108 protein-coding genes and 1 tRNA gene (2 of these 109 running past the window's edge) are annotated in these 113,215 nt (G+C 63.4%); 37 read left to right on the plus strand and 72 right to left on the minus strand.

From position 1 onward, the window contains the following. The 7 genes from RTQ46_RS02235 to RTQ46_RS02265 all read right to left on the minus strand — a co-directional run. On the minus strand, positions 1-3,127 hold the 5' portion of the coding sequence (locus tag RTQ46_RS02235; protein WP_312434331.1) for an efflux RND transporter permease subunit. 110 nt of this gene lie to the left of the window's left edge; only the first 3,127 of its 3,237 coding nucleotides appear in the window; the start codon lies at positions 3,125-3,127; its stop codon lies off the left edge, out of view. Then, on the minus strand, positions 3,124-6,252 hold the full coding sequence (locus RTQ46_RS02240) for an efflux RND transporter permease subunit (RefSeq protein WP_312434332.1): 3,129 nt from the start codon (positions 6,250-6,252) through the stop codon (positions 3,124-3,126). Before RTQ46_RS02240 ends, RTQ46_RS02235 begins: the two co-directional genes overlap by 4 nt. Continuing rightward, entirely contained in the window at positions 6,249-7,628 is a 1,380-nt protein-coding gene (locus RTQ46_RS02245) for an efflux RND transporter periplasmic adaptor subunit (RefSeq protein WP_409518289.1), read from the minus strand. The genes RTQ46_RS02240 and RTQ46_RS02245 overlap by 4 nt, the downstream gene beginning before the upstream one ends. A 418-nt stretch (positions 7,629-8,046) precedes the next feature. Continuing rightward, entirely contained in the window at positions 8,047-9,921 is a 1,875-nt protein-coding gene (sppA, locus tag RTQ46_RS02250; RefSeq protein ID WP_312434336.1) for a signal peptide peptidase SppA, read from the minus strand. Positions 9,922-9,976: 55 nt separating this feature from the next. Next, positions 9,977-11,455 carry a sodium:solute symporter gene (locus RTQ46_RS02255; RefSeq protein ID WP_312434337.1) on the minus strand — a complete coding sequence of 493 codons (1,479 nt, stop codon included), beginning with the start codon at positions 11,453-11,455 and terminating at the stop codon, positions 9,977-9,979. Between the two features lie 118 nt (positions 11,456-11,573). After that, positions 11,574-13,586, minus strand: a complete 2,013-nt coding sequence (locus RTQ46_RS02260; protein WP_312434338.1) for a PhoX family protein — start codon at positions 13,584-13,586, stop codon at positions 11,574-11,576. 155 nt (positions 13,587-13,741) lie between these two features. Next, positions 13,742-14,950: an MFS transporter gene (locus RTQ46_RS02265; protein WP_312434499.1), complete on the minus strand. Its 1,209-nt coding sequence runs from the start codon at positions 14,948-14,950 to the stop codon at positions 13,742-13,744. Between the two features lie 131 nt (positions 14,951-15,081). Here RTQ46_RS02265 and RTQ46_RS02270 point away from each other — a divergent pair, with 131 nt between their 5' ends. Next, entirely contained in the window at positions 15,082-15,315 is a 234-nt protein-coding gene (locus tag RTQ46_RS02270; RefSeq protein ID WP_312434340.1) for a DUF3820 family protein, read from the plus strand. Between the two features lie 149 nt (positions 15,316-15,464). Here RTQ46_RS02270 and RTQ46_RS02275 read toward each other — a convergent pair whose 3' ends face one another. Together RTQ46_RS02275 and RTQ46_RS02280 are read right to left on the minus strand one after the other, a co-directional pair. Beyond that, on the minus strand, positions 15,465-16,205 hold the full coding sequence (locus RTQ46_RS02275; protein ID WP_312434341.1) for a hypothetical protein: 741 nt from the start codon (positions 16,203-16,205) through the stop codon (positions 15,465-15,467). A gap of 94 nt (positions 16,206-16,299) precedes the next feature. Then, positions 16,300-16,683 (minus strand): glutaredoxin domain-containing protein, encoded by a 384-nt coding sequence (locus tag RTQ46_RS02280; RefSeq protein ID WP_312434343.1) that lies wholly within the window; start codon positions 16,681-16,683, stop codon positions 16,300-16,302. A gap of 195 nt (positions 16,684-16,878) precedes the next feature. Between RTQ46_RS02280 and RTQ46_RS02285 the strand changes: the two genes are divergently transcribed. Next, positions 16,879-18,546, plus strand: coding sequence for a methyl-accepting chemotaxis protein (locus RTQ46_RS02285; RefSeq protein ID WP_312434344.1), 1,668 nt, complete (start codon positions 16,879-16,881; stop codon positions 18,544-18,546). 102 nt (positions 18,547-18,648) lie between these two features. Here RTQ46_RS02285 and RTQ46_RS02290 read toward each other — a convergent pair whose 3' ends face one another. Continuing rightward, the gene (locus tag RTQ46_RS02290; protein ID WP_312434345.1) at positions 18,649-19,242 is read right to left on the minus strand and encodes an ABATE domain-containing protein; all 594 of its coding nucleotides are present in this window, start codon (positions 19,240-19,242) and stop codon (positions 18,649-18,651) included. A 126-nt stretch (positions 19,243-19,368) separates the two neighbouring features. On the opposite strand from RTQ46_RS02290, the gene RTQ46_RS02295 reads away from it, so the two are divergent. After that, positions 19,369-20,238, plus strand: a complete 870-nt coding sequence (locus RTQ46_RS02295) for an alpha/beta hydrolase (RefSeq protein WP_312434346.1) — start codon at positions 19,369-19,371, stop codon at positions 20,236-20,238. Here RTQ46_RS02295 and RTQ46_RS02300 read toward each other — a convergent pair. Beyond that, positions 20,229-23,159, minus strand: a complete 2,931-nt coding sequence (locus RTQ46_RS02300) for a PAS domain-containing protein (RefSeq protein ID WP_312434347.1) — start codon at positions 23,157-23,159, stop codon at positions 20,229-20,231. The genes RTQ46_RS02295 and RTQ46_RS02300 overlap by 10 nt on opposite strands. A gap of 105 nt (positions 23,160-23,264) precedes the next feature. Between RTQ46_RS02300 and RTQ46_RS02305 the strand changes: the two genes are divergently transcribed. Beyond that, positions 23,265-23,726 (plus strand): hypothetical protein, encoded by a 462-nt coding sequence (locus tag RTQ46_RS02305; protein WP_312434348.1) that lies wholly within the window; start codon positions 23,265-23,267, stop codon positions 23,724-23,726. After that, positions 23,723-24,049 carry a hypothetical protein gene (locus RTQ46_RS02310; protein WP_312434349.1) on the plus strand — a complete coding sequence of 109 codons (327 nt, stop codon included), beginning with the start codon at positions 23,723-23,725 and terminating at the stop codon, positions 24,047-24,049. The genes RTQ46_RS02305 and RTQ46_RS02310 overlap by 4 nt, the downstream gene beginning before the upstream one ends. A 4-nt stretch (positions 24,050-24,053) precedes the next feature. Here RTQ46_RS02310 and RTQ46_RS02315 read toward each other — a convergent pair whose 3' ends face one another. Next, the gene (locus RTQ46_RS02315) at positions 24,054-24,926 is read right to left on the minus strand and encodes a glucose 1-dehydrogenase (RefSeq protein ID WP_312434350.1); all 873 of its coding nucleotides are present in this window, start codon (positions 24,924-24,926) and stop codon (positions 24,054-24,056) included. Next, entirely contained in the window at positions 24,923-26,800 is a 1,878-nt protein-coding gene (locus RTQ46_RS02320; protein WP_312434351.1) for a glycoside hydrolase family 15 protein, read from the minus strand. The genes RTQ46_RS02315 and RTQ46_RS02320 overlap by 4 nt, the downstream gene beginning before the upstream one ends. A gap of 170 nt (positions 26,801-26,970) precedes the next feature. Here RTQ46_RS02320 and RTQ46_RS02325 point away from each other — a divergent pair, with 170 nt between their 5' ends. Beyond that, the gene (locus RTQ46_RS02325) at positions 26,971-27,516 is read left to right on the plus strand and encodes a hypothetical protein (RefSeq protein WP_312434352.1); all 546 of its coding nucleotides are present in this window, start codon (positions 26,971-26,973) and stop codon (positions 27,514-27,516) included. 7 nt (positions 27,517-27,523) lie between these two features. Here the strand turns inward: RTQ46_RS02325 and RTQ46_RS02330 are convergent, their stop codons facing one another. Continuing rightward, on the minus strand, positions 27,524-28,738 hold the full coding sequence (locus RTQ46_RS02330) for an MFS transporter (RefSeq protein WP_312434353.1): 1,215 nt from the start codon (positions 28,736-28,738) through the stop codon (positions 27,524-27,526). Positions 28,739-28,838: 100 nt separating this feature from the next. Here RTQ46_RS02330 and RTQ46_RS02335 point away from each other — a divergent pair, with 100 nt between their 5' ends. Together RTQ46_RS02335 and RTQ46_RS02340 are read left to right on the plus strand one after the other, a co-directional pair. Then, positions 28,839-29,747 (plus strand): LysR family transcriptional regulator, encoded by a 909-nt coding sequence (locus RTQ46_RS02335; protein WP_312434354.1) that lies wholly within the window; start codon positions 28,839-28,841, stop codon positions 29,745-29,747. A gap of 33 nt (positions 29,748-29,780) precedes the next feature. Further along, a complete protein-coding gene (locus RTQ46_RS02340; protein ID WP_312434355.1) occupies positions 29,781-30,326 on the plus strand; it encodes a DUF4256 domain-containing protein in 546 nt (181 codons plus the stop codon). A 93-nt stretch (positions 30,327-30,419) separates the two neighbouring features. On the opposite strand, the gene RTQ46_RS02345 is transcribed toward RTQ46_RS02340, so the two are convergent. Together RTQ46_RS02345 and RTQ46_RS02350 are read right to left on the minus strand one after the other, a co-directional pair. Further along, on the minus strand, positions 30,420-32,576 hold the full coding sequence (locus RTQ46_RS02345; RefSeq protein WP_312434356.1) for a putative bifunctional diguanylate cyclase/phosphodiesterase: 2,157 nt from the start codon (positions 32,574-32,576) through the stop codon (positions 30,420-30,422). 184 nt (positions 32,577-32,760) lie between these two features. Then, positions 32,761-33,702 (minus strand): LysR family transcriptional regulator, encoded by a 942-nt coding sequence (locus RTQ46_RS02350; RefSeq protein ID WP_312434357.1) that lies wholly within the window; start codon positions 33,700-33,702, stop codon positions 32,761-32,763. Positions 33,703-33,865: 163 nt separating this feature from the next. Between RTQ46_RS02350 and RTQ46_RS02355 the strand changes: the two genes are divergently transcribed. The 5 genes from RTQ46_RS02355 to RTQ46_RS02375 all read left to right on the plus strand — a co-directional run bounded on the left by RTQ46_RS02355 (position 33,866) and on the right by RTQ46_RS02375 (position 38,425). Continuing rightward, on the plus strand, positions 33,866-34,567 hold the full coding sequence (locus tag RTQ46_RS02355; protein ID WP_312434358.1) for a pirin family protein: 702 nt from the start codon (positions 33,866-33,868) through the stop codon (positions 34,565-34,567). 165 nt (positions 34,568-34,732) lie between these two features. Continuing rightward, a complete protein-coding gene (locus RTQ46_RS02360; RefSeq protein ID WP_312434359.1) occupies positions 34,733-35,131 on the plus strand; it encodes a DoxX family protein in 399 nt (132 codons plus the stop codon). A gap of 184 nt (positions 35,132-35,315) precedes the next feature. Next, positions 35,316-35,969, plus strand: a complete 654-nt coding sequence (gene ribA / locus RTQ46_RS02365; protein ID WP_312434360.1) for a GTP cyclohydrolase II — start codon at positions 35,316-35,318, stop codon at positions 35,967-35,969. A gap of 75 nt (positions 35,970-36,044) precedes the next feature. Then, positions 36,045-37,445, plus strand: coding sequence for a serine protease (locus tag RTQ46_RS02370; protein WP_312434361.1), 1,401 nt, complete (start codon positions 36,045-36,047; stop codon positions 37,443-37,445). Then, on the plus strand, positions 37,442-38,425 hold the full coding sequence (locus RTQ46_RS02375) for an FHA domain-containing protein (protein ID WP_312434362.1): 984 nt from the start codon (positions 37,442-37,444) through the stop codon (positions 38,423-38,425). Before RTQ46_RS02370 ends, RTQ46_RS02375 begins: the two co-directional genes overlap by 4 nt. Before the next feature lie 83 nt (positions 38,426-38,508). Here the strand turns inward: RTQ46_RS02375 and RTQ46_RS02380 are convergent, their stop codons facing one another. Continuing rightward, positions 38,509-39,189, minus strand: coding sequence for a CCXG family PEP-CTERM protein (locus RTQ46_RS02380; protein ID WP_312434363.1), 681 nt, complete (start codon positions 39,187-39,189; stop codon positions 38,509-38,511). 465 nt (positions 39,190-39,654) lie between these two features. Here RTQ46_RS02380 and RTQ46_RS02385 point away from each other — a divergent pair, with 465 nt between their 5' ends. Further along, positions 39,655-40,035 (plus strand): MmcQ/YjbR family DNA-binding protein, encoded by a 381-nt coding sequence (locus RTQ46_RS02385; RefSeq protein ID WP_312434364.1) that lies wholly within the window; start codon positions 39,655-39,657, stop codon positions 40,033-40,035. 4 nt (positions 40,036-40,039) lie between these two features. Here the strand turns inward: RTQ46_RS02385 and RTQ46_RS02390 are convergent, their stop codons facing one another. Both RTQ46_RS02390 and RTQ46_RS02395 read right to left on the minus strand, forming a co-directional pair. Continuing rightward, on the minus strand, positions 40,040-40,342 hold the full coding sequence (locus tag RTQ46_RS02390; protein ID WP_312434365.1) for a hypothetical protein: 303 nt from the start codon (positions 40,340-40,342) through the stop codon (positions 40,040-40,042). A gap of 64 nt (positions 40,343-40,406) precedes the next feature. Next, on the minus strand, positions 40,407-41,576 hold the full coding sequence (locus tag RTQ46_RS02395) for a PQQ-dependent sugar dehydrogenase (protein ID WP_312434366.1): 1,170 nt from the start codon (positions 41,574-41,576) through the stop codon (positions 40,407-40,409). Between the two features lie 169 nt (positions 41,577-41,745). On the opposite strand from RTQ46_RS02395, the gene RTQ46_RS02400 reads away from it, so the two are divergent. The 5 genes from RTQ46_RS02400 to RTQ46_RS02420 are packed head-to-tail and all read left to right on the plus strand — an operon-like array spanning position 41,746 to position 49,582. Continuing rightward, entirely contained in the window at positions 41,746-42,897 is a 1,152-nt protein-coding gene (locus tag RTQ46_RS02400; protein ID WP_312434367.1) for an efflux RND transporter periplasmic adaptor subunit, read from the plus strand. A 10-nt stretch (positions 42,898-42,907) separates the two neighbouring features. Then, complete coding sequence (locus tag RTQ46_RS02405) at positions 42,908-46,048, plus strand: efflux RND transporter permease subunit (RefSeq protein WP_312434368.1); 3,141 nt, start codon at positions 42,908-42,910, stop codon at positions 46,046-46,048. Beyond that, positions 46,048-47,478 (plus strand): efflux transporter outer membrane subunit, encoded by a 1,431-nt coding sequence (locus RTQ46_RS02410; RefSeq protein ID WP_312434369.1) that lies wholly within the window; start codon positions 46,048-46,050, stop codon positions 47,476-47,478. The genes RTQ46_RS02405 and RTQ46_RS02410 overlap by 1 nt, the downstream gene beginning before the upstream one ends. An 18-nt stretch (positions 47,479-47,496) precedes the next feature. Next, complete coding sequence (locus tag RTQ46_RS02415) at positions 47,497-48,177, plus strand: response regulator transcription factor (RefSeq protein ID WP_312434370.1); 681 nt, start codon at positions 47,497-47,499, stop codon at positions 48,175-48,177. Continuing rightward, a complete protein-coding gene (locus RTQ46_RS02420; protein WP_312434371.1) occupies positions 48,170-49,582 on the plus strand; it encodes an ATP-binding protein in 1,413 nt (470 codons plus the stop codon). Before RTQ46_RS02415 ends, RTQ46_RS02420 begins: the two co-directional genes overlap by 8 nt. 149 nt (positions 49,583-49,731) lie before the next feature. Here RTQ46_RS02420 and ispF read toward each other — a convergent pair whose 3' ends face one another. The 30 genes from ispF to rpsO all read right to left on the minus strand — a co-directional run bounded on the left by ispF (position 49,732) and on the right by rpsO (position 77,596). Continuing rightward, complete coding sequence (gene ispF / locus RTQ46_RS02425; protein WP_312434372.1) at positions 49,732-50,235, minus strand: 2-C-methyl-D-erythritol 2,4-cyclodiphosphate synthase; 504 nt, start codon at positions 50,233-50,235, stop codon at positions 49,732-49,734. Between the two features lie 21 nt (positions 50,236-50,256). Continuing rightward, a complete protein-coding gene (gene ispD / locus RTQ46_RS02430; RefSeq protein ID WP_312434373.1) occupies positions 50,257-50,958 on the minus strand; it encodes a 2-C-methyl-D-erythritol 4-phosphate cytidylyltransferase in 702 nt (233 codons plus the stop codon). An 11-nt stretch (positions 50,959-50,969) separates the two neighbouring features. Then, the gene (locus RTQ46_RS02435) at positions 50,970-51,665 is read right to left on the minus strand and encodes a hypothetical protein (protein WP_312434374.1); all 696 of its coding nucleotides are present in this window, start codon (positions 51,663-51,665) and stop codon (positions 50,970-50,972) included. A 19-nt stretch (positions 51,666-51,684) separates the two neighbouring features. Continuing rightward, positions 51,685-52,242 carry an NUDIX hydrolase gene (locus RTQ46_RS02440; protein WP_312434375.1) on the minus strand — a complete coding sequence of 186 codons (558 nt, stop codon included), beginning with the start codon at positions 52,240-52,242 and terminating at the stop codon, positions 51,685-51,687. Positions 52,243-52,297: 55 nt separating this feature from the next. Beyond that, entirely contained in the window at positions 52,298-52,630 is a 333-nt protein-coding gene (locus RTQ46_RS02445; protein WP_312434376.1) for a DUF2818 family protein, read from the minus strand. A gap of 1 nt (position 52,631) precedes the next feature. Continuing rightward, a complete protein-coding gene (gene nuoN / locus RTQ46_RS02450; RefSeq protein WP_312434377.1) occupies positions 52,632-54,134 on the minus strand; it encodes an NADH-quinone oxidoreductase subunit NuoN in 1,503 nt (500 codons plus the stop codon). A gap of 18 nt (positions 54,135-54,152) precedes the next feature. Beyond that, entirely contained in the window at positions 54,153-55,652 is a 1,500-nt protein-coding gene (locus tag RTQ46_RS02455; RefSeq protein ID WP_312434378.1) for an NADH-quinone oxidoreductase subunit M, read from the minus strand. A gap of 29 nt (positions 55,653-55,681) precedes the next feature. After that, positions 55,682-57,781: an NADH-quinone oxidoreductase subunit L gene (nuoL, locus tag RTQ46_RS02460; RefSeq protein ID WP_312434379.1), complete on the minus strand. Its 2,100-nt coding sequence runs from the start codon at positions 57,779-57,781 to the stop codon at positions 55,682-55,684. Positions 57,782-57,827: 46 nt separating this feature from the next. Further along, a complete protein-coding gene (nuoK, locus tag RTQ46_RS02465; protein ID WP_312434380.1) occupies positions 57,828-58,136 on the minus strand; it encodes an NADH-quinone oxidoreductase subunit NuoK in 309 nt (102 codons plus the stop codon). Next, positions 58,133-58,762: an NADH-quinone oxidoreductase subunit J gene (locus tag RTQ46_RS02470; protein WP_312434381.1), complete on the minus strand. Its 630-nt coding sequence runs from the start codon at positions 58,760-58,762 to the stop codon at positions 58,133-58,135. Before RTQ46_RS02470 ends, nuoK begins: the two co-directional genes overlap by 4 nt. A gap of 66 nt (positions 58,763-58,828) precedes the next feature. Next, a complete protein-coding gene (nuoI, locus tag RTQ46_RS02475; RefSeq protein WP_065310660.1) occupies positions 58,829-59,317 on the minus strand; it encodes an NADH-quinone oxidoreductase subunit NuoI in 489 nt (162 codons plus the stop codon). A gap of 14 nt (positions 59,318-59,331) precedes the next feature. Then, on the minus strand, positions 59,332-60,414 hold the full coding sequence (gene nuoH / locus RTQ46_RS02480; protein WP_312434382.1) for an NADH-quinone oxidoreductase subunit NuoH: 1,083 nt from the start codon (positions 60,412-60,414) through the stop codon (positions 59,332-59,334). Beyond that, positions 60,414-62,747 (minus strand): NADH-quinone oxidoreductase subunit NuoG, encoded by a 2,334-nt coding sequence (gene nuoG, locus RTQ46_RS02485; RefSeq protein ID WP_312434383.1) that lies wholly within the window; start codon positions 62,745-62,747, stop codon positions 60,414-60,416. The genes nuoH and nuoG overlap by 1 nt, the downstream gene beginning before the upstream one ends. Before the next feature lie 22 nt (positions 62,748-62,769). Next, on the minus strand, positions 62,770-64,065 hold the full coding sequence (gene nuoF / locus RTQ46_RS02490) for an NADH-quinone oxidoreductase subunit NuoF (RefSeq protein ID WP_312434384.1): 1,296 nt from the start codon (positions 64,063-64,065) through the stop codon (positions 62,770-62,772). Continuing rightward, positions 64,062-64,541: an NADH-quinone oxidoreductase subunit NuoE gene (gene nuoE / locus RTQ46_RS02495; protein WP_312434385.1), complete on the minus strand. Its 480-nt coding sequence runs from the start codon at positions 64,539-64,541 to the stop codon at positions 64,062-64,064. Before nuoE ends, nuoF begins: the two co-directional genes overlap by 4 nt. 12 nt (positions 64,542-64,553) lie before the next feature. Beyond that, positions 64,554-65,807, minus strand: coding sequence for an NADH-quinone oxidoreductase subunit D (locus RTQ46_RS02500; protein WP_312434386.1), 1,254 nt, complete (start codon positions 65,805-65,807; stop codon positions 64,554-64,556). After that, a complete protein-coding gene (locus RTQ46_RS02505) occupies positions 65,807-66,400 on the minus strand; it encodes an NADH-quinone oxidoreductase subunit C (RefSeq protein ID WP_312434387.1) in 594 nt (197 codons plus the stop codon). Before RTQ46_RS02505 ends, RTQ46_RS02500 begins: the two co-directional genes overlap by 1 nt. A gap of 17 nt (positions 66,401-66,417) precedes the next feature. Next, entirely contained in the window at positions 66,418-66,894 is a 477-nt protein-coding gene (locus RTQ46_RS02510) for a NuoB/complex I 20 kDa subunit family protein (RefSeq protein ID WP_010399733.1), read from the minus strand. Between the two features lie 3 nt (positions 66,895-66,897). Next, entirely contained in the window at positions 66,898-67,257 is a 360-nt protein-coding gene (locus RTQ46_RS02515; protein WP_094441197.1) for an NADH-quinone oxidoreductase subunit A, read from the minus strand. Positions 67,258-67,435: 178 nt separating this feature from the next. After that, a tRNA-Leu gene (locus tag RTQ46_RS02520) sits at positions 67,436-67,520 on the minus strand. Between the two features lie 189 nt (positions 67,521-67,709). After that, positions 67,710-68,132, minus strand: a complete 423-nt coding sequence (gene secG / locus RTQ46_RS02525; RefSeq protein ID WP_312434388.1) for a preprotein translocase subunit SecG — start codon at positions 68,130-68,132, stop codon at positions 67,710-67,712. Positions 68,133-68,160: 28 nt separating this feature from the next. Then, a complete protein-coding gene (gene tpiA / locus RTQ46_RS02530; protein WP_312434389.1) occupies positions 68,161-68,910 on the minus strand; it encodes a triose-phosphate isomerase in 750 nt (249 codons plus the stop codon). Positions 68,911-68,982: 72 nt separating this feature from the next. Continuing rightward, entirely contained in the window at positions 68,983-69,963 is a 981-nt protein-coding gene (locus tag RTQ46_RS02535) for an NAD(P)H-quinone oxidoreductase (RefSeq protein ID WP_312434390.1), read from the minus strand. An 81-nt stretch (positions 69,964-70,044) separates the two neighbouring features. After that, the gene (locus RTQ46_RS02540) at positions 70,045-70,653 is read right to left on the minus strand and encodes a tetratricopeptide repeat protein (protein WP_312434391.1); all 609 of its coding nucleotides are present in this window, start codon (positions 70,651-70,653) and stop codon (positions 70,045-70,047) included. Positions 70,654-70,731: 78 nt separating this feature from the next. Next, positions 70,732-71,493 carry a GIN domain-containing protein gene (locus RTQ46_RS02545; RefSeq protein ID WP_312434392.1) on the minus strand — a complete coding sequence of 254 codons (762 nt, stop codon included), beginning with the start codon at positions 71,491-71,493 and terminating at the stop codon, positions 70,732-70,734. 305 nt (positions 71,494-71,798) lie between these two features. Continuing rightward, a complete protein-coding gene (locus tag RTQ46_RS02550) occupies positions 71,799-73,754 on the minus strand; it encodes a methyl-accepting chemotaxis protein (protein WP_312434393.1) in 1,956 nt (651 codons plus the stop codon). A 123-nt stretch (positions 73,755-73,877) separates the two neighbouring features. Further along, positions 73,878-74,183 (minus strand): hypothetical protein, encoded by a 306-nt coding sequence (locus RTQ46_RS02555; RefSeq protein WP_312434394.1) that lies wholly within the window; start codon positions 74,181-74,183, stop codon positions 73,878-73,880. A gap of 10 nt (positions 74,184-74,193) precedes the next feature. Continuing rightward, positions 74,194-74,829 carry a hypothetical protein gene (locus RTQ46_RS02560; RefSeq protein ID WP_312434395.1) on the minus strand — a complete coding sequence of 212 codons (636 nt, stop codon included), beginning with the start codon at positions 74,827-74,829 and terminating at the stop codon, positions 74,194-74,196. Positions 74,830-74,987: 158 nt separating this feature from the next. Then, complete coding sequence (pnp, locus tag RTQ46_RS02565; protein WP_312434396.1) at positions 74,988-77,105, minus strand: polyribonucleotide nucleotidyltransferase; 2,118 nt, start codon at positions 77,103-77,105, stop codon at positions 74,988-74,990. 221 nt (positions 77,106-77,326) lie between these two features. Continuing rightward, positions 77,327-77,596, minus strand: coding sequence for a 30S ribosomal protein S15 (rpsO, locus tag RTQ46_RS02570; protein ID WP_010399743.1), 270 nt, complete (start codon positions 77,594-77,596; stop codon positions 77,327-77,329). A gap of 182 nt (positions 77,597-77,778) precedes the next feature. Between rpsO and bamE the strand changes: the two genes are divergently transcribed. Next, on the plus strand, positions 77,779-78,276 hold the full coding sequence (gene bamE, locus RTQ46_RS02575; RefSeq protein ID WP_312434397.1) for an outer membrane protein assembly factor BamE: 498 nt from the start codon (positions 77,779-77,781) through the stop codon (positions 78,274-78,276). 103 nt (positions 78,277-78,379) lie between these two features. Here the strand turns inward: bamE and pssA are convergent, their stop codons facing one another. The 8 genes from pssA to RTQ46_RS02615 form a co-directional block, all read right to left on the minus strand. Beyond that, positions 78,380-79,231, minus strand: a complete 852-nt coding sequence (pssA, locus tag RTQ46_RS02580; RefSeq protein WP_312434398.1) for a CDP-diacylglycerol--serine O-phosphatidyltransferase — start codon at positions 79,229-79,231, stop codon at positions 78,380-78,382. 144 nt (positions 79,232-79,375) lie between these two features. Then, positions 79,376-80,131, minus strand: a complete 756-nt coding sequence (locus RTQ46_RS02585) for an SIMPL domain-containing protein (protein ID WP_312434399.1) — start codon at positions 80,129-80,131, stop codon at positions 79,376-79,378. A 131-nt stretch (positions 80,132-80,262) separates the two neighbouring features. Then, positions 80,263-81,012 carry an SIMPL domain-containing protein gene (locus RTQ46_RS02590; protein ID WP_312434400.1) on the minus strand — a complete coding sequence of 250 codons (750 nt, stop codon included), beginning with the start codon at positions 81,010-81,012 and terminating at the stop codon, positions 80,263-80,265. Between the two features lie 159 nt (positions 81,013-81,171). Beyond that, entirely contained in the window at positions 81,172-82,407 is a 1,236-nt protein-coding gene (locus RTQ46_RS02595; RefSeq protein ID WP_312434401.1) for an MFS transporter, read from the minus strand. A 205-nt stretch (positions 82,408-82,612) separates the two neighbouring features. After that, the gene (locus RTQ46_RS02600) at positions 82,613-83,008 is read right to left on the minus strand and encodes a hypothetical protein (RefSeq protein WP_312434402.1); all 396 of its coding nucleotides are present in this window, start codon (positions 83,006-83,008) and stop codon (positions 82,613-82,615) included. 148 nt (positions 83,009-83,156) lie between these two features. After that, complete coding sequence (gene ilvC / locus RTQ46_RS02605) at positions 83,157-84,173, minus strand: ketol-acid reductoisomerase (protein WP_312434403.1); 1,017 nt, start codon at positions 84,171-84,173, stop codon at positions 83,157-83,159. A gap of 70 nt (positions 84,174-84,243) precedes the next feature. Continuing rightward, positions 84,244-84,735 carry an acetolactate synthase small subunit gene (ilvN, locus tag RTQ46_RS02610; protein WP_065310638.1) on the minus strand — a complete coding sequence of 164 codons (492 nt, stop codon included), beginning with the start codon at positions 84,733-84,735 and terminating at the stop codon, positions 84,244-84,246. A gap of 2 nt (positions 84,736-84,737) precedes the next feature. Then, positions 84,738-86,489, minus strand: a complete 1,752-nt coding sequence (locus RTQ46_RS02615; RefSeq protein WP_312434404.1) for an acetolactate synthase 3 catalytic subunit — start codon at positions 86,487-86,489, stop codon at positions 84,738-84,740. A 496-nt stretch (positions 86,490-86,985) separates the two neighbouring features. Here RTQ46_RS02615 and RTQ46_RS02620 point away from each other — a divergent pair, with 496 nt between their 5' ends. The 5 genes from RTQ46_RS02620 to RTQ46_RS02640 all read left to right on the plus strand — a co-directional run bounded on the left by RTQ46_RS02620 (position 86,986) and on the right by RTQ46_RS02640 (position 89,631). Next, complete coding sequence (locus RTQ46_RS02620; RefSeq protein WP_312434405.1) at positions 86,986-87,555, plus strand: RNA polymerase sigma factor; 570 nt, start codon at positions 86,986-86,988, stop codon at positions 87,553-87,555. Continuing rightward, positions 87,552-87,956, plus strand: a complete 405-nt coding sequence (locus RTQ46_RS02625; RefSeq protein WP_312434406.1) for a DUF3619 family protein — start codon at positions 87,552-87,554, stop codon at positions 87,954-87,956. The genes RTQ46_RS02620 and RTQ46_RS02625 overlap by 4 nt, the downstream gene beginning before the upstream one ends. Beyond that, positions 87,956-88,606 carry a DUF3106 domain-containing protein gene (locus tag RTQ46_RS02630; protein ID WP_312434407.1) on the plus strand — a complete coding sequence of 217 codons (651 nt, stop codon included), beginning with the start codon at positions 87,956-87,958 and terminating at the stop codon, positions 88,604-88,606. The genes RTQ46_RS02625 and RTQ46_RS02630 overlap by 1 nt, the downstream gene beginning before the upstream one ends. Beyond that, positions 88,596-89,126, plus strand: coding sequence for an RDD family protein (locus tag RTQ46_RS02635; RefSeq protein ID WP_312434408.1), 531 nt, complete (start codon positions 88,596-88,598; stop codon positions 89,124-89,126). Before RTQ46_RS02630 ends, RTQ46_RS02635 begins: the two co-directional genes overlap by 11 nt. An 82-nt stretch (positions 89,127-89,208) precedes the next feature. Continuing rightward, positions 89,209-89,631, plus strand: a complete 423-nt coding sequence (locus RTQ46_RS02640) for a group III truncated hemoglobin (protein ID WP_312434410.1) — start codon at positions 89,209-89,211, stop codon at positions 89,629-89,631. Here the strand turns inward: RTQ46_RS02640 and RTQ46_RS02645 are convergent. The 11 genes from RTQ46_RS02645 to RTQ46_RS02695 all read right to left on the minus strand — a co-directional run bounded on the left by RTQ46_RS02645 (position 89,628) and on the right by RTQ46_RS02695 (position 98,023). Continuing rightward, positions 89,628-90,386, minus strand: coding sequence for an rRNA pseudouridine synthase (locus tag RTQ46_RS02645; protein ID WP_312434411.1), 759 nt, complete (start codon positions 90,384-90,386; stop codon positions 89,628-89,630). The genes RTQ46_RS02640 and RTQ46_RS02645 overlap by 4 nt on opposite strands. Positions 90,387-90,515: 129 nt before the next feature. After that, positions 90,516-91,355: an SAM-dependent methyltransferase gene (locus RTQ46_RS02650; protein ID WP_312434501.1), complete on the minus strand. Its 840-nt coding sequence runs from the start codon at positions 91,353-91,355 to the stop codon at positions 90,516-90,518. Positions 91,356-91,431: 76 nt separating this feature from the next. After that, positions 91,432-91,626, minus strand: a complete 195-nt coding sequence (gene iscX / locus RTQ46_RS02655) for a Fe-S cluster assembly protein IscX (protein WP_312434412.1) — start codon at positions 91,624-91,626, stop codon at positions 91,432-91,434. A 13-nt stretch (positions 91,627-91,639) separates the two neighbouring features. Then, a complete protein-coding gene (fdx, locus tag RTQ46_RS02660) occupies positions 91,640-91,981 on the minus strand; it encodes an ISC system 2Fe-2S type ferredoxin (protein ID WP_034750070.1) in 342 nt (113 codons plus the stop codon). A 66-nt stretch (positions 91,982-92,047) separates the two neighbouring features. Beyond that, entirely contained in the window at positions 92,048-93,928 is a 1,881-nt protein-coding gene (hscA, locus tag RTQ46_RS02665) for a Fe-S protein assembly chaperone HscA (RefSeq protein ID WP_312434416.1), read from the minus strand. An 83-nt stretch (positions 93,929-94,011) separates the two neighbouring features. Then, positions 94,012-94,527 carry a Fe-S protein assembly co-chaperone HscB gene (gene hscB, locus RTQ46_RS02670; RefSeq protein ID WP_312434417.1) on the minus strand — a complete coding sequence of 172 codons (516 nt, stop codon included), beginning with the start codon at positions 94,525-94,527 and terminating at the stop codon, positions 94,012-94,014. Between the two features lie 66 nt (positions 94,528-94,593). Continuing rightward, positions 94,594-94,914, minus strand: coding sequence for an iron-sulfur cluster assembly protein IscA (gene iscA, locus RTQ46_RS02675; RefSeq protein WP_010399774.1), 321 nt, complete (start codon positions 94,912-94,914; stop codon positions 94,594-94,596). 115 nt (positions 94,915-95,029) lie between these two features. Next, positions 95,030-95,416, minus strand: a complete 387-nt coding sequence (iscU, locus tag RTQ46_RS02680; RefSeq protein ID WP_152244840.1) for a Fe-S cluster assembly scaffold IscU — start codon at positions 95,414-95,416, stop codon at positions 95,030-95,032. Positions 95,417-95,473: 57 nt separating this feature from the next. Further along, complete coding sequence (locus RTQ46_RS02685; RefSeq protein WP_409518290.1) at positions 95,474-96,730, minus strand: IscS subfamily cysteine desulfurase; 1,257 nt, start codon at positions 96,728-96,730, stop codon at positions 95,474-95,476. A gap of 41 nt (positions 96,731-96,771) precedes the next feature. After that, positions 96,772-97,248: a Fe-S cluster assembly transcriptional regulator IscR gene (iscR, locus tag RTQ46_RS02690; RefSeq protein ID WP_308925381.1), complete on the minus strand. Its 477-nt coding sequence runs from the start codon at positions 97,246-97,248 to the stop codon at positions 96,772-96,774. Positions 97,249-97,471: 223 nt separating this feature from the next. Beyond that, complete coding sequence (locus RTQ46_RS02695) at positions 97,472-98,023, minus strand: NADAR family protein (protein WP_312434421.1); 552 nt, start codon at positions 98,021-98,023, stop codon at positions 97,472-97,474. 359 nt (positions 98,024-98,382) lie between these two features. Here RTQ46_RS02695 and RTQ46_RS02700 point away from each other — a divergent pair, with 359 nt between their 5' ends. Next, positions 98,383-100,056 carry a GGDEF domain-containing protein gene (locus RTQ46_RS02700; RefSeq protein ID WP_312434423.1) on the plus strand — a complete coding sequence of 558 codons (1,674 nt, stop codon included), beginning with the start codon at positions 98,383-98,385 and terminating at the stop codon, positions 100,054-100,056. Positions 100,057-100,059: 3 nt separating this feature from the next. Here RTQ46_RS02700 and maiA read toward each other — a convergent pair whose 3' ends face one another. The 3 genes from maiA to RTQ46_RS02715 are packed head-to-tail and all read right to left on the minus strand — an operon-like array spanning position 100,060 to position 102,335. Continuing rightward, positions 100,060-100,707, minus strand: coding sequence for a maleylacetoacetate isomerase (gene maiA / locus RTQ46_RS02705; protein WP_312434424.1), 648 nt, complete (start codon positions 100,705-100,707; stop codon positions 100,060-100,062). A gap of 14 nt (positions 100,708-100,721) precedes the next feature. Then, complete coding sequence (locus RTQ46_RS02710) at positions 100,722-101,756, minus strand: fumarylacetoacetate hydrolase family protein (RefSeq protein WP_312434425.1); 1,035 nt, start codon at positions 101,754-101,756, stop codon at positions 100,722-100,724. Between the two features lie 45 nt (positions 101,757-101,801). Next, positions 101,802-102,335, minus strand: coding sequence for a VOC family protein (locus RTQ46_RS02715; protein ID WP_312434427.1), 534 nt, complete (start codon positions 102,333-102,335; stop codon positions 101,802-101,804). Between the two features lie 96 nt (positions 102,336-102,431). On the opposite strand from RTQ46_RS02715, the gene RTQ46_RS02720 reads away from it, so the two are divergent. The 11 genes from RTQ46_RS02720 (at position 102,432) to RTQ46_RS02770 (ending at position 112,960) form a co-directional block, all read left to right on the plus strand. Continuing rightward, on the plus strand, positions 102,432-103,364 hold the full coding sequence (locus RTQ46_RS02720; protein ID WP_312434428.1) for a LysR substrate-binding domain-containing protein: 933 nt from the start codon (positions 102,432-102,434) through the stop codon (positions 103,362-103,364). 29 nt (positions 103,365-103,393) lie between these two features. Further along, on the plus strand, positions 103,394-103,999 hold the full coding sequence (locus RTQ46_RS02725; protein ID WP_409518291.1) for a gamma-glutamylcyclotransferase: 606 nt from the start codon (positions 103,394-103,396) through the stop codon (positions 103,997-103,999). 151 nt (positions 104,000-104,150) lie between these two features. Then, entirely contained in the window at positions 104,151-105,509 is a 1,359-nt protein-coding gene (locus RTQ46_RS02730; RefSeq protein WP_312434429.1) for an MFS transporter, read from the plus strand. Positions 105,510-105,534: 25 nt separating this feature from the next. Then, positions 105,535-107,061: a 3-hydroxyacyl-CoA dehydrogenase gene (locus RTQ46_RS02735; protein ID WP_312434430.1), complete on the plus strand. Its 1,527-nt coding sequence runs from the start codon at positions 105,535-105,537 to the stop codon at positions 107,059-107,061. Continuing rightward, the gene (locus tag RTQ46_RS02740; protein WP_312434431.1) at positions 107,058-107,846 is read left to right on the plus strand and encodes an enoyl-CoA hydratase-related protein; all 789 of its coding nucleotides are present in this window, start codon (positions 107,058-107,060) and stop codon (positions 107,844-107,846) included. Before RTQ46_RS02735 ends, RTQ46_RS02740 begins: the two co-directional genes overlap by 4 nt. Before the next feature lie 92 nt (positions 107,847-107,938). Then, positions 107,939-108,703, plus strand: a complete 765-nt coding sequence (locus tag RTQ46_RS02745; protein ID WP_312434432.1) for a GntR family transcriptional regulator — start codon at positions 107,939-107,941, stop codon at positions 108,701-108,703. Between the two features lie 40 nt (positions 108,704-108,743). Further along, a complete protein-coding gene (locus RTQ46_RS02750; protein WP_312434433.1) occupies positions 108,744-109,364 on the plus strand; it encodes a glutathione S-transferase N-terminal domain-containing protein in 621 nt (206 codons plus the stop codon). 55 nt (positions 109,365-109,419) lie between these two features. Beyond that, positions 109,420-110,640 (plus strand): CaiB/BaiF CoA-transferase family protein, encoded by a 1,221-nt coding sequence (locus RTQ46_RS02755; RefSeq protein ID WP_312434434.1) that lies wholly within the window; start codon positions 109,420-109,422, stop codon positions 110,638-110,640. Positions 110,641-110,671: 31 nt separating this feature from the next. Then, entirely contained in the window at positions 110,672-111,277 is a 606-nt protein-coding gene (locus RTQ46_RS02760; RefSeq protein WP_312434436.1) for a carboxymuconolactone decarboxylase family protein, read from the plus strand. Then, on the plus strand, positions 111,274-112,173 hold the full coding sequence (locus RTQ46_RS02765) for an amidohydrolase family protein (RefSeq protein WP_312434437.1): 900 nt from the start codon (positions 111,274-111,276) through the stop codon (positions 112,171-112,173). Before RTQ46_RS02760 ends, RTQ46_RS02765 begins: the two co-directional genes overlap by 4 nt. A 10-nt stretch (positions 112,174-112,183) precedes the next feature. Continuing rightward, the gene (locus RTQ46_RS02770; protein WP_312434505.1) at positions 112,184-112,960 is read left to right on the plus strand and encodes an enoyl-CoA hydratase/isomerase family protein; all 777 of its coding nucleotides are present in this window, start codon (positions 112,184-112,186) and stop codon (positions 112,958-112,960) included. 118 nt (positions 112,961-113,078) lie between these two features. On the opposite strand, the gene RTQ46_RS02775 is transcribed toward RTQ46_RS02770, so the two are convergent. Next, positions 113,079-113,215: the 3' end of an alpha/beta hydrolase gene (locus RTQ46_RS02775; RefSeq protein WP_312434438.1), read on the minus strand. The gene runs 676 nt beyond the window's last position; only the last 137 of its 813 coding nucleotides appear in the window; the start codon falls outside the window, past its right edge; the stop codon is at positions 113,079-113,081.

A 113,215-nucleotide genomic window follows, 5' to 3' on the forward strand; every position in this document is an offset into this window, starting at 1 on the left:
GCAAGGTCAACAACTGGCTGGCAATCAGGCCGCCGATAATGGCGACCCCCAAGGGCTGGCGTAGCTCGGACCCCTCGCCGAAGCCTATCGCCAGCGGCAGCGCGCCAAGCGCCGCCGCCAGGGTAGTCATCAGGATGGGGCGGAAACGCAGCAGGCATGCCTCGCGCACCGCCTCGAGCGCCGTCAGCCCGCGCGAACGCTCGGCCTCCAGCGCGAAGTCGATGATCAATATAGCATTTTTCTTGACGATGCCGATCAACAAAAATACGCCGATCAGGGCGATGATGGAAAACTCCATGCGGAACATCAGCAGCGCCAGCACCGCGCCCACGCCCGCCGACGGCAGCGTCGACAGCACGGTGACCGGATGGATCAGGCTTTCGTACAGAATGCCCAGCACGATATAGATCACCACGATGGCCGCCAGGATCAGCAGCGGCTGCTCCTTGTTGCTGTCCTGCGCGCTCTTGGCCGAGCCCTGGAAGCTGCCGCGCACATTGACCGGCATGCCGATCTCGGACTCGGCCTGCGCCACCGCCGCCTGGCCGTCGCCCAGCGTATAGCCGTCGGCCAGGTTGAACGACACCGTGGTGGCCAGTTCGCCCCCCTGGTGGTTGATCGAGGTGGCCGTCGAGCTTTCGGCAAAGCTGCTGAACGACGACAGCGGCACCATGGTCGCCAGCGTGGTGGACAGCGCCGTGCCGCTCGACGGGTCGCGCGCCGCCGTGGTGTTCGAGGTGGTGGCCGTTACCGCCGACGTTACGGCAGAAGTGGTCGTGGTGGTATTGGCCGCATTCGAGGCCGGCACATATACCGAGCGCAGCGCCTCCGGACTTTGCGCGTAGCGCGGCGCGACTTCCATGATGACGTGGTACTGGTTCAGCTCATCGTAGATGGTCGCCACCTGGCGCTGGCCGAAGCTGTTGTACAGCGCATTGTCGATATCGCGCACCTGCACCCCCAGTTCCGTGGCGCGGTCCTTGTCGATCGAAACGAACGTTTCCACGCCGTTTTCCGCCTGGTCGGTATCGACGTCGATCAGGGCCGGCTGCGTCTTCATCTGGTCGGCCAGCCTGGCGGCCCATTTTTTCAGGTCGGCCTGGTTGTCGCTGATCAGGGTGTACTGGTAGGTCGAATTGCTGGAACGCCCGCCCATGCGCAGGTCCTGCACCGGGTTCAGGAACAGCGAAATGCCCGTCACCTTGGCCAGCTGCGGACGCAGGCGGGCGATCACGGCCTGGCCCTTGTCGGTGCGCTGCGAGGCGGGCTTGAGGTCGATGAACATGAAGCCGCCCCCTGCCCTGCCGCCGCCCGTAAAGCCCACCACGGTGGCCACGGCCGGATCGTCCTTGATGATATTGACCAGCTGGCGCAGCTTGCCCTGCATGGCCTGGAACGAGATGCTCTGGTCGGCGCGCATGCCGCCATTGATCTGGCCCGTGTCCTGTTGCGGGAAAAAGCCCTTCGGCGCGGCCGCGAACAGGTACACGTTCAGGCCCACCACGAACACCAGTATCGTCATCACCAGCGCGGCGCTCGACAAGGCCCAGTCCAGGCAATGCTCATAGCCTTTCAGCAGGCGCTCGAAGCCGCGCTCGAACCAGCGCGCGATGGCGCCCGGCGGCTTGTGCTGCACGCCGCTTTTCAGCAGCCAGGCGCACATCATCGGCGTGGTGGTCAAGGAGATGACCAGCGAGATCATCACCGCCGCCGACAGGGTCACGGCAAACTCGCGGAACAGCCGCCCCACCTGGCCGCCCATGAACAGCAGCGGGATGAAAACGGCCACCAGCGACAGGCTGATCGACAGCACCGTGAAGCCCACTTCGCGCGCACCGAGCAGGGCCGCCTTGAAGCGGTCCATGCCGGCTTCGATATGGCGCTGCGTGTTTTCCAGCACCACGATGGCGTCATCGACCACGAAGCCGGTGGCCACCGTCAGCGCCATCAGCGACAGATTATTGAGCGAAAAACCCAGCATGTACATCACGCCGAAAGTGCCCAGCAGCGACACGATGGTGGCCACCGCCGGGATGATGGTGGCGCGCACGCTGCGCAGGAACGCGCTGACCACCAGCACCACCAGCACGATCGACAGGATCAGGGTGAACTCGATTTCGTGCAGCGAGGAGCGGATCGAATTGGTGCTGTCCGACGCCACCTGCAGCCTGATGTCGCCCGGCAGCTGGGCCTGCAGTTGCGGCAGCAGCGCACGCACGCCGTCGACCGTGGCGATCACGTTGGCGCCCGGCTGGCGCGTGATCAGCACGATCACGGCCGGGTCGCCATTGAACAGGCCCAGGGTATTGTTGTTCTCGACGCCATCCTGTACTTCGGCCACGTCGTCGAGGCGGATGGCGGCGCCATCGCGCCAGGCCACCACCAGGCTGCGGTAGTCGGCGGCGCTGCGCCCGCCCGACGCCGTGCTGGCGCCCGAATAAATCTGCAGCCGCCGCTCGTCGCCCGAGATCGCCCCTTTCGGGCGGTTCGCGTTGCTGGCCTGCAGGGCGGCGCGCACGTCCTCCATCGACACGGCGTAATGATTGAGCTGGTATGGCAGCAGTTCCACGCGCACGGCCGGCAGCGAACCGCCGCCCAGTTCCACCTCGCCCACGCCCTTGACCTGCGCCACCTTCTGCTGCACCAGGTTCGACACGGCGTCGTAGATCTGGCCCGGCGTACGGGTCTTGGAGGTCAGCGCCAGGATGATCACGGGCGCATCGGACGGATTGGCCTTGCGGTAGGTCGGGTTGCTGCGCAGGGTGGCCGGCAAATCGGCGCGCGAGGCGGAAATGGCCGCCTGCACTTCGCGCGCGGCCGCATCGATCTTGCGGTTCAGGTCGAACTGCAGGTTGATGCGCGCCGAACCGGTGCTCGACGACGAGGTCATTTCATTGACGCCAGAGATCACGCCCAGGCGCCGCTCCAGCGGCGTGGCGACCGAGCTGGCCATGGTGTCCGGACTGGCGCCGGGCAGGCTGGCGCTGACGGAAATGGTCGGATAATCGACCTGCGGCAGCGGCGAGACGGGCAGCACGAAGAACGCGCCGATGCCCGCCAGCGCGATGCCGATGGTCAGCAGCACGGTGGCGATGGGGCGCTTGACGAACGGTTCGGACAAATTCACGCGGCGCTCCCCGCAGGCGGCTGGCCGCCCGGCTTGTCGAGGTTGACGCCGCCCTTCGGTTTGCCGGCAAAGCGGCGGCCCAGGCGATCGAAGCCCAGGTAGATCACCGGCGTGGTAAACAGCGTCAGTACCTGGCTGACGATCAGGCCGCCGAAAATCGCCAGGCCCAGCGGACGACGCAATTCGGCGCCCTCGCCCCAGCCCAGCATCAGCGGCACGGCCGCAAACAGCGCCGCCAGGGTCGTCATCAGGATCGGACGGAAGCGCAGCAGCGCCGCCTGGTGGATCGCTTCCTGCGGGCCCTTGCCCTCGTCACGCTCGGCCTCGATGGCAAAGTCGATCATCATGATGGCGTTCTTTTTCACGATGCCGATCAGGAGGATGATGCCGATAATGCCGATCACGCCCAGGTCCTGCCCGGACAGCATCAGCGCCAGCAAGGCGCCGACACCAGCCGACGGCAGGGTCGACAGGATCGTCAGCGGGTGGATATAGCTTTCATACAGCACGCCGAGCACAATATACACGCACACCACGGCGGCCAGGATCAGCCACAGCTGGTTCGACAGCGAGTTTTCATACGCGCCGGCCGCGCCCAGGAAGGTCATCGTGACGGCGCCCGGCAGGCCGATATCGTGCGCCGCCTCGCGGATCGCATCGACCGCATTGCCCAGCGCGACACCCTTGGTGGTATCGAAACCGAGCGTGGTGGCCGGATACTGCGCCACGTGCGTGATCTGCAGCGGCGCCTGTTTCTCGCTGATGGTGGCAAACGCGGACAGCGGCGTTGACTTGCCCGAACCGGTGCGCACCTGCATCTCGCCCAGGTCGGCCGGCGTGGTCACATTGCCCGGCTGCGCCTCGAGGATCACGCGGTACTGGTTGGTTTCCGTGAAAATCGTCGAGATGATGCGCTGGCCAAATGCGTTGTACAGCGCGTCGTCGACGGTGGCGGTGGTGACCGACATGCGCGCGGCGCTATCGCGGTCGATGGCGATATTGACCGCTGCACCGGTGGCGCCGGCGTCGGTGGTCACATTGCGCAGCTGCGATTTTTCGCGCATGCGCGCCGCCAGCTTGGTCGCCCACTCGGTGACGATGGCCGTATTGGCCCCTTCGAGCGAGACGCGGTACTGGGTCGGACCCGATTCCGCATCGATGGTCAGGTCCTGCGTCGGCTGCAGGTACAGCGTGACGCCGGCCACCTTCGAGACGCGCTCGCGCAGGCGTTCCATGATCTCTTCCTGGCTGCCGCTGCGCGAGCGCTTCAGGTTGATCAGCATGCTGCCGGTATGCAGCATGGTGTTGTTGGCCGCATCGACGCCGACCAGCGAACTGAGCGTCTCGACCGCCGGGTCGTCCAGGATGGCGCTGGCCGCTGCCTGCTGCAAGCCCGCCATGCGTTCATACGACACAGCCTGCGAGGTTTCGATGCGCGCCTGCAGCTGGCCCGTGTCCTGCGTCGGGAACAGGCCTTTCGGGATCGTGATGTAGAGGATCACGGTCAAAATCAAGGTGGCCAGCGCCACCAGCAGCGTCAGTCCCTGGCGCTTCAGGACCCACACCAGCGCCAGGTCGTAGCGATGCACCACGCGGTCGAGGAAGCGCTGGATGCGCTGGCCGGTGGCGCTGACCTTTTCATCGGCGTGGCTTTTCAGCCAGCGCGCCGACATCATCGGCACCAGCGTGAGCGACACCACGGCGGAAATCAGGATGGTGATCGCCAGCGTCATGGCGAACTCGCGGAACAGGCGGCCCACCACGTCTCCCATGAACAGCAGCGGTATCAATACCGCGATCAGCGAGACCGTCAGCGAGATGATGGTAAAGCCGATCTGCGAGGCGCCCTTCAGCGCGGCGGCCATCGGCGTTTCGCCCTCTTCGATATAGCGCGCGATATTTTCGATCATCACGATGGCGTCATCGACCACAAAGCCGGTGGCGATCGTCAACGCCATCAGCGACAGGTTGTTCAGGCTGTAGCCGAGCAAGTACATCACGCCGCAGGCGCCGATCAGCGAGATCGGCACCGACAGGCTGGCGATCACGGTGGCGCGCAGGCTGTGCAGGAAGGCGAAGATGACCAGCACCACCAGCAGCACGGAGGCCAGCAATTCGAGTTCCACGTGTTCGACCGAGGCGCGGATGCCCGTGGTGCGGTCGCTCAGCACGTCGAGCTTCATCGCCGACGGCAAGCTGGTTTGCAGTTCGGGCAGCAGCGCCTTGATGGCGTCGACCGTCTTGATCACGTTGGCGCCGGGCTGGCGCTGCACGTTGAGGATGATCGCCGGCTGCTTGCCGGCCCAGGCGCCCAGGCGCGTGTTCTCGGCGCTGTCGACCACATTGGCCACGTCGGACAAGCGCACCGGCGCACCGTTTTTATAGGTGATGATCAGGCGCTTGTAGTCTTCCGCCGTGACCAGCTGGTCGTTGGCGTTGATGGTAAACGAACGCGTGGGGCCGTCGAAACTGCCCTTGGCGCTGTTGACGTTGGCCGCCGCAATGGCGGTGCGCAGGCTGTCGAGACCGAGGCCGTAAGAGGCCAGCAATTTGGTGTCGCCCTGGATGCGCACGGCAGGACGCTGGCCGCCGGACAGCGACACCAGTCCCACGCCGCTGACCTGGCTGATTTTCAGGGCCAGGCGCGTGTTGACGATATTCTGTACCTGCGTCAGCGGCATCGTGTCGGACGTGATGGCCAGCGTCAGCACCGGCGCGTCGGCCGGATTGACCTTGGCGTAGACGGGCGGCGCCGGCAGGTCGGTCGGCAGCAGCGAGCCGCCCGCATTGATCGCGGCCTGCACTTCCTGTTCGGCCACGTCCAGCGTCTGGCCCAGCGTGAACTGCAGCGTGATGATGGACACGCCGGCCGCGCTGGTCGAACTCATGCGCTGCAAGCCGGACATCTGGCCGAACTGGCGCTCGAGCGGCGCGGTGACGGTCTGGCCCATCACCTCCGGACTGGCGCCCGGATACAGGGTCTGCACCTGGATGGTGGGGAAATCGACCTGCGGCAAGGCGGCCAGCGGCAGCAGCCGGAAACCCACCAGGCCGGCCAGCACGATGGCCAGCATCAGCAGCGCGGTGGCGACCGGCCGCTTGATGAACGGAGTCGATGGACTCATTGCGCCGCACCCCGCGCTGGCGCGGCCGCGGGAGCAGCAGCTGGGGCACTGGCAGGAGCAGCCGATGCTGCCGGTGCGCCGGCGGCGCCCTCGGCGTGCTGGCGGCGCTGGCGATGTTCGCCGTTCGCGCCCCGGGCACCCTGGCCGGCGCCGGCCGGCTTGTCGCCGGCCAGCGTGACTTTCGCGCCTTCCTTGAGGCGGTCGGCGCCTTCGGTAATGACTTTCTCGCCCGCTTCCAGGCCGGCGCGGATCTCCACCATGTCGGTGGTGGCCTGGCCGCGCGTGACCATGCGCACGGTGACGGTCTTGTCTTCCTTGAGCACATACACGAATTCGCCGTTGTTACTGTGGCGCAGGGCCGTCACCGGCACCAGCACCGCACCCGTGATATTGCCCATCTCCAGGCGCACGTTGACGAACTGGCTCGGGAACAGCGCCATCTTGTCGTTGGCGTAGCGGGCCTTGGCGCGCACGGTGCCGGTCTGCACGTCGACCTGGTTGTCGAGCGCCGTCAAGCTGCCTTTGTCGAGCGTGATGGTGCGCGTGCGGTCCAGCGCCAGCGCCGGCAGCTGGGCGTTCTGCGCCTGGCGTTCCTGGATGGTCTGCACCTTGTCCTGCGGGATGGCGAACTGCACGTCGATCGGCGAGAGCTGCGTCACCACCACCACGCCGCCGGCGTCGCTGGTGCTGACCAGGTTGCCGATATCGACCACCTTCAGGCCGGCCCGGCCGCTGATCGGCGAGACCACTTTGGTATAGCCCAGGTTCAGGCGCGCCGTGCCTTCGGCGGCACGGTCGGTCATCACCGTGCCTTCAAGCTGCTTTACCAATGCCGCCTGCGTGTCGACTTCCTGGCGCGCGATCGAATCCTGGCCCAGCAAGGTCTGGTAGCGTTTCAACGTGAGGCGCGCGTTTTCCAGCTGCGCTTCATCGCGCTGGCGCTGGCCGGTCGCCTGCATCAGCGCCATTTCGAACTGCGCCGGATCGATCAGGGCCACCACCTGGCCGGCCTTGACCATCGCGCCTTCCTTGAATTTGAGCTCTTTCAGGATGCCCGACACCTGCGGACGCACCGTCACGGTGGACGCCGCCGTGACGGTGCCGAGCGCATCGAGCACCACCGGCAGATCTGACTTGACGGCGGTGGCCACGCCCACCGTGGTGGACGGCCCGCCGCGGCGCCCGCCGCCAGGGCCGCCCGGGCCACCGGGACCACCAGGGCCGCCGGGACCCATGGCGCCGGCGCCGCCCTGTGCGCTGCTGCCGGAATGGGTGAGGTACCACGCCCCGCCGCCCAGCGCGGCCATGACGGCCAGCGCGATTACGGTACCGACGATCTTGGAACGGCGGCTGCGCCGCACTGGTGGGGGTGTCATCTGCGAATCCATCGCTTATCCTTTTATAGGCCGCTGGCACGGCGTTGTGTTTGGTCCCGGCCGGGTGATGTACTCGGCGCCGGCGACCGTTTTTCGGGTATTTTTTACAAGATTAACGGGGAATCAAGAGCTGAAAATCAGCTGAAAAAACATCGTTCTCCATCGAGCGAGGACTCTAGCATAGTCATGTAACTGTTTCATTTCTGTCTGAAACAATTGCTCATGGAAATAAGGGGCGCTGCGTGGCGCAGCGCACGCAGGCATCAGGCTTTCAAGGGAGCGCACACCGCTACCGGTGGCGGACAGGCAGATACAAACTCGCTACAAATCTCCGGCGGCCTTTACCTGCCTTTACAGCCACCCAATAAAAACAAGCCGGACAAAGCCGGCTTGAGGGGTCATGCAGTAGCGATGCGGTTTATTTGCCGCCCATCGGATCGGTGCAAAGACAGTGCGTCAGCGCCATGAACGGTTTCTGTTCACGCGTGATCGAGGACAGCCAGCTGAGGTCACTGGCGATGCCCAGCGCCGCTTGTGGCGGCAGGCCGGTCGAGGCCAGGCCCAGTTTCACGTGTTCGCCCAGGCCCAGCGAGGCCATGGCCCTGGCGCCGAACATGCCGATCAGGCGGTCGACGGTCGACGTCTCCTGCTGCAGATACGTCACGCGGTAGTCGGCGCCCAGGTTGGCGCGCTTGGCGGCTGAGGCCAGCGCATCGCGGTAGCTGCCGATGCGGTCGACCAGGTTGCGGTCTTTCGCCTGCAGGCCGGTCCAGACGCGGCCCTGCGCCACTTCATTGATCTTCTCCGGCGTGGTCTTGCGCGCTTTCGCCGCGATGGCGATGAAGTCGCCGTACACATGGTTGATCGAACCCTGGATCACTTGCGCGAAGCGCGGGTCGAGCGGACGCAATGGATTGCCGGCGTCGGCCAGCCAGGTGGTCGGCGCGCCGGCCGTGTGGATGCCCAGCTTGTCGATGACTTTTTCGGCGGTCGGCAAAATCGCGAACACGCCGATCGAACCGGTGATGGTGGCCGCGTCGGCGATCACTTCGTCGGACGAGGTACTGATCCAGTAGCCGCCGGAAGCGGCCACGTTGCCCATCGAGACCACCACCGGTTTGCCGGCCGCGCGCGTCAGTTCCAGCTCGCGGCGGATCAGTTCCGAACCGAAGGCGCTGCCGCCCGGCGAATCGATGCGCAGCACCACCGCCTTGATCGCCTTGTCTTCGCGCGCCTGGCGGATCAGGCGCGAGGTGGACAGGCCGCCGATCGCGCCGGGAGGCGCCACGCCGTCGCCGATTTCACCGGATGCGATCACCACGCCGACCGCGTCGCCGGCCAGCGCCGGATGCAGGCGGGACAGGTACTCGCCGTAGCTGACCTGGCGGAAGTTGTTGCCGTCGGCATCCTTGGCGCCGCGCGCCATCATCAGCTGGCGGATTTCATCGCGGGTTTTCAGGCCGTCCACCAGCTTTGCGTCCAGCGACACCTTGGCCAGGTTGCCGCCGGCCGTTTCCAGCATCTGCGGCAGGTTGTCGATCGAGGCCATGATGGCGCCGGCCGGCAGCTTGCGCGCCTTTTCCACTTCGGTGGTATAGGTGGTCCACAGGCCTTCGTTCAGATAGCGTTCCGCTTCGGCCGCCGCATCGGACGGGCCGTTGGCGATATACGGCTCGGCAAAGCTCTTGTAGGTACCGACTTTCAGCAGGTTGACCGTCACGCCGACCTTGTCGAGCGCATCGCGGTAGTAATTGCGGTAGCGGCCAAAGCCTTCGAGCATCACGCCGCCCATCGGGTGGACGAATACTTCATCGGCTTTCGAGGCCAGCAGGTACTGGCGCTGGTTGTAGCTCGAACCCCAGGCCGTGACCTTCTTGCCGGTGGCGCGGAAACGCTCGACGCCGGCCGCCACTTCGCGCAGCGAGGCCAGGCCGCCGCCTTCGAGCTCGTCGAGCAGCAGCACCATCGCGCCGACATTTTTATCCTTGGCGGCCGTGTCGAGCACGGCCAGTACGTCGCGCAGTTGCACGGTTTTCTTGACTTCGCCGCTGACATTGGCCAGCACGGCTTCGCGCACGCCGCCCGGTGCCTCTTCGACCAGCGGGCCTTGCAGATCGAGTACCAGCGTGGTCTTGTCCTGCAGCGGCTTGGCGCCGCCGCCAAAGATCGCGATCAGGATGGCGATCACGATCAGCAGGAAAATCAGGTTGAACAGCGCGCGGCGCGTGGCGTCCAGCGCGCGCCAGAAGGCGCCAAAACCGCGGCGCAGCGGAGGAAACGGGTTGAGTGACATTGATTGATGCTCCGTAGAGGATGTGCTGAAAAAATCAATATAACTGAAAACCGTCTCAATGGTCGTGTTTTGGCAACTGCGCCCTGCTCTTTTCCGCCGGCGTGGAAATCAGAAACAGCCCCGCCAGCACCAGCGCGCCGTTCAGTATCAGCAGCTCCAGCCCGATGCGGTAATGCGCAAACAGCAGCGCCTGCTCCTGTTCGATCAATGCGCACAAGAGCGGCCCGGCTACCGCCACCAGAGGCACCCAGCGGTCGCGCACGCCACGCCGGCTGATCAGGCCAAACGCGAACAGTCCCAGCAGCGGCCCATAGGTATAGCTGGCCAGTTTTAAAATCACCCCTATCATGCTGGGGCTGTCCATCCACTTGAAGGCCATGATCAGCACCAGGAACAGCGCCGCGAATCCCAGGTGCACGCGGCGGCGCCAGCGCATCTGCGCGGCCGCATCGAGTCCTGCTCTCCTCTGCAGGCCCAGGATATCGATGCAGAAGGTGGAGGTCAGCGCCGTCAGCGCGCCGTCGACGCTGGGAAACAAGGCGGAGATCAGCGCGATGAAAAAGATCAGCTGCACAATCGCCGGAAAGTGACCCAGCACCACCGCCGGAAACAGCTTGTCGCCGGTGGCCGTCACGCCCGCCAGCGGCGCATACAGATGCAGCAGGCCGCCGAGGAACAGAAACAGCAGCAGCACGCCGGTCAGCACCACGGTCAGGCTGAGCATGTTCTTTTGCGAATCGCGCAAGGTGCGCACCGAGATATTTTTCTGCATCATCTCCTGGTCCATGCCCGTCATCGCAATCGTGATGAACATGCCGGCCACGATATGCTTCCACACATAGGCCGGGCTGTCCGGATCGAGCGTGAACACGCGCGCCAGCCCTTGCGAACGCATGCGCTCCAGGCTGTCGAGCACGGACATATCCATCTCGCGCAGCAAAAACACGCTGCAGATCACCAGGCCGGCCAGCATGCAGGCCGTTTGCAGCGTATCGGTCCAGACGATGGTTTTCACGCCGCCTTCATAGGTGTACAGCAGGATCAGCAGCAGCACCACGGCCGCGGTGGCCCAGAACGGCACGCCGAAGCTGTCGAGGATGGTGGCTTGCAGGATATAGACCACCAGATACAGCCGCGCCGTCGCCCCCAGCAGCCGCGACAGAATGAAGAACGCCGCCCCGCTCTGGTACGAGCGCCGCCCCAGCCGCAGCTCAAGATAGCGATAGATGGACGTCAGCTGCAGCCGGTAGTACAGCGGCAGCAGGATAAAGGTGATGGCCAGGTAGCCCAGTACATAGCCGATCATCAGCTGCACATAACCGAACCCGTCGCGCCCCACCGCCCCCGGCACGCTGATAAAGGTCACGCCGGTCAGGGTGGTGCCCACCATGCCGAAGGCGACCAGCATCCAGTTGCTGTCCTTGTTGCCGATAAAAAAGCTGTCATTGGTGGCGTGGCGCGAGGTGCGCCATGCCACGCCGAGCAGGATCAGGAAGTAGGCGAGGACGACGGAGAACAGAATGGCGGGGGACATGGAAGTGCCGAGTGCGAGATGAACAGGGGCGTGAATATACAGCAAGGCGCCCGCCTCCTTGCGAAGACGGGCGCCCTTGCTTGCCCTGCCGGCCTGCGCCGGCATCCAATGCAGCAGCTTATTTCGACAGCTTCACCTGCGACAACTCCGCCGTCAGGTAGCCGACCGCGCCGCTGAACTTGTTGTTGTAGTTGGTGTTGATCATGATGTTGATCTGGTCCTTCAGCGCCGATGGCAGCGTCGGGAAGCGGTTCCACTCGTCGCCTGGATGCTGGAAGTTGCTCATCACATAGGTCCAGCCATTGATCTCGTCGACCGCGTGCAGGCCGGTCGATTCCGCGCCGGCCGGGCACGACAGCAGGCGTTCCAGTTTTTTGGTGTCGACGTTGTAGCCCCACAGGAAGTTGTTCAGGTGGTTACCGCTGTCTTCGCCGATAAACAGGGTGCGCAGTTTTTCCGAGAACTTCAGGTTGTCGGGGCTGGCGATCTTGTCCGGGTTGGCGGTGTTGCCCAGGGCGTCGCCGGCGATGTCCTGGCCAGCGATCAGCACGGTCGATTCGCTCGGTACCCATTCGCTGTCGATCGCCGCGCCGGTGTCATCCTTCTGGCCGCCGGCCAGCTTGTGCGACACGACGGCGCCCGCCACCAGTTTCTTGAACTTGACATTGTGGCCGGCCACGTAGCCCGAACCGCCTTCGACCATCGAATCCTGGATATTGGCGTAGGCCGAATAGGCCAGCTTGTCCTTGGCGTTGACGGTCGTGCCTTCGTTCTTGGTAAACGCCATGCTGCCGCCCTTGAGGGCTGCGTAGCGGTGGGTTTCCAGGAAGGCGGCGGCTTTTTCCTGGCCGGCCTTGACCCGCACCCAGGCGGTTTTCTTGTTCAGCACGATCTTCGTGTAGCTGGCGTCGTTCGGATCGGTCAGCGTCGAATCCATGATGTCGGTGGCCTTGATGCCGCCGTCGACCAGCGCCTTGATCTCGGCGTGCGTGGCGCGGCCCAGCTTGACCCACTGCAGCTTGCCGGTGGTGGTCTCGGTCAGCTGGGTCGTATATTTGGCGACATACAGCGTGCCGCCTGCCGCCAGGTCGGCGGCCTTGTCGGCCACGAACATGAACAGGCCGCCATTGGTATAGTCGTCGCCGCCGAGGATGGTGCGCTGGTCGGGCATCACCTGCACCAGTTCGCGCGAGTAGCGGCCCAGGCAGTAGTGTTTCTTGATGCTGCCGGTACCGTCCGGGTTGACCGACACTTCCGGCAGGTGGCCATAGTCGTACGGATTGGCGGTAGTGGCGTTGCCGAACACGTTCGTGCTGAACTGCTTGAGCACGGCCAGGGTCTGGCCGCCCAGGCCCTGGTCGAAGGCATCGGGTTCGTACTCTTCGCTCGACAGGTGGGTGTTCCACGGCGACAGGCTGGCGCCGCAGGTAATCCACAGGCCTTTGACACTCGACGTATCGACGTTGTGGTATTTCACCATCGACAGCTTGCCGGTGGTCTGGTCCTGGTCCAGCGTCAGCACGGCGATCGGCGACGGCAGCGTGCCGTAGGTCGAGGCGCCGGCCTGGTTCAGCGAGTTGTATTCAAACTGCACCACGGCAAACACGGGCTTGCCCTTGACGCCGGTGACGGTGGCGTTGGCCACCGTCATCATCGAGCTGCCGTCCGGCGAGTCCGAGAAGAACTGGCGCTCCCTGCCTGGCACCGAACTGTCGATGATGGGCTGGTTCTTGATGTCGAAGTAGCCGCCTGCGATTACGCTGCCGCCCTTGCCGTCCGGTACGCGGTCGCCCGTCAGGAAGAATGGCTGGTAAGCCAGGTTGTAGCTGTTGCTGCTGCCATCGCTGAAATTGACTTTCAGCTTGGAGCCGACGGTGGTGGTGGCCAGCGCGGCAGGCGAGCTGGCCGCTGGCGCTGCCATGCCGGTAAATTCTGCGGTGGTAAACGTCGCAACCGGGGTACCGGTGCCCGTGCCTGGCGTGGTCACCGGAGGCAGGTCGTTATCCGAGCTGCCGCCACAGCCGGACAGGAAGGCGCTGACACCGGTCAGGCCGGCCAGCGGCAGCATGGGGGCGCCGGCAAACATTTGCAGCAGGCGGCGGCGTTTGGACTCAGGAGCGTAATTCGACATTTTTTGTTTCTTCCGTTATAAATAAATATCGTTGGACAGACCAGCTTGTAGACGAGGTCGGATCATAGAGGACAAATATTTCAGCTTGATGACCTGGCAAGGCCACGATCATCAAACTGACAAGGAAGAAACGGCAGACGGACGCCGATGCTGTTTTAATGGCCGGCCGCATGGATGGATTTTTCGCCGACCCGCACTGCTACCGGATGCTGGCGATCGAGCCGCCCGCTGAGAGCTGTCAGCCCGAACGCGCCGAGCACCACCAGCGCGCCGATCCAGCCCGTATGGATCAGCCCCAGGTGCTCGACGATCAGGCCGCCACCCCATGCGCCGCCGGCAATGCCGAGGTTGAAGGCGGCAATATTCAGGCCCGAGGCCACGTCGACGGCGCGCGGCGTAAAGTGTTCGGCCTGCTGCACCACATACACTTGCAGGCCCGCCACGTTACCGAAGGCAACGGCGCCCCACAGCAGCACGGTGATAATCACCAGCACCGGATGCGGCGCGGTAAAGGTCAGCAGCAACAGCACCAAAGCCAGCAGCAGGAAGATCAGTTTCAGTGCGGCGACCGGGCCGCGCCGGTCGGCCAGCTTGCCGCCCCAGATATTGCCGAACGCGACCGACACGCCGTACACCAGCATCACCAGGCCGACGGCGCTGGCGCCCAGGCCGGACACCTGCTGCAGGATAGGCGCCAGGTAAGTGAAAGCGATGAACGAGCCGCCGTAACCGACCGCCGTCATGGCATACACCAGCAGCAGGCGCGGCTGGCCCAGCACCTGCACTTGTTGCAGCAGGGACGCCGGTTTGCTGTGTCTGATGGTCGACGGAATATAAATCAGGCTGCCGACAAAGGCGACCAGCCCCAGCGCCGAGACGGCCAGGAAGGTTTCGCGCCAGCCGAAGTGCTGGCCGATAAAGGTGCCGAGCGGCACGCCAGTGACCAGCGCCACCGTCAGCCCCGTAAACATGATGGCGATCGCGCTGGCCGCTTTTTCCTTCGGCACCAGCGAAGTGGCAATCGTCGAGCCGATCGAGAAGAACACGCCGTGCGCCAGCCCCGTCAGGATGCGCGCGATCACCAGCGTTTCATAGCCGGGCGCCTTCCAGGCCAGCAGGTTACCCAGGGTGAACAGCACCATCAGCGTCAGGAGCAGGATCTTGCGCGGCACCTTGCCGGTCAAGGCGGTCAGCACCGGTGCACCGATGGCTACCCCCAGCGCGTACAGGCTGACCAGCAGGCCGGCCGACGGCAGGTTCACGCCCAGGTCCTGCGCGATGGTAGGCAACAGCCCGACGATCACGAACTCGGTGGTGCCGATGGCAAACGCGCTGATGGTCAGCGCCAGCAGGGCAATGGGAATATTGAACATATACACTCCGATAAAGTTGATAGCACGCAGTATCGGAGTTTTCTTTGTTTCTAAAAATACCTCGTCAGGCAGAAGATAGTTGCGCCAACATCAACAATAGGGCCATCTGCTAGAATTGCCGGATGAATTCAGAAAAACTGGCGCTGCTGGTCACGCGCGAAATGCCATATGGGAAGTATCAGGGCCGGCTGCTGGCCGACCTGCCCGGCCATTACCTGGGCTGGTTCGCGCGCAAGGGTTTCCCCTCCGGCGAACTGGGCAGCCTGATTGCCTTGATGTATGAACTCGACCATAACGACCTGCGCGGCCTGCTCGACCCGCTCAGGCCGCCGGGATGGAAGCGCAGGCAGGAGTGACTTTAAAAGAGTCAAGTTAGCCTCTTTTTCACCCCAGAAGCAGATTCCGGGGTCGGACCCTGAGGGTCCGACCCCAGCATTTTCGCATTTCGGGGTACCTGCGAAAAATGATTGGCAGCTCGCCTTGACGATATCAAAAATAGCCGATTTCAGCTGGAAGAAGCCACGCTTTTCGCCTGCGCCGCCCTGGACAGCGCCGTCGTATACGCCTCGTAGACGCCGAAGATCTGATGCACCAGCTTGCTGCCGCCGGCCAGCACGGCGCCCGTCAGCACCACATCGACTGCGATAAAGGCGCTGTACTGGTCCTGCACCGACAGCGGCAGGCCGGCGGCCGAAATCGGCGTCAGCACCATGATCTGCGACAGGAAGCGAAAGCCCACGGCCGAGGTGATCATGCCCAGCATCAGGCCGACCCAGGTGGTGGCCTTGATGGTGGCCACGGTGTACGGCAGCAGGGCTTTTTCCTCGGCGTCGACTTTCAGGTCCGCCTGTTCGATTTGCTGGCGCGCATCATCGAGCGCGGTGCCGATGGCGGTCTTGCGGTCGTCGGACAATCCCGGCGTACTGTTCAGCTCGGCCAGCAGATCGGCCACGCGGCGTTTCAGCCGGCCACGCTGGGCCTGCCAGTAGCCAATCGCCTGCTGGTGCACCGCCACTTCGGGCGGCGCCCACAGCGAGACGAACACTTCGATCATGCGCTCGACAAACAGGGCCACCAGCAGCATAGAGCCGAAAATGCCCGGTACCAGCGAGGTGAAATTGGCCTGGAACGCCAGCGCGCCCGCTTGCCAGCTTGCCGCCAGCGCCACCGCCGCCACGCACAGCAGCGCGCACGCCACCATCAAGCCCTTGTTCGCCCTGCCTTGCACGCCATCGTCCGTTGCCATCGCTCGCCTTTCGCCTTGCGGCATGAAAAGCTTCACTATAAGGACTGGCGGCGACGGCAATAGTCACCGATTGTCACAACTGTGGTTGCCGGGCTTAAAATTCGCGCACTTTTCGCGCCAGCATGGTGGACAATTCGCCCGAGGTCACCAGCGCCTGCAGCTCGCTGGCGCCGCCGACCAGCACGCCATTGACGAACACCATCGGAAAGGTCGGCCAGCCGCTCCACATCTTGAGCGCATTGCGGCGATGCCACTGGTTGAAATAGCTGCCATATTGCAGGTACTGATACGGCGTGCCCAGCACGTCGAGTATCTTGCGCGCCTTGCGCGGAAACGGATTGAGCGCCATGCCGACCACCACCACCTGGTTGGCGGCGATCGCCGCCTGCACTTCGCGCACGATATCGGTGTGCTTGCTGCCGACCAGCGGGCGGGCGGCGGGATGGATCTGGGTTTCGTCGAGGATGGCGCGGGTCATGGAAGGTCCTGTCAAGATCAAGCGGTGGATGCGAATTGCCCATTGTGCCATACCGGCCTGCGCTTCGATATTTCCACACGGTAACGGTAATTAATTAATAATAAAAATTTCCTGTGTGTAATGATGGCGTCACACTACGCTGCTACGCTGGGTGTCTGAGTCGTTCTTCTCCTAACGAAAAGCTAGCCACCCAACATGAAACTATTCCACCTGAAAACCGGCCCCCGTGTGCTGTTGTCGTTTGCCCTGGTCCTGTTCGTGATGGCCTGTATAACCGCCATCGCGCTGTGGCGCCTGCATGCGGCCAATGACAATACCGATTACCTGGTCAAGGACAAGCTGGCCAAGCAGCAGCTGGCGTCCGAGCTGCTGGGCACGGCCAAGCTGAACGGCAACAGCGCCCTGTCGATCGCCAAGAGCGACAGCCTGGAAACGGGCGAATACTTCCAGGCACAGCTGACGGCCGGCGACAAGGCTGTCGAAACGCTGCTGGGCAAGCTGGCCGCGCTGCGCAAGAACCCGGCGGAAACCGCGCTGTACGCCGATGTGCTGGCGCGCCAGAAAGCCTACCGCAGCGTGCGCCAGCAGGTCTTCACCTTCAAGGACCAGGGCCGCACGCAGGAAGTCGAACAACTGGCCGGCAGCACCATGCAGACCGCGTTCGCCGCCTATGCCGGCGCCCTCTCGAAACTGCTCGACTACCAGACGCAGGAAGCCAATAAACTCGCTGCCGAATCGGCCAGCCAGTACCAGAGCAGCGTGGCTACCCTGCTGGCGTTTGGCGGCATCGCCCTAGTGACGGGCGCGGCGCTGGCGTGGGCGATTACCCGCAGCGTGGTGGGGCCGCTGCAGCATGCGGTGCAGATTGCCGAGCGCGTGGCCAACGGCGACCTGCGCGACTTCACGGTGCAGGAACGCAGCGATGAAACGGGCCAGTTGCTCAAAGCCTTGCACCATATGACGGAAAAACTGGGCGACACGGTCAGGCTGGTGCGCGACGGCGCGGCCACCATCGATACCGCTTCGCGCGAGCTGTCGACCGGCAACCTCGACCTGTCGCGCCGCACCGAACACCAGGCTGGCGCGCTGCAGGAAACGGCGTCGTCGATGGAGCAGCTGACCGCCGCCGTGAAGGGCAACACCAGCAACGCGCGCCAGGCCAATACGCTGGTGCTGTCGGCCTCGGAAGTGGCGCGCAAAGGCGGCAGCGTGGTCGAGGATGTGGTCGAGACGATGGATGCGATCAGTGCGGCGGCGAAAAAAATCGTCGATATTATCGGCGTGATCGACGGCATCGCCTTCCAGACCAATATCCTGGCACTGAACGCCGCCGTCGAAGCGGCCCGCGCCGGTGAACAGGGACGCGGTTTTGCGGTGGTGGCCGGCGAAGTGCGCAACCTGGCGCAGCGCTCGGCGACAGCCGCGCGCGAAATCAAGCAGCTGATCAACGCCTCGGTGGAGAAGATCGAATCGGGCAGCGTGCTGGCGCATGCCGCCGGCGACACGATGGCCGAGATCGTCGCCAGCGTCGAGCGCGTGACCAGCATCATGGCGCAGATTGCCTCGGCCAGTACCGAGCAGGAAACCGGCATCGGCGAAATCAACGGCGCCATTACCGATATCGACAGCGTCACCCAGCAAAATGCGGCACTGGTGGAAGAAGCGGCCGCCACCGCCGAATCGGTGCATCACGAGGCGAACAGCCTGCTGGGCCTGGTGGGGTTCTTTACGGTCGATGATGAACAGGCACAGCCGCAGGCTGCCACGCCGAAGTTTGCCCCGGCAGCGGCGGCTGCGCAGCCGGCTTCCGGCCAGCGCTTGAAATTGCTGCTGGCGGGTGCGCGGCCGCTGGCAGCGGGGTAAGTCTGCTTGCAACCCGAACGGCTGAACGGCCGGGGTCGGACCCTGAGGGTCCGACCCCGGACTTTGCCTGGGGGTTCGCAACGCCAGCTCCAGGCCAAAAAATCACCCCGCCAGCGCCTTTTTCCTGAACTGCGCCGCCTTGTGCCGGTTGCCGCACAGGGCCATGCTGCACCAGCGCCGCTTGTGCGCCTTGGTGCGGTCGTAGAACCACAGGACGCAGTCGGGATGCTCGCACTGGCGCACCAGGCTGAAGTCGCCCTCGACCAGCAATTGCGCCAGGTCTTGCGCGAGCGCTCCCAGCAATGACGCGATGGGTTCGCCGCGTGCGATGCGCGTCAGGACCAGCTGGCCGTCGCTGCCCTGCTCCAGATGCGGCGTGCTGGGACAGGCGTGCAGATACGCGTTGAGCGCACCGATATCCTCCGTTTTGTCTTCCTTGCGTCCCTCCACCAGCCGGCGCGCCAGCGCGCGCAGCGCCCTTGCCTGCGCCAGCAGCTGATCGCGGTCAACCGCACTGGCTGCTTCAGCTGTTATACCTGCCTGTTCCAGCCAGCGCAGCACCTCGTCGCCGCTCTGCCAATAGTCCAGCACGGCGCCGTCCTTGCGCGCCTGCGTATTGAGCATATCGAGTGCCCGCTGGTCGGCCAGCATCGGCGCTGCCGATGGATACGCGTCCCGCATTTCCGCATTGCTCATGAATAACCCCTAAACATTGACTTGACAGGTTACCAGAAGGCGATAATACTTCGCCTCACAGTAACCTGTTTTATTGAATTATACAGGTTATCCAATCCATCGCCGCACCAACCCGAGGACAGCATCATGCATAACGATCATCCAGTTCGCCACCACGCCATCGAGATCGACGGCGTCAGCCTGTTCTACCGCGAGGCCGGCTCGCCGGATCTGCCCACCGTCCTGCTGCTGCACGGCTTCGGCGCGTCCTCATACATGTTCCGCGACCTGATGCCGCAGCTGGCTGGCCGCTATCACGTGATCGCGCCCGACCTGCCCGGATTTGGCCAGACCACGGTGCTGCCCGACACGCCGTTCGACTACACCTTTGACCGGCTGGCGCAGGTCATCGATGCATTCACCGTGGCGAAAAAACTGCAGCGCTATGCGCTGTACGTATTCGATTACGGCGCGCCAGTCGGCTGGCGCCTGGCGGTGGCCAACCCGCAAAAAATTACTGCCATCGTCAGCCAGAACGGCAATGGCTACGAAGAAGGGCTGAGCGCGGGCTGGGACGACATGCGCAAGGCGTGGGCCGACCCGAGCCCGGCCAACCGCGAAGCGCTGCGCCGCTTCAACACGCTCGACATGCTGCGCTGGCAGTACACGCAAGGGGTAACAGACACCAGCCTGATCGCACCGGAGGGCTACCAGCTGGCCTATGCCGCGATCGAGCGCATCGGCGTCGAGCCGCAGATGGACCTGCTGCTCGACTACGGCCAGAATATTCGCCAGTATGCGCAGCTGCATGCCTACTTCCGCGAACATCGCCCGCCCACGCTGGCGATCTGGGGCGAGAACGACCCGTTCTTCACGCCACCCGGCGCCGAGGCGTTCAAACGCGACAATGCCAGGGCCGAGGTGGTGTTCCTCGACACGGGCCACTTCGCCATCGAAACCCATGGCCAGGAAATCGCCGCCACCATGCTCGATTTCCTCGGCCGCGCTCACGCCTGACCGAGAATGGCAAACAGCTGCTGCGTGTCGACCGGCTTGACCAGGTGATGATTGAAGCCGGCCGCCTGCGTGCGCCGGCGGTCGCTCTCCTGGCCATAGCCGGTCACGGCCACCAGCACCGCGCCGGCCGTATTGGGCAAGGTACGCAGCAGCTGCGCCAGTTCGTTGCCGTCCATTTCGGGCAAGCCGATATCGAGCAGGCAGGCGTCGAATGCTGTTTCCCTGGCCCGCGCCAGCGCCTGGCGCGCGCCGTATTCGACCGTCACGTGGTGGCCTGACGCACCGAGCAGCATGGCCAGCATCGAGGCCGCATCGACATTGTCGTCGACGATCAGGATGCGCAGCGATCGCGCGCCCGGCTGCCACAGTGGCTCGCTACCGGCATCCTGGCTGGCTGCTTCCTGCGCGGCCTGGCGCGGCAGGCACAGCGTGAAGGTGCTGCCGTGGCCAATGCCTGCACTGTCGCAGCTGACACTGCCGCCGTGCAGTTCGACCAGGCTTTTGACCAGCGCCAGGCCCAGTCCGAGGCCGCCCGCCGAGCGGTCCGACGAGCGCTCGGCCTGTGCGAACAGGTCGAACACATGGCGCGCCAGGTCGGCCGTCATGCCGATGCCATCGTCGGTCACTTCAACCAGCACTTGTGCCCCACGCACTTCGGTCCGAAGCGCGATATTGCCGGCTTCGTTGGTGTACTTGGCGGCGTTGTTAAGGATATTGGACAGCACCTGCACCAGCCGCTTCTTGTCGCCGACCACCATGGTGCTGCCGGGCGACAGGTGCAGCGCCAACTGGTGGCGGCGTGCCTGCATCATGGGCGTGACCTGCTCGACCGCTTCGGCCACGATATGGCGGATATCCTGCGGCGCACTGTCGAGCGTGACGAGGCCGCGCGTGACGCGCGACACATCCAGCAAATCATTGATCAGGTGCGTCATGTGCGCCACCTGGCGGCCGATGATCTGGCTGGTCCGGCGCACGCGGTCTTCGTCGAGTTTCACGCGCTGCAAAATCTCGGCCGCCGCGCCGATCGGCGCCAGCGGATTGCGCAGTTCATGCGCCAGCATGGCCAGGAATTCGTCCTTGCGCCGGTCGGCGATTTTCAGCTGCTCCTGCTCGGCGCGCCGTTCGGTCACGTCGCGAAAGAAAAACGCAATCCCGTCGTCGAGTGAAGGATGGACGCGCACTTCGACCCAGGCTTGCCGGCCGTCCGGCAGTGCATGATTGAACTCGATGATTTCCGCCTTGCCGCTGTGCTTGACGCGCCGGTAGATCGCCTCGGTATCGGTGTCCTTCAGCGCCGGCCACAAGTCGCGGTGGCTGCAGCCGATCACTTCATCGGCGCAGCGCTGCGTGATGCGCAGGCCCTCGGCATTCATGCGCAGCACGCGCCACTCGCCGTCGAGTACCGCAAAGCCTTCGGCCATGCTGTCGAAAATCTGCTGGCTCTGGTCGCGTTCCTGGCGCAATTCGGCCTGCGCGCGCGCCGTTTCCACCACCGGCCAGGTGCGCTCGGCCAGTTCCTGCGCCAGCTGCAGTTCGCTGGCGGTCCACACCCGCGGCTGCGCATTGTGGATCGACAGGATCACATGCAGCTTGCCCGCCTTGATCAGGGGCAGCAGCAAGGTGGCCTGCACGCCGATATGGGCATAGGCGGCGGCATGCGCCACGGTGCGCTCGTCGCGCTGCACGTCCTCGGTGATCACGGCCTTGCCGGCTCGCAGCGAGGCGATGATGCCGGGGCCGAAGTCGTCCAGCGTCTTGCTTTGTCCGGCCAGGCTGGCGTGGCCTGCGGCAGTCCAGTCGCGGCGCACGAAGCAGCCGACGCCATCCTCGTCCACCTCGGCATACAGCACGCGCAGCACGTCGAGCTTGCGGCCCAGCAGCTCGCACGATGCGGCCGTGACTTCATCGGGGTCGCTCAGGGCGCGGATGCGGTCGGCCAGGCCGAGCTGGAACGCCTGGCTGGAACGGATGGCTTCGAGCTGCAGCATTTTCTCCGACAGCGCCAGGCTGGCCTCGTGCGCGGCGGTGACGTCATTGCCTTGCACGAACACGCCGGTCACGCGCTGGTCCTGGCCGATCACCGGCTGCAGCAGCAGGTCCACATGGCGCTCTTCCAGCGGCCCGCCGGGCTGGCGTTGCAGCGCCAGCCGGTGACTGTGCAGCACCAGCGGACCGCCGCCGTCAAATGCCTGGTCCAGCAGCTGGCGCAGTCCCTGCCCTGCCAGCTCCGGCTGCGCTTCCAGTGCCGGCTTGCCGAGCAGGGTGCGGTGCCCGACCAGCCGGTAAAACGCTTCGTTGACCATCTCGAACACATGATCGCGGCCCGTCAGCACGGCGATAAAGCCGGGCGCCTGGTCGAACATGATTTGCAGCGCGCTGCGCTCGGCGCTGAGGATGCGCGTCATCGCTTCGTGCATCAGCGGCTGGTTCATCTGCACGATGTCGGGCACCGCATTGGCATCGGGCTTCAGATAATATTTGCGGGTCGATGTGTCGAAGCGGTACAGATCGGTCACATCGATCGCATTCTGCGACACGAACAGCACTTCGCCGGCCGCATTGAACACGGGCGTATGCACGGCGCTCCAGTAGCGCGGGTCGAACACCACGCCGTCCGGCGTGTGCTGCGGCACCGCATAGCGCAGCAAGGCGCTGACATGCGGCTTGCCGGTCGCAATCGCCATCTCGATCGAGGTGCGCACTTCGGCCAGGTTGGTCGAATCCGGATCGGACGGATCGGCGGGAAAAGCGTCGAAGATATGCTGGCCGACGATGTCGCCGGCGGTGCGGTCGGTGGCGCGCAGATAGGCGGGATTGGCGCCGATGATGATGAACTGCGTATCGACCAGCAGATACGGATAGGGCGATGCCGCGAACAGCGCGCAGTAGTCGGGCGACAGGTGGGATGAAATCGTCATGGCCGGATTTTCACATAAAAAGGTCGGGCGAGTGGGCAAGCGGGCGCCGCTCCGCGCGCGAGCGTGCTTATAATTATTGCATTCATACAACAATATCGGAGCATCATGAGCAAGAAAAAAACCTCGACCATCATTGCGGCCGCCTGTTTGCTGGCGGCGACCGGCGGCATGGCGCTGGCGGCCACCGATCCCTGGATCAAGGCCAAACCGGTGCTGGAAGCGGCGCTGGCCTGCAACCGCATCGACAACCACTTCACGCTGGCCGAACAGGCGCTGCAAGGCGCCGGCTGGAACAGCTCGCAGGGCGTGCAGCCGGTGATGCTGCCGGTCACGCTGAAGGTGTATGGCCTGGCCACGCAGCGCGTGGCCGTGTTCCGTGACGGCGGCGAGCAACTCTACCGCAGCTACCTGCCAGGCGTGAGCGTCGCGCAGGCGGTCAAGGCGGCCCAGCTCAAGCTGGGCAAGGATGGCCAGGAATATGGCCGCGTCACGAAGATGGGCGTGCTGACCGCCGGCACCGAAGATGGCGTCACCACCCTCACCTGCACTTTCGACAGCGAAGCGTGACAACGTCGCATCCCGCCACCCCGGACGGCCGCTACTTCGTGGTCAAGGGCCGCCTGTGGCGCCTGAGCAATCCCGAGCTGGCACCCGACGAGCGCGAGCGGCTCGTCAAGCAGCTGATGACGGCGCGCCGGCAGGTGGGCGCGGCCAGAAAAGCCGGCGACCAGGACGCCGAACGGGCGGCGCGCGCCGCCGTCGACCAGGCCAAGCATGCGCTGGGCGAGCGCGGCCCCGTGTGGTGGACCGACGGCGCGCCCGACTACAACCGCAAGATGGCGGCCAATACGCCGTATGCCGCGTGGCACGCGGCGTTACAACAGGAGTGACCGCTCAGATGGCGATCGCGCCGCCGGCCACGGCCAGCATCGCGCCCGTCATGTAGCTGCCCTCGTCGGACGCCAGCAGCACGTACGGCGGCGCCACTTCGGCCGGCTGGCCCGGACGCTTCAACGGCACCTGCTTGCCGAAGCCTTCGATTTCTTCGGGCAGCATGGTCGACGTGATCAGCGGGGTCCAGATCGGGCCTGGCAGCACGGCGTTGGCGCGGATGCCCTTCTCGGCCAGCAGGTGCGCCAGGTTGGCCGTGAAGTTGGTGATCGCCGCCTTGGTGGCCGAATAGGCGAGCTGGCGCGGCATCGGCGACTTGGCATTGATCGAGGCCGTGTTGATGATGGAGGCGCCCGGCTTCAGGTGCGGCACGGCGGCCTTGACGATATAGAACATCGAGTGGATATTGACGTCGAAATGGCGGCTCCAGTCTTCCACGCTGATCTCGTCGATGCTGTCGGCGCCCTTCTGGAAGGCGGCGTTGTTGACGATGATGTCGAGCCGGCCGAATTCCTGCACCGCCTTGTCCACCAGCTGCTGGCAGTAGGCCGGGTCGGCCACGTCGCCGGCCAGCAGCACGGCGCGCCGGCCGGCTTTTTCCACCCAGCGCGCGGTCTCTTTTGCATCGTCATGTTCGGTCCAGTAGGCGATCAGCACGTCGGCGCCTTCGCGCGCATAGGCAATCGCCACGGCGCGGCCGATGCCGCTGTCGGCGCCAGTGATCAGCGCCACCTTGCCGGCCAGCCGGCCGGAGCCTTGGTAGCTGTCTTCGCCATGATCGGGACGCGGCTGCATGGCGTCGGTGGCGCCCGGATAGGCCTGCTGCTGTTGCTTGAACGGCGGTTGCGGGTACGCGTTGTTGGCGGTATCGGTCATGGTGATTCCTTTCGAGGTGAAGATGAAGGTGAAGATGCGGGGGCATGGGCGCGCACCACTTCGTGGATCAGCGCCATATGGGTAAACCCCTGCGGAAAATTGCCCAGCTGTGCGCCGCTGGCAGGGTCGATCTGTTCGGCGTACAGGCCCAGGTCATTGGCGCGCGCCAGCATGCTGTCGACCAGCTGCCCGGATCGTTCGCGGTTACCGGCCAGCGTATGCACGCCGGCGACCCAGAAGGTGCAGGCGGCAAACGCGCCTTCCTTGCCGCGCAGGCCATCGTCGAACACATAGCGGTAGAACAGGTCGCCGGTACCGGCGTCCAGATCGCGCTCGCTGGCGGCCAGCGTGGCGGCCATGCGCGGGTCATCGGCCGGCAGGAAATCCATCAGCGCCAGGCGCAGGGTGGACATGTCGAGATCCGAGCCGCCATACTCCATGACCAGCGCATTGCGGTGCGCGTTCCAGCCGTGGCGCAGGCAGTCGGCGTGGATCGCCTCGCGTTCTTTTTCCCAGCGCGGCACGGACCGGGCGCAGACATGGCCGACATGGGGCGCCAGCTTGATGGCGCGGTCCAGCGCCACCCAGCACATGGCCTTGGTGTGCAGCAGGTGGCGCGCCGCGCCGCGCAACTCCCAGATGCCTTGGTCGGGCGTGCGCCAGCGTTCGATGGCCGTGTCGGCCAGGCGCGTGACGAACTGGCCCATGTCGGCGCGCAGGTCCGGACACAGCCCGTCCAGGCCATACTGACTGACATACAGATTGAGCGCCGCCAGCAGCTCGCCATAAATTTCATGCTGCTGCTGGTCGCTGGCGCCATTGCCGGCCAGCACAGGGCGCGAATCGCGCCAGCCGGCCAGGTGCGTCAGCGTGTGTTCCCGGTCCTGTTCGCCCAGCGGGCCTTCCACGCCATACATCACGCGCAGCACCTCGCCGGTGCCCAGCCCGTCCGCCTCGTGCAGGAAGCGCAGGAACTCGGCCGCCTCGCGCCGGAAACCCAGGTTCAGGAAGGCGGAAATGGAAAACGAAGCGTCGCGCGCCCAGACATAGCGGTAGTCCCAGTTGCGCTCGCCGCCGACCGCTTCGGGCAGGCTGGTGGTCGGTGCGGCGATCAGCGCGCCCGATGGCGCATAGGTCAGCAGCTTCAAACACAGCGCGCTGCGCAGCACCATCTGCTCATGGCGGCCGTGGTAGGTATTCTGCGCCGACCAGGCGCGCCAGTAATCGTGCGTCTCGCGCAGCTGCTGCGGCGCGGCGTCCAGGTCTTGCGCGGCCAGCGCAATGCCGTGACCCAGGACCAGCAGCACAGTCTCGCCCTGCGCCAGATGCAGCTGGCCGACCAGGTCCGTGCCATCGGGCGCCAACGGATGCGAGCAGGCCAGCGACAGCCCGCCATCGGGCCAGAACGCACCGCTGGCTGTCAGCGTGGGCGTGATCTGCTGGCGCGCCCAGTCGAAACGGGGCGCCACGCGCAGTGCCAGGCCAACCTGGCCCGCCGTGCAGGCAATGCGGCGGATGACGCGGCCCGGCGCCGTGCAGTCGGGGCCCGCGTCGCCGCAATCGGCAATCGCGCGCACCGGCATGCAGTCGGTCACGACCAGCGTGCCGCTGCCGGTGGCCAGCGTGGTTTCGAGGATATTGGTGGCCGGCAGATAGCGGCGCGTGCGCCGTTCGATGGCGTCGTGCGGCACGATGGTGCAGCCGCCGCCCTGCTGCACATCGAGCAGCGGAAAGAACAGCGGCGCACTGTCGAAGCGGGGCAGGCACAGCCAGGAGATGGCGCCGTCGCGGTCGACCAGCGCAGCGCCGCGCATGTCGCCGATCAGGGCGTGGTCGGCAATCGGGCGCTGTGTTTCATGAGAGGAATAAAGCATAAAGGCCGGTCAGCAGTCGAAGGGGACAGCCTAGCCCCGCAGCATGGTCGTAACCGTGCGGTGACTAACGGTAAGCGGACTCGGCCAATGAATGCGGATCGCCAGCGATCGGCTACCATATGGCACTTTACAGCTCAGGGAGCGCGTATATGCCAAGGTTGCTGCGAGTCATGCCGAACGAGAAGTGGCAGCTGGTGCTGCAGTTTGCGGACGAGGGTTTTTATCTGTTCGAGTCCGCGATTGCCCGCGAAGAGCGCGGCTGGCCGGAGCTGGCCTATCCGAACAAGCTCAAGCATCTGACGTTTACCAGCCACGCCATCGCCTGGCCGGGCGGGCGCACGCTGGACGCCGCCTGGCTGCTGGCGCATGCACAGCCGATCGCGGGCGAGCAACTGCAACGGCAGACGCTGACCCTCGGCTTGCGCAACCAGGCGCCCACCGCCGCGCACGCGAGCCACCATGTGTACGGCGTGTCGCTGTGCCCGTTCAACCGCCGCCCTTATGTGCTGGAGGAATCGATCGGCGGCGGCCATTGCGAACGCGGCGGCGCCACTTACTACAGCCTGGACGAGCTATTGAAGCAGCAGGAATGGCCGGCCTTTTTCGCCCTGGCCGGCTGCGGCTGGGCAGTGCCGCTGATCGAGCGCACTGCCGATGCAACGCTGCTGCTCGACACGCTGGTGCGTGAGTGCTGCCGGCGCCAGGAAGGCGCCTGAGCCAATGTCAATGCGCCGATGATACGGCCACGTGCGGCGCCAGGTTGCGGCGCGCCAGCCAGGCCAGCGGCAGCAGGGCCAGCAGCGAGGCGGCCACGCCGGCCCACGGCGACGACGCCATCAGCTGGCGCGACACCATCAGCGCGCCCAGCATCGAGCCGAGCGAAATGCCGAGATTGAAGGCCGAGATATTCAGGCCGGACGCAAAATCGACGGCCTTTGGCGTATGGCGCTCGGCCGTGGCCAGCATGCCGGCCTGCAGCGCCGGCGACAGGCCGAACGCAAACACGCCCCACACGAACAGCATCACCGTCATCATAACCTGCGAGCCGATGGCCAGCGCCACGCCCACTTGCGTCACAGCCAGCAGCACCAGCATCAGGCGCAGCGCCTTTTGCCAGCCGACATGGCTGGTCAGGTAGCCGCCGGCCAGGTTGCCGGCAAACGTGGCGGCGCCAAACACGATCAGCAAGGCGCTGGCCATGGTGGCGGAAAAGCCGGTGACGTCGGTCAGGATCGGCGTAATGAAGGTGAACGCGGCAAAGCTGCTGCCAAAGCCGAACACGGTGACTGCCATCATGGTCAGGATGGGGATGCTGCCGAGCGCCGCCAGCTGTGTGGCCGCCCTGCCGCCCGCCCCTGCGGCCAGGCCCGCCGGCAGCCAGCGCGCCATGGCGCCCAGCCCCAGCGCGGCCAGCACGGCGACGGCGAAGAACGGCAGGCGCCAGCCCATCAGATTGCCCAGAAAACTGCCCAGCGGCACGCCGATCACCATCGCCAGTGTCAGCCCGGCAAACATCACGGAAATCGCCCTGCCCGCCTGCTCTTTTCGCACCAGGTTTGCGGCCACCGTCGCGCCGATGGCAAAGAAGGTACCGTGCGCCACGGCGGTGATGACTCGGCCCACGAGCAATAGTTCAAAGGTGTGCGACAGCGCGGCCAGCAGGTTGCCCGCCAAGAACACCGTCATCAGGCCCAGCAGGGCCACCTTGCGCGGCAGGCGCGACAGGGCGATCACCAGCAGCGGCGTGCCGATGGCCAGCGCCAGTGCATACAGGCTGACCAGCGAGCCGGCCGATTCGATGGAGATAGTCAAATCTCTGGCGATAGCCGGCAGGATGCCGACCACGATGAATTCGGTAACGCCGATGGCAAAGGCGCCGACGGCCAGCGACAGCACGCCGGGCGGCATTTTTTGGGAAACAGCGGTAGCGGAGGTCATGATGGTTTCTTGATCAGTGATTCAAGCCTGCCAGTGTAGAGACAAGACGATCTTTGATATAGACTTCTGGAATTGAAACACCCATGAATTGGATTCAACAATGGCCAGGCAAGATATCAACCGCGCGTTCGAAATGATGGTATTCGTCACCGTCGTCGAGGCTGGCGCTTTCACGGCGGCGGCGCGCAAGCTCGAACTGACGCCCTCGGCCGTCAGCAAGCTGGTCAACCGTCTGGAAGCGCGGCTCGGTGCGCGCCTGCTCCAGCGCAGCACGCGCCAGCTGCACACCACGCCCGAAGGCGATGCGTTCTATGTGCAGAGCAAGCGCATCCTCGACGATATCGACGGCGCCGAGCGCGAAGCGGCGCAAGGGGCGGCGCCGCGCGGCCGCTTGCGCATCAACTGTTTCGTGCCGTTCGGCGTGCGCCACCTGCTGCCCATCCTGCCCGAATTTGCCCGGCGCCATCCCGCTATCGTGCTCGACGTGGTGGTCAGCGACGCCGTGGTCGACCTGCTGGAAGACCGCACCGATATCGCGATCCGCACCGGCAAGCTGAAAGAGTCCAATCTGGTGGCAAGAAAACTGGGCGACGGCGCGATGGTGGTGGTGGCCTCGCCCGCCTACCTTGCGCGCCACGGCACGCCGCAGACGGTCGCTGACCTGCATCAACACAATCTGCTGGCCTTCAATTTCCGCTGCCAGAACGAGACCTGGCCTTTCCTGTCCAGTGAAGGCGGCACGCTGCAGATCGCGCCGCAGGGCAATACGCAGATCAGCGACGGCGACAGCATGCGCCAACTGGTGCTGGCCGGCATGGGACTGGGTCGCTTTTCACGCCTGCATGTGCAGCCCGATATCGATCAGGGACTGCTGGTGCCGGTGCTCGAAGCGTTCAATCCGGGCGACCGCGAAACCGTCCATGCCGTGTTTGTCGGCCCGGGCCAGCAGGTGCCGGCCCGCGTGCGCGTGATGCTTGACTACCTGCTGGAACAGGTCAAACTGGGTTGATGTCATAGTGCCGTGCCAACCAGGAGCCTGCCGATGAACACCAGCAAATACCAGGATTTGATCACCACCCTGCACACCCGTTTCGGGCAGCATCTGGCGCGCCACCCGGGCGTGGCGTGGGACGCCGTGCTGGAAAGATTGCAGGCACATCCGGCCAGCCTGGCGGCCCTGCAGGAAATGGAGCATACCGGCGGAGAGCCGGACGTGATCGCCGTCGATGGCCAGTGCGGCATGGTGACGTTCTGCGACTGCTGCGCCGAAAGCCCGGCTGGCCGGCGCAGCCTGTGCTTCGATGAGCCAGCATTCAACGCGCGCAAGGAAAACCGGCCGGCCGGCAGCGCCATGGCCATGGCCGCCGCCATCGGCGTGGCGCTGCTGACGGAAGAGCAGTACCGGCAACTGCAGCAGCTGGGCGAATTCGACCGGAAAACCTCAAGCTGGATCGCCACGCCCGACAGCATCAGGCAGCTCGGCGGCGCGCTGTTTGGCGACCGCCGCTATGGGCAGGTGTTTGTGTATCACAATGGCGCGCAGTCGTATTATGCCGGCAGGGGATTCCGGGGACTGCTGCGCATTTAATGACAAGCCGAGCACAGCCGGGGTCAGCCCCCCTCGACCTGTAGCGCAAGCCTCTGAGTCAGCGTCATTGAGGGTTTGACCCCAGCATTTCAGCTACATCACCTCTTCCAGCAGCAAGCGCTTGCCCTCGTCGAGCATGATCTCGAACTCGCCCGCCGTGACCGCCGGACTGAACAGATACCCCTGCAGCTGGTCGCAGCCCAGGCTGCGCAAGAAGCGCATCTGCTCCGGCGTTTCCACCCCTTCGGCGACGATTTCCTGGCGCAGCTGCTGCGCCATGGTGACGATGGCGCGCGCGATGGCGCAGTCGTTTTCCTCGAACGGCAGGCCGATCACGAAGGCGCGGTCGATCTTCAGGGTGCTGATCGGGAATTTTTTCAGGTAGGCCAGGCTGGAGTAGCCAGTACCGAAGTCGTCCAGCGCCAGCGCCAGGCCCATCGCCACCAGTTCGTTCATGATCTCGATCACCTTGTCGGCGCCGCGCATCAAGAGGCTTTCGGTGATTTCCAGCATGATCTGCTCGGGCCGCACGCGGTAGCGCGCCAGCACGGCCGCCACGCGCGCCGGTAGCTGGGCGTCAAACTGGCGCGCCGACAGATTGACGGCGATCACCGGCATATGCAGGCCCCGGTCTTCCCATTCGCGGATCTGGCGGCAGGCCTCGTCGAGCACCCAGGTCCCCAGTTCCAGGATCAGGCTGGTCTCTTCGGCCACCGGAATGAAGACGCCCGGCGAGACCATGCCGCGCAGCGGATGCTTCCAGCGCAGCAAGGCTTCCGCGCCGACGATCTGGCCGCTGGAAAGACTCACCTTGGGCTGGTAATGCAGTTCCAGTTCCTGGTCGCCCAGCGCCAGGCGCATTTCGCTTTCCAGGCGCAAATGCTCCTTGGCGCGGCGGTTCATGTCTTCGCGGTAGAACAGGAAAGTCGGCTCGATGGTCTGCGCCGCTTTTGCCACGGCCACGTCGGCAAAGCGGAACAGTGACGTGGCGTCCATGCCGTCTTCGGGATAGACGGTGATGCCGATGCTGGCGCCCACGTACAGCGCGTGGTTGTCGATGCGGATCGGTGCTTCGAGCAGGTTGAGCAGCTTTTGCGCCACATTGGCCGCGTGTTCGCGTTTTTCGATATGCAACAGCGCGACGACGAACTTGCTGTTGTCGACGCGCGCCAGGATGTCGGCGTCGCGCAGCGCGCCACGGAACAGCTGGCCGATGGCGATCACCAGCTGGTCGCCCACTTCATGGCCCAGGGTGTCGCTGATCGAGCCGATGCGGCTGATGTCGATCACCATCAGCGCGCCGTGGGTTTCCTGGCGCTTCGCTTCTGCCAGCCCCTGCACCACCAGCTGGTTCAGCAGGCAGCGGTTGGGCAAGCCCGTCAGGCCGTCGTAATTGGCCATGCGCTGCATGCGCGCCTCGGCATCCTTGTGCACGGAAATATCGGAAAACAGCGAAAACACATGGCTGATGTCGCCGTATTCATCGCGCACCACGCTGATGGTGACGGCCTGCGGAAACAGCTCGCCGTTCTTGCGCCGGCCAATGATCTCGCCGCGCCAGGAACCGTGGCCGCGCATGGCGGCGCGCACCTTGGCGCGAAACTCCGCGTCGTGCACGCCCGAACGGAGCAGGTCCGGCGTGCGGCCGATGGCCTCGGCTGGCGAATAGCCCGTAATCCGGCTGAAGGAGCTGTTGACGGAAACAATGCGCTCGTCGGCGTCGGTAATGAGCACACCCTGTTCGCTGTCTTCGATAATGCGCGCGTGCAGCCTGACCTTGTCGATATCGGGCAGCGGTTCGCGCAGGGCGGACAGGCGCACGGCCACGCCGCAGGTCTTGCCGGCCTGGTCGAGTATTGCGTGGCGCTGCATGCGCAGCCAGGTCAGCACGCCCGATTTCTTGCGCCGCAGGACATCGATGTCGACCTCGGCATGCGCAGACGACAGTTCGATCACGGTTTCCTGCGCGTTGTCAGGCGGATACAGAAACAGGATATGCTGGCCCACCGCTTCCAGTTCGGCATAGCCGAACATCTGGTCGGCGCCATGGTTCCAGCCGATCAGGTAACCGTTCAGGTCGATTTCCAGCAAGGCATCGGCCGGCGCCAGGCGCAGCACGGGCCGGCTGGCGCCGCGCAGCTGTTCCAGTTCTCCCTGCAACTGCGCCAGGGTGGCGGCCAGCTGCGTGCCGTCCTGCTGCTGCGCTTCGTGGCTCAGGCGCAAACACTGCGCTACCCGTGCCTCAAGCACCGCGCCTCCACATGGCGGGCAGCCTGCAGGAAGAGCGTGAGTGGAGCGCTGCTGTATATATCATGATCAAAATCCCGGGTCCGGCCTTGTTAGGCGCACAATGCTGCGAATATGGTAACCTGAAATTGTTGTTCTATGTCAACATTTTGCATGGCTTGTGGCATGGATTTGCAGCGCATTGTCCTCAATCAACTGCTTGCTCATGCATGCCGCCCGGCAGATAGTGGGTCAGGCGTGCAAACAGATCCGGTTCGCGCATGCGCGCCATCCACCAGCGCAGCGCCGCGCCGTCTTCGCCCACGCGCCAGGCCAGGTAAAACGTCTCGGCCGGCTTCGGCTCCTCCACCGCCTTTTCCACCAGCAGTCCGCGCGCGATGGCGGTCCGTGCACATGGACCCGGCAGGAAACCGAAGCCCAGGCCCAGCACCTGGTAATCGAACTTGACCTGCATGCTCGGCACCGTCAGCGCATCCTGGCCCAGCAGCAGCCCCACCGTGCGCGGCGCCAGCTGGCGCGCCGAGTCCGCCACCACCACCGCGCGGTGATGCTGCAGGTCGCCACGCGACAGCGGCCGGTCGATGGCCGCCAGCGGATGCGTGGGCGCCACGGCAAACACGAAGTCCAGCATGCCCAGCGGCTGGGCGATATAGCCGCCACCGGGCGGGCCGTCGCCGGGCGCGCCCACCAGCAGGTCGACGCGACGCTCGAGCAGCGCTTCCCAGGTACCGGACAGCGTTTCCTGCACCAGCCGCAGCCGCGTCTGCTGGGCTACCTCATAAAAGGCCCCGATATCGCCGGCCAGCGCCAGCGCCGAAAACACGGAATCGAGGCCGATCGCCAGTTCCGTCTCCCAGCCCGAAGCCACGCGGCGCACGCGATGTTCCAGGTCCTGCGCCGCTTTCAGCAGGTAGCGCCCTTCCTTCAGCAATTCCTGGCCGGCCGCCGTCAGCACCACTTTCGGACCATTGCGCTGGAATACCTGCACGCCCAGGTCATCTTCGAGTTTGGCGACAGTATACGAGATGGTGGACGGCACCCTGTGCAGTTCCTTGCCGGCCGACGAGAATGAGCCGCGGCGGTCGATGGCGTCGACAATTTGCAGGGCTTCCAGGCTAAGTCTTAGCATTCGATTTTTTCGATCATAGAGCGGTAATTTTTCCGTTTTTCTTTCTGGTACGACAGGCCTATACTCTCTTCATCGCATCACGAAAGACAGATTCAGCCCGGTAGCCAGGCAACGGTCCTTCGAAATTATCGCACATTAACCTGTAAAGAAATGGAGTCTTACCATGTTACAAATCCGTCATAGCGAAGAACGCGGCGCAGCCAACCACGGCTGGCTCAACTCCCACCACAGCTTCTCGTTCGGCAGCTACCACGATCCGAAACACATGGGCTTTGGTCCATTGCTGGTAATCAATGAAGACCGCGTCACGCCAGGCCAGGGTTTTGGCACCCACGGCCACCGCGACATGGAAATCATCTCCTACGTGCTCGACGGCGCGCTCGAGCATAAAGACAGCATGGGCACCGGTTCGGTCCTGCACTACGGCGATGTACAGCGCATGAGCGCCGGCAGCGGCGTGCGTCACAGCGAGTTCAACCACTCGCAAACGGATGGCCTGCATTTCCTGCAGATCTGGATCCAGCCGAACGTGACGGGCATTGCGCCCAGCTACGAAGAGAAACACTTTTCGCCGGAAACCAAACAGGGCAAGCTGCGCCTGGTTGCATCGAGCGACGGCCGCCAGGGTTCGGTGCTGATCCACCAGAACGCCTCGATCTACGCCAGCATCATGCAAGAAGGCGATGCACTGGAACACGCGCTGGACGAAGGCCGCACCGCCTATGTGCACCTGATCCGCGGCAGCCTGGTGGTCAACGGCACGCCACTGAAAGCCGGCGATGCGCTGAAACTGACGCAGGAAGCCAAAGTGACGCTGGCAAATGCTGAAGATGCCGAATTCCTGCTGTTTGATTTGCCTTACTGATGGTAGCTGGTAAAACCTGCTGCGCGTTGCGATTTGCGGCCTGCGATGCTCACCGTACCAAAGTACGGTTGCGCTTCTCTGCCACAACTCGCCGCCGCTCGCTACGGTTTTCCCAGCCACCGTGAAGCTAACTCGTATTTTCAAATAACAAGAATTGAATACATCATGAAAAACACCACCACCCTGCTGTACCCTGTTGGCCGCGCCGCGCTTGGCGTGCTGTTCTTTGTCTCCGGCCTGCTGAAAATCGGCGGCTATGCCGGCGTCGCCGGCTACATGAGCAGCATGGGCCTGCCCTTCGCCACGGTGTTGCTGGCCGGCGTGATCGCGCTCGAAGTCGGCGGCGGCCTGCTGCTGATCACGGGCTGGCAGTCGCGTTGGGCGGCCCTGGCGCTGGCGCTGTTCCTGATACCGACCACGCTGGTATTCCACGCGTTCTGGGCCGCCGACGCCGCCCACTACCAGGATCAGCTGACCAACTTCCTGAAAAACCTGTCCATCTTCGGCGGCATGCTGTTGCTGGTCGAGCGCGGCTTTGCAAAAACCGCAGCCACGCTGAAGTGAGCGGACCGCTCCTTGCAGACAGCGATCGCGTCCCTGGCTACTGGCCGATCACCAGGCATTGCATCAGCCAAATAACAGCGACGGAAACCGTTTTCCCGCTTTTTGGTATGATGGCAAGGCGCGCCGGCACCGGAGTGGTGCGGCGCGCCTTTTATTTTTGACACTTACTTATATGAGCACAACCATGCAAAGCGGCGCGGACATCCTGGCGACAGGCGAATTGGATTACACGACTTCCTGTGCACTGCCGACGCCGTGGGCCCAGTTCACCCTGCACGCGTTTGTCGAACACGCGACTGGCAAGGAGCACCTGGCCATGGTGCTGGGCAATGTCGGCGACGGCGAGCCGGTGCTGGCGCGCGTGCATTCCGAATGCCTGACGGGCGATGTGCTGTTCTCGCAGCGCTGCGATTGCGGCGCGCAGCTGGAAGGCGCGCTCAAACGCATCGCCGAGGAAGGGCGCGGCATCCTGCTGTACCTGCGCCAGGAAGGACGCGGCATCGGCCTGATCAACAAGATCCGCGCCTACCGCCTGCAGGAAGCGGGCGCCGACACGGTGCAGGCCAACGAGCAGCTGGGCTTCAAGGCCGATGCGCGCAACTATACGCTGTGCAAGCCGATGTTCGAGCAGTTCGGCATCCACAGCCTGCGCCTGATGACCAACAATCCGCGCAAGATCGCGGCGATGGAAGCGCTGGGCGTGACGGTGGCCGAACGGGTGCCGCTGCTGGTCAACCGCAACGCCTTCAACCAGCATTACCTGAACACCAAGGAAAGCAAGCTCGGCCACATGATGACGCCAGCCGAGGCGCCTGCGCTGGAAGACGGCGCGCTGTAACGGTATTTTTCGCGCGGGCCAGGCGCGCAGCGCCGCGGCGCCCGCGTCCGCCTGGCAACTCCACGCAAAGGATGCATGAAATTTTCCACACTCGCCCTGTTGCTGGCCGGCTTGTGCGCTGCCAGCGCCCAGGCAGCACCCCCTGCCGCTCCTGCGGCGCCCGCCGCATCGTCCCCGCCCGCCGTCAAGCCGCCCCCGGCCACCGCCGCTCCCGCCGCCACTGAACACGCCGCCCTGCCGCCGCCCTCGTCGGCCGCGCAAAAACTGTATACGGCCGCGCGCGCCGACATTTTGCAGGTGCGCGTGCTGCTGAAAAACGGCCGCACGCAGTCGTCGGTCGGTTCGGGCTTTCTGATCGGCACGGGCGACCTGGTGGTCACCAACTATCACGTGGTGTCGCAGTTCGCGCTCGACCCGGATACCTATGTGGGCGAATGGGTCGATACCAGCGGCAAGCGCGGCAACGTGGAGCTGCTGGCCGTCGACGTGCTGCACGACCTGGCCGTGGTGCGCGTCAGCCGCCATGGCACCGGGTTTTTCAAGATGCCGGCACAGCTGGCCGAGCTGACGCAGGGGCAGTACCTGTATTCGATGGGCAATCCGCTCGACCTGGGCTTTGCCATTTCCGAAGGCGCCTACAACGGCGTGGTGACGCGCAGCTTTTACGACCAGCTGATGTTTACGGGACCCATCAATTCCGGCATGAGCGGCGGGCCCAGCGTGACGGCCGGCGGCGACGTGGCCGGCATCAATGTGTCGAAACGCCTCGATGGCGAACTGGTCAGTTTTTTGGTGCCGGCCCGCTATGCCCAGCAGTTGCTGGCGCAGGCGGCGCAGCTGGTCAAGCCGCCCAGGGATTTTAAGCCGGTGGTCACGGCCCAGTTGCTGGCGCATCAGGACGCCATGCTGGCGCGCCTGCTGGAAACGCCGCTGAGCCTGAAAGCGATGGGCCCTTACCGCGTGCCGGTGCGCGAATCGGAACAGATGCGCTGCTGGGGCCGCTCGAACGTCAAGGCCGACAAGCCCTATACCATCGATAACACGAGTTGCGCGATGGAGTCGGCCATCTTTATTTCCGGCGCGCTGCAGACGGGGCAGGTATCGATGCGCCACGAGTTCCTGCGCAGCAGCGAGCTGGGCGCCCTGCGCTTTGCCGAACTGGCCAGCGCTTCGTTCAAGAACGAAAGCTTCGGCACCTACAAGAGCGCCCACCTGACCGGGCCGCACTGCACCGAGCAGTTCGTGAAAAATGCCACGCTGCCGCTGCGCGCCGTCGTCTGCGTGCGCGCCTACCGCAAATTTCCCGGCCTGTATGACTTTGCCCTGCTGGCCGCCAGCACCGATGAGCCACTGATGAACCTGCAAAGCCGCATCGATGCGCGCGGCGTGTCGTATGCTAACGGCCTGCGCGTGACGCGCACCTTCCTCGAAGCGCTGACGCGCACGCCGTCCGCCAGACTGGCAGGCAAGCCATGAAAGCGCCCTATTACATTGAAATCCTGGCCGCCAACGGCGACGTGCAGCAGCGCCAGCGCATCGATTCCCTGCCGATCCGCATCGGCCGCGGCTACGGCAACGACTTCATCCTCGACGACGCCCACACGGCGGCCGAGCACGCGATGGTCGAAGACGATGGCGAAGGCGGCCTGCTGCTGCGCGACCTGGGCAGCCATAACGGCGTGATCCACGCTGGCGCGCGCCGCCTCGAAGTGGCCTTGACGGGCAACACCATCGTGCGCCTGGGCCACACGCGGCTGCGCGTGCGCGGCGCCGACCAGCCGGTGGCGCCCGAGCGCAGCGATACCACCATGCATGGCTGGGAAGGCACGCGCCCGGCGGTGGCGGGCCTGGCCATGATCGCCGTGTCGGCCGCGTTTGCCAACTGGCTCGGCGACGCCGAAAATTTCGAGCCGATTTCCTATCTGATGATCATCGCCTATGCGATGGCCGGCGGCCTGGTGTGGGCCTCGGTCTGGGCCGTGGCCAACCGCCTGTTCGGCCAGACGGCCCGCTTCGGCCGCCATCTGTTCATCATCGGCTGCGGCCTGGTGGCGATGGAGGCATGGGAGCTGGCCAGCAGCATGGCTGCCTATGCGCTGTCGCTCGAAGCGCTGACGGCGTATGGACGCCACATGTTCATCGTGATCGTGTGCGCCATGGTGTACTTCCACCTGTGCACGATCAAGCCGCAGCACCCGCGCCGCTTCGCACTGGTCAGCACGGTACTGGCCATCGTCGGCTCGACCCTGATCCTGCTGAGCAATCTGCAAGCGAGTGGCCGCCTGGCCGACGAACTGTATATGCCGCTGCTGTATCCGCCGGTGCTGCGCGTGAGCCCCGACCATCCGACGGAGGCGCTGTTCAAGGAGGTGCAGTCGCTGCAAAAAGGCGTGGACAGCGAACGCGGCAAGGGCGGCAGCGGCGATGAAGAAAGCGAAGACGACGGCGAGGAATAAGCCACCGCCATCAACGAAAAAGCCCGCTGGCGCATCGACGCGCCAGCGGGCTTTTTTGCATGGCAGCGAGGCCGGCAGCGTGCTTACATTTTGACCGCGGTATAAAATTTGATGGCTTTTTCACGACGTACGGCAAAGCCCACCAGGCCCAGTCCCACCATCAGCATGGCATAGGTGGACGGTTCCGGCACGGCCGAGACCGAAGCGAGGCCATCGGTGGAGCCAAAGCTGGCGAAGCTGTTGTTGCCTGCCTTGAACTGCACTTGCTGGCCGCCGTCGCAGCAGCCTTCCAGACCGTAGATGCTCAGCGTGTGGTTGCCGGCCGACAGCAGGGTCGAGCCGCTGAGGAACTGGCTGCTGTTGCCGTAATTGCCGGCCCACCACATGTCGCTGGTTTTGACATCGAGCGCGACGCCGTCGAGGAACAGCGCACCGCCATTGCCGAAGTCGACGCCGCTGCGAAAGCTCCAGGTGCCGGCCTGTGCCGCAGTCACGCCGAAATCGATGATCGAGCGCGAAGCGATATTGTTATTGCTGCCAAACAGGCTCTGGTTGCTGACATAGTCATAGCTCGACAGGCTGGTGCTGCCATAGCCGGCGCCCGGGGTGGCCACGGCGGTATCGACCACCGCCTTGTAAGCAGCGGCGCTGGTTTGCGCGCTGGCATCGGAAAAACCGGTGGCGATGGTAATGGTGCTGGCGTTCGCATGGGCAAACGCCGCAATGGCGATCAGGGACAGGGCAAGTTTTGGCAAGTTTTTCATGGATGTATCCAGGGTTAAAGGCATGGGAGCGCTTCAGCTGAATCCACGCTGCATTGAGGCGTGTCGGCGGTGCGCTAAGGACTGCGGAGATGAGCGGCCGGTGGCATGAACTTCCGCGCGCGGTCGCGGACTTGCAGCAGCGCGATTGCGCTACAAGCGTCCAGGAAAGGGGGCGGGTTTCCGGGACAAGATCAAAACGGTTGACGGGTCAGGCAAGACAATGGCGCCATTTTATATTAATTTCCCTTTAGGCAAAGTAATTTTCTTTTAGCCATTATTCGTGCCATTGTTGCAAGCGTGAAAAATGCTGAGCAGCAAGGAAAAATGCGGCTTGAAGCGGCATCCGATGCCACGCCTGCCGGCCGTTTCGTGTCGCGCTGGCGCCACAACCCATACGCGCCCGATACCGTCCTGTTCCACTCTTTTCACGCACCGCCTCCCCACGCAGCGAAACAGCATGGCAAAATGCACTTACATACTGTCTGTCCGATAAGGGAGAAAGAGGAAATGGTCGACCTGGAAGAACTGCGCTATCTGGCATTGTCGTTTCCCGATACCACCGAGGAAGAGCATCACGACCGGCCCGCTTTTCGCGTGGGCGGGAAGATCTTTGCCACCCTGCCCGACGATGAACACATCAATGTGCTGCTCGATGCGGAAGCGGCGCATATCGCTACCGTCATTTCGCCCACGGGCTGCGAAAAACTGCTGTGGGGAGAGCGGCTGGCCGGCATCACCGTGCGCCTGGCCGATGCGGAACTGGACATGCTGGCGGCGGCCCTGACGGCAGCCTGGCGGCGCAAGGCGCCGAGCGACCTGGCCAAGACCATCTCCAGCAGTTCATGACAGCCTAGATCCGCCCGCGCCTGAATTCGCCGAGAAATTTTTTTACGTCGGCCGGCGTCATCAGGACATCCGCATCGCCGTGCCAGGCATACAGATACGGCGTGCCGCCCAGGCGGTCCGTCAATTTGGCAAACAGCAAGAAGCGGCTGCCCAGCGGGTAGCGCTGCAAGTCAGCCAGCCGGCGCGAACACTGCACCGCCAGCTCCGGCGAAAAGGCCTGGCCCGGCACGGGGCGCATTTCCACCTTGCCATGAATATCGCGCGATTCGACGGCGACGTGCCGGTAGGCATACGTATCTCGGGCCATGCCACTACCTCGGTTATGCGGGAAAGGCGCCATCTTAAAGCAAGACGGCGCCTTGCAAGCAAGCTTATTGCGCGACGATGCGCAGCAGGCGGCCGTTGTCTTCGTCCGTCAGCGCATACAGATAGCCGTCCGGCCCCTGCTTCACATCGCGCACGCGCGCGCCGATGGCCAGGCGGTCCTGTCCGGTCACCTGGCCAGCAGCATCGACGGCCACGCGGCGGATATCCTTGGCCGCCAGGCCGCCGCTGAACACGCTGCCGCGCCAGGATGGAATCTTGTCGCCCGAATACACGGCCAGGCCGGACGGCGCCGGCGACGGCACCCAGGCCACGCTCGGATTGATCATGCCGGCCACTTCGTGCTTGCCCACCGGCTCGTGCGTCTGGTAGTCGGCGCCATAGGTTTGCAGCGGCCAGCCGTAATTGCCGCCCGCCACCACCAGGTTCAGTTCGTCGCCGCCGTACGGGCCGTGCTCGGTGGCCCAGATGCGGCCCGACACCGGATCGCGTGCCAGGCCCTGGATATTGCGGTGGCCCATCGACCAGATCTCCGGCAGCGCTCCCTTGGCCGCCAGCGGATTGCCGGGCGCCGGCTTGCCTTCGTCGGTCAGGCGCAGTATCGAGCCCAGGTGCGTGGCCGGGTTTTGCGCCTGTTCGCGCGCCAGCCGGTCTTTGACGCGCAGCGGCGGATTGCCGCCGTCGGCCACGCTCATCAGCAATGTGCCGTCCGGCAGCCACAGCAGGCGCGAGCCGAAATGCTGGCCGCCGCTCTTGTCGGTCGAGACCTTGAACAGCGTCTTGATGCCAGTCACTTTCTTGCCGTCGAATACGCCCTGCACCAGCGTCGTGCGGTTGGCCTCATTGGTGCCGGTCGACACCGTCATGTAGACGCGCGGATTCGGCTTGGCCGCATCCTGCGGGTGCAGCACGATATCGAGCAGGCCGCCCTGCCCGCCCGTGAACACGGCCGGCATGCCCTCGAGCGCGACTTCATCGAATTTCTGGCCGTTCAGGATATGCAGGCTGCCCTGCTTGCTGGTGACCAGCGCGCGGCCGTCGCCCAGCCAGGCGATGCCCCACGGCTGGCGCACGCCATCGGCCACGGTGACGGCACGCCAGGCCTGTTTCGCGGCTGGCGGCTCGCCGGTGGCGGCCAGTTCGGCGCGGGCAGACAAGCTCAAGGCCAGCATGGCGGCGGCGAGCGCCGGGGTGCGCAAGGAACGAAAGTGGGACATGGTTTTCTCCTGGGGTCGTGACATGAATGGCAAGCGTACAACGTTGAAGGACAAGCATAACCCAACATTAAATAAAATTAATGTTCCGCAAAGGCTGGGGTAAGCGCCGCGCTGGCATAGTGCAGTGCAACAAACCTCCTTGTTTCCGTCCGACTTCTGGAATTGCGCCATGCCCTCCTTGCCCCGTCTACGTCCTCTCGCCCCCGTTTGCCTGCTGACACTCGCAGCCTGCAGTCCCGCCTCGAAACCTGTTGCCAGCGCCACGCCCGAAGTGACCGTGCTGACAGTGCACCAGTCCACCGTGCCACTGACGGTCGAGCTGCCCGGACGCACGGCGCCGTTTTTGATCGCCGAAGTGCGCGCGCGCGTCGATGGCGTGGTCCTGAAACGCAGTTTTACCGAAGGCTCGGACGTGCGCGCCGGCCAGGCGCTGTACCAGATCGACGCCGCGCCCTACCGCGCCACGCTGGCCAGCGCCCAAGCGCAGCTGCAGCGCGCGCAGGCCAACCTGGTCAGCAATAATGCGCAGCTGGAACGCTACCAGGTGCTGATCAAGGGCAATGCCGTCAGCAAGCAGGCCTACGACAACGCGCTGGCGGCGCAGCTGCAGGCGGCCGCCGACGTGGCCGCCGCCAGGGCGGCCGTCACCAGCGCCAGCATCAACCTGGCCTACACCAACGTGACGGCGCCGATCGCGGGGCGTTCGAGCGTGTCGCAGGTCACGCAGGGTGCGTATGTGCAGGGCGGCGCGGCCACCTTGCTGACCACGGTGCAGCAGATCGATCCGATGTATGTGGACCTGCAGCAGTCGAGCGCCGAAGGCCTGGCGCTGCGGCGCCAGCTGACCGAGGGCAGCCTGGCCAGGGGCGGGCCGGAACAGGCCGGCGTGATGCTGAAACTGGAAGACGGCAGCCTGTATGCGCACAAGGGTACGCTGGAGTTTTCCGGCGTGACGGTGAACCAGGCCACGGGATCGGTGACCCTGCGCGCGCGCTTCCCGAACCCGCAGCACCTGCTGCTGCCGGGCATGTTCGTACGCGCCGAAGTCAACCAGGGCGTGCGCCCGGGCGCCATGCTGGTGCCGGCACCGGCCGTGACGCGCAATCCGCAGGGCGAAGCGACGGTGATGCTGGTCGACGCCAACAACAAGGCGCAGCAGCGCACGGTGGTCGCGGCCACCCTGCTGCGCGGCCAGTGGCTGGTCGAGAGCGGCCTCAAGGACGGCGAGCGCGTGATCGTCAGCGGCATCCAGAAACTCAAGCCGGGCAGCGCCGTCAAGGTCTTGCAACAGCCTGCGGCGCCCGCCGTGGCGCAGAACTGAGGACGGCCGCATGTCCCATTTCTTTATCCGCCGCCCGATTTTCGCCATCGTCCTGTCGCTGATCATCATGCTGGCCGGCGGCATCGCCGTCTTCAAGCTGCCGGTCGAACAATTTCCTCCGGTCTCGCCGCCGGTGGTGCAGATTGCCGCCACCTTCCCCGGCGCCTCGGCCGAAACGCTGCAGAACACCGTGATCCAGGTGATCGAACAGCAGATGAGCGCGATCGACAACCTGCTGTACATGTCCTCGATCAGCGACGATACGGGCCAGTCGACCACCACCCTGACCTTTGCGCCGGGCACCGATCCCGATATCGCCCAGGTGCAGGTACAGAACAAGCTGCAGTCGGCCACCTCGCGCCTGCCGGCCGAAGTACAGCAATCGGGCCTGCGCGTGACCAAGTCGACCAGTGACTTCCTGATGGTGGCCGGTTTTGTCTCGGACGACAACAGCATGAGCAAGTTCGACATTTCGAACTATGTGGCCTCGAATATCCAGGATCCCTTGAGCCGCATTCCCGGCGTGGGCAGCATGAACCTGTTCGGCACCCAGTACGCGATGCGCGTCTGGCTCGACCCCGTGAAACTGACCAGCTATGCCCTCACGCCACTGGACGTCAACCAGGCGATCCAGACGCAGAACGTGCAGATCTCGGGCGGCCAGCTGGGCGGCTCGCCGTCGGTGCCGGGCCAGATGCTGAGCGCCACCATCACGCAAGCGACCCTGCTGCGCACGCCGGAGCAGTTCGGCCGCATCCTGCTGAAAGTGCTGCCGGACGGCGCCCGCGTGCGCCTGGCCGATGTGGCGCGCATCGCGCTGGGGCCGGAAAACTACAACGTCGACGTGCGCTACAACGGCAAGAGCGCCTCGGGCCTGGGCATTCAATTGGCGCCCGGCGCCAATGCGCTGGCCACGGCCGAAGCCGTGCGTGCGCGCCTGATCGAACTGGCGCCCTACTTCCCGCGCGGCCTGCGCGTGGTGTATCCGAACGACGTCACGCCGTTCATCGAAGTGTCGATCCATGAAGTGGTCAAGACCCTGATCGAAGGCATCATCCTGGTGTTCCTCGTGATGTATCTGTTCCTGCAGAACGTGCGCGCCACCCTGATTCCGTCGATCACCGTGCCGGTGGTGTTGCTGGGCACGTTTGGCGTGATGTCGGCGATGGGCTTTACCATCAATACCCTGTCGATGTTCGGCCTGGTGCTGGCGATTGGCCTGTTGGTCGACGACGCCATCGTGGTGGTGGAAAACGTCGAGCGCGTGATGCATGAAGACGGGCTGGAGCCGTTCGAGGCCACGCAAAAAGCGATGGGCCAGATCAGCAGCGCACTGATCGGCGTGGCGCTGGTGCTGTGCGCCGTGTTCGTGCCGGTGGCGTTTTCCAGCGGCACGGTGGGCGCCATCTACCGCGAATTTTCGCTGACGGTGGTGGCCTCAATGCTGCTGTCGGTATTCGTCGCCCTGACCCTGACGCCCGCCCTGTGCGCGATGGTGCTGAAGCGTCCCGATCCGGGCCACGCCGACAAAAAAGGATTCTTCGGCTGGTTCAACCGCGCATTCGATGCGCGCCGCGACGGCTACCTGGGCGGCGTGGCCGGCATCGTGCGCCACCGCGGCCGCTGGCTGCTGGTCTATGCGGCGCTGATCGGCATGGTGCTGTGGCTGTTCATGCGCCTGCCGGGCGGCTTTTTGCCGAACGAAGACCAGGGCTATATGTTCGTGCAGGTGCAGACGCCGGCCGGCAGCACGCTGGAGCGTACCGGCGCCGTGCTCGATGAAATCAGCAGCTACCTGCTGAAGGACGAGGCGGCGATGGTCGACGCCACCATGATGATCAACGGCGCCAACTCGAACGGCCGCGGCCAGAACCTGGGCCGGCTGTTCGTGCGCCTGAAACCGTGGGGCGAGCGCAAGGACAGCAAGCTGGCCGTCTCGGCGCTCGGCGCGCGCATCGCGGCGCGCTACGGCAACTACCAGGGCGCGCTGATCACGCCGATCGAGCCGCCGCCGATCCGTGGCCTCGGTTCCGCCGCCGGCTTCTCGTTCCAGCTGCAGGACCGGGGCAACCTGGGCCATGCGGCATTGGCCAAGGCGCGCGACCAGTTGCTGGAGCTGGCACGCCAGGACCCGGACCTGATGCAGGTGCGTTTCACGGGCCAGGCCGACAACCCGACCTATAAAATCAATATCGACCATGAAAAGGCGGCCGCGCTGGGCGTGTCGCTGAGCGAAGTCGACCAGACGTTTTCCACCGCCTGGGGCTCGAAATACATCAACAATTTTTTCGACACCGACAACCGCATCAAGCGCGTCTATGTGCAGGCCGATGCGCCGTTCCGCATGAACCCGGACGACATCAAGCTGCTGCACGTGCGTAACAAGCAGGGCGACATGGTGCCGTTCTCCGCGTTTGCCACGGCCGAATGGGCCTGGGGCTCGCCGGCCATGCAGCGCTACAACGGCGTGGAAGCGGCCGAGATCCTCGGCAAGCCGGCTGCCGGCAAGAGCACGGGCCAGGCGATGGCGGCGATGGAGCGGCTGGCGCAGCAACTGCCGCAGGGCATCGGCTACGAATGGAGCGGCATCTCGCTGCAGGAATCGAAAGCCGGTGCCCAGGCGCCGCTGCTGTACGCGCTGTCGATCCTGGTGGTGTTCCTGAGCCTGGCCGCGCTGTATGAAAGCTGGTCGGTGCCGGTCTCGGTGATCCTGGTGGTGCCGATCGGCATCCTGGGCGCGCTCGGCGCGGCCAGCCTGTTCGGCATGTCGAACGATGTGTACTTCCAGGTGGGCTTGCTCACCACCATCGGCCTGTCGGCCAAGAACGCGATTTTGATCGTGGAATTTGCGCGCGAGCTGCAGCAGCATGGCGCGACGCCCCTGGCCGCCGCCATGGAAGCGGCCAAGCTGCGGCTGCGCCCCATCATCATGACCTCGATGGCCTTCGTGCTGGGCGTACTGCCGCTGGCGCTGGCGTCCGGCGCGGGCGCGGCCAGCCAGAAGGCGCTCGGCATCGGCGTGATCGGCGGCATGCTGAGCGCGACCTTCCTGGCCACCTACATGATTCCCCTGTTTTATGTGCTGGTGGCGGGCAAGGTCAAACCGGCCAAACCGGCCGCCACGCCTGCGGCCGTTGAAGGAGCGCATTGATGACTTATCTGAAAACCATTTTCGCCGCCGCCAGCATCGTGGCCCTGGCCGGCTGTTCGCTGCAGGAGCCGTACCTGCGCCCGCCGGCAGGCGCGCCGGTGGCCTACCCGGCCGGTCCCGCCTATGCGGCAAACGAGCCGGCCGGCGCGCTGGCGGCGGCCGACACGGGCTGGGCCGAATTTCTCGGCGACGCCAGCCTGCGCCGGCTGGTGCGCATCGCGCTCGACAACAATCGCGACCTGCGCGTGGCCATGCTGCGCGTCGAGCAGGCCAGCGCCCAGCTGCAGCTGCAGCGCGCGGCCACGCTGCCGCAGGTCGACCTGGCCGCGTCGGGCAGCAACAGCAAGAACAATGCGGCCAGCACCGGCGACGCCAGCCGCAACCATGGCGTGACGCACAACCGCAGCGTGGGCCTGTCGGCCTCGTGGGAACTCGATTTCTTTGGCCGCCTGCGCTCGCTCGACGAGGTGGCGCGCGAACAGTACCTGGCCACCAGCCATGCGCGCCAGGCGGCGCAGATCGCACTCGTTGCCCAGGTCAGCGAACAGTACCTGGCCATGCTGGCGTTCGGCGAGCAGCTGGCCGTCAGCAACGACACGGAACTGGCGGCGCGCGAATCGTACCGCATCGCCAGGCTGCGCTACGACACGGGCACCGGCTCGGAACTCGATGCCACGCTGGCGCAAGGCGTGGTGCAGCAGGCGCACGCCAACCAGGCCTCGCTGACGCGCCAGCAGGCGCAGGCCAGAAATGCGCTGGTGCTGCTGCTGGGCCAGAACCTGCCGGCCGACCTGCCGGCACCGGTGCCGCTGCGCGACCTGGCGCTGATGGCCGATATTCCGGCCGGCCTGCCCTCGGACCTGCTGCTGCGCCGGCCCGACGTGCAGCAGGCCGAAGCGCTGCTGCGCGCCGAGAACGCCCGCATTGGCGTGGCGCGCGCGGCGTTTTTCCCGCAGATCGCGCTGACGGCCACGGCCGGCACGGCCAGCTCCAGCCTGGGCAACTTGTTCAACGCCGGTTCGGGCGCCTGGTCGTTCGCGCCGCAACTGCTGCTGCCGCTGTTCGATGGCGGCGCCAACCAGGCCAACCTCGACGCGGTGAAGATCGGCAAGGACATCGGCGTCGCGCAATATCAGAAGAGCGTGCAGGGCGCGTTCCGCGAGGTGGCCGACGGCCTGGCCGCGCGCGGCACCTACGAGGCGGAACTGGCGGCGCGGCAAGCCTACAGCGACACCCAGCAGCGCCGCCTGGCGCTGGCCGAGCTGCGCTACGACAACGGCGTGGACGATTACCTGAGCGTGCTGAACGCCAAGACTGACCTGTACAATGCGCAGATCGCCCTCGTCGCGGCGCGCCTGAACCGCTGGAACAGCCTGCTGGAACTGTACCGTGCCCTGGGCGGCGGCTGGCGCGAACATGGCGCGACCTGAACCGAGACGAGGCTGGCAGTGAAATTATTATTAGTGGAAGACAACGAGCGCGTATCGCGCTTCGTCATCAAGGGACTGGGCGAGGCCGGACACACGGTCGACCATGCCGACAACGGCCGCGACGGCATGTATCACGCCGTCAGCGCCACCTATGACGCCATCATCATGGACCGCATGCTGCCGGGCGGCATCGACGGCCTGGCCATCGTGGAAACCCTGCGCAAGAGCGGCAACCGGGTGCCGATCCTGATCCTGAGCGCGCTCGACGGCGTGGACGAGCGCATCCGCGGCCTGAAAAGCGGCGGCGACGACTACCTGATCAAGCCGTTTGCCTTTGGCGAGCTGCTGGCCAGGCTCGACGCCCTGCTGCGCCGCTCGCAGGAAAAAAGCGTGGAAACCAGCCTGTCGCTGGGCGGCCTGTCGATCGACCTGCTGACGCACAAGGTGATCCGTGACGGCAAGCAGCTGACCCTGCAGCCGCGCGAATTCAAGCTGCTCGAATACCTGCTGCGCCACGCCAACCAGATCGTCACGCGCACCATGCTGCTGGAAAATGTGTGGGACTACCATTTCGATCCGCAGACCAATGTGATCGACGTGCATATCAGCAAGCTGCGCCAGAAGATCGACGCGGGCTTTCCCACCCAGCTGCTGCGCACCGTGCGCAGCGCCGGCTACATGCTGAGCGACCATGCCTAGGCTGCCGCGTCTGCTGCGCGTGCCCGGCTTTTCCGCGCGCACCATTGCGGTCGGCTACGTCACCGTCAGCCTGCTGGTGCTGGCCATGTTTGCCGGCCCGCTGTGGTACACCTGGAAAACCAATGTGGAGGAAGTACGCACGGAACTGCTGCAGGCCGACACCGAACGGCTCAGCAAACTGTTCGTGCGCAATGGCCCCGGCGCGCTGTCGGCCGCCATCGAAGCGCAGGCCGGCGGCGTATACCAGGGCGTGGGGCGGCTGATGCTGTTCATGGCGCCAAACGGCGTCAAGCTGGCCGGCAATCTCGACGCCTGGCCCGCTGGCGCACCCGGCCACACCAGTCCGTGCGCGGCCACCATCGTGGTAGACGGCATCGAACGCCGGGTCGAGCTGACCCAGACCGCACTGCCGGGCGGCTACCGGCTGCTGCTGGCGAGCAATCTGAATCGGTTTGAAAAACTGGAAAAGCTGTTTATCTACGGCCTGCTCGGCTGCGGCATCGCCGTGCTGCTGGTGGCCGTGCTGGGCGCCCTGCTGATCCGCCGCGTGCTGCTGCGCAAGGTCGACAGCATCAGCCAGACCACGGCCGCCATCATGGCCGGCAAGCTGTCGCAGCGCCTGCCCGCGCCGCACCAGGGCGACGAGCTGGAAATGCTCACGCATACGGTGAACGGCATGCTCGAGCAGATCGAACACCTGGTGCACGGGGTGCAGGATGTGTCCAATTCGATCGCCCATGACCTGCGCACGCCGCTGTCCGAGCTGCGCGCGCGGCTGGAAGAACTGTCGCTGACGCGCCCGAACGAAGCGGAAACCTATGCCGAGATCGACGCCGCCATCAACGACGTCGACCGCGTGATGGCCATCTTCAACGCCCTGCTGCGCCTGGCCGAAATCGACAGCGGCACGCGCCGCGGCGGCTTCGTGCCGGTCGACCTGGCGCGCCTGGCGGCCGAAGTGACGGAGTTCTATCTGCCGGTAGCCGAGCTGAACGACGTCAGCCTGACCTTCGCGCCGCAAGGCCTGCTGCAGCTGGTGGGCGACCCGGTGCTGCTGGCCCAAGCCTTGGGCAACCTGGTGGAAAACGCCTTGAAATATGCGCCGGCGCACGGCAGCATCACGATCGCCGTGCGGCGCGACAGCGAGCAGATGATCGAGTTATCAGTGGCCGATAACGGCCCCGGCGTACCCGAAAGCGAACGTGCGCGCGTGGTCGAGCGTTTTTACCGCAGCGACACCAGCCGCGGCACGCCGGGCGTGGGGCTGGGCCTGGCGCTGGTGTCGAGCGTGGCGCAGCTGCATGGCGGAATTTTGCGGCTGGAGGATAACCGGCCGGGATTGCGGGCGGTGCTGTGCCTGGCGGTACCGGCGGTGTTGTCGGATTACGCGGCGTACCGGCGCTAATCCGACCTGCGAGAGTGGAGGCGCCTTTGGTGGTGTCGGTTTACGCTACGCTAATCCGACCTACGATCCTTCTCACATAGATCGGGCAGGTCGGGTAGGTCGGATTAGGCGCGTAGCGCCGTAATCCGACACCATTGTTGACATGGAAATCACGCCTTTAACAACAACGCCACCGCCTCCGCCGCGATCCCCTCCTCGCGCCCCAGATAGCCGAGCTTTTCATTGGTCTTGGCCTTGATATTGACCTGCCCCACCGTCACGCCCAGATCCTCGGCCACATTGGCGCACATGGCGCCGATATGCGGCGCCATTTTCGGGCGCTGGGCGATGATGGTGGCATCGATATTGCCGACCACATAGCCGGCGGCACGCACGCGCGAGACGGCTTCGCGCAGCAGGGTGCGCGAGTCGGCGCCCTTGAACTGCGCATCGGTATCAGGGAAATGGCGGCCGATATCGCCCAGCGCCGCCGCGCCGAAGATGGCGTCGGTGATCGCGTGCAGCAGCACGTCGGCGTCGGAGTGGCCCAGCAGGCCCAGGTGGTGCGGTATCTTCACGCCGCCGATAATCAGGTCGCGGTTTTCCACCAGCGCGTGGCAGTCATAACCCTGGCCGATGCGGAACGGTAATACGGGAGTCGCAGTAGTGCTCATCGAAATCTCTTCAAAAATAAATCAAGGGTTGGCCAGGTACATCTCTGCCGTCTGTATATCGCGCGGCAAGGTCACCTTCAGGTTGCGCGGATGGCCTTCGACCAGTTTCGGCGCCAGGCCCAGCGCTTCGACGGCGGAAGCGTCGTCGGTAATCGCTTGCGGATCGGGCGCTTCGCACAGGGCGCGGTGCAGCAGCGCATAGGAAAACATCTGCGGCGTCTGCGCCAGCCACAGGCCGTCGCGCGGCACGGTGGCGGCCGACAGGTTCCCCTGCCCTGCCCGCTTGACCGTATCGACCACGGGCAGAGCCAGCAGGCCGCCGGCCGGATGGTCGCCCACCTCGGCGATCAGTTTGGCGACCAGCGCAGGCGTCAGGCCAGGCCGGGCCGCGTCGTGCACCAGCACCTGGTCGTGCACGTCGACGATGCCGTGCAGCGCCTGCAGGCCGTTCAGGATGGTCTCCATGCGGGTGGCGCCGCCGCAGCGCAATACCGTCACGCCATGCGATGGAATCACGCCGTCGATCAGGCCATCGGCGGCGCTGACCACCACATAGGTGTGCGCAATCAGCGGGCTGGCCAGAAAGGCGTCGAGCGCGTGGCGCAGCATGGGTTTGCCTGCAATAGTCAGGTATTGCTTGGGGCTGCCCGCCTCCATGCGCGCGCCCACGCCGGCGGCGGGGATCAGTGCGAAATGGCGGGCGGTCTTCACTTGTTCGGTCATTGCTGCTTTCTTCACTTGCCGGCCGGCGCCTTGCCGGCCAATATGTTCTGGATCTCGCCATTGCAGGCCTTGCCGAGGCGTGCATATTCCTGCGGCGAATCGATGGCGGCCTGCAGGATTTCCACCTTGCGCATTTCCGCCTTGATATACGGCAGCCAGCCCGTGTCGATTTCGCGCGCCAGCGCCGCCTTGGCCGTGCCGCGCGGCGCATACAGCGGGCGCGCCTCGAAACGTTTTGCCAGCGCCGCGCGCACGGTCTTTTCCACGCGCGGCAGGTAGTCCATATAGGTTTTCAGGTGGCGCAGCTCGTGCTTGAGTATCTCATCATACGCGCAGGTGCCGGGCGGAAACTCGCGGCCGATATAGATCACCACCGGCACATAGGTAATCGTCACGCCGATCTGCGGCGCCACGCATTCGTAGCCGCTGACGGGGTCCTGCAGCATCGGGCCGGCCAGCGCGATCCGGATCTGCGATTCGGTCTTGGTCAGTCCCAGCACGTAGGCGTTCTGGCGCGCCACGCCCTTCATGGCCGTCAGCGCCTTGTACGGCAGATGGGTGTCGATGCTGTAGCCGTTCTGCTGCGCCGTCAGCACCGAGACGGTCTTGCTGATGGTGTCTTCGCAGCGGATCTGGAATGGCGTGCGCGCGGCCGCCTGGGCGCCGTCGCTGGCGAACACCAATAACAGCGAAATCAGCGCGCGCATGACGAACCCGGCTCGCGTATCAGGCAGGCTGCCAGGCGCCACTGGTGATTTTATCGAGCCAGAAGATGCCGATCACGGTCTTCACGTCGGTGATCGTGCCGTCGCGCACCCAGTCCAGCAGCTGCGGCACGGTGGCCGTAAACGTTTCCAGGAATTCGCCTTCGTCGAGCTGGCGTTCGCCTGCCACCAGGCCGCGCGCCACGAACAGCTCCAGGTGCTCGTCCGAATACGCGATGGCGTTGTGGATGGTCGAGACGAATTGCCAGTCGGTCGCCGTATAACCGGTCTCTTCCAGCAGTTCGCGCTTAGCGCAATCGAGATAGTCTTCGCCGGCATCGATCTTGCCGGCCGGGAATTCGATAAATACCTGGTTCAGCGGATAGCGGAACTGCCGCTCCATCAGCACCGTGCCATCGTCGAGCAGCGGCAGGATCACCACGGCGCCCGGGTGCAGGATATATTCGCGGTCGGTGATCTTGCCGTCCGGCAGGCTGACGCGGTCGCGCTGCACCTGCAGGAAGCTGCCTTCGAAGACGGTCTCGCCGTCCACTTTTGTTTCAGTCAGATGCGGGTCCATGCGTTTCCTTTTAATTAATAAAAAACGGCGCCAGAGGCGCCGCTTTCGGAGGATATCAAGCGCGTTGCTTGCGTAAATAACGCGCCACAAAGCCGGGGAAAGCCAGCACCAGGAACAGGCAGCCGGTGATGGCGTAAAACTCCCAGGTCTGCGGGAAGGCGTTGCCGATGCGCGCTTCGAGCACGAACGCCAGGCTGCCGACGATGAAGTACAAAATCACCATCTCCAGCAGGCGCAGTGCCAGCGGCTTGCGCCAGCGCTTGCCATCGGCTGCCGGCGCACCCTGTTTCAAGGGCACGGCGGCAAACAGCTTGTCGTTAAAGAACGGCAGGTTGGCCGCCAGGATGCCCATGGCGATCACCAGCCAGCTCGAAGCGGCGACATCCATCTTACGAGGCCAGCGTCTTGGTAATGGCCGTTGCGCAGGCCGCCAGGATGCTGTTCGGCAAGATACCGAGCACCAGCACCATCGCGCCGTTGGCAGCGAGTACCAAGCGCATGTCGCCATGCACCACCAGCGCGTTGGTGTCGATCGGCTCGTCGAACCACATCATTTTCACCACGCGCAGGTAGTAGAAGGCGCCGATCAGCGAGAACAGCACGGCCAGGATGGTCAGCCAGATCTGGCCGGTGCCCAGCACGGCGGCCAGCACCGAGTACTTGGCCATGAAGCCCATCAGCGGCGGCACGCCGGCCAGCGAGAACATGAACAGGGTCATCACCAGCGCGAAGATCGGGCTGCGCTTGCCCAGGCCCTTGAAGTCGGCCAGTTCTTCCGCTTCAAAACCATTGCGGGCCAGCAGCATGATCACGCCGAAGGTACCGAGCGTGGTAAACACGTAGGTAACGACGTAGTACATGGCCGCGCCGTAGGCATTGGCCGCACCGGAGGCGTTCAGCACGCCGGTGGTTTCGGTGAAGGTGCCCGACATCAGGCCCAGCAGCACGAAGCCCATCTGCGCAATGGTGGAGTACGCCAGCATGCGCTTCAGGTTGGTCTGTGCGATCGCGGTGAAGTTGCCGATTGCCAGCGACATCACGGCCAGCACCATCAGCATCTGTTGCCAGTCGCGCGCCATCGGCAGCAGGCCTTCGGCCAGCAAGCGCAGGCAGATGGCGAACGCAGCCAGTTTCGGCGCCGCGCCCAGCAGCAACGTCACGGCGGTAGGCGAACCTTGGTACACGTCCGGTACCCACATGTGGAATGGCACCACGCCCAGTTTGAAGGCCAGGCCGGCAACCAGGAACACCAGGCCGAACACCATGATGGTGCCGTTGGCGGTGCCCGATTCCAGCGCCACGCGCACGGTGTGCAGGTCCAGCGAGCCGGTGGCACCGTACAGCATCGAGATACCGTACAGCATGAAACCGGAAGCCAGCGCCCCGAGGATGAAGTATTTCATCGCCGCTTCGGTGGCCTTGGCATTGTCGCGGCGCAGCGCGATCAGTGCGTACAGCGACAGCGACATCAGTTCCAGACCCAGGTAGATGATCAGGAAGCTGTTGGCCGAGATCATGATCATCTGGCCCAGCAGTGCGAACAGGGCCAGCACGTAGAACTCGCCGCCCAGGTTACCCGACAGCATGGTGCGGTCGGTGGCATAGCTGCGCGAGTAGATCAGGGTCATCGCGACGGCGCCATACGAGAACAGTTTCAGCAGCTGCGACATCGGGTCCGACACGAACATGTTGTGGAACGTGTAGACGGTGGTGCCGGCGTTGAAGTCGCCCACGGTCAGCAAGGCGCAGCCTGCCAGCGTCAGCAGCGACAGCGCATAGGTGATCGAACGCTTCGCCGCAGGCAAGAACATATCGATCAGCAGGATCGCCGAGGTGGCGATCAGCAGAAAGATTTCCGCGTACAGCGGTACCAGGTTGGGTGAATTAGTCATGTTTAGGGTTCTTCGTATTTAAGGCAACTTGCTGATGGCGACATGCTTGAGCAGGTCGGTCACCGAAGTTTGCATCGTGTCGGTGAACGGCGCTGGGTACAGACCCATCACGAGCACGGCGATTGCCAGCACAGCAAGCATGAAGAATTCACGTTTGTTGATGTCGGTCAGTTCAGCCACATGCTTGTTCTTGATCTTGCCGAACACCACGCGCTTGGCCATCCACAGCGAGTACGCCGCGCCCCAGATCAGTGCCGTTGCAGCCAGCAGGCCGATCCAGAAGTTGAATTGCACCGCGCCAAGGATCACCATGAACTCGCCGACGAAACCGGAGGTGGCCGGCAAGCCGCAGTTGGCCATCGAGAACAGCACGAAGAAAGCGGCAAATTTCGGCATGCGGTTCACTACCCCGCCGTAGTCGGCGATGTTACGGGTATGCATGCGGTCGTACAGCACGCCGATGCACAGGAACATCGCGCCCGAGATAAAGCCGTGCGACACCATCTGCACGATACCGCCCTGCACCGAGATGTCGTTGAACATGAAGAAGCCCAGCGTGACGAAACCCATGTGGGCGATCGACGAATAGGCGACCAGCTTTTTCATGTCGGTCTGCACCAGCGCGACCAGGCCGATATAGATCACGGCGATCAGCGACAGCGCGATCATGAAGCCCGACAGGTAGTGGCTGGCGTCCGGCGTGATCGGCAGCGAGAAACGCAGGAAGCCGTAGGCGCCCAGTTTCAGCATGATGGCGGCCAGCACGGCGGAACCACCGGTAGGCGCTTCGACGTGGACGTCCGGCAGCCAGGTGTGGACCGGGAACATCGGCACCTTGACGGCAAACGCCATCAGGAAGGCGATGAAGATGAAGATCTGTTCGCGCATCGACAGCTTGAAGGCATGCCATTCGAGGATGTCGAAGGTACCGGTTTGCGAGCGCAGGTAGATGATGGCGACCAGCGTCAGCAGCGAGCCGAAGAAGGTGTACAGGAAGAACTTGAACGAGGCGTACACGCGGTTCGAACCGCCCCAGATACCGATGATGATGTACATCGGGATCAGGGTAGCTTCAAAGAAGAAGTAGAACAGCAGGCCGTCCATGGCGCAGAACACGCCGATCATCAGGCCCGACAGGATCAGGAACGCGCCCATGTACTGGGCAATGCGCTTCTCGATCACCTGCCAGGCCGAGATCACCACGATCACCGTGATGAAGGCGGTCAGCGGCACGAACCACAGCGACAGGCCGTCGATGCCGAGCGAGTACCAGATATTGAACTGGTTAATCCAGGGCGATTTTTCAACGAACTGCATGCCGTGCGCGGCATTGTCGAAATGCTGGATCAGCGGCAAGGTGCACAGCATGCTGAGCACCGCGCCAGCCAGCGACAGCCAGCGGGTAAAACCCGCTTTGCTGTCGCGGCCGAGAGCCAGGACCAGGACGCCGCAAATGATCGGCACCCAGATCGACAGACTCAGGTAAGGAGGTAGTGTAGAAATCGTAGACTGCATCATGGTTCTCAGTATTCTTTTATCAGGTCAGCTTACTTAGCGGGCCAGAATGGCAGGAAATAGATCAGGGCAGCCAGCACGCCGAGGATCATCACGAACGCGTAGTGGTAGATATAACCCGTCTGCAACACACGCGACAGCGACGAGATCCAGCCAACCACTTTGGCGCTGCCATTGACCACCAGGCCATCGATGAGCTTTTTGTCACCGAAGTTCCACAGGCCATTGCCCAACACGCGGGCGCCGCCGGCAAACACGACTTCATTGAACTTGTCCATGTAGTACTTGTTGTCCAGCACGGTGTGGATCGCGTGGAACTTGGCAAAGAACCAGGCCGGCACGCGCGGATTGACCATATAGCAGTAGTAAGCCGCCACCACGCCGGACAGGGCCAGCCAGAACGGCGCGGTCGACAGGCCGTGCAGCGCCATTGCCATCGCACCGTGGAACTCGTGCGACAACTCTTCCATTGCAGGATGGTTTTCGCCGACAAAGATCACGCCCTTGAAGAAGTCGCCATGCAGCATCGGGCCGATGGTCAGGTAGCCGATGAGGGCCGAAGGAATCGCCAGCATCACCAGCGGGAACCAGACCACGAATGGCGATTCATGCGGCTTCTGGCCAGGCTCCAGGCCGTGGTGCGCGTGGTCGTCTTCCTCTTCTTCATGATGCGCGTCCGAATCATGCGCGTGGGCGTCATGCTTGGCCGCGGGCGCGTGATGGTCGTCATGGCCGTGCGCGTGCGCCTGGCCGAAGCGTTCCTTGCCGTGGAAGACCAGGAAGTACATGCGGAACGAGTAGAAGGCGGTCACGAACACACCGGCCAGCACGGCGAACTGCGCAAAGCCGGCGCCCCAGATATGGGTCGCTTCGACCGCTTCGATAATGCTGTCTTTCGAGTAGAAACCCGAGAACAGCGGCGTGCCGATCAGGGCCAGCGAACCGATCAGGGAAGTGATCCAGGTGATCGGCATGTATTTGCGCAGGCCGCCCATGTTGCGGATGTCCTGGTCATGGTGCATGCCGATAATGACCGAACCGGCGCCCAGGAACAGCAGTGCCTTGAAGAATGCGTGGGTCATCAGGTGGAATACGGCCACCGAGTAGGCGGACGAACCGAGCGCGACCGTCATGTAACCGAGCTGCGACAGGGTCGAGTAAGCGACCACGCGCTTGATGTCGTTCTGGATGATGCCCAGGAAACCCATGAACAGTGCCGTGATGGAGCCGATCACCAGGATGAAGGACAAGGCCGTGTCGGACAGTTCGAACAGCGGCGACATGCGCGAGACCATGAAGATGCCGGCCGTCACCATCGTCGCGGCGTGGATCAGTGCCGAGATCGGGGTAGGACCTTCCATCGAGTCAGGCAGCCACACGTGCAGCGGGAACTGCGCCGATTTGCCCATCGCGCCGATGAACAGGCAGATGCAGGCAACTGTCAGCAGGGCCCAGTCGGTGCCAGGCAGGCTGAGCAGCGACAGTGCTTCTTTCTTGGCAAACACTTCCTGGTAGTTCATGGTACCGGCGTACGCCAGCAGCAGGCCGATGCCGAGGATAAAGCCGAAGTCGCCCACGCGGTTGACCAGGAAGGCCTTCATGTTGGCCACGATGGCCGTCGGACGCTGGTACCAGAAACCGATCAGCAGGTACGAGACCAGGCCCACGGCTTCCCAGCCGAAGAACAGCTGCAGGAAGTTGTTGGCCATGACCAGCATCAGCATCGAGAACGTGAACAGCGAGATGTAGGCGAAGAAGCGGTTGTAGCCTTCGTCGTCCTTCATGTAGCCGATCGTGTAGATGTGCACCATCAGCGAGACAAAGGTGACCACGCACATCATCATCGCCGACAGCGAATCGATCTGGAAGCCCACTTCCATCTTCAGGGTGCCGATCGTCATCCAGTTATAGATCGTGCCATTGAATGTCGCGCCATCCATCACTGCCAGCAGCGTCTGCACGGACAGGATGAACGCGATCAGTACGCCCAGGATCGTCGCGGTATGCGACGTCTTGCGACCGACCAAATTACCCAGGAACTGGGTGCCAAGCAAACCTGCAATCGCGGCACCGGCCAGCGGCGCCAGCGGTACGGCAAGAAGGAGGTTAGGGTTTAGAAGTTGCCCCGCCATGATGAACCTTAATCGTTATTATTCGAGAGATCGAGTCTGAAAAACATCAGCCTTTGAGGCTGTCCAGGTCTTCGACGTTGATGGTATCCAGATTACGGAACATCACCACCAGAATAGCCAGACCGATAGCCGACTCAGCGGCGGCAACCGTCAGGATGAAGAAAACGAAGATCTGACCGGCCGCGTCACCCAGGAAATGGGAAAACGCGATGAAGTTCATGTTCACCGCCAGCAGCATCAATTCGATTGCCATCAGCAATACGATGATGTTCTTGCGGTTCAGGAAAATCCCGATGATCGAGATGGCGAACAGGATCGCGCCCAGGACCAGGAAATGTGTAAGCGTAAGTGTCATGGTGTCTCCTTGCCTTCCGGCGCCGCTGGACGCTCGACGACCGCGTCCATCTTGATGATCTTCAGGCGGTCGTTGCGCTTGACGCGCACGGCATCGCCCGGAGCAAAGTGCTTGGTGTCCTTGCGCTTGCGCAGCGTCAGCGCGACAGCGGCAACGATGGCCACCAGCAGCACCACGGCGGCGATTTCAAAGGCAAACACATACTCGGTGTAGATCAGCATGCCCAGTTCCTTGGTGCCGCCCAGGTTGACGTTGGCCGGGGCGATGCTTGGCGAGAAGTTGCGGAAACCATGCCACAGCACGGCGGCCATTTCCAGCACGATGATCACGCCAACCGTCACCGACAGCGGCAGGTAGCCCCAGAAGCCTTCGCGCATGCGGTCGATATTAATATCGAGCATCATGACCACGAACAGGAACAGCACCATCACGGCGCCGACATACACCAATACCAGCACGATGGCCAGGAATTCAGCTTGCAGCAGCATCCAGATGCCTGCCGCGGAAAAGAAGGACAGCACCAGGAACAGTACTGCGTGGACCGGATTACGGGCCGTGATGACGCGCGTCGCTGCCAAAATCAAGATCAGCGAAAAGGCGTAAAACAAAATTGTTTTAAAGTCCATAAAAAACCCAATAGACGTACAGATGAACGAGGGGCGCGCCGCAGCTTTGGGGCTGCGGCGCATCCATCAGCGATAAGGTGCGTCGGCGGCGCGTGCGGCGGCGATCTCGTTTTCATAACGATCGCCCACGGCCAGCAACATCTCTTTCGTGTAATACAAATCGCCGCGTTTCTCGCCGTGGTATTCCAGCACGTGCGTTTCGACGATCGAATCGACCGGGCAGGACTCTTCGCAGAAACCGCAGAAGATGCACTTGGTCAAATCAATATCGTAGCGCGTGGTACGGCGCGAACCGTCGTCACGCTGCTCCGATTCGATCGTGATGGCCATCGCCGGGCAGACTGCTTCGCACAGTTTGCAGGCGATGCAACGTTCCTCGCCGTTCGGGTAGCGGCGCAGCGCGTGCAAGCCACGGAAACGCGGCGAGATCGGTGTCTTCTCTTCCGGGAATTGCACCGTGATCTTGCGCGAAAACATGTACTTGCCAGTCAGCGCCATGCCCTTGATCAGCTCGCCTAACAGGAGACTGCTGAAAAAATCTTTTACCTTATCCATTCGTATGCACTCTCTTACTTCCAAATATTCCAGGATGTCTGCATCCAGGCTGCGACGAAGACCAGGTAGACCAGCGTCAACGGGATAAACACTTTCCAGCCGAGGCGCATGATCTGGTCATAACGGTAGCGCGGGAAAGTACCACGCACCCAGACGAACAGCGACACGATGAAGAAGGTCTTGGCAAACAGCCAGAAGAAGCCGCCGAAACCACCCCAGAATTCGAGGAAGCCGAACGGTGCCGACCAGCCGCCGAGGAACATGATCGAAGCGAGCGCGCCGATCAGGATCATGTTGGCGTATTCGGCCAGCATGAACATGGCGTAGGCCATGCCCGAATATTCGACCATGTGGCCGGCCACGATTTCCGACTCGCCCTCGACCACGTCGAACGGGTGGCGGTTGGCTTCGGCCAGGCCCGACACCAGGTAGATGACGAACATCGGCAGCAGCGGCAGCCAGTTCCACGACAGGAAGTTCACGCCCTTGTCGGCGAAGTAGCCGATCTGCTGGCCGCCGACGATGTCGATGAAGTTCAGGCTGCCCGACACCATCAGCACGATCACCATCACGAAACCCATCGGGATTTCATACGAGATCATCTGTGCCGAGGCGCGCATGGCGCCCATGAACGAGTACTTCGAGTTCGAGGCCCAGCCGGCGATGATGATGCCATAGACTTCCATCGAGGTAATCGCCAGCAGCAGCAGCAGGCCGGCGTTGACATTGGCCAGCACCGCTTCCGGACCGAACGGCACCACCGACCAGGCGGCCAGGGCCGGCATGATGGTCATGATCGGACCGATCACGAACAGGCCCTTGGCGGCCTTGGACGGGATGATAATCTCTTTGAACAAGAGTTTGAGCGCATCGGCGATCGGCTGCAGCAGGCCCAGCGGACCCACGCGGTTCGGACCGACGCGGATCTGGATCCAGCCGATCAGCTTGCGCTCCCACAGGGTGGCGTAAGCAACCAGGCCCATCAGCGGCAACAGCACGCACAGGATCTTGATCAGCGTCCAGAAGAACGGCCAGGTCACGCCCAGCAGGTTCTGCCCGCCGGTATTGATGACGTTTACAAATTCAGGCAGCGCCATCAGATGTTCCCCTCTGCTGTTTCAACTGTGATGTCACCGAACATGCCGCCCAGGCGAGCGGTCGAGGCATGCGCCGCCGACACTTTCACCACATTGGCTGGCAGGCCGGCATGGATGGCCGCTACCAGGATGGCGCTGCCGGCGCCCTGCGCCACCTTGACCTTGTCGCCGGCCTTGATGCCCAGCTTGTCGGCCAGTGCTGGCGACAGGTGCGCTTGCGGCGCGGCGCCGTCGGCCGTGCGCAGCAGCGGCTCGGAGCGGCGTACCAGCGCGTCGGCAAAGTAGATCGGCACGTCGGCGATGCGTTGCAGCGCCGGCGAAGCCGGTGCATACGTGCTGGCCGCCGGTGCGTTTTTCGCGACATTGCTCAGCTGTGCCGACAGGTCGGTCACGCCTACGCCGAACGCTTCGTCGCGGATCGCTTCGGAGGTGTCATAGTCGAAACCTGGCAGGCCGAGGATATTGCCCAGCACGCGCAGCACTTTCCAGGCCGGACGGGTTTCCGCCAGCGGTTTCACGGTGCCATTGAAACTTTGCGCGCGGCCTTCGCAATTGACGAAGGTGCCCGAGGTTTCGGCGAACGGCGAAATCGGCAGCAGCACGTCGGCATAGTCCACGCCGTGCTTGAAGGCGGACATGGCAACGACCATGTCGGCGCCGTCCAGCGCGGCGCGGGCTGCCTGTGGATTGGCGCTATCGAGTTCCGGCTCGGCGTGCAGCAGCACGTAGGCTTTTTTCGGTGCGGCAAACGCGGCCTGCGCATTGCTGCGCGGCTTGACCACCAGGTGCGCGCCTACCGTGTTGGCCGCTTCCGTCAGGTAGCCCAGGGTGGCGCCGGTCTGTTCCGAAATCCATTGTGCGGCAGCGTGCAGTTGCGACGCCTGCGGGTGTTGCGTTGCCGCGTTGCCCAGCAGGATGGCGCCATGGTCGCCGGCCATCAGGCTGGCGGCGATATTGGCGGCCACGTCCGACGCGTTGACCGCATCGAAACCGGCAGGTGCGGCGATCTCTTTTGCTTTCGCAACAGCGACCACCACTTCCGACAAGGCGGCCAGCCAGTCGCTCGGCGCAACGATCATCTTGTTGGCGATGTTCATCAGCTGCTCGTCGTCCGACGCATGCAGGATCGACAGCTTGGCGCCGCCCTTGACGGAGGCGCGCAGGCGCGTGGCCAGCAGCGGGTGGTCCTTGCGCAGGAACGAGCCGATGACGAAGGCGCGCTTGATCTGCGCGAAGTCGGTGATCGGCATGCCCAGCCAAGGTTTGACATTGGCGTCGAGCGCGAAGTCGGTCTGGCGCAGGCGGAAGTCGACGTGCTCGGAACCGAGGCCGTTGACGACTTTTTGCAGCAGGACCAGTTCTTCCACGGTAGAGTGCGGCGTGGCCAGCGCGGCGATGGCGTCGGCGCCATGTTCGTGCTTGATGTTTTTCAGGCCGTGCGCCACATATTCCAGCGCGGTTTGCCAGTCGACTTCTTTCCACTCGTTGCCCTGTTTCAGCATCGGCGAGGTCAGGCGCTCGGCACTGTCCAGCGCTTCGTACGAGAAACGGTCCTTGTCCGAGATCCAGCATTCGTTGACGGCCTCGTTTTCCAGCGGCAGCACGCGCTTGACCTTGCCAGCTTTCACTTGCACGATCAGGTTGGCACCCAGGCCGTCATGCGGGCTGACCGATTTGCGGCGCGACAATTCCCAGGTACGGGCGCTGTAGCGGAACGGCTTCGAGGTCAACGCACCCACCGGGCACAGGTCGATCATGTTGCCCGACAGTTCGGAGTCGACCGTCTGGCCGACAAACGACACGATTTCCGAGTGTTCACCGCGGCCGATCATGCCCAGCTCCATCACGCCGGCCACTTCCTGGCCAAAGCGTACGCAGCGGGTGCACTGGATGCAGCGCGCCATCTCCTGCATCGAGACCAGCGGACCGGCTTCCTTCGGCTTCACGACGCGCTTGTCTTCCTGGTAGCGCGATTCGCTCTTGCCGTAGCCGACTGCCAGATCCTGCAACTGGCATTCGCCGCCCTGATCGCAGATAGGGCAATCGAGCGGGTGGTTAATCAACAGGAATTCCATCACGGACTTCTGCGCCTGCACAGCCTTGTCGCTGGCGGAGCGCACGATCATGCCGGCGCTGACCGGGGTCGCGCAAGCGGGCAAAGGCTTGGGCGCCTTTTCCACTTCGACCAGGCACATGCGGCAGTTCGCTGCGATCGACAATTTCTTGTGATAGCAGAAGTGCGGAATGTAGGTTCCCAATTTGTTGGCGGCGTCCATCACCATGCTACCAGCAGGGACTTCGACTTTTTTGCCGTCTATTTCGATTTCAACCATGGTGATCGTTACCTGACGCAGCTTAGATGTAAGCGGGCACTAAGCAATGCTTGTGCTCGACATGATATTCAAATTCTTCACGGAAATTCTTAATGAAGGCCCGTACCGGCATGGCAGCCGCATCGCCCAGCGCGCAAATGGTGCGGCCCTGGATGTTGTCGGCGATCGAGTTGAGCATGTCCAGGTCGTCTGGACGACCCTGCCCCTGCTCGATGCGGTGCACCATGCGGTACATCCAGCCTGTGCCTTCACGGCAAGGCGTACACTGGCCGCACGATTCCTCAAAGTAGAAGTAGGACAGGCGTTCCAGCGCCTTGACCATGCAGCGTGTTTCGTCCATCACGATGACGGCGCCCGAACCGAGCATCGAACCGGCTTTCGCGATCGAGTCGTAGTCCAGGTCGGTCTGCATCATGATGTCGCCGCGGATCACTGGCGCGGACGAGCCGCCAGGAATCACGGCCTTGATCTTTTTGCCGCCACGCATGCCGCCTGCCAGTTCCAGCAGTTTGGCAAACGGCGTGCCGAGCGGCACTTCGTAGTTGCCCGGCAGTTCCACGTCGCCCGAGATCGAGAAGATCTTCGAACCGCCGTTGTTCGGCTTGCCCATCGCCAGGTATTTCTCCGGACCGATGTTCAGCACGAACGGCACGGCCGCGAACGTTTCCGTATTGTTGATGGTGGTCGGCTTGCCGTACAGGCCAAACGAGGCCGGGAAAGGCGGCTTGAAGCGCGGCTGGCCTTTCTTGCCTTCCAGCGATTCGAGCAGTGCGGTTTCTTCGCCGCAGATATAGGCGCCATAACCATGGTGCGCATGCAACTGGAACGAGAATTCGCTGCCCATGATCTTGTCGCCCAGGAAGCCGGCGGCGCGCGCCTCTTCCAGCGCTTCTTCGAAACGCAGGTATTCCTGGAAGATCTCGCCGTGGATATAGTTGTAGCCCACGGTGATGCCCATCGCGTAAGCGCCGATCGCCATGCCTTCGATCAGCGCATGGGGATTGTAGCGAATGATGTCGCGGTCCTTGAACGTGCCCGGTTCGCCTTCATCGGTATTGCAGACGAGGTATTTCTGTCCAGGGAACTGGCGCGGCATGAAGCTCCACTTCAGGCCGGTCGGGAAGCCCGCGCCGCCACGGCCGCGCAAGGACGAAGCCTTGAGGTCGGCGATGATCTGTTCCGGCGTGATCTTCTCTTCCAGGATGCGGCGCAGGGCCGAATAGCCGCCGCGGTTCACATAGTCTTGCAAATGCCAGTTCTTGCCATCCAGATCCTTCAGGATCAATGGATCGATATGGCGGTTGTGGAGTGACGTCATTTCTTGAGTTCCTCCAGCATGGCGTCGATTTTCTCGTTCGACATCCAGCTGCACATGGTTTTATTACTGACCAGCAGGACAGGCGCATCGCCGCAAGCGCCCATGCACTCGCCTTCGACCAGCGTGAACTGGCCGTCCGGGGTGGTTTCGCGGAAATCGATGCCCAGCTTCTGCTTCAGGTATTCCGCTGCGCGCACGCCGCCCGACAGGGCGCATGGCAGGTTGGTGCACACGGTGATCTTGTGCTTGCCGACCGGTTTCACGTTGTACATGTTGTAGAACGTGGCAACTTCCTGCACCGCAATCGCCGGCATGCCGATATAGTCGGCCAGTTCCTTCATGGTTTCCGGCGCCAGCCAGCCCAGTTCATCCTGGGCGTGGGCCAGCGCGGCCATCACGGCCGACTGGCGCTGATCGCCTGGATACTTGGCCAGTTCGCGGTCAATTTTTTTATAGCACTGCTCTGATAACAACATACTTTTTGCCTCTTAGCGGTCAATACTGCCGAACACGATGTCTTGCGTACCGATGATGGTCACGGCGTCGGCAATCATGTGTCCACGCGCCATTTCGTCGAGCGACTGCAAGTGCGCATAATCGGGTGCACGCAGCTTCATGCGGTACGGCTTGTTGGCGCCATCGGACACCAGATAGATGCCGAACTCGCCTTTCGGATGTTCGACCGCGCTGTAGGCTTCGCCCGGCGGCACGTGGAACCCTTCCGTGAACAGCTTGAAGTGGTGAATCAAGGACTCCATGTTGGTCTTCATGTCGACACGGCCCGGAGGCGCCACCTTGCGGTTGCTGGTCATGACAGGACCCGGATTGTTGCGCAGCCACTCCACGCACTGCTTGATGATGCGGTTGGCCTGGCGCATTTCTTCCACGCGGACCAGGTAGCGGTCGTAGCAGTCGCCGTTGGTGCCGATCGGAATGTCGAAGTCCATCAGGTCGTACACTTCGTACGGCTGCTGCTTGCGCAAATCCCATTTCACGCCCGAACCGCGCAGCATGGCGCCGGTAAAGCCCATCGCCAGCGCATCTTCCGGCGACACCACGCCGATGCCGACCGTACGCTGTTTCCAGATACGGTTGTCGGTCAGCAGCGTTTCGTATTCATCGACATAGGTCGGGAAACGGCGCGTGAAGTCTTCGATGAAGTCCAGCAGCGAACCCTGGCGGTTTTCATTGAGCTTGCCTATGGCTTTCGCGTTGCGGATGATCGAGGCCTTGTGCTGCGGCATCGCGTCCGGCAGGTCGCGGTACACGCCGCCCGGACGGTAGTAGGCCGCGTGCATGCGCGCGCCCGACACCGCTTCGTAGCAGTCGAACAAATCTTCGCGGTCGCGGAAGCAGTACAGGAACGGGCCCATGGCGCCGACGTCGAGCGCGTGCGCGCCGAGCCACATCAGGTGGTTCAGCACGCGGGTGATCTCGTCGAACATCACGCGGATGTATTGCGCGCGCAGCGGCACTTCCAGGCCCAGCAGCTTTTCGATCGCCATCACGTAGGCGTGTTCATTGCACATCATCGACACATAGTCGAGACGGTCCATGTACGGCACCGATTGCAGGTAGGTCTTCTGTTCGGCCAGCTTCTCGGTAGCGCGGTGCAGCAGGCCGATATGGGGGTCGGCACGCTGGATGACTTCGCCATCGAGCTCGAGCACCAGGCGCAGCACGCCGTGCGCGGCCGGGTGCTGTGGCCCAAAGTTCAGGGTGTAGTTCTTAATCTCAGCCATTATTTCATCCCGTAATGTTCTTCGCGGATCACGCGCGGCACGTTTTCCCGCGGCTCGATCGTCACGGGCTGGTAAATCACGCGCTTCTGTTCCGGGTCGTAGCGCATCTCGACATAACCGGAAACCGGGAAGTCCTTGCGGAACGGATGGCCGATGAAACCGTAGTCGGTCAGGATGCGGCGCAGGTCGTTGTGGCCTTCGAACAGAATGCCCACCAGGTCGAACGCTTCGCGCTCGTACCAGTTGACCGAACGCCAGATGTTGATCACCGACGGCAGCAGCGGCATGTCGTCATCGGGCGCGAACACGCGCACGCGCACGCGCCAGTTGTGCTTGACCGACAGCAAATGCGACACGGCCGCAAAACGCAGCCCATCCCATGTACCGTCGCCATAGGTCGAATAGTCGACGCCGCACAGGTCGAGCAGCTGCTCGAAATGCAGGGTCGGATCGTCGCGCAGCGTCTGCATCACGGCCAGGTAGTCCTCGGCCTTGACGACCAGCGTGACTTCGCCCAGCGCAACGGTCGTGCTGACGCGTTCGCCCAAGGCAGTGCCGAGGGCGTTTTGCAATACTTCTAAATGTGTTGTCATAATCTGAAGCGGCCCGGTTAGCGTGCGATCGTGCTGGTACGCTTGATCTTGTTCTGCAGTTGCATGATGCCGTACAGCAGCGCTTCCGCTGTCGGAGGGCAGCCTGGCACATACACGTCAACAGGAACGATGCGGTCGCAACCACGCACCACGGAGTACGAATAGTGGTAGTACCCGCCGCCATTGGCGCAGGACCCCATCGAGATGACCCAGCGCGGCTCGGCCATCTGGTCGTAGACCTTGCGCAGTGCCGGCGCCATCTTGTTGCACAGCGTGCCGGCAACGATCATCACGTCGGACTGACGCGGCGACGGACGGAACACGACGCCGAAACGGTCCATGTCGTAGCGGGCTGCGCCCACGTGCATCATTTCGACCGCACAGCAGGCCAGACCGAACGTCATCGGGAACATCGACCCGGTACGCGCCCAGTTGATCAGCTTGTCGGCCGAGGTGGTGATGAAACCTTCGCTTAATACGCCTTCAATAGCCATGGCTTATTCCCAATCAAGGGCACCTTTCTTCCAAATGTACCAAAATCCGACCACGAATTCGGCGATGAACACCATCATCGTGACGAAACCGGCCCAGCCCAGGTCGCGCATTGCCACGCCCCACGGGAAAAAGAATGCCGTTTCCAGATCGAACAAAATAAACAGGATTGCAACCAGATAGTAGCGCACATCAAATTTCATGCGCGCGTCTTCGAATGCCTCAAAGCCACATTCGTACGGGGAGAGTTTTGCTGCGTCAGGCCGGTGAGGACCCAGGATGCGGCCCAGGACCTGGGGCGCGATGCCGACACCAAGGCCGACAAGAATAAACAGCAGGACGGGGAAGTAATTTTCGAGGTTCACGATTTGATGAGCTTATATTGAACGATCGGTTAAATGAGGACACCGCGGTGATTTGCAGCGTATCTAACGCACGATCCCAATCAGGGCTACGATCAGGATCGAACGACACATCCTCGTAAAAAAAGCCAGCAACTTTGAACGAGCCATGGCTCGTGCGCCGTTGCTGGCTTCTGATTTCTGGTGCCGACGACGAGACTCGAACTCGTACAGCTTTCGCCACTACCCCCTCAAGATAGCGTGTCTACCAATTTCACCACGTCGGCGGTAAGGCCCGTATTCTACTCTGCTTTACTGTCAAAGTTAATACACAAATGCATTAAATACGGATTAAAACGATAAATTTTTACATCTGATAATGCTGTACTGCGTTTTTCTCGCGCACTGCCAAAACATTGAGCAATCATCTGCCCGTAATGAGAATTACTCTCGATATACAGGCAGAATCAATGCATTTATTTGGCCGGTGTTTCTGCTGCTGGTGCAACGGGCGCTGCTGGCAGGGTCGAAGCAGGCACGCCGGTGGTTGCCGGTGCCGCTGCCGGAGCTGCCGGCACGGTGCTCGGAATCGCGCCGGCGCCGGTGACCGGCACTGGCTTGACGACTTTGTCCATCACGCCGCCGCCCACCGTGGTGGCGCGCTGATTGGCCATCAGAGACAGGGCCAGCGTGGCGCCGAAAAAGATCGCGGCGGCGACGCCGGTCGACTTGGACATGAAGTTCGACGAACCCGTCGCACCGAACAGGCTGCCGGACGCGCCGGAACCGAAGGCGGCGCCCATATCGGCGCCCTTGCCGTGCTGCAGCAAGACCAGCGCGATAATCGACAACGCGGACAACACCTGTACTACCACTACCAGATTGAACATCATGTTCATTGCAATTCCATTCTTAGTTTAAAGTAATTCAATCAGCGGCGTGAATAATCGCCAGGAAATCCGCCGCCTTCAATGCCGCTCCACCGATCAGACCGCCATCGATATCCGGCATTGCCATCAATTCTTTTGCGTTCTCCGGCTTCATGCTGCCACCGTACAAAATCTGCACGCCGGCAGCCGCTACCGCATCCTTTGCCGCCAGCTGGCCGCGCAGCATCTGGTGCACTTCCTGCGCCATCTGCGGCGTGGCCGTCTTGCCCGTGCCGATGGCCCAGACCGGCTCATAAGCCAGTACCAGTTTCGCCACGTCATCGCCGGATATTGCTTCCAGCACGGCGTTCAGCTGCTTGGCCACCACGGCGTCGGTCTGCCCTGCTTCGCGCTCGTCGAGATGCTCGCCGACGCAGACGATCGGCGTAAGGCCTGCCGCCAGTGCCGCTACCGTCTTGACCGCCACCTGCGCATCGGTCTCGCCATGATAGGCGCGCCGTTCGGAGTGGCCGATGATCACGTAGCTGCTGCCGAAATCCTGCAGCATGGCAATCGAGATTTCGCCGGTGTAGGCGCCACTGGCGTGGGCCGATACATCCTGCGCACCCCAGGCCAGGCTTGAACCCGTCAATTGTTCCTGGCACTGCGCCAGGTATGGCGCGGGAACACAGACGGCGCTGGCCGTGGCAGTGGCGCCCAGGCCGGCGATTATTTCAGACAATAACACCGCGTTCGAGGTGCGACTGCCGTTCATCTTCCAGTTTCCGACGACGAGTTTGCGACGCATAGTAGCCTAAATTTTAATAACCCGTCATTCTAACGCTACCACTGTTGCCGGTCAAACAGGCAGCACCTGCTTTCAAGCAACTTGCAACATGATCTTGCCAATGTGGGTGCTCGCCTCCATCAGCGCATGCGCCTCGCTGGCTTTTTCCAATGGGAAGGTTTTGTAGATCACCGGCTTGATCTTGCCGGCTTCGATCAGCGGCCAGACCGTCGCGCGCAAGTGCTGCGCGATCGCCGATTTGAACGCTACCGAACGGGGGCGCAAGGTCGAGCCGGTCACCGTCAGGCGGCGGCGCAGCAAGGTGCCCAGGTCCAGCTCGGCTTTGGTACCGCCCTGCACGGCGATCAGGCCGATGCGGCCGTCTTGCGCCAGGCAATCGATCTCGCGCGGCAGGTAGTCGCCGCCGACCATGTCGAGGATCACGTCGACGCCCTTGCCGCCGGTCAGTTCCTTGACGACGGCAACGAAATCTTCGCTACGGTAATTGATGCCGCGCTCGGCGCCCAGCGCTTCGCAGGCGCGCGCTTTCTCATCGCTGCCTGCCGTGGCAAACACGCGGTGGCCCAGTGCGCTGGCCAGCTGGATCGCGGCCACGCCGATGCCCGAGCTGCCGCCCTGCACCAGCAAGGTGTCGCTGCCGGACAAGGCGCAGCGGTCGAACACATTGCTCCAGACGGTAAAGAAATTTTCAGGCAGGGACGCGCCTTCGAGCGCCGTCAAGCCTTTCGGCAGCGGCAGGCACTGGCCGGCCGGCGCGACGCAGTATTCGGCATAGCCGCCGCCCTGCACCAGTGCACAGACCAGGTCGCCTGCCTTGAAACCGGTGCCGTCAAAATCGCCATCGACCAGTTCGCCCGCCACTTCCAGGCCAGGCAGGTCGGAGGCGCCCTCGGGCGGCGCATATTTGCCCAGCCGCTGCAGCACGTCGGGACGGTTGATGCCGGCCGCATGCACCCTGATCAGCAGTTCGCCGGCCTTCCATTGTGGCTGGGGCCGTTCGGCGATTTTCAGGACATCGGAGGGACCGGGCTGGCTGATTTCAACTGCGCGCATGGCAAGGCTCTTTCAAAGGGAAAGTGCGATTGTACGCCAAGCTTGTGCGCCTTGCAGGCGGCCGCGCGCGCCTCTGGGCGGCTACTCGCCGCCGGTTTTCGAGGTGCGCGGCAGGGGCGTGCCCGGCTTCCATCTGGCGGACAAGGCCTGCCCCTCCTCCACCTGCTCGTGCGTCATCTTGCGCACCACGGCGGCGCGCTGGTCGGCCGCGTTGGCCGAGCCGTTGGCGGCGGCCAGGTTCCACAGCATGTAGGCGATCACATTGTCCTGCTGCACCCCGCCCATGTGATAACGGTACATCAGGCCCAGCACCTGCTGCGCCTCGGCATGATTTTGTTCCGCTGCCTTGCGGAACCAGGCGACGGCCTGCTTGTGATCCTGCAGCACCGCATTGCCCGTGTAATACATGGCGCCCACCACGTATTGGGCGTCGGCCTTGCCCTGCTCGGCCGCCTTGCGGTGCCAGAACATCGCCTGCTTGTAGTCCTGCGGCAGGCCGCGGCCCATGTAGTACATCAGTCCCAGCAGATGCTGGGCGTCCGCGTTGCCGGTCTTGGCCAGCGGCAGAATTTCCTTGTAGGCCAGCGCATAGTTCTTGTTGTTGTAGGCACTGGCGCCTTCGGTGAAGCCGGCCCGCGCACCCTGCTGGAAGGCCAGCAGCACGAGTAGTGTAATGATCAGTTTTTTCATCGGAATGGGATGTGGTCTGACTGCTTTTTTCTTGTCCTGGCTGCGCAACGGGGCGCAGTCTCCTTATTCGCCTGTTTTTTATTTCCAGCTGACCTTGCCGAGGCCATCGACGCTGACATCGCGGTTGGCCGGCTTGCCATACACCACTACCGAACCGAGCCCGCTCAGGCTCAGCTTGGCATTGGTATGGGCATTGACGATGGCGTTACCGAGGCCGCTCAATTCAAGATTGACCACATCGGCCTCGAATTGTTGCGCATTCAGGCTGCCCAGGCCACCGAGCGTGGCTTTCAGCACGCGGCCGCGGCCGCCCAGCACCACCGAACCGGCGCCCTGCAGGTCGAGTTCGGCCTTGTCGTTATTGCCGATCCACAGCTGCATGCTGCCCACGCCGCCCAGGCTGGCGACCAGCTTGCGGTAGTCGCCCACCACTTTCACGCTGCCCGCACCCTCCAGCGACAGGGTCAGCTCGTCACCCGTGAATCCCGTGACGTCGGTGCTGCCGAAACCTTCCGAGCTCACTTCGCGCAGGTTAGGCAAGACCAGGTCGGCGCGGATCGATCCCGGATTGAGCTTGAAGCCGCGCACTTCCGTTTCGATATGCAAGGTGTCGCCGCTTTGCACGGTGCTGACATCGGCGATATAGCGCTTGTCGGCCGTGATGCTCAGGGACGGCATATTGCCCTGGCGAATCCGCACTTCCATCACGCCATCGAGCTTGACGCGCACCACGCGCGCATCGACCGTGCGCGTTTCCAGCTGGCGCGTTTCGGCGGCCACGCCGCGCAGCAGGCCGAAGGTGGCCAGGAAGGCCAGCGCAAAATGCATTGTTGTTTTCATTGTATTCCTCGGTATCTTGTTTTTATGGGCGATGGCAAGCGGCCACTCTAGCAGCGGTCAATATTGCTGACAATCATTTATGCAAGGCAGGCAGGCGGGAGGACGATGGCGCGGCAGCGGCCATGGCGATGGCGTGTCGGCGGGATGGGACGTACATGGTGATCTCCTCGGATGTCTGGCAGTCGGTACGGCATCTGGTCACTATAACCATGTGCCGGCCGCCAGACACGCCGATTGCGATGAACTGCGATTTTGGCGGCATGGCCGGACAAAATCGCGGATGAGCGTGCAACGCTACACAGCGATCAGAACTCTTCCCACTCGTCGGCGGCGGGTTTCGATGCCTTGACCGGGCGGCTGGCAGGCAGGACCTTGGCCGGCGCGCGCGGGGTAACAGCAACGGCGGCGGCCACAGCCGGACGCGCCTTGACCGGCCTGGCAGGCGCGGCGGCGGCCAGCGTGTCGCCGAGGCGGAACATGCCGACCGCCTGCGCCAGGTCCACCGCCTGCTCCTGCAGGCTTTCGGCGGCGGCCGCCGCCTGCTCGACCAGCGCCGCATTCTGTTGCGTCATGGTGTCCATATGCGTGACGGCCGTATTGATCTCGCCGATACCGGCACTCTGTTCGCGGCTGGCCACCGTGATCTCGCTCATGATGGCAGCGAGCTGCTGCACCGAGGCCACCACCTGGCCCATGGTCTGGCCCGCTTCATCGACCAGGCGGCCACCGGCGCCCACTTTCTCGACCGAGTCGCCGATCAGTTCCTTGATTTCCCTGGCTGCGCCAGCCGACCGTTGCGCCAGGTTGCGCACTTCGGAGGCCACCACCGCAAAACCCCGGCCCTGCTCGCCGGCGCGCGCCGCCTCCACCGCCGCGTTCAGCGCCAGGATATTGGTCTGGAACGCGATGCCGTCGATCACGCCGATAATGTCGACGATCTTGCGCGAGCTTTCCTGGATGCCGGCCATGGTGCCCACCACCTGCTGCACCACTTCGCCACCCTTGGCAGCCACTTGCGAGGCGGACACGGCCAGCTCATTGGCCGCATGCGCGTTTTCCGCATTCTGTTTCACGGTCGAGGTCAGTTCATCCATCGAGCTGGCCGTTTCTTCCAGCGCGCCGGCCTGCGCTTCCGTGCGCGATGACAGGTCGGCATTGCCGGCCGCGATATCGGCCGACTCGCTGCGCACCAGCGTGCTGATGGTGCGGATCTGCACCAGCACGGTGGCGATCTTTTCCACGAACAGATTGAACGCCTTGGCGATCTGCGCCAGCTCATCCGTACCAGTTGCATCGAGGCGGCTGGTCAGGTCGCCGTCGCCGGTGGCGATCGCGTCGAGCGCATCGCGTACCAGGCCCAGGCGGCGCAAGGCGCGCGCCACCATTACGGCAAGCACGCTGGAGGCCAGGATCAGCACCAGCAAGGCCGTCAGCGCCGAAGCGCGCAGCATGGCCGACAAGGCCTGCGTGGCTTCCGCCCGGTCCAGCACGGTGGCCAGCAGCCAGTCGCTGCCTGGCACCTTGCTGACATGCAGGATGCCGTCGCGTTCGCCCAGGCGGATAGGGGCGCCATCGCCGCTCTTTTCAATATCGGCCAGTGCCTGCCCCGTCAATTTGCTGTCGAGTTCCGACAACGGTTTCAACGTCAGCTTGCCGTCCGGATGGGCGATGATCTTGCCGCCGCCGTCAACCAGGAAGGCGTAGCTGGCCGGCGTCGGCTTGATCGAGGCCACGTTCTGCACCACCACGTCCATCATCACGTCGGCCGCCAGCACGCCCGTCACGCTGCCCTTGACACCTAATGCTTCGGCAAACGTCACCACCAGCTTGCCGGTGCTCGCTGCGATATACGGTGCCGTGATGACAGGGGTGCCCGCCTCGGACGCCAGCTTGTACCAGGGGCGCGCGGTAGGATCGTAGTCGGCGGCGCGCTTGCGCTGCTGCGAGAACACGGCGTGCTTGTCGGCAAAGCCGATATACGCCATGTCGAACATGCCGGCCTGCTCGGCTGCCTTGAGCGAAGGCAGCGGGTCGGCATCCTGCGCCCCCAGCTTCATCGAGCCCACCACGGCCTGCTTGGCGCGCAGCCATTCGCCGATCGCTTGCGCATGGCTGTGCGACAGCTGCAGCATCTGCGTATCGAGCGCGGCCAGCGTGCTGCTGCGGGTGGTAAAGAAGTTGGCGATGGCAACCGCCAGCATGGCCAGCACGACGATGGAAACGGCGATGGCGATCAGCCGCGCCTTAAGAGAAGACAACATGGCGCACCCAGTAAGAAGAGAAATCGGAGCAGATGCGCCATCGTCTTCGATTACTATTTTGTCGTCAAGAAATACCGACTCTCAATTACCGGGAAACAACAAATGATACTGAAAAGTAGTGGATCAGCTCGATTCCATGTCGCCACGCAGCTTGCGCAGGGCCGGCGACTCGCCACCGGTGGCCTCGATGCGAAAGCGCGCGTAGGCCTGCTCCAGCTCGGGTGAACGGCGCAGGCCGCCTTCGGTCACCAGGCGCGCGCCGGGGATCTCGCCCCAGGCCAGCGGCGCCGTCAACGCACCCGCCATGGCCTGCGCCAGCAGCGGACCGAGCGCACTGCGCAGGCCTGCCGCCTCCGTATCGGTGGCCGCATGGCGCGCCAGCAGCTGCCCGAGTTCCAGCGCACTGGCGCGCAATTGTTGCTGATCCATGATGGCTTTCCTAATTCGTGATGGTGCCGACCAGCACCGGAGCTGACCACAGCTTGCGATTGGGCAGCAGGTATTGCAAGGCGCCGCCCTTGCGCCGCACCAGCCCGCCCAGCTCTTCGGTGGGCGCCACCGGGCTGACAAACACCGTCACCGTGCCGTTCGGCGTGACCTGATACACATCATACAGCGGCGCCTCGCTCCTGAGCGGCAAGCCGAAGCAGTCGGCCAGCGTGCCGCACTCGCCGCTGCCGTTCTGCAACTGCTGGCTGGTGGTGAAGTAAGGCGAGTACGGCGACACGCTCTGCCCGTGCGGCACCACCTTGAGCAGCGGCGCATCGATGGGCGAGACGGTCGGCAAGGCGGCGCCGGACGCCAGCTGTTCGACGGCCCGCGCATAGATCGTCTCCGCCGGCGCAGCCGGATCGGCCGCGCGCAGCTGGGCCAGGAACTGCTGCCCTTCCCCGCCTTCCAGCCAGCCGTCGATTGCCGGACGCTGCAGGCCGTTGGTCCTGAAAGTGCTCAGGTCGTCGATGGCGCTGGCGTGCTCGCTGCGCAAGGCAGCCAGGTCCTGCGCGAGGCACGCGGGCATAGTGCCGGCAAACATAGCGAGCAGCATGGCTGCCGACAGCAGTAATCGTTTCAGCATGACGCAATCTCCTTGAGAATATCGAACGGAAGCAACCGTACGAATCTACAAGGAGCCGGCGCGGGCATCCTGCGCCATGTCAACCGGCGTAAAAAAACCGCCAGGGCTTGCGCGCTGGCGGTTTTTGAGCCTGCGGCCAAGGCCGCAGTCAGAATAGCTTAAGCGGCTGGCGCTTCGCCGCCTTCGGCAGCTTTCATCGACAGCTTCAGACGGCCGCGGTCGTCCGTTTCCAGCACTTTGACGCGGACCAGCTGGCCTTCTTTCAGGTAATCGGCGACGGCGTTGACGCGCTCGTTGGCGATCTGGCTGATGTGCAGCAGGCCGTCCTTGCCTGGCATGACTTGCACGATGGCGCCGAAGTCCAGCAGTTTCAGCACGGTGCCTTCGTAGGTCTTGCCCACTTCGACCGAGGCGGTCAGTTCTTCGATGCGGCGCTTGGCTTCCTGGCCGGCGGCAGCGTCGACCGAAGCGATGGTGACCACGCCTTCGTCGCTGATGTCGATCTGGGTGCCGGTCTCTTCGGTCAGCGCGCGAATCACGGCGCCGCCCTTGCCGATCACGTCACGGATTTTTTCCGGATTGATCTTGATGGTGATCAGGCGCGGTGCGAAATCGGACAGTTCCGTTTTCACGTGCGGCATGGCTTTTTGCATTTCGCCCAGGATGTGCTCGCGGCCTTCCTTGGCTTGCGCCAGTGCCACTTGCATGATTTCCTTGGTGATGCCCATGATCTTGATGTCCATCTGCAGCGCGGTGATACCGTTGCGGGTACCGGCTACCTTGAAGTCCATGTCGCCCAGGTGATCTTCGTCGCCCAGGATGTCGGACAGCACGGCAAACTTGCCGCCTTCCTTGATCAGGCCCATGGCGATACCGGCCACGTGTTCTTTCATTGGCACGCCGGCGTCCATCAGTGCCAGGCAGCCGCCGCACACCGAAGCCATCGACGAGGAACCGTTCGATTCGGTAATTTCCGACACCAGGCGCACCGAGTAGCTGAACTCTTCGGCGGCTGGCAGCGCGGCGATCAGCGCGCGCTTGGCCAGGCGGCCGTGGCCGATTTCGCGGCGTTTCGGGGTACCGACACGGCCCGTTTCGCCGGTGGCGAACGGAGGCATGTTGTAATGCAGCATGAACGAATCGGTGAACTCGCCCATCAGCGCATCGATCTTCTGGCTGTCGCGGGCGGTGCCCAGGGTAGCGACGACCAGTGCCTGGGTTTCGCCGCGCGTGAACAGGGCCGAACCGTGGGTGCGTGGCAGCACGCTGGTACGGATCGAGATCGGACGCACGGTGCGCGTGTCGCGGCCGTCGATGCGTGGCTCGCCGTCCAGGATCTGGGTACGCACGATTTTCGCTTCGATGTCGAACAGGATGTTGTTCACTTCAGCGCTGTCGATCGACGCGCCACCGGCAGCGGCCGCTTCAGCGGTCAGGTCGGCGATCACTTCCGACGTCGCCGCTTTCAGCTTGGCCGTACGTTCCTGCTTGTCCTTGGTCTGGTACGCATCATTGATCTTGGCGTTGGCAAAATGCGCGACGCGGGCGATCAGTGCTTCGTTTTTCGGCGCAGGCGCCCATTCGACTTCCGGCTTGCCGCCGTCACGCACCAGGTCGTGGATCGCGTCGATTACGACTTTCATCTGGTCATGGCCAAATACCACGGCGCCCAGCATGATTTCTTCGGACAGTTGCTGCGCTTCCGATTCGACCATCAGCACGGCCGTTTCGGTACCGGCGACCACCAGGTCCATCTGCGAGGTTTTCAGCTGCTGGACCGTCGGGTTCAGGATGTACTGGCCATTGGCGTAACCGACGCGCGCGGCGCCGATCGGGCCGTTGAAGGGCACGCCCGACACGCACAGGGCGGCCGATGCGCCGATCATGGCGGCGATGTCCGGATCGATTTCCGGGTTGACCGACAGCACGTGAATGATGACTTGCACTTCATTCAGGTAGCCTTCAGGGAACAAAGGACGGATAGGACGGTCGATCAGACGCGACGTCAGGGTTTCTTTTTCGGAAGGACGGCCTTCACGCTTGAAAAAACCGCCCGGGATTTTACCGGCAGCATAGGTTTTTTCAACATAATCTACTGTCAAAGGGAAGAAATCCTGGCCTGGCTTGGCATCCTTGCGTGCCACCACCGTTGCCAGAACGACGGTATCTTCGATCGACACCAGCACTGCGCCGGATGCCTGACGTGCGATTTCGCCGGTTTCCAGGGTCACTTGATGTTGACCGTACTGGAAGGTTTTCGTAACTTTATTAAACATGGGGAATCCCTTTTCTATTTGCCGACAGATTTTCAGGGGCTGTCGTTCACCTCACCACAGGCGGCCCAATGTGCATGCCGCCTTTGCTACTTTGCTTTTAAAACATGGCATCCCGCACAGAATACTTTACTTGCGGGAAGAAATTCGGGAATTCAAATGACAAAATGCCCGCGTCAGCGAACTGGCGCAGGCATTTCTGTATAAACCTTGTACGGCAAAAATTACTTGCGCAGACCAAGTTTAGCGATCAGGTCGCGATAACGGGTAGCGTCTTTGGCCTTCAGGTAGGACAACAGGCTCTTGCGACGGTTGACCATCATGATCAGGCCGCGGCGGGAGTGGTGATCTTTCGAGTGGGCTTTGAAGTGGCCGTTCAGTTCGTTGATACGAGCGGTCAGCAGTGCAACTTGCACTTCAGGGGAGCCGGTGTCGTTCTGACCACGTGCGTTGTCCGCGATAATGGCGGCTTTGTTGATGTTCTCTACTGTCATGATAAACCTTTCACATGCGGTGCACAGAGTCTGAACCCTATCCACCGTGAACTACGATTGAAAAAACTGGCTTGAGCTCAAACCAGACGCGCAAGTATATCGGAAAAATGCCTGCCTGTATCCAGTCGTGCGCGCTTTTCTCGGTGCATGATAGGATTTTCCGGTATTTCGGGAGTCTGATCATGAAAAAAGCATTCAAATTAGCAACGATTCTGGCGCCACTGCTGCTGGCAGGCTGCGCCGGCATGAGTGGTCCGCCACCGCAACCGGGCGAAACCCGCGCCGCCATCGAAGCGCGCATGGGTGTTCCGACCAATATCTACCAGCTGCCCGAGGGTCCGGAACTGGAATATGCCACCGGGCCGTATGGCCAGTACACCTACATGGCCCGCTTTGGCCCCGACCAGCGCCTGACATCCTACGAGCAGGTACTGGACGCGCCGGGCTTTGCAAGGGTCAAGATCGGCGTGTCGACCCAGCAGGATGTGCTGCATCTGCTGGGCCGGCCCACCGAGAGATCGTACCTGGCGCTGCCGAAACTGTACGTCTGGTCGTACCGCTACAAGGAATCGGGCGTGTGGGATTCGATGATGCATGTGCACTTCGACCATGGCGGCATCGTGCGGCAGATGATGAACGGGCCGGATCCGGACAAGGAGGAACGGCGGTTTTTCTGGTGAGGGAGTGTTTGTTTGAAAATCAGCCCAACGGCGTAAATGCCGGGGTCGGACGGGGACGCCGAGTCCCCGAGGGTCCGACCCCAGGGGCTGCATTTGGGGTTGGTTAATGCTCGTGATCCACCTGCACAATGCTGACCGGCTTGCCCTTGGCCATGCGCCAGAAAAACACGATATAGCCGGACAGGCCGTAGGCGACAAAGATCGGGAACAGCACCTTCGGCGGATCGATCGAGATCAGCGCGAAGAACAGCGCCAGCAGGAAGACCACGATGAACGGCACCGACTTGCGGAAGTTCACGTCCTTGAAGCTGTAGAACGGCACGTTGGTGACCATGGTCAGGCCGGCAAACAGGGCAATCGCCCATGAAACCCAGGCCAGCTGGTTGCCGGCAAACTGCAGGTCGTTCATCATCAGGATGAAGCCGGCCACCATGGCGGCCGCCGCCGGGCTGGGCAAGCCCTGGAAGAAGCGCTTGTCGACCACCGCGATATTCGTGTTGAAGCGGGCCAGGCGCAGCGCAGCGCCGGCGCAATACACGAACGCGGCCAGCCAGCCCAGCTTGCCCATGCCGCGCAGCGACCATTCATAGATCACCAGCGCCGGCGCGGCGCCGAACGACACCATGTCGGACAGGCTGTCGTACTGGGCGCCAAATTCGCTCTGGGTATTGGTCAGGCGCGCGATGCGCCCGTCGAGCCCGTCGAGGATCATGGCGATAAAGATGGCCCAGGCGGCATGTTCGAATTTCTGGTTCATGGCCATGACGATGGCATAGAAGCCGCAGAACAGGGCCGCCGTCGTGAAGGCATTGGGCAACAGATAAATGCCGCGGCGGCGCAAGGTTTTCTTGCCGGCGCCATCATTGACCGGCTGGCGCACGAATTTGCTGAAGCGCGATGCCTTCGATGTTGCCGGTGTGCCGTTCTTGCCTCGACGACGGGGGAAGTTTGCCATGTTGATCCATTTCTTGTTTGCTGCAGGGTAATCGGTGTCAGAGGAAGCAGGCATGACAGCATGCCCGCTCCGGTAGTGCCATTATAGAGGAGACAAGGCCAAAGAAAAGCATGGCGCCGTCATCAGTTTCGCATGGCAAGCCGCTTATTTGAAGCGGACCTTGGCCACCACGCGCAGGTTGATGGCGGTCTCGCCCGGTTCAAAATTCGGCTCGGCGACCTGGGTGGCCTCGTTCTTCATCGCGCGCAAGGGCGCCGGCGGGGCCGGCGGGGCATAGTTGCCCTGCACATAGCCCACGCCTTCGAAGTCGAGCGTGTCGATCACGGCGTCATTGACGCTGCGCCCCATGGCGCCGGCAAGCACCGCCACGCGCTCGTTGAGGTTTTGATAGGCGGCCACGATGCGTTCATTGTCGAGCTTGCGCGTGGTGGCGGGCGACAGGCTGAAATTCAGGCGGTTCAAGGTCAGTACGGCTTGCGCCGCCGACACGGTTTTCGGCAAGGCAGCCAGGTTCATCGTCTTTACCTGCAGGAATTGTCCGACGCGCCAGCTGGTCGGCACGCGCGGCTTGGCCACGCTGCCGGCCGGCAACGGCGCCACTTCCGGATACACGGCATAGGTGTAATAGCCCTGGGTTTTCAGCACCGCCTGCGGATCGGCCTGTTTGACGATGGCCACGCCCTGGTTCATCTTCTGGTTGACGCGCGACGCGGCGGCCGCCTTGTCAGCGTCCTGCTCTTCGATGGCCAACATGACGGTGACCTGGTCGTTCGCATGGATCACTTCGCCACTGGCCGCTATCACCACCAGCGTGCCGGCAGTGGGCAGGCCTTGTGCCTGGGCGGACAGCGCCAAGGTGGAAACGGCGGCGGCGAACAGCATCGATTTCAGGACAGTCATGAAAACCCTTTCAAATGGTGGCGGCAAAAACAGTCATGGGGCCGAATAGCCCCATGATTTTTTAGTAAGTCATTCTAGCGCGGAAATATTTACTTTGTCGCAAATATCGCCACGCCGGGCTCAGCCCGACATTACTTGAACTTGACCTTGCCCACCAGGCGCATGTCCAGCGTGGTTTCGCCCGGCTCGAAGCTTGGCTCGGCCACCGCGTTATTGTCGTCGGCGGCTTTGCTGCGCATCATCATCGGCGCGGCAGCGGCGCGGCTTTCGCCGGCGTAATTGCCCGAGCCTTCGAAATCAACCGTATCGAGCACGGCGTCGGACACATTGCGGCCCATGGCGCGCGCGATCGAGGCGATGCGCTCGTTCAGGTTTTTATAGGTGGCGGCGATGCGCTGGTCATCCAGCAGGCGGATGGTTTCCGGCTTCAGGCCGAAATTCAGCCCGTTCAGCGTCAGCACGCCCTGCGCCGCCGAGACGGTTTTCGGCAGGCTGGCCAGGTTGGTGGTGGTCACTTCCAGATACTGGCCCACGCGCCAGGCGGTCGGCACGCGCGGCTTGGCGACGGCGCCAGCCGGCAGCGGACGGTCCTCCGGATATACCGGGTAGGTATAGTAGCCATACGATTTCAGCACCGCCGAGGGATCGGCCTGCTTGACGATGGCCACGCCCTTGTTCATCTTCTGGTTGACGCGCGACGCGGCGGCAGCCTTGTCCTTGTCCTGCTCTTCGATGGCCAGGGTGGCGACCACCTGGTCGTTGGCATGCTTGACTTCGCCAAAGGCAGGCACGACCACCAGGGTGCCGGTGGTCGGCAAGGTTTGCGCCTGGGCGCTCAGGGCAACGGTCGCTGCGGCGGCAACAAGTACGGATTTCATCATGGATACGACTCCTCGGTGGTTGGATGCAGACAGGGTCGTGGTACGCCCCGCTGCTTATGGATATGATCAAACTGGCTTGATTCTAACGGCCAGAAGTTTGCCGTGGCGCAAATTAACAAATCGTCACACTTTCCACCTGCCGCTCACATCCTGACACATTCAGTGACCGGCGACCACACCCCCGGTACGCCGCCCCGGCTTGAAGCTGCGCCGCGCAAACCACGCAGTCGCCAGCGCCGCCAACAGCAGCGCCAGCATCACCCACGGGAAGGCAGTGACGCCATACCCGTCGAGCAGCACGCCGCCGACCATGCCGCCGCCGGCAATCGCCACATTCCAGATGGTGGCCACCATTGCCTGCGCCACATCCATGCCGTCGCCGGCAGCGTCGGCCGAGGCCGTCTGCAGCAGCGTACCCGCGCCGCCGAAGGTCACGCCCCACACCGCCATGCTGATATAGATGACCGCAGGGCTGTCCATGCCGATGCCCAGCGCCACCACGAGCAGCGCAAACGCGCCTATGCTGCCCAGCACCAGCTTGCGCAGCCAGCGGTCGATCAGCTGGCTGATCAACCAGATGCCGGCCAGCGAACCCACGCCATACACCAGCAGCACCAGGTCGACCCGCGTGCGCAGCCCCGACGGCGCCAGGAACGGCGCGATATAGGTGTACAGGATGTTATGCGCCAGCATCCAGGCCACGATCACGGCCAGGATGGGGCGCACGCCCGGCGTCATGAACACCTGGCCGATGCTCGGGCGCTCGCCATGCTTCTGCCCCGGATAATCGGGCACGGCCACCAGTATCCAGGCGACCAGGATGATGGCCAGGCCGGACATGACGCCAAAGATGCTGCGCCAGCCCAGCACGCCGCCCATCAGCGTGCCCAGCGGCACGCCCAGCGACAGCGCCAGCGGCGTGCCGATCATGGCGATCGCCATCGCCCTGCCCTGCTGCGCCACGCTGACCATGCGCCGCGCATAGCCGGCCATCAGGCCCCAGGCCAGGCCGGCGGCCATGCCGGCCAGAAAGCGCGAGGCCAGCGCCACTGCGTAATTGGGCGCCAGCGCCGTGATGGTATTAAAGACGAGAAAGCCGCCGACGGCCAGCAGCAGCACCTTGCGGCGGCGCCAGCCGCTGGTCATGGCGGTCAGCGGAATCGCGGTCAGGATCGAGCCGATCGCAAATACGGTAACGAGCTGGCCCGTCATCACTTCGGAGATGCGAAGGCCGTGGGCGATCTGCGGCAGCAGGCCGGCCGGCAGGGTTTCGGCCAGGATGGCGATAAAACTGGTCATGGCCAGCGCCAGCAAGGCGGCCAGCGGAAAGCGTTGGGAAATGGAAGCCTCGGCAGTGCCTGGAACAGGCACCGTGGCGGTAAAGCGGTCAGTCATAGGGGTCCTTCTGGTTGCGCAGGCAACTGTTTAACAAAGCCTGGCGTGCTATGGATAGCGGTAATGCGCGTTGCGGTCGGCAGAAACCGAAACAGATGCAGCAGCGCCGTGTGACGGCGCATGAAACTGCAAAGGAAGGGCGGAATTGTATAGCAAACGCACCAAAAGCGTGCGCACGAACGCAATCGGGGTCAGCGCCTGTCAGTCAGCCATCATTGGCCGCCTTGCGCGGCGAAAACCAGGCGTTCGATTTCGGACTATATAAAAAGGCGCAGATCACCACGAACAAGAAGATGCCAGGCAGCACACCCATCCTGTCCGGCACGGTGGCCAGCGCAACGGCGGTATCGATCACGCTCCACACGACATACACGGTGCGCGCACCGCGATAGCCTTGCAGCATGGCTACTGCAGTCAGCAGCGTGATGCCCAGATTACCAAACAGAATCGCAAGTTGCACCGCCACCGGAATCGGGCCGTGCGCCATCCATGCCAGCATGGCGGGATCGTTGCGGCCAAGCCAGGCGGAAGGGAGCGAGACCAGCGATGCCAGGACCAGGAACCAGCAGCTGATGGCAACCGAGACTGGACGCTTGCGCATATTCAGGTTTCCGACGATGACTCTTGAAAAAACAAGCATGATTCAACTGGCAATTTTAACGGCCCTGATTGTAGCGGATCGCCAGCATCCGCGGCCGCCAGGACGAAAAAAAGCCGGCTTGCGCCGGCTTTCTCATGCAACAAACTGCTTAGTTCTTCGACTGGTCAACCATTTTGTTTTTCGCGATCCATGGCATCATGGCGCGCAGCTTGGCGCCGACTTCTTCGATCTGGTGTTCGGCCGTCAGGCGGCGGCGCGAGATCAGGGTCGGTGCGCCTGCCTTGTTTTCAAGGATAAAGCTCTTCGCGTATTCGCCCGTTTGAATGTCTTTCAGGCACTGGCGCATCGCATCCTTGGTGGCCGAGGTCACGACTTTCGGGCCGGTCACATATTCGCCGTATTCGGCGTTGTTCGAGATCGAGTAGTTCATGTTGGCGATGCCGCCTTCATAGATCAGGTCGACGATCAGTTTCAGTTCGTGCAGGCACTCGAAGTAGGCCATTTCCGGCGCGTAGCCCGCTTCTGTCAGGGTTTCGAAACCGGCCTTGATCAGTTCCACGGCGCCGCCGCACAGCACGGCCTGCTCGCCGAACAGATCGGTTTCGGTTTCTTCGCGGAAGTTCGTTTCGATAATGCCGGCACGGCCGCCGCCGTTGGCCGATGCGTACGACAGGGCGATATCGCGGGCCACGCCCGATTTGTCCTGGTACACGGCGATCAGGTGCGGCACGCCGCCACCCTGGGTGTAGGTGGCGCGCACGGTGTGGCCCGGCGCTTTCGGTGCGATCATGATCACGTCGAGGTCGGCGCGCGGCACGACCTGGCCGTAATGCACGTTGAAGCCGTGGGCAAACGCCAGCACGGCGCCTTCCTTGGCGTACGGCGCGATGTTTTCGTTGTAGACCTGGGCGATGTTTTCATCCGGCAGCAGGATCATGATGACGTCGGCGGCTTTCACGGCGTCATTGACTTCCGCCACTTTCAGGCCGGCCTGCTCAACCTTGTTCCACGACGCGCCGCCCTTGCGCAGGCCAACGGTGACGTTGACGCCCGAATCGTTCAGGTTTTGTGCGTGGGCATGGCCCTGCGAACCGTAGCCGATGATGGCAACGTTTTTACCTTTGATCAGGGAGAGGTCGGCGTCTTTGTCGTAAAAAACTTTCATGGTATTTCCTATATATTTTAAGTAACTGCGTTGTATGGGGGTGCGGCCGGGGCCGCGTGCTGCAATCTTTTTAAACTTTGAGGATGCGTTCGCCGCGGCCGATGCCCGAGCCGCCCGTGCGGACGGTTTCCAGGATCGAGGCGCGGTCGATCGAATCGATGAACGCGTCCAGCTTGACCTTGTTGCCGGTCAGCTCGATCGTGTAGGTCTTTTCGGTCACGTCGATGATGCGGCCGCGGAAGATGTCGGCGGTGCGCTTCATTTCTTCGCGTTCCTTGCCCACGGCGCGCACCTTGATCAGCATCAGCTCGCGCTCGATATGCTGGCCTTCGGTCAGGTCCACCACCTTCACCACCTCGATCAGGCGGTTCAGGTGCTTGGTGATCTGCTCGATGATGTCGTCCGAGCCGCTGGTGACAATGGTCATCCGCGACAGCGTTGCGTCTTCGGTCGGCGCCACGGTCAGCGTTTCGATGTTGTAGCCGCGGGCCGAGAACAGGCCCACCACGCGCGACAGGGCGCCCGCTTCGTTTTCCAGCAAGACAGAAATAATATGGCGCATGGTTACAGGTCCTCCGAGCCGAGCATCATTTCGGACAAGCCTTTGCCGGCTTTCACCATCGGCCACACGTTTTCGGACTGGTCGGTAATGAAGTTCATGAACACCAGCCTGTCTTTCATGCCGAACGCCTCTTTCAGGGCGCCGTCGACGTCGCCCGGTTTTTCAATCTTCATGCCGACGTGGCCATAGGCCTCGGCCAGCTTTTCAAAGTCCGGCAGCGAATCCATGTAGGACTCGGAATAGCGCGAACCATAGTCGATCTCCTGCCACTGGCGCACCATGCCGAGGAAACGGTTGTTGAGCATGATGATCTTCGGCGTCAGGTGATACTGCTTGCATGTGGCGAGCTCCTGGATGCACATCTGGATCGAGCCTTCGCCGGTGATGCAGGCCACCGTCGCATCGGGATTGGCCATCTGCACGCCCATGGCGTACGGCAAGCCGACACCCATGGTGCCCAGGCCGCCGGAATTGATCCAGCGGCGCGGCTTGTCGAAGCGATAGTACTGCGCGGCCCACATCTGGTGCTGGCCCACGTCGGACGTGATGAAGGCGTCGCCCTTGGTGATCTGGAACACTTTTTCCACTACCGATTGCGGCTTGATCACCAGGTCCGAGGTTGGATATTTCAGGCAGTCGCGGCCACGCCATTCGGCGATCTGCTTCCACCAGTTGCTCAATGCATTGACATTCGGCTTGGCTTCGGCCGCGTCGAGCTGGGCCAGGAATTCGATCAGTACATCCTTGACGTTGCCGACGATGGGAATGTCGACTTTCACGCGCTTCGAGATCGACGACGGGTCGATATCGACGTGGATGATCTTGCGCGGATGCGAGGCAAAGTGTTTCGGGTTGCCGATCACGCGGTCATCGAAACGCGCGCCGATGGCAATCAGCACGTCGCAGTTCTGCATCGCCATGTTCGCTTCGTAGGTGCCGTGCATGCCCGGCATGCCGACAAACTGCTCGCTCGATGCGCGGTAGGCGCCCAGCCCCATCAGGGTGTTGGTGCACGGGAAACCCAAGCGGTCGACCAGCTTGTTCAGCTCTTCCGAGGCATTGGCCAGGATCACGCCGCCGCCCGTGTAGATCATCGGACGTTCGGCTTGCAGCAACAGCTGCACGGCCTTGCGGATCTGGCCCGAGTGGCCCTTGTCGACCGGACGGTACGAGCGCATCTCGACTTCCTTCGGATAGTCGAAATGGCATTTGTGCATGCTGATATCCTTCGGGATATCGACCAGCACGGGGCCGGGACGGCCGGTGCGGGCGATAAAGAAGGCTTTCTTGATCGTTGCGGCCAGGTCCTTGACGTCCTTGACGAGGAAGTTGTGCTTGACGACCGGGCGGGTGATGCCGACGGTGTCGCACTCCTGGAACGCATCCTGGCCGATCGCATGGCTCGGCACCTGGCCAGAGATCACCACCATCGGGATCGAGTCCATATAGGCGGTCGACAGGCCGGTGACGGCATTGGTGACGCCCGGGCCGGACGTGACGATGGCCACGCCGACCTTGTTCGAACTGCGCGAATAGGCATCGGCGGCGTGCACGGCGGCCTGCTCGTGGCGTACCAGGATATGCTGGAATTTGTTTTGCTGGAAAATGGCGTCGTAGATATACAGTACGGCTCCGCCCGGGTAACCAAAGACGTGCTCGACGCCTTCTTCAGCCAGACAGCGCACGACGATTTCCGCGCCGGTAATGGGACCGATGGCCGGTCCCGAGGCAGATCCTCTTGCTTCGGTATTCATGAAACATTCCTTTCAAGGTCCATTGGAGATTGATCGGATGTTCTTTCCTGACGAAGTACGCCTGACGCTACAGTGCTCCTGCTTCCCTTTTCATGCGGTCACGACATTTCTTTGGGCACCCATAGATACCTTACAAAACAACGCTTAACGCAACTCGTTTGGCCGGAGTTTCTGTGGCGACTGTACGAACCTCTCGCGCTTGTGGCGCGGGTTAGAACAAACTGCCTACAAATGAAAGCGCGTCTTGTCGCTGGTGGCGTTGTGTGCCAGTTGCAACTTGACCATAGAGCTTTGGGGTGTTCAAAGCGTCCCATACGTTATCGCGTCGCACCATGATGGTCAAGGAAAATGTCAGCCAAACTGCTTTTTTGCGCATTCCCGGTGCAAAATCATGCGGAAATGCACATTTTTTGCTAGCATGCGCTCAGTTTGCAAAAAACAGACCATCTCTTCTCCGCCCACAGCATACGCAGCCGCCCGCTCGCTCCCCTACCGCATGGCAACAGACAAAGAATTATCCGATTTTCTCGAACATGTGGAGCGGCGCGCCTTCAAGCAGGCCGCCTACGCCGTACGCAAGGACGAGTCGGCGCTCGACATCGTGCAGGACGCGATGATCAAGCTGGCCGAAAAATACGGCGACAAGCCGGCTGCCGAACTGCCGATGCTGTTCCAGCGCATCCTGCAGACCACCATCCTCGATTATTTCCGCCGCGAGAAGGTGCGCAACACCTGGGTCAGCCTGTTTTCCGGCATGAAACCAGCGGGTGACGAGCACGAGGACTTTGATATACTGGAAACATATGAATCAGAGCAAGGCAGCAGCGCCGCCGAATCTTCGGCCGACCAGGTCGAACGCGCGCAAATGCTTGATTTGATTGATGAAGAGGTACAAAAGCTGCCCGCGCGTCAACGCGAAGCCTTCCTCATGCGTTACTGGCAGGATATGGATGTGGCTGAAACAGCGCTAGCGATGGGTTGCTCCGAAGGCAGCGTCAAAACACATTGCTCAAGAGCTACGCACGCGCTCGCCGAATCGCTGAAAGCCAAGGGAATACAACTATGAATACCGACGACCTCAATTTCGCCTACAAAGTGCGCCACGCGCTGAACGAAAAACTCGACGACCTGCCGGCCTCGACCACTGATCGCTTGGCGGCCGCCCGCAAGGCGGCGCTGGCGCGCAAGAAGGCCGATGCGCCCGCGCGCGTTGCCGCAAGGAAGAATGTCCTGGCCGGCATGGCCAGCCAGCTGTTTGCCGAACCGCTGTCGTGGCTGGGCCGCATGAGCGTGGTGATTCCGCTGCTGGTGCTGGTCGCCGGCGCGGCCGGCATCTACCAGTTCGAGCAGGAGCAGCAGATTGCCGAACTGGCCGAACTCGACGCGGCCGTGCTGTCGGACGAACTGCCGCTGTCGGCCTATATGGACCACGGCTTCAACGCCTACCTGACGAAACGCGCACAATAATGGCACGCCCGAACCTGCGCAAGCGCTGGACTGCCGCCGGCGTCGTGCTGGGCGCCTGTGCGCTGGCCGGCGCCTCCTGGGTATATGCAGACCAGCAAGCCGCGCCCGTCGCGGCTCCTGCCGCAGCCGTACCAACTGTCCAGCCTGCGGCGCCGCATGCCGCCGCCAACACGGCCGCGCCAGCAAGTACCGGCGCTTCGCCATGGAACAAGCTGACGCGCGCGCAGCAGGCCGCCTTGCAGCCGCTGGCCGGCGAGTGGAACAAGCTTGACGCGCCGCGCCGCCAGAAATGGCTCGATATCGCCAACCGCTACGCCAGCATGAAGCCGGACGAACAGGCACGCGTGCAGGAGCGCATGCGCGAATGGATCAAGCTGACGCCCGAACAGCGCCGCACGGTGCGCGAAAACTATACGCGCGCCAAGAAGATCGATCCGGGCCAGAAATCGGCGCAGTGGCAGCAGTACCAGCAATTGCCGGAAGAACAGAAAAAAAAGCTGGCCGCCGAAGCCGTGCCGAAAAAAGTACCTGTGGTCAAAACGCCGGCGGCCGCGGTGGCCCCTGCGATTGCGCCGCCGGCCGCTCCAGCCTCTACCGCGCCGGCTACGCCTGCCGCCACACCCGCACCATTGCCCGACCATGCCAGATAATAACGCCGCCCTGACCGCCACGCCCACCATCAAGCGGCGCCTGATTTCCATCGTGTATGAGTCCTTGCTGGCACTGGCCGTGCTGTTCCTGCCCTTCCTGGTATTCGAACTGGTGGTGCAGGGCGCGCATACGCCGCTGACCGAGCACATGCGCCAGTGCCTGGCCTTCCTGGTGATGGGCGCCTATTTCATCCATCAATGGAGCCGCGAGGGCCAAACCTTGGCGATGAAGACCTGGCGCCTGAAACTGGTGCTGCCGGGACACGCCCATGTGCCACTGCGCGTGGCTGCGTATCGCTATGTGCTGTCATGGATGTGGCTGCTGCCGGGCATCCTGGTGTCGTATGCGCTGGACCTGCAGCACTGGCAGGCGCTGTCGGCGGTCGGCATCGGCATGCTGGCCTGGTCGGCCACCGCGCTGTTTACCGGCAATGGCCAGTTCCTGCACGACAAACTGCTGGGCACGCAGATCGTGCAGTTGCCGGCGCCGGCCAAGAAAGGCCGGAAAGTCGCAGCCTGACATCCTGTCCTGAAGCGCTATCTCCAGGCGCTTGACCTGGATCATTGAAGCACCGGGGGCAGCTCTGCCATCATGGCATGCCATGAAAACCGCTCCCCCACCCCACGTCCATATCCTCAAGTCGCGCACGGAAATCTGTTCCGAAGAAGAAGTCACGCGGCTCGTCCACACCTTCTATGCGGCCGTCCGCGAAGACGCCATGCTCGGCCCGGTTTTCGGCCGGGAAGTCCAGAATTGGGACGAACACCTGGCCACGCTGGTCGACTTCTGGTCAGGCCTGCTGCGCGGCACCATGCGCTACCACGGCAAGCCGCTGGCGCAGCACGCGCAGATGGAGAATCTGACGCCGTGCATGTTCCGCCGCTGGCTGACACTGTTCTTTGCCACCACCGAGAGCCTGGGCAACCCGGCGCTGCAGGAAAAGGCCGACGCCATCGCCCTGCGCATCGCCGAGCGGCTATGGAAGAGCTTTGCCGAAAGCCACATGCAGCAGCACCCTGCTTAGAACCGTTCGTAACCCTGCAGGTAACGCCATTGACCGACGGGCATGGCGCCCATCGAGATGCGGCCGATGCGCAGGCGCTTGACGCCGGCTACCTCCAGGCCCACCATGCGGCACATATGGGCCAGCTGGCCCGGCTGCACGTTCTTCAGCGCAAAGCGCAGCCGCGTCTCGTTCTGCCAGCTGACCTTCATCGGCGGCAGCGGCTTGCCATTGAACGGCAGGCCGTGATTGAGCAGCGCCAGGCCGCCTTCCGCGATCTGGCCCGTCACTTCAACGATGAATTCCTGCTCCACCGTTTTCGCTTCATCGACCAGCTTGCGCGCCACGCGGAAGTCCTGCGTAAACACCAGCAGGCCCGAGGCCATGGTTTCCAGCGGATTGGTCACCGTCAAACCGATCAGATGGCGTTTCAGGAAACGCGTGACGGAGCTGGGCGCCACGTTCTCGGGCGTGAAGATTTCTTCGGGACGCAAACAGCTCAGGGCCGGCTTGCCGTCGCTGCCCACGCCGCCATTGATGCCGGCCGGCTTGTGCAGCAGGATCGTTACCGGCGGCATTTCGTCGAGCGTGGCGTTCGGCAGCAGCACCACCTCCTGCTTGTCCGACACGCGCGCGCCCGCCTCTTCGACCAGTTCGCCATCGACCGTGACCCAGCCGCCCTCGATATACAGCTCGGCCTCGCGGCGCGAACAGGGCAAGTCTTCGGCCAGGCGCTTGGCCAGGCGGACGGTGGGCATTTCGATAGGTGTGGTCATGGGGAACGTAAGGAAGGAAAAGCAGGTATTGTAATCGACCCGCAAAATGCTGGGGTCGGACCCTCAGGGTCCGACCCCAGATGTTGCTTTTGGGGTGAAAAGGACGCCAGTAGACGGCATCAGATGGAGTCAGGCCGTCGCCTTGGCCAGTTCCTCGGCAAAGAAGCGATGCCCCATTTCTTCCAGGCCCAGGGTCTGCAGCACTTCCTGCAGCCGCTCGGTCGGACGCTGGCGCGGCAAATTTTTATAGCTGGCGATAATCAGCTCGTTTTTCATCGAGTGCTCCCAGCCCACCAGTTCCGTCACGCTGACCTGGTAGCCGTGCGCTTCGAGTTGCAGGCAGCGCAGCACGTTGGTGATCTGGCTGCCGAATTCGCGCGTGTGCAGCGGATGGCGCCACAGTTCCGTCAGCACGTTCTTGCCCAGCGTCTTGCCCTTGTTCTTCTTCAGCACCGACGCCACTTCCGCCTGGCAGCACGGCACCAGCACCATGAATTTCGCCTTCTTTTTCAGCGCGAAATGGATCGCATCATCGGTGGCGGTATTGCAGGCATGCAGGGCCGTGACGATATCGATCTGCTTGGGCAGCAGGCTCGATTCGGTCGACTCGGCCACCGACAGCGGCAAAAACGACATGCCGGGGAATTTGAATTTCGCAGCCAATTCCTGCGAACGCTGTACCAGTTCCTCGCGCGTTTCGATGCCGTAGATATGCGAGCCGTCGCTGCCGTTCTTGAAGAACAGGTCGTACAGAATAAACCCGAGATACGACTTGCCGGCGCCGTGGTCCACCAGCGAGACACCAGGGTGGTCCAGCTGCACTTCGCGCAGCAGCGGCTCGATGAACTGGGTCAGGTGATACACCTGTTTCAGCTTGCGGCGGCTGTCCTGGTTCATCTTGCCGTCGCGCGTCAGGATATGCAGTTCCTGCAGCAGCGCGACCGACTGGCCTTCCTTGATCTCGGGCATGTTGCTGGCGGCCGTGATCACGTCCTTCGGCACGGCCGCTGCCGTGCCGGCACCCTTGGCGGCGGCTGCCGCTCCCTTAGCGCGCTTCATCGATCCACGCCATCTGTATCGCTTCGAGCACTTTTTCGCCGCCGCGCGCATGGTCGTCGTCGAAGCCGTCCAGGTTCACCACCCAGTTATGCAGGTCGGTGAAGCGCACGGTCAAGGGATCGACGTCCGGATGCGTGTCGTACAGCGCTTCGGCGATCGCCGTGATGTCGGACCATTTCATCGCAGTGGCCATATTAGTGGCTGCCTTCGCTGACCTGGTTGATCGTGTATTTCGGGATCTCGACCACCAGGTCGGCCTCGGCCACGATGGACTGGCACGACAGGCGCGACACGGCCTCCAGGCCCCAGGCCTTGTCCAGCATGTCTTCTTCCAGTTCGGTCGCTTCGTTCAGCGATTCGATCCCTTCGCGCACCAGCACATGGCAGGTGGTGCAGGCGCACGATTTCTCGCAGGCGTGCTCGATGTCGATATCGTTTTCCAGCAGGATGTCGCAGATGGACTTGCCGGCAGGAGCTTCGATCACGGCGCCGTCCGGGCAGAGTTTGGCGTGCGGCAGGATAACGATTTGTGGCATGGTGTCTTCTTTCAGTCTGTCATTCGGGGCGCGGCGCCTCGTGCGGCCGCGCCGTATCAATTTTTTTTACGCGACCTGGTCGAGCGATTTTCCGGTCAAGGCGGTGCGTACGCTGCGGTCCATGCGGCGCGCGGCGAAGTCTTCGGTGCCGTCGGCCAGCGCCTCGATCACGCGCTTCAACGCCTGATGGTCGACCTTGCCGGTTTGCGAGTCGGCAATTGCCGTGCGCACCTGCGCAATCAGGCCATCGACGACAGCGCGTTCGGCGTCGTCCAGCAGGGCGCCGTCTTCATCGAGCGCCGACTGCGTGGCCAGCACGATGCGTTCAGCTTCGACCTGCTCTTCGCGCAGCGCGCGCGCCACCATGTCGACGTCGGCCGAGGTGTACGAATCCTGCAGCATGCGCGCGATCTCGTCGTCGGCCAGGCCATACGCCGGCTTGACGCTGATCGACGCTTCCACGCCCGAGCGCAGCTCGCGCGCCGACACCGACAGCAAGCCGTCCGCATCGACCTGGTAGGTGATGCGGATGCGCGCGGCGCCCGCCACCATCGGCGGAATGCCGCGCAGCTCGAAGCGCGCCAGCGAACGGCAGTCGCTGACCAGTTCGCGCTCGCCCTGCAGCACGTGCACGGCCAGCGCTGTCTGGCCATCCTTGAAGGTCGTGAATTCCTGCGCGCGCGCGCAAGGAATGGTCGAATTGCGCGGAATGATTTTCTCCACCAGCCCGCCCATGGTCTCGATCCCCAGCGAGAGCGGGATCACGTCCAGCAGCAGCCAGTCGTCGCCGGCAGCGCGGTTGCCGGCCAGCAGATTGGCCTGGATCGCCGCGCCCAGCGCCACCACTTTATCGGGGTCGATATTGGCGTGCGGGATGGTGTGGAAAAATTCGCTGACGGCGCGCTGCACGTGCGGCATGCGCGTGGCGCCGCCGACCATCACCACGCCGTCGACATCGTCGGCGTCAACCTGCGCATCGCGCAAGGCCTTCCTGATGGCGTTCATGGTCTTGGCCACCAGGTGCTGCGTCATGGCGGCAAAGTCGGCGGCCGTGATGCGCAGGTGGACTTCCTCGCCCGAATTGAGCACCGCATCGATGCTCGTTTCGGCCTTGGTCGACAGCAGCTCCTTGATCTCGCGCGCCTTGACCATCAGAATCGCCGTGTCTTCGTCCGACAGCGGCGCCAGTTTTGCCTGCTCGCTGATCCAGCAGAACAGGCGGCGATCGAAGTCGTCGCCGCCGAGGGCCGAATCGCCGCCGGTGGACAGCACTTCGAACACGCCCTTGGAGAGTTTCAAAATCGAGATATCGAAGGTGCCGCCGCCCAGGTCATATACGGCGTACACGCCCTCGGAGGCGCTGTCGAGGCCATAGGCGATGGCAGCGGCGGTCGGCTCGCTCAACAGGCGCAGCACATTGATGCCGGCCAGCTGGGCCGCATCCTTGGTGGCCTGGCGCTGGGCGTCGTCGAAATACGCGGGCACGGTGATCACGGCGCCGACCAGGTCGTCGCCCAGCGAGTCTTCCGCGCGCTGGCGCAGCGTGGCCAGGATCTGCGCGGAGATTTCGACCGGGCTTTTCACGCCGGCCACGGTTTTCAGCTGCACCATGCCGGGCGTGTCCTGGAAGTCATACGGCAGGTTTTCCGCATAGGCAATGTCGGCCAGGCCGCGGCCCATGAAACGCTTGACGGAGACGATGGTGTTCTTCGGATCGGTGGTCTGCGCGGCCATGGCCTTGTAGCCGATATTCGCGTGGCCGTTGGGCAGGTAGCGCACCACGGATGGCAGCAGCGCATGGCCATCTTCGTCGTTCAGCACTTCAGGAATGCTGTTGCGCACGGTGGCGACCAGGGAATTGGTGGTGCCCAGGTCGATGCCGACGGCCAGCCGGTGCTGGTGCGGCGCGGTCGACATGCCGGGTTCGGAAATTTGCAGAAGTGCCATGGTATTCGTGCCTTGATGATGGATTGCGTGGTGCCGCAGATACTGTAGCGCGCATTATAAAGCGCGGAGGAAGCTCATGCTGCTCAGGCTTCAAGCGCCTCGAACGCGAAACGGACTTCTTCGCCGAATTTGTCGAGGAACATCAGCGCGCGCACGCTTTGCGCGGCGTTCACGTAGTCGGCTGCGTCCAGCTGGGCCTGCACCTGGGCCAGCAGCATCTTGCGTTCGCCGCGCAGCTGGCGGTCAAGCGCGTCGAGCGCATCGGCGTCCTTGGCGGCGCGCGCGTCGCCCAGTTCTTCGCGCCACTCCATCTGCTGCATCAAAAAGCTGACCGGCATGGCCGTGTTCGATTCCGTCTGCAGGTCGACGCCATTGATTTCGCACAGGTACTGCGCGCGCTTTTGCGGGCTTTTCAGGGTCTGGTAGGCTTCGTTGGCGCGCGTGGCCCATTGCATCGCCACGCGCTTTTCGGCGCTGCTGGCATTGATGAAACGGTCGGGATGGACCTTGCCCTGGACATCGCGGTAGGCGCTGTCGAGCGCTGCCTGGTCGAGTGCGAACTGCGGCGGCAACTGGAATAATTCGAAGTGATTTTGCATAGATGTCGGTGGTCGCCGTGCCTCAATCGATGAGTACAGCGCACCGACCAGGGACTTGCCAGCTTGTTAGATTCTGAAGCTTTCGCCGCAGCCGCAGGCGTCTTTTTCGTTCGGATTATGGAACTTGAAGCCTTCGTTCAGGCCTTCGCGCGCGAAATCGAGTTCCGTGCCGTCGATGTACGGCAGGCTTTTCGGATCGACAAACACTTTCACGCCGTGCGATTCGAAGACGCTGTCTTCGGCCGCCACTTCATCGACATATTCGAGCTTGTAAGCCAGGCCCGAGCAGCCGGTGGTGCGCACGCCGAAGCGCAGCCCCATGCCCTTGCCGCGGCGTTCGATGTAACGGTTGATGTGCTTTGCCGCTTTTTCGGTCAGTGTAATCATCTATTTCTCCACTGTTGTCCCATCGGGACAACAGCTATCAAATCCTGCAAACCAAGGAGCGCCTGAAAAACGATCAAGGCAATGCAACGCCGCCATGGACGTTTTCCCGGGTGCTCTACGCCGCTGGGTGACGGGTTTTGTAGTCCAGTACTGCCGCCTTGATCGCGTCTTCCGCCAGGATCGAGCAGTGGATTTTGACCGGTGGCAGCGCCAGTTCTTCGGCGATCTGCGTGTTCTTGATCGACAGCGCCTGATCCAGGGTCTTGCCCTTGACCCATTCGGTCACCAGCGAGCTCGACGCGATGGCCGAACCGCAGCCGTAGGTCTTGAATTTCGCATCTTCGATCAGGCCGTCGGCGCCGACCTTGATCTGCAGTTTCATCACGTCGCCGCAGGCGGGCGCGCCCACCATGCCGGTGCCGATGGTTTCATCGCCCTTGTCGAAGGCGCCCACGTTGCGTGGATTTTCGTAATGATCGAGTACTTTGTCCGAGTAAGCCATTTTGATGCTCCTTAAATATTCTTGCCGGCCCCGGTCAGGGCCGCGATGCTGCGGTGATTAATGTGCGGCCCATTGAATGGAATTAATGTCGATTCCGTCCTTGAACATGTCCCACAGCGGCGACAGCTCGCGCAGCTTGTGGACTTTCGATTTCAGCAGGTTGACGGCGAAGTCGATGTCGGCTTCGGTCGAGAAGCGGCCGATGGTGAAACGGATCGAACTGTGCGCCAGTTCGTCGCTGCGGCCCAGGGCGCGCAGCACGTACGATGGCTCCAGGCTGGCCGAGGTGCAGGCAGAACCGGACGACACGGCGATATCCTTGATCGCCATGATCAGCGACTCGCCTTCGACGTAGTTGAAGCTGACGTTCAGGTTGTGCGGCACGCGGTGGTCCATGTCGCCGTTGATATAGACTTCTTCGATTTCCTGCAGGCCCTTGGCCAGGCGGTCGCGCAAGGCCTTGATGCGGCCGATCTCGACATCCATTTCTTCCTTGGCGATGCGGAACGATTCGCCCATGCCGACGATCTGGTGGGTCGGCAAGGTGCCCGAACGCAGGCCGCGCTCATGGCCACCACCGTGCATCTGCGCTTCGAGGCGCACGCGCGGCTTGCGGCAGACGTACAGGGCGCCCACCCCTTTCGGGCCGTAGGTTTTATGGGCCGTGAAGGTCATCAGGTCGACCTTGGTCTTCTGCAGGTCGATCACCACCTTGCCCGTCGCTTGTGCGGCGTCGCAGTGGAAGATGATGCCTTTCGAGCGGCAGAACACGCCAATCTCGTCGATCGGCTGGATCACGCCGATTTCGTTATTGACCAGCATGACGGAGACCAGGATGGTGTCCGGACGCACGGCGGCAGCGAGCTGCTCGACGGTGATCAGGCCGTTGTCCTGCGGCTCCAGGTAGGTCGCTTCGAAGCCGATGCGTTCCAGTTCGCGCACCGTGTCGAGCACCGATTTGTGTTCGGTCTTGACGGTGATGATGTGCTTGCCCTTGGTCTTGTAGAACTGCGCTGCGCCCTTGATGGCCAGGTTGTTGCTTTCCGTGGCGCCCGAGGTCCAGATGATTTCGCGTGGGTCGGCATTGACCAGCGCCGCCACGTGGCCGCGTGCTTCTTCCACGGCTTTTTCCGCGGTCCAGCCATACATGTGGCTGCGCGAGGCCGGATTGCCGAACTGCTCGCGCAGGTAGGGAATCATTTTGTCGGCGACGCGCGGATCGATCGGCGTGGTGGCCGAATAATCCATGTAGATCGGGAAATGCGGTGCCGTTTCAAAGTGCACCTGGCCTGCGTTTTTTTCTGGGGCGTTCATCAATAACTCCAATGCGATCAGCAACTAGTATTTTGGTATTCTTATCCGAGGGTGGCATGGTTACGGTGCATCACCATCACGCTTTGCTCGGCGTTCTTTTGTCTCTGCTGGTCGACCAGGTCCTGCAGCGACACAGAATCCAGATAATCGACCATTTTTTCGTTCAGCGTGGACCACAGCTCGTGCGTCATGCAGCGCGCGCCGGTGGCGGCGTCCGCGCCGTGGCAGTGTTCCTTGCCGCCGCACTGGGTAGCGTCCAGCGGCTCGTCGACGGCGATGATGATGTCGGCCACCGTCACCTTGTCGGCGCGGCGCGCCAGGCTGTAGCCGCCACCGGGGCCACGGATCGACTCGACGATCTCATGGCGGCGCAGCTTGCCGAACAGCTGTTCCAGATAGGACAGGGAAATCGACTGGCGCTGGCTGATGCCCGACAGCGTGACCGGTCCCTTGCCCTGGCGCAGGGCAAGATCGATCATCGCGGTCACGGCAAAACGGCCTTTTGTAGTCAGACGCATACATCCTCGGTTCAAACTGTTCAACAACTGGGTTAAAATATTGCGGCTTTTCAACTACCGGTTTTTCAACTACCTTCAACTGCTCAAACCCTGAGTAGTTGAATGATTTAGTCAAGTATATCAAATCTGCGAAGGTTTGTCAGAGAGCCTCCATTTCCGGAGGCCGGGACGAGGCCGTGCCGGCCACGACAGCGATCGCGGCGGCAGGAAAACAACATTTGGTCTAGCCGCGCAGCGCCGCGCGCACGCGCATCAGCTCGAATCCCAGCAGGTTCAAACCATCCCAGCGCGCCGGATCCTGGATGCGCGGATTGTCCGACGCCAGGCCCACCCCCCAGATACGGTCGACCGGACTGGCTTCAACAATAATGCGCTCGCCGGTAGCCAGCAAGAACTTGCGCAGCGCGGGCTTTTGCGAAAACTTGGCGAGGTTGCCGTCGAAGACGATGCCGGCGCGCGCCGCCTCCCACGTCTTCGCATCGAAATTGGCCACTTCGCGGCCCAGCTTTTTCACTTCCGATGGGCGCTCGGCCGCCACGATGCGCGCCTGTACGGCCATGTCGCCGAACAGGGCGGCCTTTTGCGCCATCATGTAATGCTCGGCCGTGGCATAGCGCACGCCGGCCAGGCTGAACGGCGACGGAAACCACTGGCTCAGGCAACTCTTGTCGGCAATCTGCGCCTGGGCCGGGGTGTGGCCCCAGAAGTGCAGATAGTCGGGGATGCCGCCAGCGGCGATCCAGGCCATCAATTCTTCAACGTTACTGATTTGCATATTCCTCGGACTTTCGCGCACGCTATCGTCACGCGCGCAACAATTGCGTTGGCCAAACAAGATAAAAGCGAAATTGTAACTGAATACAGGCACAATACTTGCAGAATGGCTAAAGTTATCGGCTTTTCCAGGGTTGAAAATGCGGCAATATTATTGCCAAAAAATGTAGATATAATGCCCGCGAGGAATGTAAAAATGCTAGACTCCGCTTCCAGCCCCTCATCGGTTTTCCCCGGATTATTCCAGCCGCCCGTGGCATCGCGTCCTTCCCGGCTTCCACACTCATGCTCTGCGTAAATTTTCACCTGCCACCCCGCACCGCGCGCCTCTGCCTACTGGCGCTGCTGCTATGGCTGGGCTTGAAGCAAGGGAATGCGGCACAAGGCCTGGAGGTGGCAACGCACCAGCACCTGGCGCGCCAGTCGCCGCGCCAGGTGCTGGTGCTGTATTCGCTGGGCAGCGATGCCTCATCGCTGTGGCAGACGCTGATACGCCGGGGACTGAACGCCGAACTGGCCAACCAGAACTGGAACAGCACGCCCGGCATCTTCGAAGAGCGGCTCGATTCGGTGCGCGTGGGCGAGCGCCAGGCGGTGGCCGGGCTGGAAACCTATCTGCGCACCAAATATGCGAGCGTGCGGCTGGACGCCATCATCACCGAAAACTACCTGGCGGCGCGCTTCCTCAGCGATCATCCGAACCTGTTTCCCGGCGTGCCGCGCTTTTATGTCAACCAGGGCAAGAAGGGCTGGGCGCCGGCCGATGGCGCCAACCTCGACGTGGTCCACGATTTTCCGCGTGCGCTGGCCGTCATCGCGCAGGTCACGCCGGCGCTGCGCCATATCGCAGTGGTCGGCGACGGCAGCGCGCGCGGGCGCGACTGGATCGCCGCCATCCGCGCGGCTGCCGTGCGCTACCAAGGGCGGATCACGTTTGATTACTGGGACAAGCTGAGCCTGGAAGAGTTGCGCCGCCATACCGAGGCGCTGGGTGCCGGCAGCGCCATCTATCTGCTGCCCGTCTACCGCGACGCCCAGGGCGCACGGGTAACGCCGCCCGACATCGCGCGCGACCTGGCGGCGCGCAGTGCGGTGCCGATTTTCACCAGCGTGGAATCATTGATCCTGCCCGGCGTGGTCGGCGGCCATGTGATCAGCGCGGAAAAGGTCGGGCGCACCATCGCGCGCATTCTGCAGGGCCGCGCGCCCGATCCGGCCGGCATGCAGGCGACGATATTCGACGATGGCGCGATAGAGCGCTTCGGCCTGCGCAACCTGCCGGCCGGCGCGCGCATCCTGAACCAGCCGCAGGGACTGTGGACGCTGTACCACACGCAGATCATTGCCGGCTTGACGCTGCTGGCGCTGCAGGCGGCGCTGATCGCGGCGCTGGTGATCGCGCTGCGCGGCCGGCGCGCCACCCTGGCCATCCTCAACGAGGAGCGCAACAAGCTGGAAGAACGGGTCCTGCGGCGCACGCTGGAACTGCTGGTGGCCAACTCCCGGCTGGAGCAGCAAGCCACCACCGATCCGCTGACGGAACTGGGCAACCGCCGCAAGATGACCTTGCGCATCGCCGAGGAAATCGAGCGTGGCCAGCGCTTTGGCCACACCCTGTCGCTGCTGATGATCGATATCGATCACTTCAAGCGCATCAACGACCACCATGGCCATGACGCGGGCGACCGCGCCATCGTCGCCGTGGCGCAGGTACTGCGCGGCATGACGCGCGGCATGGATACGGCGGCGCGCTTCGGCGGCGAGGAATTCGTGCTGCTGATGCCGGAAACGCCGTTGGCGGTGGCGCTGGAGGCGGCCGAACGGCTGCGCGTGGCCATCGAGGGCATGCAGGTCGACAGCGGCGGCGGCCAGCCGATACGCCTGACGGTCAGCATCGGCGCCACTTCGAACGATGCCGCCAGCGGTGGCGCCGCCCGGCTGGGACCGGACAGCCTGACCGACCTGCTGATCCGTGCCGACCAGGCCCTGTACCGCGCCAAGCACGGCGGCAGGAACCGGGTCGAAGCAGGTTAAGCCCTACTCGGCGTCCGGCTGGCGCGACGGATGCGCGAGCTGGAACGCAGGCAACTGCGCGCACGCGGCATCGATGCGCACCAGCTTCGGAAACGGTGCCAGGTCGACCTCGAAGCGCCGCGCACTGAACAGGTGCGGCACCAGGCAGCAATCGGCCAGGGTCGGCGTATCGCCATGGCAGTATGGGCCCGTGCTGCCGGCGCGGGCCAGCATCGCGTCGAACGTGACCAGCCCTTCGCGCAGCCAGTGCTGCTGCCAGGCCAGCTTGGCTTGTTCGCTCTGTCCCAGTTCCCCTTTGATATATTTGAGCACGCGCAGGTTGCCCAGCGGGTGGGTGTCGGCCACCAGGGTCAAGGCCAGCGCGCGCACGTGGGCGCGGCCGGCCGCGTCGCCGGGCAGCAGCGGCAGCTTGGGACGCGTCTCTTCCAGGTATTCGAGGATCGCCAGCGACTGGCCGATCACCACGCCGTTATCGTCTTCCAGCGTGGGCACCAGCGCCGACGGATTGACCTGGCGATAGGCGTCGGCCAATTGCTCGCCCCCGCCGCGCAGCAGGTGCACGGGCACCGCCTGGTACTCCACTGCCTTGAGGTTCAGGGCGATGCGTACGCGGTAGGCGGCCGAGCTGCGAAAGTAGGTGTACAGCTTCATGGCAGCGGTTCCTTTCAGTTGCAGCCGCGCGTGTTACCGGCATACGGCGCGACGCCCTGCTCGATACTGCCGAAAATGCTGGTGCCCGCGCTGTCGCGCATCTCGATTTTCACGGTGTCGCCGAATTTCAGGAAGCCCGTTTTGGGCGCGCCGTGCTCGATGGTTTCATACATGCGCACTTCGGCCAGGCAGCAGTAGCCGACGCCGCCGTTCTCGATGCTCGAACCGAACAGATTGCCCTGCTTGTTCGATACCGTGCCGGAGCCGACGATGGTGCCGGCCGCCAGTTCGCGCGTCTTGGCCGCATGGGCAACGAGCTGCGCAAAATTGAAGGTCATGTCGTCGCCCGCATTCGGTTTGCCGAACGGCTGGCCATTCAGTTCCACCAGCAGCGGCAGCTGCAGCTTGCTGTCCGCCCAGTCGGAACCCAGTTCGTCCGGCGTGACGGCGACCGGAGAAAACGCGCTGGCCGCTTTCGACTGGAAGAAGCCGAAACCCTTGGCCAGTTCGCCCGGTATCAGGTTGCGCAGCGAGACGTCGTTGACCAGCATGACCAGGCGGATAGCCTGCGCTGCATCGGCCACGCTGACGCCCATCGCCACATCGCCCGTGATCACCGCCACTTCCGCTTCCAGGTCGATGCCCCATTCTTCCGACAGTGCAAAGATGGGATCGCGCGGGCCGACAAAGCTGTCCGAGCCGCCCTGGTACATCAGCGGATCGGTATAGAACGACGCGGGCACTTCGGCATTGCGCGCCTTGCGTACCAGCTCCACGTGGTTGATATAGGCCGAGCCGTCCGCCCACTGGTAGGCGCGCGGCAGCGGCGAGTGGCACAGAGCCTGATCGAACGGCTGCGCATCGGGCGACTGGCCCGCGTTCAGGACGGCATAGGCGGCTTCGAGCTGCGGCGCGATGGCATCCCAGTCGTCGAGCGCGGCCTGCAAGGTGGCGGCAATCGCGGGGACAGGCTGATACTGGCGCAAATCGCGGCTGACGAGGACCAGCGCGCCATCGCGGCTGCCGTTCTTGAGGGTGGCGAGTTTCATGGTATTCCTTGTATGGCGTGGTATTCGGTAAGGATATCTGACGGATCAGGCTTCGGCGGGCGCGTGCATCCAGGCGGCGTGTTTTGGCGCGCGGCGCGTTTGCGACCATTCTTCCAGCATCTCCCATTTGACGGCGTCCAGCTTGGCCATCATCTCCGGCGTGCCGGTATTGACCGCCAGTTCCAGGCGGTGGCCGTTCGGATCAAAGAAGTAGATCGACTGGAAGATCGCATGGTTGACGGGGCCGATCACGCTGATGCCGGCCGCCACCAGGCGCTCCTTGGCGGCCAGCAGTTCGTCCATGCTGGCCACTTCCAGCGCCAGGTGCTGCACCCAGGCCGGGGTATTGCGGTCGCGGTCCATCGCAGGCTGGGTCGGCAGCTCGAAGAAGGCCAGCACATTGCCCTGCCCCGCGTCGAGGAATACGTGCATGTACGGGTCCGGCGCCTTGGTCGACGGCACTTCGTTCTCGGCGATCGCCAGCACGAAGTTCATGTTCAGATGCTTGACATACCAGTCGACGGTCTGCTTGGCGTCGAGGCAGCGGTAGGCAACGTGGTGGATCTGCTTGATGGTCATGGTGCGTGTCTCCGTCAGTAAGTATTTTTCACCATTAGAATCGTCTTGACGCTATCATGCAAACGATATTTACCTCTTGATTTATCGGATTACCTTATGAGTCCCAGCCTGCGCCAGATGCGCGCCCTTGTTGCCCTTGCCAGGACCGGCAGTTTCACGCTGGCGGCCGAATACCTGCATGTCACGCAATCGGCCCTGAGCGGCCTGATCAAGGAACTCGAGAGCGTGCTCGGCGTGCGCGTGGTCGAGCGCAGCACGCGCAAGACGCAGCTGTCCGAGATTGGCCGCGAACTGTATCCGCTGTTTGAAAAGATGATCGAGGATCTCGATGGCGCGATGGCCGGCATCGCCCAGCGCAAGGCCCTGAAAACTGGCATGGTGCGCATCGCCGCGCCGCAGATGATGTCGTGCACCCTGCTGCCGGAAGTGATCGCCGCCTACCGCCAGGCGCACCCGGAGGTGCAGCTGCGCCTGGTCGACTGCCCGGTCGAGAATGTGTCGGCGCGCGTGTTCAGCGGCGAAGTCGATTTCGGCATCGGCCCCGAGCGCGACCCGACGGCCGAGATCTCGGCGCAGGTGCTGTTCGAGATGCCGTTCGTGCTGGTGTTCCCCGAGCAGCATCCGCTGCAGCAGAAAGACAAGGTGACCTGGGCCGACGTGGGCGACTACCCGTTCATTGCGCTGCAGGGGCAGTTTACGGAACGGCTGCTGCGCGACATGCATGGCGCGTTCCGCGAGCAGTCGCTCAAACCCTATAACGAGGTGACCTTCATGACCACCGCGCTGGCCATGGTCAGCGCCAACTTGGGCATCACGGTGTGCCTGCCGTATGCGGAACCGATGGTCAAGCTGTACCGGCTGCAGATGCGTACCCTGCACGAGCCGGAACTGACACGGCGCTTTTTCGTCTACACCAAGACCGGGCGTTCGCTGTCGCCGGCCGCCGAAAGCTTTATCGCTTTCCTGTTCAAGTTCGTCGACACGCACGAATGGAACATCGGCAGCAGCATGGGGGCGGCGCCCGTATAATCGCGGATCACTCCATCGCTACTGCCGCCATGAGCCAGCCTGCCATCACCGCACTGTCCGATATCGACGCCGCCACCCTCGCCATCAACCAGCGCATGAGCCGCTTCGACGGCCACAGCGAGGTGTGGCTGTTCGGATACGGCTCGCTGATCTACAAGGCGGACTTTCCCTACATCGAGCGGCGCCCGGCCAGCATCGCCGGCTGGACGCGGCGCTTCTGGCAAGGCTCGCACGATCATCGCGGCACGCCGCTGGCACCCGGCCGCGTGGCCACCATCGTGCCGCAGGCGGGCGCCGTCTGCGACGGCATGGCCTACCTGATCACGCCAGAAGTGTTTGCCCACCTCGACCATCGCGAAAAGAACGGCTACCTGCGGCTGGCCACCGCCATCACGTTTGACGACGGCAGCAGCACCGACGGCCTGGTCTATATCGCCAACGAGGAAAACGCGGCCTTTCTCGGCGCCGCCTCGGAGTTCGACATCGCGCGCCAGATCGCCCGCTCCAGCGGCCCCAGCGGCCCGAACAGCGACTACCTGCTGCACCTGGCCAGTGCGCTGCGCGAACTGGGCAAGGTGGACGCGCACGTGTTTGCCATCGAGCAGCATCTATCCGAGCTGGCCAAAAACGGCTAAGTGCAAAAAACCACCACGGCAAAAATTTTTCGCATAAAGGTCATAAAACTGACCTATAATACTTTTAGCGTTTTTGCCGGCGTGCCACCGATCTTGCTGTTCATGGCCGCCCCATCATGATAAAAATAAAAACCAGCCCCTGGAGATAGTTATGAGTACAGCCGATACAGTCCGGAGCGCGCACGCGCAGCCGGTATCGAACACCAGCGCGCGCGACCTGGAGGCCAACGCGGTCTACCGCAAGGTCCTGTGGCGCATCATGCCCTTCCTGATGTTGTGCTATATCGTGGCCTTTATCGACCGCGCCAATATCGGTTTCGCCAAACTGCATTTCGTGACCGACCTCGGTTTCAACGACGCCATCTACGGCATCGGCGCCGGCATTTTCTATGTCGGCTATATCCTGTTTGAAGTGCCCAGCAATATGGTGCTGCACAAGAACGGCGTGCGCCAGACGCTGCTGCGCATCATGGTGCTGTGGGGCGTGTTCTCGGCCGGCATGGCCTTCATGCAGACCTCGACCCACTTCTATGTGATGCGCTTCCTGCTGGGCGCCGCCGAAGCGGGCATGTTCCCCGGCATGCTGCTGTATCTCACCTATTGGGTGCCGTTGAACCGCCGCGCGCGTTTCAATGCGCTGTTTACCGCCTCGATTCCGCTGGCCGGCATGCTGGGCGGTCCGCTGTCGGGCTGGCTGATGCACACATTCGAAGGCGTGGCCGGCATGAAGGGCTGGCAGTGGATGTTCATCGTCGAAGGCCTGCCTGCCTGCGCCCTGGGCCTGGTGGCGTACTTCTACCTGCAGGACGGTCCCGCTTCCGCCAAATGGCTGACGGCGTCGCAGAAAAACATCATCACCGAAGACCTGGCGAAAAGCGTCAGCGCCAGCAAGAACGGCGGCGAGCATTCCTACATGGACGCGATCCGCGACCCGAAACTGTACTGGCTGTCCGGCATGGGCATTGCGGTACTGGTCAGCACCGGCGGCGTGTTCTTCTGGCTGCCGACCATTATCCGCAAGTCGGGCATCGACAACGTGATGACCATCGGTATCCTGTCCGTGATTCCGTTCCTGATCGCGCTGATCGTGCAGTACATGAATGCGCGCCATTCGGACCGCACCGGCGAGCGCCGCTGGCACGTGGCCATCCCCGCGTTCTGCGCCGCCATCGGCTGGGCCAGCCTGCCATCGGTACAAAGCAACGTACCGCTGTCGCTGCTGATGCTGACCCTGGCCACGGCCGGCACGCTGGGTTTGACCGGACCGTTCTGGACCCTGCCATCGTCGTTCCTGAGCGGCAAGGCAGCGGCCGGCGGCATCGCGTTGCTGAGCACCTTTGCGGGCCTGGGCAGCGTGTTCAGCCCGATGCTGGTGGGCTGGCTGTCGTCGACCACGGGCAGCCTGGCGATGGGCCAGTACTACTTTGCCGCCCTGATGCTGTTCGGCGCCGTGACCCTGCTGATCGGCGTGAAACCCGAAGCGCTGGTCAAGCCGGCCACTGCGAAATAATTCATTACCATCAAGCGAAAAAGATATGAGCGCATTACAAGCAACTGATCTGATCGGCGTGATCGGCGCCGGCGCCATGGGCAGCGGCATCGTCCAGGTGGCGCTGAACGCAGGCCACCATGTGGTGCTGCACGACGCGGCGCCGGCCGCGCTCGACCGTGGCATCGCCTCGGTCGCCGACGCCTACCAGCGCCTGCAGGCCAGGGGCAAGATCGACGAGGCCACCCGCCTCGACCGCCTGGGCCGCCTGCAGCGCGGCGCGCACCTGGCCGACCTGTCGAAGGCGGCGCTGGTGATCGAAGCCATCGTCGAGAACATCGACATCAAGGCCAGGGTATTGGCCGAAGTCGAAGCGCTGCTGGCGCCGAACGCCATCATCGCCAGCAACACCTCGTCGCTGTCGGTGACCGCGATCGCGGCCCGCCTGCAGCGCCCGCAGCAGGTGGCCGGCCTGCATTTCTTCAACCCGGCCCCGGTACTGCCGCTGGTGGAAATCGTCAGCGGCAAGGTCACCGCGCAAGCGGTGGCCGACACCCTGTTCGCCACCGCGCTGGCTTGGAACAAGGTGCCGGTGCGCTGCGCCTCGACGCCGGGCTTTATCGTCAACCGCGTGGCCCGTCCGTTCTACGGCGAAGCGCTGCGCCTGCTGACGGAACGCGCGGCCGGCGTGGCCTCGATCGACGCCATCCTGCGCGGCAGCGGCGGCTTTCGCATGGGCGCCTTCGAGCTGATGGACCTGATCGGCCACGACGTCAACTACGCCGTCACGCGCTCGGTCTACGACGCGCTGTACGGCGACGCGCGCTATACGCCGTCGCTGCAGCAGAAGGACCTGGTCGATGCAGGCTGGCTGGGCAAGAAAACCGGCAGCGGCTTCTATCAATATGGCGCCGATGCAGCCAATCCTGTGGCGCCGTTTGCCGCCCTTGAGGCGGCGCCTGCCGCCATCGTGGTCGAAGGCGACCTTGGCGTAGCGGCGCCGCTGGCCGCGCTGGCGCAGGCTGCCGGCATCGATGTCAGCTATGCCGCCGGCAAGGGCGTGCTGCGCATTGCCGGCGTGGGTGTCGCCTTGAGCGATGGCCGCAGCGCCACCGCGCGTCATGCTGCGAACGCCGAGGTATCGGTGCTGTTCGACCTGGCGCTCGATTATGCAAAAGCCACCGCCATCGCCCTCGCTTGCGCCGACCAGGCGCCAGCCGGCGCGCTGGCAACGGTCACGGGATTTTTCCAGGCACTGGGCAAGCAGGTGATCGTGATCGACGACGCGCCCGGCATGGTGGTGATGCGCACGGTCGCCATGCTGGCCAACGAAGCGGCCGAGGTGGTCCAGCAAGGCATCGCCAGCGTGCAGGACACGGACCTGGCGATGGTCAATGGCGTCAATTATCCGCGCGGACCGCTGGCCTGGGCCGACAGCATCGGCACGCCCCTGGTGCAGCGCGTGCTGGCCAACCTGGCGGCCACCTATGGCGAAGAGCGCTACCGCAGTTCGCCCTTGCTGGCGCGCCGCGCACTGACCGGCCAGCCGTTTTACCGGGAGCAGGCGCAATGACTGATGCACGCACCAAGCCACCCGTCAGCTTTTCGATCGCCGCGCCCGGCGTGGCCGTCATCACCATCGATCGGCCGGCGCGGCGCAATGCGCTGAACCTGGAAGTCAAGCGCCTGCTGACCGATTTCGTGCTGCAGCTGGGCGCGGACGATGGCGTCAAGGTCATCGTGCTGACGGGCGCCGGCAGCTATTTTGTGGCCGGCACCGATATCGATGAAATGCTGGACATGACGCCCACCAGCCATACCTTGAACGCGACCGACCAGGTATTTACGACCCTGCGCCACAGCACAAAACCGCTGATCGCGGCCGTCGAGGGCTATGCCCTGGGCGGTGGCTGCGAACTGGCGCTGGCCTGCGACCTGATCGTGGCCGCCGAGGGCGCGCGTTTCGGCCAGCCGGAAATCCGCGTCGGCATCATGCCGGGCGCCGGCGGCACGCAGCGATTGCTGCGCACCATCGGCAAATACCAGGCGCTGCGCATGATGCTGACCGGCGAAGCGGTCACCGCCACGCAGGCGTTTGCCTGCGGGATGGTGTCGGAACTGTGCCCGGACGGCGAGGCGCTGAACCGCGCGCTGGCGCTGGCGGCGACGATCGCCGCCATGCCGCCGCTGGCCGTGCGCGCGATCCGCGAAGTGGTGCAGCAGGGCCAGGACGCGCCTTTGGAAAGTGCGCTGCTGCTCGAGCGCAAGGCCTTCCAGCTGCTGTTCGACACGCAGGACCAGCAGGAAGGCATGCGCGCTTTCCTGGAAAAACGCGCGCCGCAGTTCCAGGGGGCCTGAGAGGAAAAAACGGTCCGATAGTTCGAAAAGCTGGTTCATCAACTGATTGAGTCATAATAACAACATTGTGATATCCCCTCAGAGAGAGTTTGATGAAACCAGCCCCAGTTCCAGGTCCAGCCAACGCAGCCGGCGCCATCGATTTCAGCCGCAGCGCAGCGTCGCGCTACGTGCAGCTGGCCAGCCTGTTCCGGCGCCGCGTGGAGTCGGGACAGTGGCAGGTGGGCGGGCAGATTCCGACCGTCGACGAACTGGCGGCCGAGTGCCAGGTGGCGCGCGCCACTGTGCGCCAGGCGCTCGATCTGCTGGAAGCGGAAAAGCTGATCGCCCGCTACCGCGCCAAGGGCACGTTCGTGATCGGCAAGCCGCAGGAACAGTTCTGGTGCGAAGTGGCGTCGGACTGGTCGGGCCAGCTGATCGCGCCCGATGGCGTGACGATCGAGATTCTGACGCAGCGCGAGCGGCTGTCGCCCGCCCCGCCCGATCCGATGGTCGGCAGCATGGCGCCGTTCTACCAGCACTGGCGGCGGCGCCACTGGCGCAACGGCAAGCCGTATTACCTGGGCGACGTGTATATCGACGAGCGCCTGTGCGAGCGCATCGCGCCGGAGTCGTTCGAGACCAAGACCTCGATGCGCATCCTGCGCGAGCTGCCGGGTCTTGAAATCGCCGAGGCGCACCAGACGCTGACCCTGGGCTCGGCCGATCCGGACCTGGCGGCCCTGCTGCAGCTGCCGCTGAACGCGCCGGTGGCGCACGTGGCCCGCTCGGCGGTCGACCGCGACGGCTGCCTGGTGTTTGTCGGACAGGGAATTTACCGGGGCGACGTGGTTCGCCTCGACATTAAACTGAAGTGATGGTCGAGGCCATCGCTTTTCTACACTGAAAAGGAATGGCATGAAACTTCACTGGTCCCCACGGTCCCCGTTTGTCCGCAAGGTCACCGTCCTGCTCAAGGAAACCGGCCTCGAAGCGCGCGTCGGTCACGTACGCTCGGTAGCGGCCATGGCCACGCCGAATCCCGCCATCCTGGCCGACAATCCTCTGAGCCAGATCCCCACGCTGGTGCTGGACGACGGCCAGCCCCTGTACGACTCCCCCGTCATTTGCGAATACCTGGACAGCCTGCACGACGGCGCGCCATTCTTCCCGCCAGCAGGGCCTGAGCGCTGGCTGGCCCTGCGCCGCCAGGCGCTGGCCGACGGCATGCTGGCGGTGCTGCTGCTGTGGCGCCAGGAACGCATGAAGACCGCAGCGCAGCAGCTGCCCGAGTGGCTGGCTGCCTTCTCGCTGAAGATCAACGGCTCGCTCGACCGCCTGGAGCAGGAAGCGCAAGTGCTGGCGCAGGACGGTTTCGATATCGGCCACGTCAGCGTCGGCTGCATGCTGTCGTATATCGACTACCGCTTCCCGGACCTGGGCTGGCGCGCCACGCGCCCGCTGCTGGCGGCCTGGCACGCGCAATTCGAACAGCGCCCGTCCGTGATCGCCACCGCGCCAGACGACGCGCAAACCTGATTCTTCACGGCCGGGCGAGTATGTCCGCCGCAATTACCCAATACAGGAGTTTTCCATGGCTGGTCCACTATCCCATATCAAAGTGCTCGATCTGAGCCGCATCCTGGCCGGCCCGTGGTCGGGCCAGGTCCTGGCCGATCTCGGCGCCGATGTCATCAAGGTCGAGCGGCCGAAAGTCGGCGACGACACCCGCAGCTGGGGTCCGCCGTTCCTGAAAGACCAGGACGGCAACGAGACGCGCGAGTCGGGCTACTACCTGTCCGCCAACCGCGGCAAGCGCTCGGTCACGGTCGACCTCAATACCGTCGAAGGCCAGCAGATCGTGCGCGCGCTGGCGCTGCAATCGGACATCCTGCTGGAGAACTACAAGGTGGGCACGCTGGCCAAGTTCGGCCTCGACTACGCCAGCCTGAAAGAAATCAACCCGCGCCTGATCTATTGCTCCGTCACCGGCTTTGGCCAGGACGGCCCGAAGGCCGACAACGCCGCCTACGACTTCATGATCCAGGCCATGGGCGGCCTGATGAGCGTGACGGGCGAGCGCGACGACCTGCCCGGCGGCGGCCCGCAAAAAGTGGGCGTGCCCATCGTCGACCTGATGACCGGCATGTACACCTCGGTGGCGGTGCTGGCCGCGCTGGCGCGCCGCAGCGAATCGGGCCTGGGCGACTATATCGATATCGGCATGCTCGACGTGATGGTCGGCTCGATCGCCAACCAGGGCATGAACTATCTGGTGTCGGGCAAGACGCCCAAGCGCACCGGCAACAAGCACCCGAATATCCAGCCGCAGGACGTGTTCGCCTGCGCCGACGGCCATATCGTGCTGGTGGTCGGCAACGACTCGCAGTTCGCCAAGTTCTGCCAGGTGGCCGGCTGCGAGCAGTGGGTCAGCGACGAACGCTACGCCAGCAACGGCGCGCGCGTGCGCAACCAGGCCACTCTGCTGCCGCAGATGGCCGAGCTGTTCCTGCAAAAACCGATGAAAGACTGGGTCGCCCTGCTCGACGAAGCGGGCGTGCCATGCAGCCCGATCAACACCATTGCGCAGGTGCTGGAAGACGAACAGGTCAAGCACCGCAAGATGCGCATCGACCTGCCGCATCCGACCGCCGGCACGGTGCCGCAGATCCGCAGCCCGATGCGTTTTACCGAAGCCGAACTGGTGTTCGAGCGCGCCGCGCCGCTGCTGGGCGAGCATACGGACGAAGTGCTGGCCGGGCTCGGGTTTGACGGGCAGCGCATCGCGCAATGGAAAAACGACGGCGTAATCTGACGTCGCAGGCCAATACAAGGATCAAGCAACCATGACACGTATTTCTTTCCCCACCCCGGAGACCATGAACGCGGAACAGCTGCGGGTCTACCAGGACATCATCCAGGGCCCGCGCGCGCGCCTGGTCGGGCCGCTGCGCGCCGCGCTGCACAACCCGGAGCTGGCCGACCGCTGGCAGAAAATGGGCGCCCTGCTGCGCTTTGGCACCAGCATTTCGCCGCGCGCCAGCGAACTGGCGATCCTGGTCGCCGCGCGGCGCTGGAACAGCCAGCTCGAATGGCATATCCATGCCGCCGCCGCACAGGACGCCGGCCTGCCGCAAGCCGTGATCGACGCCCTGCTGCTGGCCGCGCCGCCGCGCTTCGACGACGTCAGGGACGGCGCCGTATATGAATATGCGCGCCAGCTGCTGCAGCGCGGCGTGGTCGGCGAAGCGGCCTACCAGGAAGTGCTGGCCATGTTTGGCGAAGCGGGCACCGTGGAGCTGACGGCCATTATCGGCTACTACTCGATGGTGGCGATGACGCTCAACGCCCACCATATTCCCCTGCCCGACATCGACACGCCCTTGCCCTTGCATCCCGTGGCCGGCAATGCCGAAGGCGTGCTGACCGAACTGCCGAAGGCGCAATCATGAGTACCCTGTTCGATACCGTCACGCCGCGCCGGCCCAATCCGCCGCGCCAGCCCTTGCCGCCCGGCGCCTGCGATACGCACGCCCACGTGTTCGGGCCGTACCAGCGCTTTCCTCTGGCCCATCCGTCGAGCTACGCGCCGCCGCTGGCGCCCGCTCCCCTGCATTTGGCCATGCTCGATATCCTCGGCGCCGCGCGCGGCGTGCTGGTGCAGCCGGCGCCGTATGGCGATGACGCCGCGCCCATGCTCGACGCGATTGCCGCCAGCAATGGCCGCGTGCGCGGCATCGGCGTGGCCGGCAGCGGCGCCACGCCGGAACAGTTGCAGCAGCTGCATGACGGCGGCATTCGCGGCCTGCGCTTCGTGGAAGTACGCGATCCGCAAGGCCAGCCTTATGTCGGCAGCGTCGGCGCCGACCAGTTGCTGGCGATGGCGCCGGTGATGAAATCGATCGGCCTGCACGCGCAGCTGTGGGCCCCGCTCGACGATTACCAACAGCTGCTGCCGCCGCTGCTGGCCACCGGCGTGCCGCTGGTGCTCGACCATATGGCCTGCCTGAAGACCGAGCGCGGTGTCGATGATCCGGCGTTTCAGTATGTATTGAAGGCGCTCAAAGCTGGCGAGATCTGGATCAAGCTGTCGCTGTGCCGCGTGTCGAAACAGGCGCCCGATTACCTGGATCTGAAACCGTTCCACGATGCGCTGGTGGCGGCCAATCCGCAGCGATTGCTGTGGGGTTCGGACTGGCCGTTCGTGCGCATGGGCGAGCAGTCGCCGGACGCCGGCCAGTTGCTCGACCTGTTCCATGACTGGGTGCCCGATGCGGCCACCCGCCAGGCCATCCTGGTCGACAATCCGGCCGCGCTGTACGGCTTCGATACCCAACAAGGAAACTGATATGTACAACATGGACAACTACACCCAGCTCAATGTGCGCATTGACGGCCATGTAGCCTTGCTGACGCTCGACAGCCCGCCCGTCAACGCCCTGACACGCATCCTGAACGACGAACTGACGCAGGCGCTCGACATCATTTCGGAAACGCCCGCGATCCGCGCCGTGGTGCTGACGGGCGCCGGCAAGGTCTTTTGCGCCGGCGCCGACCTGAAAGGCCGCGCCGAGAACATCAAACATCCGGGCGACCTGATGGCTCACTCGCGCCGCACGCGCGAATGCTTCCACGCGATCCGCGAATGCAGCAAACCCGTGATCGCCGCCATCAACGGCGCGGCGCTCGGCTCGGGCCTGGCGATGGTGGCTTCATCGGACATTTTGATCGCCTCGACCAGGGCATCGCTGGGACTGCCGGAAGTGGATGTGGGCCTCTTGGGCGGCTGCCGCCATGCGATGCGCCTGTTCAGCCACTCGCGGCTGCGCCGCATGGCGCTGACCGGCTACCGCGTCGGCGGCGAAGAACTGTACCGCCTCGGCATCGTCGAAGAGTGCACCACGCCGGAAGAACTGCTGCCGGCCGCCCTGGCGCTGGCCGCCACCATCGCCGCCAAGAGCCCGGTCTCGACGCGCATGGGCAAGCACACGATGAACGTGATCGAGGACATGAGCTTGCGCGATGGGTACCGCTATGAGCAGGACATGACGGCGGCGATCGGCTTGACGGAAGATGCGAGGGAGGCGCAGGCGGCGTTCAGGGAAAAGCGTGCGCCGGTATTCCAGGGACGGTGAAAATACGTCGAAGGACGTAGGTCGGATTAGCGCGTAGCGCGTAATCCGACACCACCCACGGCGCCATCAATGTTGTCGGATTACGCGAGGCTGCGCCTCGCTAATCCGATCTACGTGCTTAACGAGGAACGCTGGCCGCCCATTCCGATATCGCCCTGGCCACCGCCTTCGGCTGCTCCACCGGCAGCGCATGGCTGGCATGCGGCACCACCACCACCGTCGCCTTTTCCTTCAAAATATCCTTCACTTCCGACG

The sequence above is a fragment of the Janthinobacterium sp. genome, assembly GCF_031995485.1.
GTDB lineage: Bacteria > Pseudomonadota > Gammaproteobacteria > Burkholderiales > Burkholderiaceae_D > Janthinobacterium.

Bases quoted from the DNA above. Each gene is read 5' to 3' on its own strand.
- RTQ46_RS02240 (WP_312434332.1), bottom strand. From the start codon at position 6,252: ATGAGTCCATCGACTCCGTTCATCAAGCGGCCGGTCGCCACCGCGCTG.
- RTQ46_RS02245 (WP_409518289.1), bottom strand. From the start codon at position 7,628: ATGACACCCCCACCAGTGCGGCGCAGCCGCCGTTCCAAGATCGTCGGT.
- sppA (WP_312434336.1), bottom strand. From the start codon at position 9,921: ATGTCACTCAACCCGTTTCCTCCGCTGCGCCGCGGTTTTGGCGCCTTC.
- RTQ46_RS02255 (WP_312434337.1), bottom strand. From the start codon at position 11,455: ATGTCCCCCGCCATTCTGTTCTCCGTCGTCCTCGCCTACTTCCTGATC.
- RTQ46_RS02260 (WP_312434338.1), bottom strand. From the start codon at position 13,586: ATGTCGAATTACGCTCCTGAGTCCAAACGCCGCCGCCTGCTGCAAATG.
- RTQ46_RS02270 (WP_312434340.1), top strand. From the start codon at position 15,082: ATGAATTCAGAAAAACTGGCGCTGCTGGTCACGCGCGAAATGCCATAT.
- RTQ46_RS02275 (WP_312434341.1), bottom strand. From the start codon at position 16,205: ATGGCAACGGACGATGGCGTGCAAGGCAGGGCGAACAAGGGCTTGATG.
- RTQ46_RS02280 (WP_312434343.1), bottom strand. From the start codon at position 16,683: ATGACCCGCGCCATCCTCGACGAAACCCAGATCCATCCCGCCGCCCGC.
- RTQ46_RS02285 (WP_312434344.1), top strand. From the start codon at position 16,879: ATGAAACTATTCCACCTGAAAACCGGCCCCCGTGTGCTGTTGTCGTTT.
- RTQ46_RS02290 (WP_312434345.1), bottom strand. From the start codon at position 19,242: ATGAGCAATGCGGAAATGCGGGACGCGTATCCATCGGCAGCGCCGATG.
- RTQ46_RS02295 (WP_312434346.1), top strand. From the start codon at position 19,369: ATGCATAACGATCATCCAGTTCGCCACCACGCCATCGAGATCGACGGC.
- RTQ46_RS02300 (WP_312434347.1), bottom strand. From the start codon at position 23,159: ATGACGATTTCATCCCACCTGTCGCCCGACTACTGCGCGCTGTTCGCG.
- RTQ46_RS02305 (WP_312434348.1), top strand. From the start codon at position 23,265: ATGAGCAAGAAAAAAACCTCGACCATCATTGCGGCCGCCTGTTTGCTG.
- RTQ46_RS02315 (WP_312434350.1), bottom strand. From the start codon at position 24,926: ATGACCGATACCGCCAACAACGCGTACCCGCAACCGCCGTTCAAGCAA.
- RTQ46_RS02320 (WP_312434351.1), bottom strand. From the start codon at position 26,800: ATGCTTTATTCCTCTCATGAAACACAGCGCCCGATTGCCGACCACGCC.
- RTQ46_RS02325 (WP_312434352.1), top strand. From the start codon at position 26,971: ATGCCGAACGAGAAGTGGCAGCTGGTGCTGCAGTTTGCGGACGAGGGT.
- RTQ46_RS02330 (WP_312434353.1), bottom strand. From the start codon at position 28,738: ATGACCTCCGCTACCGCTGTTTCCCAAAAAATGCCGCCCGGCGTGCTG.
- RTQ46_RS02335 (WP_312434354.1), top strand. From the start codon at position 28,839: ATGGCCAGGCAAGATATCAACCGCGCGTTCGAAATGATGGTATTCGTC.
- RTQ46_RS02340 (WP_312434355.1), top strand. From the start codon at position 29,781: ATGAACACCAGCAAATACCAGGATTTGATCACCACCCTGCACACCCGT.
- RTQ46_RS02350 (WP_312434357.1), bottom strand. From the start codon at position 33,702: ATGCTAAGACTTAGCCTGGAAGCCCTGCAAATTGTCGACGCCATCGAC.
- RTQ46_RS02355 (WP_312434358.1), top strand. From the start codon at position 33,866: ATGTTACAAATCCGTCATAGCGAAGAACGCGGCGCAGCCAACCACGGC.
- RTQ46_RS02360 (WP_312434359.1), top strand. From the start codon at position 34,733: ATGAAAAACACCACCACCCTGCTGTACCCTGTTGGCCGCGCCGCGCTT.
- ribA (WP_312434360.1), top strand. From the start codon at position 35,316: ATGCAAAGCGGCGCGGACATCCTGGCGACAGGCGAATTGGATTACACG.
- RTQ46_RS02370 (WP_312434361.1), top strand. From the start codon at position 36,045: ATGAAATTTTCCACACTCGCCCTGTTGCTGGCCGGCTTGTGCGCTGCC.
- RTQ46_RS02375 (WP_312434362.1), top strand. From the start codon at position 37,442: ATGAAAGCGCCCTATTACATTGAAATCCTGGCCGCCAACGGCGACGTG.
- RTQ46_RS02380 (WP_312434363.1), bottom strand. From the start codon at position 39,189: ATGAAAAACTTGCCAAAACTTGCCCTGTCCCTGATCGCCATTGCGGCG.
- RTQ46_RS02385 (WP_312434364.1), top strand. From the start codon at position 39,655: ATGCACTTACATACTGTCTGTCCGATAAGGGAGAAAGAGGAAATGGTC.
- RTQ46_RS02390 (WP_312434365.1), bottom strand. From the start codon at position 40,342: ATGGCCCGAGATACGTATGCCTACCGGCACGTCGCCGTCGAATCGCGC.
- RTQ46_RS02395 (WP_312434366.1), bottom strand. From the start codon at position 41,576: ATGTCCCACTTTCGTTCCTTGCGCACCCCGGCGCTCGCCGCCGCCATG.
- RTQ46_RS02400 (WP_312434367.1), top strand. From the start codon at position 41,746: ATGCCCTCCTTGCCCCGTCTACGTCCTCTCGCCCCCGTTTGCCTGCTG.
- RTQ46_RS02405 (WP_312434368.1), top strand. From the start codon at position 42,908: ATGTCCCATTTCTTTATCCGCCGCCCGATTTTCGCCATCGTCCTGTCG.
- RTQ46_RS02410 (WP_312434369.1), top strand. From the start codon at position 46,048: ATGACTTATCTGAAAACCATTTTCGCCGCCGCCAGCATCGTGGCCCTG.
- RTQ46_RS02420 (WP_312434371.1), top strand. From the start codon at position 48,170: ATGCCTAGGCTGCCGCGTCTGCTGCGCGTGCCCGGCTTTTCCGCGCGC.
- ispF (WP_312434372.1), bottom strand. From the start codon at position 50,235: ATGAGCACTACTGCGACTCCCGTATTACCGTTCCGCATCGGCCAGGGT.
- ispD (WP_312434373.1), bottom strand. From the start codon at position 50,958: ATGACCGAACAAGTGAAGACCGCCCGCCATTTCGCACTGATCCCCGCC.
- RTQ46_RS02435 (WP_312434374.1), bottom strand. From the start codon at position 51,665: ATGCGCGCGCTGATTTCGCTGTTATTGGTGTTCGCCAGCGACGGCGCC.
- RTQ46_RS02440 (WP_312434375.1), bottom strand. From the start codon at position 52,242: ATGGACCCGCATCTGACTGAAACAAAAGTGGACGGCGAGACCGTCTTC.
- RTQ46_RS02445 (WP_312434376.1), bottom strand. From the start codon at position 52,630: ATGGATGTCGCCGCTTCGAGCTGGCTGGTGATCGCCATGGGCATCCTG.
- nuoN (WP_312434377.1), bottom strand. From the start codon at position 54,134: ATGACTAATTCACCCAACCTGGTACCGCTGTACGCGGAAATCTTTCTG.
- RTQ46_RS02455 (WP_312434378.1), bottom strand. From the start codon at position 55,652: ATGATGCAGTCTACGATTTCTACACTACCTCCTTACCTGAGTCTGTCG.
- nuoL (WP_312434379.1), bottom strand. From the start codon at position 57,781: ATGGCGGGGCAACTTCTAAACCCTAACCTCCTTCTTGCCGTACCGCTG.
- nuoK (WP_312434380.1), bottom strand. From the start codon at position 58,136: ATGACACTTACGCTTACACATTTCCTGGTCCTGGGCGCGATCCTGTTC.
- RTQ46_RS02470 (WP_312434381.1), bottom strand. From the start codon at position 58,762: ATGGACTTTAAAACAATTTTGTTTTACGCCTTTTCGCTGATCTTGATT.
- nuoI (WP_065310660.1), bottom strand. From the start codon at position 59,317: ATGGATAAGGTAAAAGATTTTTTCAGCAGTCTCCTGTTAGGCGAGCTG.
- nuoH (WP_312434382.1), bottom strand. From the start codon at position 60,414: ATGGCGCTGCCTGAATTTGTAAACGTCATCAATACCGGCGGGCAGAAC.
- nuoG (WP_312434383.1), bottom strand. From the start codon at position 62,747: ATGGTTGAAATCGAAATAGACGGCAAAAAAGTCGAAGTCCCTGCTGGT.
- nuoF (WP_312434384.1), bottom strand. From the start codon at position 64,065: ATGACGTCACTCCACAACCGCCATATCGATCCATTGATCCTGAAGGAT.
- nuoE (WP_312434385.1), bottom strand. From the start codon at position 64,541: ATGTTGTTATCAGAGCAGTGCTATAAAAAAATTGACCGCGAACTGGCC.
- RTQ46_RS02500 (WP_312434386.1), bottom strand. From the start codon at position 65,807: ATGGCTGAGATTAAGAACTACACCCTGAACTTTGGGCCACAGCACCCG.
- RTQ46_RS02505 (WP_312434387.1), bottom strand. From the start codon at position 66,400: ATGACAACACATTTAGAAGTATTGCAAAACGCCCTCGGCACTGCCTTG.
- RTQ46_RS02510 (WP_010399733.1), bottom strand. From the start codon at position 66,894: ATGGCTATTGAAGGCGTATTAAGCGAAGGTTTCATCACCACCTCGGCC.
- secG (WP_312434388.1), bottom strand. From the start codon at position 68,132: ATGAACATGATGTTCAATCTGGTAGTGGTAGTACAGGTGTTGTCCGCG.
- tpiA (WP_312434389.1), bottom strand. From the start codon at position 68,910: ATGCGTCGCAAACTCGTCGTCGGAAACTGGAAGATGAACGGCAGTCGC.
- RTQ46_RS02535 (WP_312434390.1), bottom strand. From the start codon at position 69,963: ATGCGCGCAGTTGAAATCAGCCAGCCCGGTCCCTCCGATGTCCTGAAA.
- RTQ46_RS02540 (WP_312434391.1), bottom strand. From the start codon at position 70,653: ATGAAAAAACTGATCATTACACTACTCGTGCTGCTGGCCTTCCAGCAG.
- RTQ46_RS02545 (WP_312434392.1), bottom strand. From the start codon at position 71,493: ATGAAAACAACAATGCATTTTGCGCTGGCCTTCCTGGCCACCTTCGGC.
- RTQ46_RS02550 (WP_312434393.1), bottom strand. From the start codon at position 73,754: ATGTTGTCTTCTCTTAAGGCGCGGCTGATCGCCATCGCCGTTTCCATC.
- RTQ46_RS02555 (WP_312434394.1), bottom strand. From the start codon at position 74,183: ATGGATCAGCAACAATTGCGCGCCAGTGCGCTGGAACTCGGGCAGCTG.
- RTQ46_RS02560 (WP_312434395.1), bottom strand. From the start codon at position 74,829: ATGCTGAAACGATTACTGCTGTCGGCAGCCATGCTGCTCGCTATGTTT.
- pnp (WP_312434396.1), bottom strand. From the start codon at position 77,105: ATGTTTAATAAAGTTACGAAAACCTTCCAGTACGGTCAACATCAAGTG.
- rpsO (WP_010399743.1), bottom strand. From the start codon at position 77,596: ATGACAGTAGAGAACATCAACAAAGCCGCCATTATCGCGGACAACGCA.
- bamE (WP_312434397.1), top strand. From the start codon at position 77,779: ATGAAAAAAGCATTCAAATTAGCAACGATTCTGGCGCCACTGCTGCTG.
- pssA (WP_312434398.1), bottom strand. From the start codon at position 79,231: ATGGCAAACTTCCCCCGTCGTCGAGGCAAGAACGGCACACCGGCAACA.
- RTQ46_RS02585 (WP_312434399.1), bottom strand. From the start codon at position 80,131: ATGACTGTCCTGAAATCGATGCTGTTCGCCGCCGCCGTTTCCACCTTG.
- RTQ46_RS02590 (WP_312434400.1), bottom strand. From the start codon at position 81,012: ATGATGAAATCCGTACTTGTTGCCGCCGCAGCGACCGTTGCCCTGAGC.
- RTQ46_RS02595 (WP_312434401.1), bottom strand. From the start codon at position 82,407: ATGACTGACCGCTTTACCGCCACGGTGCCTGTTCCAGGCACTGCCGAG.
- RTQ46_RS02600 (WP_312434402.1), bottom strand. From the start codon at position 83,008: ATGCGCAAGCGTCCAGTCTCGGTTGCCATCAGCTGCTGGTTCCTGGTC.
- ilvC (WP_312434403.1), bottom strand. From the start codon at position 84,173: ATGAAAGTTTTTTACGACAAAGACGCCGACCTCTCCCTGATCAAAGGT.
- ilvN (WP_065310638.1), bottom strand. From the start codon at position 84,735: ATGCGCCATATTATTTCTGTCTTGCTGGAAAACGAAGCGGGCGCCCTG.
- RTQ46_RS02615 (WP_312434404.1), bottom strand. From the start codon at position 86,489: ATGAATACCGAAGCAAGAGGATCTGCCTCGGGACCGGCCATCGGTCCC.
- RTQ46_RS02620 (WP_312434405.1), top strand. From the start codon at position 86,986: ATGGCAACAGACAAAGAATTATCCGATTTTCTCGAACATGTGGAGCGG.
- RTQ46_RS02625 (WP_312434406.1), top strand. From the start codon at position 87,552: ATGAATACCGACGACCTCAATTTCGCCTACAAAGTGCGCCACGCGCTG.
- RTQ46_RS02630 (WP_312434407.1), top strand. From the start codon at position 87,956: ATGGCACGCCCGAACCTGCGCAAGCGCTGGACTGCCGCCGGCGTCGTG.
- RTQ46_RS02635 (WP_312434408.1), top strand. From the start codon at position 88,596: ATGCCAGATAATAACGCCGCCCTGACCGCCACGCCCACCATCAAGCGG.
- RTQ46_RS02640 (WP_312434410.1), top strand. From the start codon at position 89,209: ATGAAAACCGCTCCCCCACCCCACGTCCATATCCTCAAGTCGCGCACG.
- RTQ46_RS02645 (WP_312434411.1), bottom strand. From the start codon at position 90,386: ATGACCACACCTATCGAAATGCCCACCGTCCGCCTGGCCAAGCGCCTG.
- RTQ46_RS02650 (WP_312434501.1), bottom strand. From the start codon at position 91,355: ATGCCCGAGATCAAGGAAGGCCAGTCGGTCGCGCTGCTGCAGGAACTG.
- iscX (WP_312434412.1), bottom strand. From the start codon at position 91,626: ATGAAATGGTCCGACATCACGGCGATCGCCGAAGCGCTGTACGACACG.
- fdx (WP_034750070.1), bottom strand. From the start codon at position 91,981: ATGCCACAAATCGTTATCCTGCCGCACGCCAAACTCTGCCCGGACGGC.
- hscA (WP_312434416.1), bottom strand. From the start codon at position 93,928: ATGGCACTTCTGCAAATTTCCGAACCCGGCATGTCGACCGCGCCGCAC.
- hscB (WP_312434417.1), bottom strand. From the start codon at position 94,527: ATGCAAAATCACTTCGAATTATTCCAGTTGCCGCCGCAGTTCGCACTC.
- iscA (WP_010399774.1), bottom strand. From the start codon at position 94,914: ATGATTACACTGACCGAAAAAGCGGCAAAGCACATCAACCGTTACATC.
- iscU (WP_152244840.1), bottom strand. From the start codon at position 95,416: ATGGCTTACTCGGACAAAGTACTCGATCATTACGAAAATCCACGCAAC.
- RTQ46_RS02685 (WP_409518290.1), bottom strand. From the start codon at position 96,730: ATGAACGCCCCAGAAAAAAACGCAGGCCAGGTGCACTTTGAAACGGCA.
- iscR (WP_308925381.1), bottom strand. From the start codon at position 97,248: ATGCGTCTGACTACAAAAGGCCGTTTTGCCGTGACCGCGATGATCGAT.
- RTQ46_RS02695 (WP_312434421.1), bottom strand. From the start codon at position 98,023: ATGCAAATCAGTAACGTTGAAGAATTGATGGCCTGGATCGCCGCTGGC.
- maiA (WP_312434424.1), bottom strand. From the start codon at position 100,707: ATGAAGCTGTACACCTACTTTCGCAGCTCGGCCGCCTACCGCGTACGC.
- RTQ46_RS02710 (WP_312434425.1), bottom strand. From the start codon at position 101,756: ATGAAACTCGCCACCCTCAAGAACGGCAGCCGCGATGGCGCGCTGGTC.
- RTQ46_RS02715 (WP_312434427.1), bottom strand. From the start codon at position 102,335: ATGACCATCAAGCAGATCCACCACGTTGCCTACCGCTGCCTCGACGCC.
- RTQ46_RS02720 (WP_312434428.1), top strand. From the start codon at position 102,432: ATGAGTCCCAGCCTGCGCCAGATGCGCGCCCTTGTTGCCCTTGCCAGG.
- RTQ46_RS02725 (WP_409518291.1), top strand. From the start codon at position 103,394: ATGAGCCAGCCTGCCATCACCGCACTGTCCGATATCGACGCCGCCACC.
- RTQ46_RS02730 (WP_312434429.1), top strand. From the start codon at position 104,151: ATGAGTACAGCCGATACAGTCCGGAGCGCGCACGCGCAGCCGGTATCG.
- RTQ46_RS02735 (WP_312434430.1), top strand. From the start codon at position 105,535: ATGAGCGCATTACAAGCAACTGATCTGATCGGCGTGATCGGCGCCGGC.
- RTQ46_RS02740 (WP_312434431.1), top strand. From the start codon at position 107,058: ATGACTGATGCACGCACCAAGCCACCCGTCAGCTTTTCGATCGCCGCG.
- RTQ46_RS02745 (WP_312434432.1), top strand. From the start codon at position 107,939: ATGAAACCAGCCCCAGTTCCAGGTCCAGCCAACGCAGCCGGCGCCATC.
- RTQ46_RS02750 (WP_312434433.1), top strand. From the start codon at position 108,744: ATGAAACTTCACTGGTCCCCACGGTCCCCGTTTGTCCGCAAGGTCACC.
- RTQ46_RS02755 (WP_312434434.1), top strand. From the start codon at position 109,420: ATGGCTGGTCCACTATCCCATATCAAAGTGCTCGATCTGAGCCGCATC.
- RTQ46_RS02760 (WP_312434436.1), top strand. From the start codon at position 110,672: ATGACACGTATTTCTTTCCCCACCCCGGAGACCATGAACGCGGAACAG.
- RTQ46_RS02765 (WP_312434437.1), top strand. From the start codon at position 111,274: ATGAGTACCCTGTTCGATACCGTCACGCCGCGCCGGCCCAATCCGCCG.
- RTQ46_RS02770 (WP_312434505.1), top strand. From the start codon at position 112,184: ATGGACAACTACACCCAGCTCAATGTGCGCATTGACGGCCATGTAGCC.